The organism is Streptomyces sp. NPDC048481, assembly GCF_043200075.1.
Lineage (GTDB): Bacteria > Actinomycetota > Actinomycetes > Streptomycetales > Streptomycetaceae > Streptomyces.
In genome coordinates, this window is the sequence record NZ_JBICXC010000012.1 from 1 (window position 1) to 113,726 (window position 113,726).

Consider the following 113,726-nt stretch of genomic DNA (forward strand, 5'->3'; position numbering starts at 1 on the left):
CGTCGTCTGCTGCAGAAGTACGGCAAGGCGACTCCTGAGGCGCTGGTGGAGTCGGCGCTGTGGGAGGCGTCGCTGTTCGAGGAGCACGACTTCCGCGACATCAAGATCTCGGTCAAGCACAACGACCCGGTCGTGATGATCGAGGCCTACCGTCAGCTCGCCGCGCAGTGCGACTACCCCCTGCACCTCGGGGTGACGGAGGCGGGTCCGGCGTTCCAGGGCACGATCAAGTCGGCGGTCGCCTTCGGCGCGCTGCTCTCGCAGGGCATCGGCGACACCATCCGGGTCTCGTTGTCGGCTCCGCCGGTGGAGGAGGTCAAGGTCGGCAACCAGATCCTGGAGTCGCTCAACCTCAAGCAGCGCGGCTTGGAGATCGTCTCGTGCCCGTCCTGCGGCCGCGCGCAGGTCGACGTGTACAAGCTGGCGGAAGAGGTCACGGCCGGTCTGACCGGTATGGAGGTCCCGCTGCGGGTCGCGGTGATGGGCTGCGTCGTCAACGGTCCCGGCGAGGCCCGCGAGGCCGACCTCGGCGTCGCCTCCGGCAACGGCAAGGGCCAGATCTTCGTCAAGGGCGAGGTCGTCAAGACCGTCCCCGAGTCGAAGATCGTGGAGACCCTCATCGAAGAGGCCATGAAGCTGGCCGAGCAGATGGAACGCGAAGGCGTCGCTTCCGGCGTCCCCGCCGGCACGGGAAAACCGGCCGTGACGGTGAGTTGAGGCAAGGCACGGACCGAGAGGGGGCCCGACGTGACGATCCTGGAGACCATCCGGCAACCACGCGACCTGAAGGCGCTGTCCGAGGCGGAACTCGGTGAACTGTCCGAAGAGATCAGGGAGTTCCTGGTGCAGGCGGTCGCCAGGACCGGCGGCCACCTCGGACCCAACCTGGGCGTGGTGGAGCTGACCATCGCCCTGCACCGGGTCTTCGAGTCGCCGGCCGACCGCATCCTGTGGGACACCGGACACCAGAGCTATGTGCACAAGCTGCTGACAGGGCGTCAGGACTTCTCCAAGCTGCGCGGCAAGGGCGGCCTGTCCGGCTACCCCTCCCGCGAGGAGTCCGAGCACGACGTCATCGAGAACAGCCACGCCTCCACCGCGCTCGGCTGGGCCGACGGCCTCGCCAAGGCCCGCCAGGTGCAGGGAGGGACGGGGCACGTGGTCGCGGTCATCGGCGACGGCGCGCTCACCGGCGGCATGGCCTGGGAGGCGCTCAACAACATCGCGGCGGCCAAGGACCGGCCGCTCATCATCGTCGTCAACGACAACGAGCGCTCGTACGCGCCGACCATCGGCGGACTCGCCGACCACCTCGCCACCCTGCGCACCACCGACGGCTACGAGAAGGTGCTGGCCTGGGGGAAGGACGTGCTGCTGCGCACCCCGGTCGTCGGGAACACGGTCTACGAGTCGCTGCACGGCGCGAAGAAGGGCTTCAAGGACGCCTTCGCGCCACAGGGCATGTTCGAGGACCTCGGCCTGAAGTACGTCGGCCCGATCGACGGCCACGACCTGGGGGCCGTCGAGTCCGCGCTGCGGCGGGCCAAGCGCTTCCACGGCCCGGTGCTGGTGCACTGCCTGACCGAGAAGGGGCGCGGTTTCGAGCCGGCCCTCGCGCACGAGGAGGACCGCTTCCACACCGTCGGCGTGATGGACCCCCTCACCTGCGCCCCGCTCGCGCCGGCCGGCGGGCCGTCGTGGACGTCCGTCTTCGGCGACGAGATCGTGGCGATCGGCGAGGAGCGCGACGACGTCGTGGCGATCACCGCGGCGATGCTGCACCCGGTGGGCCTCGGCAGGTTCGCCGAACGCTTCCCCGACCGGGTCTGGGACGTCGGCATAGCCGAGCAGCACGCGACCGTCAGCGCCGCGGGCCTGGCGACGGGCGGGCTGCACCCGGTCGTCGCCGTCTACGCCACCTTCCTCAACCGGGCCTTCGACCAGCTGCTGATGGACGTGGCCCTGCACCGCTGCGGCGTCACGTTCGTCCTGGACCGCGCCGGGGTGACCGGCGTCGACGGGGCGTCCCACAACGGCATGTGGGACATGTCCGTGCTCCAGGTCGTGCCGGGACTGCGCATCGCGGCCCCCCGCGACGCACGTCAGCTGCGCGCGCAGCTGCGCGAGGCGGTGGCGGTGGACGACGCGCCGACGCTGGTCCGCTTCCCCAAGGAGTCGGTCGGACCGGACGTGCCGGCCGTCGGCCGGGTGGGCGGCATGGACGTGCTGCACCGCGGCGAGCGGGCGGACGTGCTGCTGGTGGCCGTCGGCGTGATGGCGCCGGTGTGCCTCCAGGCCGCCGAGCTGCTCGCGGTCCGCGGCGTCGGCTGCACGGTGGTGGACCCCCGCTGGGTCAAGCCCGTCGACCCGGCCCTGCCCGGGCTCGCCGCCGGACACCGACTGGTGGCCGTCGTCGAGGACAACAGCCGGGCCGCCGGCGTCGGATCGGCGGTGGCGCTGGCCCTGGGCGACGCCGAGGTCGACGTGCCCGTGCGCAGGTTCGGGATCCCGGAGCAGTTCCTCGCGCACGCCAAACGCGGCGAGGTGCTCGCCGACATCGGGCTCACGCCCGTCGAGATCGCCGGCCGGATCGGCGCGAGCCTGGCCGGCGGGGACGCAGGCTCCGTCGCCGGGGCCGCGGCCGGCCCGGCCGGGGAGCCAGTCAAGGAGAAGGCGGAATGACCACGGAGTTCGACCTCGGCGCCCTGCTGGCCGAGCGCGGAGCCGAGCGCTACGAGCTGCACGGCAAGTACCTCAACCACCAGCTGCCGCGCATGCTGCACACCATCGGCTTCGACAAGGTCTACGAGCGCGGCGAGGGCGCGTACTTCTGGGACACGGACGGCAACGACTACCTCGACATGCTCGCCGGGTTCGGGGTGATGGGCCTGGGCCGCCACCACCCCGTCGTTCGCAAGGCGCTGCACGACGTCCTCGACGCCCGGCTCGCCGACCTCACCCGCTTCGACTGCCAGCCGCTGCCCGGCCTGCTGGCCGAGAAGCTGCTCGCGCACAGCCCGCACCTGGACCGCGTGTTCTTCGGCAACAGCGGCACCGAGGCGGTGGAGACCGCGCTGAAGTTCGCCCGCTACGCCACGGGCCGGCCCAGGGTCCTGTACTGCGACCATGCCTTCCACGGGCTCACGACGGGCTCGCTGTCGGTGAACGGCGAGTCGGGCTTCCGGGACGGGTTCGCGCCCCTGCTGCCCGACACGGCCGTCCCGCTCGGCGATCTCGACGCGCTGGCCGCGGAGCTGGCGAAGGGGGACGTCGCCGCCCTGATCGTCGAGCCGATCCAGGGCAAGGGGGTGCACGAGGCGCCGCCCGGCTATCTGCGCGCCGCCCAGGAACTGCTGCACCGGCACAAGGCGCTGCTCGTCGTGGACGAGGTGCAGACCGGACTCGGCCGGACCGGCGACTTCTACGCGTACCAGCACGAGGACGGCGTCGAACCGGACCTGGTGTGCGTGGCCAAGGCACTGTCCGGCGGGTACGTCCCGGTGGGCGCGACGCTGGGCCGGGACTGGATCTTCAAGAAGGTCTACTCGTCGATGGACCGGGTGCTGGTGCACTCGGCGAGCTTCGGCTCCAACGCCCAGGCCATGGCGGCGGGGCTGGCCGTGCTGGCCGTCATGGAGAACGAGCAGACCGTCGCGAACGCCCGGCTGACAGGTGACCTCCTGAAGTCCCGGCTCGCGGCGCTGACCGACCGCTACGAGCTGCTGGCCGACGTCCGGGGCCGCGGGCTGATGATCGGCATCGAGTTCGGCAGGCCCCGCTCGCTGAAGCTGCGCAGCCGCTGGACCGTGCTCCAGGCGGCGCGCAAGGGGCTGTTCGCGCAGATGGTGGTGGTGCCGCTGCTCCAGCGCCACCGGATCCTCACCCAGGTCTCCGGCGACCACCTGGAGGTGATCAAGCTGATCCCGCCGCTGGTCATCGGCGAGGCGGAGGTGGACCGGTTCGTCGACGCCTTCACCGCCGTGATGGACGAGGCGCACAGCGGCGGCGGGCTGATGTGGGACTTCAGCAAGACGCTGGTGAAGCAGGCGGTCGCCAACCGCTGACCGCGGGGACGCTCCGTCCCCTCGGCCGCGGGATCCGGCGGTTTGCCTCTGAGGCAAGGGATTTGCCGCAGAGGCAAATCCAGCCTCCAATGGAGTCATGAACCCACCCGAGCCGGAGCCCTCGGTCCAGCAGGCCGAGGCCGCTCTGCCCGCCGTCGCCCCCCAGCTGCGCGCCCTGCGCCGCCGGGCCGCCCTCACCCTGGAGACCGCGGCCCGCGCCGCCGGGCTGTCGCCCGCGCACCTCTCCCGTCTGGAGACCGGACAGCGCCAGCCGTCGCTGCCGATGCTGCTCACGCTCGCGCGGGTCTATGGTACGACCGTCTCGGATCTGCTCGGGGAGACGGTCGCCGACCGTGACGCCGTCGTCCGCGCCGCCGCCATGGAGCCGACCCGCGCCGGCGGCTGGACCTACTGGCAGGCCGGCGCCTCCGGCCGCGGGATGCAGGCCCTGCGCGTGCAGGTCCCGCACGGCTCCCAGGGCGACATCGTGCGCGTGCACCCGGGGGAGGAGTGGCTGTACGTCCTGAAGGGCCGGCTGCGACTGCGCCTCGGCGACACCACGGACCTGCTGGGCCCCGGGGACAGCGCGCACTTCGACTCGCTGACCCCGCACCGTATCGCCGCCCAGGACCCCGACGGCGTCGAGCTCCTCTTCGTCCACACCTTGTTGCAGAGCCCTGCCGCCACGCTGTGCCTGGGGCCGAACCCGTCCGAGAACGGAGCCACGTCATGAGCGACTACGAGGAGAAGTTCCCCCGCACGCTCTGGATCCGGCTGATCATCTACATCGCCGTCGGACACCTCTTCGCCGCGTTCCTGTGGCTGCTGTTCGAGGTGGGCACCAGCCAGTAGCGGGGTGCGGCGCCCGCGGCCGCCGTCAGTCGAGGAGGCGGTCGCGCAGCCGCTCGCGGGTCTCGGGGGAGAGCCCGAGACCCTGCTCCAGATAGGCGTCGGACCCGCCCCAGATCTCCTCCACGGTCTCGAACGCCGCCGCCAGGTACTCCTCGCGTGCGTCGAAGAGAGGGCTCAGCAGCTCCATGATCTCGGGGGAGTAGGCCTCGCCCGAGGCCGAACTGCGGCGCACCTTGTAGCGGCGGTGCAGGGCGTTGGATTCCAGGTAGTCCCCGAGGATCGCGTCCCGCTCCACGCCCACGGCCAGCAGCGTCACCGCCACCGACAGGCCCGCGCGGTCCTTGCCCGCCGCGCAGTGCATCAGGGCCGGGAGGCTGTCCTCGGCCAGCGCGTGCAGCACCCGCGCGTGCTCGGCCGTCCGCTCCCTGACCATCGAGCGGTAGGAGGCGGTCATCCGGTTCGCGGCCTTGCCGTCGCCGAGGATCCCGCGCAGCTGGTCGACGTCGCCGTCACGGACCATCTGCCAGAACTCGGCGCCGTCCGCCGGGTCCGACAGGGGCAGGTTGACGTTGCGCACGCCCGGCAGTTCGACGTCCGGGCCCTCCAGCTTCTGGTCCGCGGCGTTGCGGAAGTCGAAGATCGTGTGCAGGCCGAGGCCGGACAGGAACGCGGCGTCCTCGTCGGTCGCGTGCGCGAGGTGACCGCTGCGGAAGAGCACGCCGTGACGCACGCGCCGGCCGTCCACGGTCGGCAGCCCGCCCACGTCCCGGAAGTTGCGCACGCCGGCCAGCTCGGGCTCGGTCGACGGGATCTGCTGCGTCACTGGGGCTCCCTCCCTGTCGGTCACCGTCGGCGCGGCTCCTGTGGCCGACGGGACATCTCCCCGACCATACGACATGGGTACCCGGGGCAACGGGTTGTCCACAGGACGTCCGCCCAGGTGGGAGTCGGGTCGCCGAGGGTTGCCCGACGGGCCGACCGCACTCGATGATGTCGGTGTTTGATCGCACCTGTTCGAAAGTGGGGGCTTGATGCCCGAGATCGCCGACAATGGCCGTACGTGGCTCCTTTCGGGGCCCACGAGCAGCTATGCCCTCCATCTCACCGAGGCCGCCGAGCTGGTCCATCTGCACTGGGGCCCGCGCATCGCGCTCGCGGACGCCGAGGCGCTCGCCGCGCTCGCGCCGCAGGAGCGCGGCGCCTCCTTCGAGGCCCCGCTCGACGGGCACGAGGAGTACCCGGTCGAGGGCGGCCCCCGCTTCGTGCGGCCCGCCCTGTCCGTGCGCACCGAGCAGCGGCGCGGCACCGAGTGGGCCTTCGAGGCCCACGAGAGCGACGGCGACGAGCTGCGGCTGCGCTTTCGCGACGCCGGCCTCGCGCTCACCCTGCACTACCGGATGCGCGGCGACGTCGTCGAGCGGTGGGCCACCGTGCGCAACGAGGGCACACAGCCCCTGGAGCTGCTGCGCGCCGACTCGGCCACCTGGACCCTGCCGCTGCGCGACGCCTGGCGGCTGTCCCAGCTGCACGGCCGCTGGGCCGCCGAGTCGCGGCTGACGCGGTCCCCGCTCACCTACGGCGAGAAGGTCATCGGCAGCCGCCGCGGCCACACCGGACACCAGCACCTGCCCTGGGTCGCCCTCGACACCGACGCCACCGAGGAGCGCGGCGAGGTCTACGGCTGCGCGCTGGCCTGGTCCGGCTCCTGGCGGATCGCCGTCGCCCAACTCCCCGACGCGCGCGTGCAGATCACCGGCGGCGCCGGATACGACGACTCGGGCCTGCTGCGCCTCACCGCGGGCGAGGCCTTCACCACGCCCGTCTTCGCCGGGCTGTGGAGCGACGCCGGCTTCGGCGGGGCGAGCCGCGCCTGGCACGCCTACCAGCGCGCGCACGTCATCCCGGACGCCGAGCAGGACCGGCCGGTGCTGTTCAACTCCTGGGAGGCGACCTACTTCGACATCTCCGAGGAGCAGCAGGCGGCCCTCGCCCGGCGGGCCGCGGCGATCGGCGTCGAGCTCTTCGTCGTCGACGACGGCTGGTTCGGGGCGCGCACCGGCGACCACGCCGGACTGGGCGACTGGCACGCCAACCCCGACCGCTTCCCCCACGGGCTCAAGCCCCTCGCGGACCAGGTGCACGCCCTCGGCATGCGGTTCGGCATCTGGGTCGAGCCCGAGATGGTCAACCCCGACAGCGACCTCTACCGGGCGCACCCCGACTGGGTGCAGTTCCAACCGGGACGAAAGCGTACGGAGTTCCGCAATCAGCTCATGCTGAACCTCGCGCGGGAGGACGTCCAGGAGTACCTCTGGGAGCAGCTCCACGGGCTGCTCTCCAGCGCCCCGATCGACTACGTCAAGTGGGACTTCAACCGGTGCTTCACCGACGCCGGCTGGCCGGACGACGCCTATCCGCAGCGCCTGTGGGTCGACCACGTGCGGGCCCTGTACCGCCTGCTGGACCGGCTGCGGGAGGCCCACCCCGGCGTCGCCTTCGAGTCCTGCTCGGGCGGCGGCGGGCGCGTCGACCTCGGCATCATGAGCCGCACCGACCAGGTGTGGACCTCCGACAACACCGACCCGCTCGACCGGCTCGACATCCAGCACGGCTTCAGTCAGATCCATCCCGCGCGCGTCATGGCCGCATGGGTCACCGACAGCCCCAACGCCCAGCTCAACGGCAGGGTGAGCTCGCTGCGCTTCCGGTTCGTCAGCGCCATGGCGGGGGTCCTCGGCGTCGGCGGCGACCTCTCCGAGTGGAGCGAGGACGAACTCGCCGAAGCGCGTCGCTGGGTGGATCTCTACAAGGACATCCGGCCGCTCGTGCAGCAGGGCGACCTCTACCGGCTGCGCCCTCCGGCGGGCGGGCTGAGCGCCGTGCAGTACGTGCGCGGCGACGAGAGCGTCGTCCTCGCCTGGCTGCAGGCCCAGCGGTACGGCGAGCCCGTCCCCGCCCTGCGGCTGCGCGGACTCGACCCGACGGCGTCGTACGAATGCCGTGAAACGGGCGAAGTGCACCGGGGTGCGGTGCTGCTGCATCACGGACTGCGGACCGGGCTGCGCGGCGACCTCGATGCGACGGTTATCCGCCTGCGTCGCATCTGAGCTTTCTGTCCGAATTGAAGCCTTAGTTCCAACTCGCCGGGAAGTAAGGGAACCTGGAGCACCGTCACGTGAGCAGCGTCATATCGGTGACCGTACGTCGTGCGTCATGTTCACGTAATTCGCAGGGTTCTCCTGTGCCTTGAGGGGGAGAGAGGCACTTGTTTCACGCAGGGTGACGGGGGATGCCCGGCGGGGATCAAGAGAAACGCGTGAACCGTGCAACCTTCGCTTGTCTCCGTGCGTCCGGGTCGCTTACGTTCCACCCCAATCCGGACGGACGCCGAATCCTGCCACCGCCCGGATCCCGCACACTCACCCGTGCATGGCAGGAGCGGGGGACCCACAGGCACAACCGCCTGTTCCGGTTCCCGGAACAGGCTAGGGGTCAAGTCGCGCCTCGGCGCGGCCGGGCATCTCCAGCCCGCACCCGACAGCTCACCTCGCAGGCGCCGGAGAGGAATCCGTCATGCCCGCGAAGGGTAAGCACCGCCGTCCCAAGGCCCAGCGTCTCACCCGCTCCATAGCCGTCGCCGGAACGGGCGGAGCCGCACTCGCCCTGCCGCTGATGGGCGCCTCCGGCGCTCACGCCGCCACCCCCGGGTCGGTTGCGCAGACGTCCGCGCAGTCCGTCGCGCAGACGGCCCCGGAAAAGGCCGTCCAGGCCGCCGGGACGACCCGCAAGACCGCCACCGCGAAGACGTACACCGTGCGGTCCGGCGACTACCTCTCGAAGATCGCGGACGAGCAGAACGTCAGCGGCGGCTGGCAGCGGCTCTACCGCGACAACCGCGCGGTCGTCGGCGACGACCCGTCGCTGATCCACCCCGGCCTCCGGCTGTCGATCGGCAAGAAGGCCGCCTCCGGCGCCCACCAGCCGTCCGGCTCGTCGTCCTCCCGGTCCGCGGCCCCCAAGTCGCAGTCCGCCACGGGTTCGTCGAAGGCTTCGCAGTCCTCCGCGTCGAAGGCGCCGGCCTCCTCCTCGAAGACGACCCAGGCCGCCGAGAGCAACGCCGGCGGTTACGTCCTGCCGGTGTCCGGGGCCGTCGTCGGCACCCCGTACCACCAGTCGGGCAGCATGTGGTCCAGCGGCTATCACACGGGCACGGACTTCGTCGTCCCCACCGGCACCACCCTGAAGGCCGTGGGCGCGGGCACCGTCGTGTCCGCGGGCTGGGGCGGCGCGTACGGCAACCAGGTCGTCATCAGGCTCGCCGACGGCTACTACGCCCAGTACGCCCACCTCTCCCAGCTCTCGGTCTCGGCCGGCCAGACCGTGACCGCGGGCCAGCAGGTCGGCCTCTCCGGGGCGACCGGCAACGTCACCGGTCCGCACCTGCACTTCGAGATCCGCACCACGCCGGACTACGGCTCCGACGTGGACCCGATCGCCTACCTGCGCGCGCACGGCGTCTCCGTCGGCTGACCCCCCGGCAACCCCGCCTGACACGCAGCCGAAGGCCGGGCCCCACCGATCGAAGTATCCGGGGCCCGGCCTTCGTGCTGTCCGCACGCCACCGGTCCCGCACCGCGCGGAGCCGTCGCGGACCGACGGCGTCCCGGCGCGATCGCCTATTCCCTGGTTGGCAAATTCTTTAGGAGTGGCTTATCTCACCGACCGTCAACACCTGCCTACGGTCGCGTAAGTCACATTCGAAGGTGAATCATGAACTGCTGTGGCAGACGATTCGAAGAGTGACAACAGATCAGTGATCGGGTCGTACGTGGCGGTGGGGGACAGCTTCACCGAGGGCGTAGGCGACCCCGGCCCGGACGGGGCCTTCGTCGGCTGGGCGGACCGGTTCGCGGTCCTCCTCGCCGACCGGCGGCCCGAAGGCGACTTCGACTACACCAACCTCGCGGTCCGCGGAAAGCTGCTCGACCAGATCATGGAGGACCAGCTCCCCAGGGCCGTGGAACTCGCCCCGGACCTGGTCTCCTTCTGCGCGGGCGGCAACGACATCCTCCGTCCCGGCACCGACCCGGACGAGGTCGCCGAGCGCTTCGAGCGCGCGATCTCGGCCCTGAGCGCCGTCGCCGGCACCGTCATGGTGACCACCGGCTTCGACACCCGTGGCGTCCCCGTGCTCAAGCACCTGCGCGGCAAGATCGCCACGTACAACGGACATGTGCGCGCCGTCGCCGACCGCTACGGCTGTCCGGTGCTCGACCTGTGGTCCCTGAAGTCCGTCCAGGACCGCAGGGCCTGGGACGGCGACCGGCTGCACCTCTCCCCGGAGGGGCACACGCGCGTGGCGCTGCGCGCCGGCCAGGTCCTGGGCCTGGAGGTGCCGGCCGACCCGGAGCAGCCCTGGCCGGTGCTCCCGCCGCGCGGCACCCTCGAGGTGCGGCGCGACGACGTGCACTGGGCGCGCGAGTACCTCGTGCCGTGGATCGGCCGCCGGCTGCGCGGGGAGTCCTCCGGCGACCACGTGGTCGCCAAGGGCACGCTGAAGCCGGACGACATCAGGATGCGGATCTCCGCCGTCGCCTGACGGGCGCGACCGGCCGTCGGTCCCGGGCGGCCGGCCGCTCCACCAGTGAGGTGACCGGACGGGAGTGGCGTCCCCGCGCGCGCAGGGGCGGGTGCTGGGATGACCGCACCCGCCCCCCCCCGCTGACGTCCGACACCCCGAGGACCGGTCCCGCATGCCTCTTCCCCGTCGCTCCGTCGCCGCGGCCGTCGTCTGTCTGCTCGCCCTCGGCGTCCCGGTGCTCGGCGCGGCCCCGGCGCTCGCGCTCGCCGCCCGCCCGGCGGCCGCACCGCGGCCCGCGCACGCCGAGCCCACGCCCGTCCCGGGGGCCGCTCCCGTTCCCGAGTCCACTCCCGTTCCCGCGCCGGATCCCGCTCCCTCCGCGCCCGTGCCCGGGCCGGCGACCGCGCCCGCGACCGCGCCCGCGACCGTGACGGTGACCGGGGAGGGCAGTGCGAGCGCGCCACCCGACCTCGCGGTGGTCGGCGCCGGGGTCGAGACCTCCGCCAAGACCTCGCAGTCCGCCCTGGACGCGCAGAACCAGGCCGCCGCCGCGCTGCTGGCCGCCGTCCGGGCCCAGGGCGTCGCCGAAAGGGACATCCACACGCGGAGCGTCACCCTCACCCCCCTGCACGACTACACGGACGGCGCCCCCCGGTTGACGGGCTATCAGGCGGCCCAGTCCTTCACGGTGACGGTCCGCGAGGTGGCGAGGACCGGCGCGGTCCTTCAGGCGGTGACCGACGCGGCCGGCGCCGCGGCCCGCGTCGACTCCGTCGTCTTCGACGTCTCCGACCCCGCTCCGCTCCAGGCCCGCGCCCGTGCGGCAGCGCACGCCGACGCCCACGCCAAGGCGGAGCAGTACGCCCGCCTCAGCGGCCGCCGGCTGGGCGCGCTGGTCTCCCTCAGCGAGGACGCCTCGACCTACCCGCGCCCCGTGCCGCCGCCCGGGGAGACCTCAGGCGCGAGCACCGGCGCCGTTCCGGTCGCCCCGGGTGAGATCCGGGCCGGGGCGACGGTGACGGCGGTCTACGCACTCGACTGACCGGCCGCTCAGCGCGTCGAGGCGTCCGGCGCTCCCGGGGACAGGCCCAGTTCACGGTCGAGCGCCTCGTCGACCCACTCCTGCGCCCGCGCGCGGGACAGCGCGCCGTCGTAGGACGTCACCTGCACGGCGAGCCCGTCCAGCAGGGCCGTCAGACGCAGGGCCGAGCCGGCCGGGTCCGGGCACGGGAACTCGCCCGCCGCAACGCCCTCGGCGATGACCTCGACGAGGGCGGCCTTCCACTCCTGGTCCAGCCCCCGGGCCACCTCCCGCAACGCCGGTTCGCGCAGAGACACGGCCCAGCCCTCGATCCACAGCCGCCAGCCCTTGGCCTGCCCCGTGGGCGCGTACCAGCGCACGGCCGCGCGCAGCCGGCGCAGCGCCGTCGTCCGCCGGCCGACCAGCTTGCGCAGATGCGCCAGGTCGTCCTGGGCGGCATGGGCGAACGCCTCGGCGACGAGCCGCTCCTTGGTCGAGAAGTGGTAGAGCACCAGGGCGTTGCTCACGCCGAGCGCCGCGGCGACGTCGGCGATCCTGACCGCCGCCACGCCCCGCGCCTCGATCTGCTCGATGGCCGCCCGCAGCAGCTCCTCGCGCCGCTCGGCCACACTCAACCGGACCCTCGCCACGCGGACACCCTAGTCCGTGGCCTCGGACGAGAGGGAGGCGGCTTCGTGGCACGGCGACCCCGCAGCCGCACGCCGGATGCCGCACGCCGAATGCCGCACGCCGAATGCCGCACGCCGAATGCCGAACGCCGAACGCCGAACGCGAAATCCTCACGCCCGGCGCGGTGTCCCGGAGTCGTACGTCCCGGAGCCGTACGTGCCGAAGCGGTGTGTGATCACCGGCAGACGTTGTTCGGCGATCGCGTGCGCGGCGGCGCGTGGCGTCGTCCCGTCGGCCTCCGCGCGCGTGAGCACGAGTTCGACCAGGGCGCGCATGGACCGGCGGGTGTGCGCGAAGGCCTCCCGCGCGTCCGCGCCGATGTCGCCGAAGAGCGTCCACCACCACCAGGCGTTGGTGCCGGAGTTGACGACGACGTCCGGCAGCACGCTCACCCCGCGCGCGTGCAGCAGCGTCTCCGCCTGCGGTGTGACGGGCATGTTGGCCGCCTCGGCTATCCACCGCACGCAAGCGCCGATCCGCTCCTGCTCCTCGACCCCGATCGCGTACGACACGGCGGCCGGGACGAGCACCTCCGCCTCCACCGACAGCCAGGCGTCGTCCGGCAGCTCGCGGTCGCCGGGCCGCAGAGCGCCCCGGTCCACGGCGCCGTGGGCGTCCCGAGCGGCGAGCAGCGCCTCGACGTCGAGCCCCGCCGGATTGGCCACGGTGCCCTTGACGTCGGCGACGGCCACCACGGTCAGGCCCGCGCGCGTGAGGAAGCGGGCGGTGGCGCCGCCCATGGTGCCGAAGCCCTGGAGCGCGACGCGGGCGCCGGTGTGCGCCGCCCCGGCCCGGTCCAGGGCGGTCAGCACGGACTCGGCGACCCCGCAGCCGCCGACCAGCTCGTCCAGGCCGATGCCGCCGACCTCGACGGTGAAGGCGGCCGCCAGCCGGGCCCGGGCGGCCGCCTCGTCGTCGAGCAGCGGGTGCACCGCCTGCACGCAGGACACCAGCCCCACCTCCGCGACGGCACGGTCCACCAGGTCCTGGGTCAGTCCCAGGTCCTCGCCGGTGGTCCAGCAGCTCTCCACGTACGGGCGCATCGCCCGCAGGTAGCGCACCAGGAGCCCGTAGGCCTCCGGGTCGCGGGGGTCGCAGTCGATGCCGCCCTTGGCGCCGCCCAGCGGGACGTAGCGCGCCGCGGGGTCGTAGTGCAGGGCCTCCTTGAGGCTCATGCCGCGGGCGAGTCCGGCGACCTCGTCCAGGGTGCAGCCCGCCCGCATGCGCAGGCCGCCGCTGCAGACGCCGCGCACGAGCCGGTCGACGACCAGGAAGCCCCGGCGGCCGGTGAGGTGGTCGGTCCAGGTGAGGGACAGGAAGGGTGAGGTCACTCGGGCTCCTCGACCGGGGGTGGCAACTGAACGGTGGGTCAGTATCGGGAGCGGCGGCGGGGCCTGTCAACGCGTTGTCGCGGGCGGCGACCATAATGGAATGCCTCAGCGACTCCACCTGGAGGTACCGTGTCCGGTTTCCGTTCCCTGAGCTCCGGGCTCCGCGCTCTGCAGCCCGAGGCCTTCGGTGCGGATCCCCGCGGTGAGCGCCTCGCGCGCATCCGCAGATCGCCGCACTACAAGGACGGGGTCTTCGTGAACCCCGGCGGCCCGGCGCGGACCCGCCCCTCGGGCTCGGCCCTCGACTTCGCCAAGGTCTTCTTCGACAAGGAGCAGCGCCCCCGCCGCTCCCCGGCGGGCACCGTGCCCGTGCACGCCACGACCCTGGCCGACCTCGCCGAGCCGCCCGCCAGCGGGCTCAGGGTGACCTGGATGGGCCACTCCAGCGTGCTCGCGGAGATCGACGGGCAGCGCGTGCTGTTCGACCCGGTCTGGGGAGAGCGCTGCTCGCCGTTCCCGTTCGCCGGTCCCAGGCGCCTGCACCCGGCCCCGCTTCCGCTCGCGGCGCTGGGCCCGGTCGACGTCGTCGTCATCTCGCACGACCACTACGACCATCTGGACCTGCCCACGATCAAGGCGCTGGCCGGCACGGACACCCTGTTCGCCGTGCCGCTGGGCGTCGGCGCCCATCTGGAGCACTGGGGCGTGTCCGCCGACCGGCTGCGTGAGCTGGACTGGCACGAGGAGACCAAGGTCGGCGGTCTCACCCTCACGGCCACCCCGGCCCGCCACTTCTGCGGACGCGGCCTGCGCAACACCCAGCACACCCTGTGGGCGTCCTGGGTCGTCGCGGGCGAGGAGCACCGGGTCTTCCACAGCGGCGACACCGGCTACTTCGACGGCTTCCGGGAGATCGGGGCCGCCCACGGCCCCTTCGACGCGACGATGATCCAGATCGGGGCGTACTCGGACTTCTGGCCCGACATCCACATGACGCCCGAAGAGGGCATGCGGGCCCATCTCGATCTGCAGGGCGGGCCCGGCGGGGTGATGCTGCCCATCCACTGGGCCACCTTCAATCTCGCCACCCACGCGTGGACCGACCCGGGGGAGGGCACGCTGGCCGCCGGCCGGGCCGTGGGGGCGAGGGTCGCGCTGCCGCGCCCGGGCGAGCCGTTCGAACCCGGCGGCGAGACCGTTCCGGGCGAGCCCTGGTGGCGTGGCGCCGCCCGTGCCCCGGTCGGTGGCTGGCAGCCGCTGGACGAGACGACGGTCGAGGCCAAAGCCGATACCGACAGTGACGAACCGAAGGGCGCCGCCGAGGGCGGTGAAGCGCCGGAGGCGGTCCCGGCCGGCTGAGCCGGGACGGGCAGACGTCCGGCACCGGAAACCGTGCGGGCCGGGGAGCGAGCAGCTCCCCGGCCCGCACGGTCATTTGTGACAGTCCCTGACCAGCCCTGATCGGATTCGTTCCTCGTTGTGTCCCTGGTCCCGCGGGCTTATCGGTCTGCCGTGCGAAGCCTCATACCAGAGCGGGACGCTGTGTGCGGGACTTTGTCAACTGCCCACCGCACATGATGGGTTGCCAACTACTGTGAGTCGCCGTCGCACATACCGGGCCGTATTCCCCGGCGCTCGCGACCGACGGCTCTTCCGACCGACGACCCGGCTCGACGGACCAGTACGAGGACACCGATGTCTCACCTCCGCGCACCCGCCGCACGAGCAGACCGCCGTGAGGGCGGGCGGCACGGGCGGCCGGCCCCCCGCACCGCACCGGCGCCGGCCGAGACACCCATACGGCCCCAGCTGCTGCGGCTCGCCGTGCTCCCCCCGACCGCGGTCGCCCTCAGCGCCTGCGCGGTCGTCCTCTTCACCGTGCGCTCCTCCGGCGTCCGGCCCGGACCGGTCCTGTGGGCGGTCCTCGCCGGCGGAGTCGCGGTGACCGGCGTCGGTCTCGTGATCGCCGCCGTTGCCGCGGACCGCGCCGCCCGCTCCGTCGCCGACCGTGTCGCGGCGCTGCGCCGCAGCAGCGCGCGCGGCGAGGCAGAACTGCTCGGCGTCGTCGAAACGCTGCGCCGCGGCGAGGCCCCGCCGCCGCGCAGGACCCGCGGCGGACCGCCCGGCGACGCCGACGACTTCGAGCTGCTCGCCGCCGATCTGTCCCGCGCCCACGACGGGGCCGTCGCCGCCGTCGTGCAGGCCGCCCAGCTGTCCAGCCAGACCGGCAGCGAACAGAAACTGGAGGTGTTCGTCAACCTCGCGCGACGCCTGCAGTCCCTGGTGCACCGCGAGATCTCGATCCTCGACGAGCTGGAGAACGAGATCGAGGACCCCGACCTGCTCAAGGGCCTCTTCCACGTCGACCATCTCGCCACCCGGATCCGCCGCCACGCGGAGAACCTCGCCGTCCTCGGCGGGGCCGTCTCGCGCCGGCAGTGGAGCCACCCGGTCTCGATGACGGAGGTGCTGCGCTCCGCGATCGCCGAGGTCGAGCAGTACTCGCGGGTCAAGCTCGTGCCCCCCGTCGACGGCGAGCTGCGCGGCCACGCCGTCGCCGACGTCATCCACCTGCTCGCCGAACTCGTCGAGAACGCCACGGTGTTCTCCGCCCCGCACACCCAGGTGCTGCTGCGGGCCAACCTCGTCACCTCGGGGCTGGCCGTCGAGGTCGAGGACCGCGGCCTCGGCATGCCCGCCGAGGAGGCGAGCCGGATGAACGCCCTGCTCGCCGACCCCGACCAGGTCAACGTCGGCCGCCTGCTCGCCGACGGCCGGATCGGGCTGTTCGTCGTCTCCCAGCTCGCCCGGCGGCACGGCATCCGGGTCCGGTTGCAGTGCAACATCTACGGCGGCGTCCAGGCCGTCCTCGTCGTCCCGCAGGCGCTGCTGGGCTCCGGGCCGGGCCTCCCCGGCTCCGTCTCCCGGGGCCCGGACAGCGACGGCGCCGGCCGGCCCCTCGTGCCCGCCCCGAGCCCCCTCGCCGCCGCCCCCGGCCGGCCCACCCTGCCGCCGGCCCCGCGCCACTCGGCGTCCGGCGCCGGGTCGCCCGTGACGGTCGGCGGAGCCCGCACCCCCGACCCGGCGCGCCCCTCCCTCCCGCGGCACGCCGGCGCGGGCCGCCACGAGGCCCCGGCACACCGGGCCCCTGGCGACCTGCCCGCACCGGTCGCCCGCCTGCGGACCGGGGACGCCGACGGCGCGGGCCCGGCCCGGGCCACGACGAGCGCGGAGACGACGCCGGCGCGCACCCGGGACCACAGCGACGGCGCCGGCCGCCCGGACGCCGCCGGGCCGCCGCCCACCCGGGACGCCGTCGGCCCCCGCCCCTCGTCCGCCTCCCACGCGGCCTCCGCGTCCGCGTCCGCGTCGTCGCCGGCTTCCTCCGGCGGAGCGCCGCCGCCCCCGCCCTCGCGGACGCAGGGCGGTCCCGGCCCCGCCGAGCCCGGCGGCCGGCCCGCGCCGCTGCCGGTGCGCGGCGCGCGCGGGACCCGGCCCAACCCGGCCGAGGCCGCCCCCGGCATCCGCCAGGACGACCGTGCCGTCGTCGAGGAGCACGCGGGTCTCGCGCCCACCCCGCGCGTGGGCCCGGTGCGCGGCACCATGGGCAAGCCCCAGCTGCCCCGCCGCCGGGCCCAGGAACACCTCGTGCCCCAGCTGCGCGGCGGCCCCGTCCCGCGCCCGGACACCGAACAGCCCGCCGGTCACGACCCGGGCCTGATGGCGGCCTTCCAGCGGGGCTTCGGCCTGGCCGAGGCCCAGCAGAGTCTGGAGGCGGACGTCGCGGAGGCGTCCCCGCACCCCGTCACCGACGACCCCCAGGACCCCGTGCGACCGCCTTCCCCCGCGTTCCGGTCCCCGGCCCCCGCCCCGGCCTCGTTCTCGCAGTCGCAGTCGCAGTCGCAGTCGCCGTCGTCCTCGTGGTCCCACCCGGGGCCCTTCTTCCCGGCGGAGCCGTCGGCACCGTCAGGTCCGTCGCAGCCCGGCCCCGCGGGCGGGGACGACACCGTCGCGGCCGTTCCGGAGGGCGCACGGCCGCTGCCGCCCCTGCCGCCGCTGCGCCCGCTGCCGACCCGGGCCGACGCCGGGCCGCCGTCGCACCCGGCCGGGATATCCGCCCCACACCCCGCGCACCCGGCCGCGCCGTCCGAGGCGTACGGCCCCCGTGAGGCACCGGAGCGGCCCGGCCCCGGCCGGACCACCGCCCGGCACGACGGGAGCGCACCCGCCGGATGACCACCGCGAGCGCCACCACCCCCACGACCACTCTCACGACCGCCCCCATCCACACCCCCACTCCCAGCGCTCCCGCAGACCTTCGTACCCCAAGGAGTCGATCCACCATGGCGAGCGATGCGCCGACCGGCCAGGTATCCGATCTCGACTGGCTGATGAGCGGCCTCGTGCAGCGCGTACCGCACACCTCGAGCGCGGTGCTGCTCTCCTGCGACGGACTCGTGAAGTCGGTCCACGGCCTGGACCCCGACAGCGCCGACCACATGGCCGCGCTGGCCTCCGGCCTGTACTCCCTCGGCCGCAGCGCCGGCGTCCGGTTCGGCGACGGCGGGGACGTGCGGCAGGTCGTCGTCGAACTGGACTCGACGCTGCTGTTCGTCACCACCGCCGGGTCCGGCACGTGCCTCGCGGTGCTCGCCGGGCGCGAGGCCGACGCCGCCGTGCTCGGCTACGAGATGTCGATGCTGGTCAAGAGCGTCCGGCCGTATCTGATGACCGCACCCCGGCAGCACGCCGAACCGTCGGTGATGGGACCTTGAGCATGGCGGCGGCCGGCGACGGGCCCTGGCTCGACGACGCGGCCGGACGGCTGGTGCGCCCGTTCACGGTCAGCAACGGCCGGACCAGGCCCAGCGTCGCCCTCGATCTCATGTCGCAGGTGAGGGCCACAGGGGCGACCCCCCTCGGCTATCTCGGCCCCGAGCACGCGCAGGCGCTCGACCTGACCCGCGCGCCCGTGTCGGTCGCCGAGATCGCGGCCCATCTGAGGCTGCCGGCGGCGGTCACCAAGGTGCTGCTGTCCGACCTCCTCGACTGCGGGGCGCTGACCACCAAGCCCCCCGAGTACCACCACACACCCACCGACCGGGCCCTACTGGAGGCAGTGCTCGATGGACTACGACGACAGCTCTGACCGCGACGCATACGACAGGTACGGCGACAGCCGCGCCTACGGAGGCCCCGACGACACCGGACCCGACCCGTTCCCCACCGCCCTGAAGATCCTGGTCGCGGGCGGCTTCGGGGTGGGTAAGACGACCTTCGTCGGGGCCGTGAGCGAGATCGCGCCGCTCAGCACGGAGGAGCTGCTCACCACCGTCAGCGCCGCCACCGACAACCTCGACGGCATCGAGAACAAGGTCGAGACGACCGTCGCCATGGACTTCGGCCGCATCACCCTCGACCCCCGGCACGTCCTCTACCTGTTCGGCACCCCCGGCCAGGAACGGTTCTGGTTCATGTGGGACGAACTGTCCGAGGGCGCGCTCGGCGCGGTCATCCTCGCGGACACCCGCCGGCTGGAGGAGTGCTTCGCCGCCGTCGACTTCTTCGAGGAGCGCGGACTCGCCTTCATCATCGCCGTCAACGAGTTCGACGGATCCCACCGCTACGACCCCGAGGAGGTGCGCGCCGCCATCGACCTGGACCCCTCCGTCCCCGTCGTGCGCTGCGACGCGCGGATCTCCGCCTCGGGCGTCCAGACCCTGCTCACCCTCGTCAAGCACCTCATCGCCCACGCACCGGCCGCACCCCAGCCGAGCCGCGGCGCCCACATGTGACGCCCGCACCCCCATGCCCCCGGAGCCGCAAATGACGTACGTCCACAGCGACGGAGCCCGGCCATGAGCTACGACCCGCCGCGCCCGGCCGGTCGTCTGCTGCTCACGCCGGAGGACAAGGAGGCTCCCGCCCGGGCGCGCCGGCTGCGCCGGCTCGGCCTCGGGGAATGGCCGGAGGCCGCCCTGGACGCCTTCGCCGACCGTCTCGCCGAGGTGACCTCAGCGCCGTACGCCATGGTCAACTTCCTCGACGAGGAGCGGCAGTTCTTCGCCGGGCTGCACACCCCGCTGGGCGGCCGGTCCGCCCGTGGCGGCAAGCCCGAGATGGGCCGCCGGCTGCCCCGCGAATACGGCTACTGCCCGCATGTCGTGGTGCGGCGCAAGGCGCTGGTCCTGGAGGACGTGGCCGACTACCCGCGCTTCGCGGGCAACCCGGTCGTCGACGAGTACGGCATCCGCAGCTACCTGGGCGCCCCGCTGATCGACTCGACCGGCATGGCGCTGGGCACGGTGTGCGTCGCCGATCTCACGCCCCGGCCCTGGGGCCGGGCGGGCCTGGAGACCATCAAGGCGACCGCCGCCGATCTCGCGGGACAGCTGCAGCGCCGGGAGCGCGAGAGAGCCGCGCCGTGAGGCCGCGCGAGCGGACCGGGAGGCGTCAGAGGGCCTGCCACATGTTGTCGAAGCCCGCGTCCTCGACGGAGCGCCGCTGCCGTACGGCCTGGAGCTCGGCCAGCGCGTCGCCGGTGGACGCCAGCACGGTCACGACCGCCTCCTCCAGCGGCCCCGGGAACCCTTCGGCGGGCTCCGCGCGCAGACCGACGGCCGTGGTCAGCGTGGCGAGGACCGGCTCGTCCGACGCCAGGCGCGCGTTCGCGCGCCGCCGCGCCGCAGAGTCGACCGGCAGCGGCGCGGACCGGGCGGCGAGCAGCCGGCCGCGCTTGCGGGCGACGAGTCCGTCCGCCGCCAGCCGGGCGGCGTAGGCGGCCGCCAGGTCGCGGCCCCGGCGCCACAGCCAGTCCTCCAGCGACTCGTAGGGTTCCGTCCGCACGAACGAGGCCTCGGCGGCGGCCAGGAGCGGGTCCTGCGGCGCCGTCGGCGGGCCGGGCACGACGAGGTCGCCGTCGAGGACGAACGACCCCGCCCGGACCAGGTCGACGGCCTCCGCGCCCGCGAGGGCGAGCGACAGGTCGCCCTGCCCGACGTCGCGCACGGGCGGCACGTCCAACGCGACGATCATCAGATCCCGTGCTGTCGTCATCGGGGGCTCCCCATCGGTCGGCCGCAGGTCGCAGCGAGGTCGCTCCGGCGGGCCCGGCGCTCAGCCGGTCGGCCCGGTGCGGGTTGCGGTCAAGGGTGGCACGGCCCACCGTGGTGTGCGAGAAGTCCGTCCGGCCGGCGGGGCCGCCCGTGTGAAGCAGAGCTGTGGCGGCGCTTAAGAAAAGCTCGATGGACCCGGCCGGGCCGAGTGCGGCAGATTGCTCGGCGAATCCACCCGTCCTCCCGGATGCGGGGCCCTTCGGCCTGCTCGCGCCCGGGCCCTCACCACTGGAGCCGTTGCGTTGAAGGCGCTCGTCAAGGAGAAGGCGGAGCCCGGGCTGTGGCTCGCGGACGTCCCGGAGCCCGCCGTCGGCCCCGGCGACGTGCTGATCAGGGTGCTGCGCACCGGCATCTGCGGCACCGACCTGCACATCCGGTCCTGGGACGGCTGGGCGCGCCAGACCATCAGCACGCCGCTGGTACTCGGCCACGAGTTCGTCGGCGAGGTCGTCGGCACCGGCCGGGACGTCGCGGACATCGCCGTGGGGGACCGGGTCAGCGGCGAGGGGCACCTCGTGTGCGGCAAGTGCCGCAACTGTCTCGCCGGGCGCCGCCACCTGTGCCGCGCCACCGTCGGCCTCGGCGTCGGACGCGACGGCGCGTTCGCCGAGTACGTCGCCCTGCCCGCGTCCAACGTGTGGGTGCACCGGGTGCCGGTGGACCTCGACGTGGCGGCGATCTTCGACCCGTTCGGCAACGCCGTGCACACCGCGCTGTCCTTCCCGCTGGTCGGCGAGGACGTCCTGATCACCGGCGCGGGACCGATCGGCCTGATGGCGGCCGCCGTGGCCCGGCACGCCGGCGCCCGCAACGTCATGGTCACCGACGTCAGCGAGGAGCGCCTGGAACTGGCCCGCAAGATCGGCGCGAGCCTCGCGCTGAACGTCTCGCAGGCGTCCATCGCCGACGGGCAGCGGGAGCTGGGGCTGCGCGAGGGCTTCGACATCGGCCTGGAGATGTCCGGCAGGCCGGAGGCGATGCGCGACATGATCGCCAACATGACGCACGGCGGCCGGATCGCCATGCTGGGACTGCCCGCCGAGGAGTTCCCCGTCGACTGGTCCCGGATCGTCACCTCGATGATCACGATCAAGGGCATCTACGGCCGGGAGATGTTCGAGACCTGGTACGCGATGTCGGTGCTGCTGGAGGGCGGCCTCGACCTCGCCCCCGTGATCACCGGCCGCTACGGCTACCGCGACTTCGAGGCGGCCTTCGCCGACGCGGCGAGCGGCCGCGGCGGCAAGGTCATCCTCGACTGGACCGCGTAAGCACCCGCATTCCCTAGGAGCCTCCTGATGTTCGACTCCGTGCGCGACGACCTGCGCACCACCCTCGACGAGATCCGCGCCGCCGGCCTGCACAAGCTCGAGCGCGTCATCGGCAGCCCGCAGTCGGCCACCGTCGCCGTCACCGCCGGCGGCCGGCCGGGCGAGGTGCTCAACTTCTGCGCCAACAACTACCTCGGCCTCGCCGACCACCCCGAGGTCGTGGCCGCGGCCCACGAGGCCCTGCACCGCTGGGGCTACGGCATGGCGTCGGTGCGCTTCATCTGCGGGACGCAGGAGGTGCACAAGGAGCTGGAGGCGCGGCTGTCGGCGTTCCTCGGCCAGGAGGACACGATCCTGTACTCCTCCTGTTTCGACGCCAACGGAGGCGTCTTCGAGACCCTCCTCGGCCCCGAGGACGCGGTCATCTCCGACGCCCTCAACCACGCCTCCATCATCGACGGCATCCGGCTGTCCAAGGCTCGCCGTTTCCGCTACGCCAACCGTGATCTGGCCGACCTGGAACGGCAGTTGAAGGACGCGTCCGACGCGCGCCGCCGACTCGTCGTCACCGACGGCGTGTTCTCCATGGACGGCTATGTGGCGCCCCTCGCCGAGATCTGCGACCTCGCCGAGCGCTACGACGCGATGGTCATGGTCGACGACTCGCACGCGGTCGGCTTCGTCGGCCCCGGCGGCCGCGGCACGCCCGAGCTGCACGGCGTGATGGACCGCGTCGACATCATCACCGGCACCCTGGGCAAGGCGCTCGGCGGCGCGTCCGGCGGCTACGTCGCCGCGCGCGCGGAGATCGTCGCCCTGCTGCGCCAGCGTTCGCGCCCGTACCTGTTCTCCAACACCCTCGCCCCGGTCATCGCGGCCGCCTCGCTCAAGGTCCTCGACCTGCTGGAGTCGGCCGACGACCTGCGCGTGCGGCTCGCGGAGAACACCGCCCTGTTCCGCCGCCGGATGACCGACGAGGGCTTCGACGTCCTGCCCGGCGACCACGCCATCGCCCCCGTGATGATCGGCGACGCGGCGCAGGCGGGCCGGATGGCCGAGCTGCTGCTGGAGCGCGGTGTGTACGTGATCGGGTTCTCGTACCCGGTCGTCCCGCAGGGGCAGGCCCGCATCCGCGTCCAGCTGTCCGCCGCGCACTCCACGGACGACGTGAACCGGGCCGTGGACGCCTTCGTCGCGGCCCGCGCGGAGCTGGCCGGGACCGAGGCCGCCGCGGTCTGAACCGCGGCGGTCCGAGCGGCCCGGACATATTGCGATAATCGGTCGCATGATCGAAGCGCGGCGGCTCCACATCCTGCGTGCGGTGGCCGACCACCGCACCGTGACGGCGGCTGCCGCCGCGCTGTACCTCACGCCGTCCGCGGTCTCCCAGCAGCTGACGGCGCTGGAGCAGGAGACCGGCCACCGGCTCGTCGAGCGCGGCGCCAAGGGGGTACGGCTCACCCCGGCCGGGGAGATCCTGCTCGCGCACACCCACGCCGTCCTCGCCCAGCTGGAGCGGGCCGAGGCCGAGCTGGCCGCCTACAGCTCGGGCGCGGCCGGCACGGTCACGGTGGCCGCCTTCGCGACGGGCATCGCCCTGGTCGTGGCGCCCGCGGTGGCCCGCCTCGCCCGCACCGCCCCGGGGATAAGGATCCGCGTCCAGGACGCCGAGGGCGACGCCAGCCTGCCGATGGTGCTCGACCGGCAGGTCGACGTCGCCGTGGCGGTCGAATACCGCGGCGCCCCGGCCGCCGACGACCCGCGCCTCGCGCACGTCCCGCTGTACGCCGAGCCCTTCGACGCCGTGGTGCCCGTCACGCACCGGCTCGCCGACGCCCCGGAGGTCCCCCTGGCCGAGCTGGCCAAGGACAGCTGGATCGGCCCCTACCCCGGCAACCCCTGCCACGACGTGGTCGTCCTGGCCTGCGAGTCCGCCGGTTTCCAGCCCCGGCTGGAGCACTCCTCCGACGACTTCCGCGCGGTCGTCGCCCTCGCCTCGGCGGACGCGGGCGTGGCGCTCGTGCCGCGTTCCGCGCTGCGCGGCATGGATCTCACGGGCGTCGTGGTGCGCCCCGTCGACGGCGTGGCGCCCACCCGGCGCGTCTTCGCCGCCGTCCGCCGGGGCGCGGAGGAGCATCCGCTGATCCGGCCGGTGCTCCGGGCGCTCGGCGAGGCCGCCCGGGTGTGAGGCTCCCGTAACCGCGCCGTCTCATATCCGGGATATCCTCCCGGATATGAGACGCACTTCGGGGCCGGCCGCGCCGCCGGACGACGTCGACGTACGGCTGGCCGCCCGCCTCGCCGACCTTCGGGCCCGACACGGCTGGTCGCTGGGGGAGTTGGCGGATCGCACGGGGATCAGCCGGTCCACCCTGTCCCGTGCCGAGCGCGCGGAGATCAGCCCCACGGCCTCCCTCCTCAACCGCCTGTGCCACGCCTACGGGCGCACCATGTCCCGGCTGCTCAGCGAGGTCGAGGCGGAGCCCGCGCCGCTGGTGCGCGCCGCCGAGCAGACCGTCTGGCGGGACCGCGACTCCGGGTTCGTCCGCCGCTCGGTGTCGCCCCCGCACCCCGCGCTGCGCGGCGAACTGGTCGAAGGGCGCCTCGCCGTGGGCGCCGACATCGCCTACGACCGGCCGCCCGTGGCCGGCCTGGAACAGCACGTCTGGGTGCTGGAGGGCGCCCTCGACGTGACGGCCGACGACGTCGGGCGACGCCTCGAAGCGGGGGACTGCCTGCGGCTGCGCGTCTGGGGGCCGACCCGGTTCCGCTGCGCGGGCGACGTGCCGGCGCGGTACGTGCTGGCGGTGGTGCTGCCGTGACGACGATCCGCCTGGACGCCCCCGGACTGCTCGCCCACGCCGAGGAGTTGGCCGACCTGCTGCTCGACACGGTGCACGGCGGCGCGTCGGTCGGCTTCCTCGCGCCGCTCGGCCGGGCCGAGGCCCTCGCCTGGTGGCGCGGACGCGCCGCGGAGGTGGCCGCCGGACAGCGCGCCGTCTGGGCGGCCCGGGACGGCCACCGGGTCGTGGGCAGCGTCGCCCTGGCCTTCCCCGACAAGCCCAACAGCCGCCACCGCGCCGAACTCGTCAAGCTGATGGTCCACCGGGACGCCCGCGGACGGGGCCTCGGCCGCGCCCTGCTCACCACGGCCGAGCGGGCCGCCGCGGCCGGGGGCGTCACCCTGCTGCACCTGGACACCGAGACCGGCAGCCCCGCCGAGCACCTCTACCGCACCGCCGGCTGGACCCGGGCCGGTGTGATCCCCGACTACGCGGCCGACCCGGCCGGCACGCTCCGCCCGACCACCCTCTACTACCGGCGTCTCGCCGCAGGGTGACTGTCACCGGCAGCCGCTACCGTGCGGAGCATGCCGGACGCCGAAGACGTACGCCGTATCGCCCTGTCCCTGCCGGACACGACGGAGAAGACCGCCTGGAGCATGCCCACCTTCCGGGTCGCGGGGAAGATGTTCGCCACCCTGCCCGAGGAGGAGACCTCCCTGGCCGTGCGCTGCCCCAAGGAGGAACGCGACGAACTGGCGCTCGCCGAGCCCGGCAAGTTCTGGATCGCCGGCCACGAGGCCCAGTTCGCCTGGGTGCGGGCCCGGCTCTCCGCCCTGGAGGACGAGGACGAACTGCGCGACATCCTGGCCGACTCCTGGCGGCAGGCGGCCCCGCCGCACCTGCTGGAGGCCTACCCGGAACTGGGGCGGCCCCCGGGGGAGTGAGGCATCCCGGCGGACGCCGTCGGGAGGAAACGGGTGCGCGACCACCGACCCGAGTGCGGTATGGTTTCCCTGCGCGTTCGGCCAGGGGAAACCCCAGGTCAGGCGGGCACCGGGACGTGGCGCAGCTTGGTAGCGCACTTGACTGGGGGTCAAGGGGTCGCAGGTTCAAATCCTGTCGTCCCGACCAGCTTCATCGCAGGTCGGAGGGCCGTTTCCACAGCAATGGGGAAACGGCCTTCGTCGTGTTCGCGGTCCGTCGCGTCCGGTGATCCTGGCGATCCCGCCAGGCACACGACGGTGAGCCCCCCTCGCACACGTGGCACAGGCGCGCGAGCCCTGGGGGGGGCCGGTCAGCGCAGCCTGCGCAGCTCGCGCAGTTCTCCCACCTTCGCCAGCCGTGCCACGGCGACGTAGACCCCGCACAGGGTGAGCACGCCGGCGGTGAGCGCCACGGCGTTCGGCAGCGTACCGTTCCCGACCCACGCGGCACAGGCCCGGTCGGCCGCCCAGCCGGCGGCGGCGGCCAGACCCCCCGCCGCCAGCAGCCTGCCGTACGTGCGGCGCAGCGCGCCCGCGTCCAGCGGGCCCCCGGTCCGCCTGCGCAGCACCCGGGCGGTGAGAGCGAGGCCCGCCAGGTAGGACACGGTGTAGGCCCCTGCCATGCCGGTCACCGACCAGCGGGCGGGCAGCAGCAGGTGGCACGCGGTGGCCAGGGCGATGTTCACCGCCGCGATCCAGACCGCCATGAGGAACGGCGTGCGGGTGTCCTCGAAGGCGTAGAAGCCGCGCAGCAGCAGGTACTGCGCGGAGAACGGGATCAGGCCGAGCCCGAACGCCTGGAGCATGTGCCCGGCCGGCTGCGCAGAGGCCGCGTCGGCCGCGCCGTGCGCGAAGAGCAGGACGGCGATGCGCGGGCCGAGGGCGAGGAAGAGGAACGCGGCCGGGACGATGACGACCCCGCTCACGCGCAGGCCGCGCGACAGGTCGGCCCGCACCTCGGCGATCCTTCCCTGTGCCACGGCCCGGCTCATCCTCGGCAGCAGCGCGGTCACCAGCGACACCGTGACGACCGACTGCGGCAGCATCCAGATGGTCTGCGCGTAGGTGTACGCCGTGTAGCCCGCGCCGGCGTGCGGCAGCCTCTGGTCGACCGCGTTGGCGTAGTTGGTGACCACCGTGAGCGAGACGAGGTTGGTCAGCACCAGCAGCAGGGTCCACTTGGCCGCGTGGACGCCGGATCCCAGGCCGGAGCCGCGCCAGTCGAAGCGCGGCCGCAGCCGGAAACCGGCGGCCCGCGCGAACGGGACCAGCGCGAGGGCCTGCACCGCGATGCCGGCCGTCGTGGCGACGCCCAGCAGCCTGACCTGGGCGGCGGTGATGTCCTGCACCGTCTCCGGCACGGTCGTCAGCGCCAGGTACGCGCCGAACATGCCCAGCAGGACGACGTTGTTGAGGACCGGCGTCCACATCATCGCGCCGAACCGCTCACGGGCGTTGAGCACTTGGCCGTAGATGTTGAACAGGCCGTAGAAGAAGATCTGCGGGAGCAGGAACCGGGCGAAGACCACGGTCAGCCGGAACGCCTCGTGGGTCTGCGGGGTGTCGCGCATGTACAGCGAGACGATCAGCGGGGCCGCCCACACCGCCAGCGCGGTCCCCACGGCGAGGACGGACACGACGAGGGTCACGAGCCGCTGCTCGTACGCCCGGCCGCCGTCGGGGTGCGAGGTCCTGGCCCGCACCAGCTGCGGTACGAGGACGGCGTTGAGCGCGCCGCCGATCAGCAGCGTGTACAGGCTGGTGGGCACGGTGTTGGCCGTGTTGTACGTACTGGCCAGCAGGCCGGTGCCGAGGGCGGCTGCCTGGAGCACCTGGCGTATCAGCCCGGTCGCCCGGGACGCCACCGTGCCCAGCGCCATCAGCGCCGAGGAACGGGCCGCCCCGCCCTTGCGCGCCGTGCGTTCCCCGGTCTGCGGTCGTGTCGTGGCCCCCATCCGGCCAACCTATGCCATGAAGATCGGATCACCGAACTCCGGTGCGAGCACCTCCGGTTGACCGGCGGGCACTCGCGGGCGTCGCGCGGCAGCGGCCCCGGCACACGGCCGGCGTGCACGGCCGGCGGGCGGCCGCGCCGATCGCCGCGCGCCCGCCCGCCGTGCGCTGCGACGGCAGCGCGCGCGTTCGTCACGCCGGCCGGTCCGCCGGCAACCCGGGCCGGTCAGGAGGCCGAGAGGCCCACATGGGCCAGGGCCTGGCGCAGCAGGAAGCCGTGCCCGCCGGGCATCTCGCTCTGCACCGCGAGCGACGCGGCCTCCTGCGGGCTGAACCACACCAGGTCCAGCGCGTCCTGCCGGGGCCGGCAGTCGCCCGTCACCGGCACGATGTAGGCCAGCGACACGGCGTGCTGGCGGGGGTCGTGGTACGGCGTGATGCCCTGCGTGGGGAAGTACTCGGCCACCGTGAACGGCTGAAGCGAGGTCGGCACGCGGGGCAGGGCCACCGGTCCGAGGTCCTTCTCCAGGTGGCGCAGCAGGGCGTCCCGGACGCGTTCGTGGTGCAGGACCCGGCCGGAGACGAGGGTCCGGTTGACGTTGCCGTCCGGGCCGATCCGCAGCAGCAGGCCGACGCTGGTGACTTCGCCGCTGTCGTCGACGCGCACGGGCACGGCCTCGACGTAGAGGATCGGCATACGGGCGCGCGCCATCTCCAGCTCGTCGGCGCTCAGCCAGCCCGGAGTGGTTTCGGTCAAGTCAGACATTGTTCGATCATACTTTCAGTGTCCGTCGGGAAGCCGGTAGACCCGGCGGGCGTTGTCGGCCGCGGCCCAGCGTGCCAGGCGCAGCGCGTCGGTCGGGCTCAGCTCGTCGCCGTCCACGCGGTCCTGGAGCAGCTCGCCCAGTCCCCTGCGGAAGGCCAGCGCGCCGAGGGAGTAGAACTCGGCCAGACCGCAGGCGTCGGAGCTGTACAGCAGCTTGCGGAACGGTGTGATCTCCAGCGCCTCCTCCAGGACCGCCCGCGCTCGCACGGGACCGACGTGGTGCAGGGTCAGCCCCACGTCCAGGTACACCTGCTCGAACACCGCGGCCAGGAAACCGGCCTGCCGCTGGTAGGGCCAGCAGTGCAGGAGCAGCACCGGGATCGTGCCCGCCGTGAGGTGCAGCCAGTCCGTGAGATGCGTGGGATCCACCCGGTGCAGGCGGACGTCGGAGTCGCCGAAGCCGGTGTGCAGCTGCAGCGGCAGACCCAGGTCGACGGCGGTCCACAGCAGGTGCCGGACCAGCACCGGCTCGTCCAGCCGTCCGCCGCGCGCCAGCCAGCGCCGCGCGCCCCGGGCGACCTCCTCGTCCGGGGGGCGGGCCGGGTCGAGCGCGAAGCCCGTGCGGTAGGCGGCCACCGACTTGACCGCGACGACCCCCGGCCGCCTGACCGCGGCCAGCGCGGCCGACCGGAACGCGTCGGCGTAGCCGCCCGCGTCGACGCCCCGGGCGGCCACGGCCTCGGCGACCGCTTCGAGCCGGACGACCTCGTGGGCGACGGCCCCGCCCGCGGCCTCGGCCAGTTCGGCCGCCGTGGTGGCGCGGGGCGGCGCGAACCCGGTGTCGACGCAGAACACGCCGGTGCGGGCGTCCGTCAGGAAACGCCGGTTCACCTCCGCGGGGCCCAGCTCGGCGCGGCGCGCCAGATAGACGTCGGCGGGCGCGTGCCGCTCCAGATCGAGCAGCGGCGCGCAGTGCCGGCGCACGGCCACGCCCACCGGGGTGTCGAACGCCGAGATGCCGGGCAGGCGTCCGCCCTCGGTGAGCAGGGCCTCGAACCCGGGCCGGTCCAGGGGGCCGGCGACGACGCCGTGGCAGTGGTGGTCCACCAGGTCCAGCCCGGCCAGCTCCTCGTGGACCGCTCCGCCTGCCATGTCAGTACGTCCAGCGGTAGGCGGCCGCCACCTGCTCGTCGTCCAGGCCGTCGACGGCGTCGATCTCGCCCTGCCGCACGGCGGCCACCGCGTCGGCGAGGACCGGGCCGAGCGCGGTCCGCAGCACCTCGTCCGCGCGGAAGGCGGCGACCGCCTCGGCGAGCGACGTCGGCAGCCGCCGTACGCCCCGGGCGGCGGCCGTCCCGGCGTCCAGCCGCACCGGGTCCCCCCGCGTCTCCTCCGGCAGGACGGCGCCCGTGGCGATCCCGGCCAGCCCCGCGGAGATGAGGCAGCCGAGGGCGAGATAGGGGTTGGCGGCCAGGTCGACCGGTTTGACCTCCAGGTTCGCCTGCTCGGCGCGCCGGCCCGCCGTGCCCCGCACCAGGCGCAGCGCGCACTCGCGGGTCTCCAGCCCCCAGGCGGTGAACACCCCGGCCCACTGGGACGGCTTGAGGCGCAGATGGCTCGCCGGGCTGGGCGCGGTCACCGCGGTGAGCGCCGGCAGCCGGGCCAGGACGCCCGCCGTGAAGGCCTCCGCGTCGGCGGTCATGCCGTGCCGCCGCCCGCCGCCCGCGTGCAGGTTCACGCCCTCGCGCCAGGCCGACAGATGGACGTGTCCGCCGTTGCCGACGCCCCGCGCGAGGACCGCGGGGGAGAAGGACACCCGCAGACCGTGCCGCCGGGCCACCGCGCGGATCGTGTGGCGGACGAGCACGCTGCGGTCGGCCGCCGCCACCGGGTCCAGGGCGCCCACCGAGATCTCGAACTGGCCGGGCGCGTACTCGGGGTGGATCTGGTCGACGTCGACGCCCTGCGCCGCGCACGCGGCCAGCAGCTCGGCGGTGAAGGCGCTCAGCTCGATCTGCCGGGTCGCGCCGTACGCGGGTCCCGTGGTCGCCGGGACGAACTCCCCGGCGGGCGCGGAGTCCAGGCCGACCGACCACTCGATCTCGATGGCCGCCTTGAAGCCGAGCCCGTGCTCGCGCGCCGCGTCCGCGACGACGCGCCGCAGGAAGGTGCGCGAGCATCCGGGATGCCGTCCGCCGTCCTGGGCGATCCGGTCGATCGGCGCCCACGCCCAGCCCGGCTGGCCCGCCAGGACGACGAGCCGGTCCAGGTCGGGGTAGAGACGCAGGTCCCCGTCCGGGGAGCCCAGCACGTCCGTGGCGACGACGCCGTCGTGCGCGAGGAACGTGTCGAACACCGGCGACATGCCGACGCCCTACGCCGCCGCCGAGGAGAGGGCCGCCGTCGGGACCGCCTTCACCCTGCCGACGCCCGCAGTGTCGACGTAGGCCAGGACGATCCCGTGGACGCCTCTGCCGCTCAGCTCCCCGGACAGCGCGCCCGCCCGCTCGACGTCTCCGGGACGCCCGCCCGGGACGGGATCGGCGAGGGTGGTCATACGTCCTCCACAGCGGTGCGATCGGAGCGCCCCGGGACCGGCCGGGCCGGAGCGCCGCGGACCGGGCGGGGCGCGTGCCGGACGATCCTCAGGGTTTCACGGCGACCGCGCCGTACTGCGGCACCACCGCGAGGGAGTCGGCCTCCCCGCGCCAGCGCGAACACGACACCAGGCCCGGCTCCAGCAGCTCCAGGCCGTCGAAGAACGCGGCGATCTCCGCGCCGCTGCGGGCGGTGATCGGCGGCTTGGCGTTCTCGTTCCAGAACTTCATGGCCGGGATCTGTCCCTCGCCGCCCACCTCGCTGTCGTGGGTGGGGTGCGTCAGGACCAGGAAGCTCCCCGAGGGGAGGTCGGCCATGACCTCGCGGACGATGCCCCGCGCCGCCTGCGCGTCCAGGACGAAGTTCAGGATGCCCAGCATCATCACCGCGACCGGGCGCGTGAAGTCCAGGGTGTCCGCGGCCCGTTCGAGGATGGCGGCCGGATCGTGCACGTCGGCGTCGATGTAGTCGGTCACGCCCTCGGCGGTGCCGGTCAGCAGGGTGCGGGCGTGCGCCAGCACGATCGGGTCGTTGTCGACGTACACGATCCGCGCGTCGGGCGCGACGCGCTGCGCGATCTCGTGGGTGTTGTCGGCCGTCGGCAGCCCGGTGCCGATGTCCAGGAACTGCCGCACCCCGCGCTCCTCGGCGAGGTGGCGGACCGCCTGCCCGAGAAACCAGCGGTCGGCGCGGGCGATCTCCCGGATGAGCGGGAACATCCCGGCGACGTGCTCGCCGACCCCGCGGTCGACCTCGTAGTTGTCCTTGCCGCCGATCCAGTAGTTCCACACCCGCGCGTTGTGCGCGACGCTGGTGTCCAGCCGTGCCGGCCCGCTCACGTGACCGCCCCTTCCCGCGTCCCGGCCCGTGTCGAGGGCCCCAGGCCGTCATTGTGCCGCCGGATGATCACCGCTGTCCCCGGTAGGGTGAAAAACCGCCGATCCCGCACAGGAAGCACGACATGCCCTACACCCACGCCCCCGGTCCGGCCGCCCCCGAGCCGTCGGCCGGTCCCGCCGACATACGCCTGGTCGTCACCGACATGGACGGCACCCTGCTCGACGACGACAAGCGGATCCCTGCGGGACTGTGGGAGGTGCTGGAGCGGCTGCGCGAGCGCGGGGTGCTGTTCAGCCCGGCCAGCGGACGCCAGTACGCGTCCCTGGCCCGCGAGTTCGCCGGCGTGGCCGACGGCATGGTGTTCATCGCGGAGAACGGCGCCTACGTGGTGCGCGACGGCGAGGAGGTCAGCTCCGACCCCCTGGACCCGGACGTCGTCGCACGGGTCGTGGCGGCCGCGCGGCGCCTCGCGGCCGACGGCGTCGACATGGGCGTCGTCGTCTGCGGGAAGCGGTCCGCCTACCTCGAACGGTCCGACGAACCCTTCCTGGCGGAGGCGGCCAGGTACTACGTCCGCCACCAGGTCGTCGAGGACGTCACCGCCGTCGACGACGAGATCGTCAAGGTCGCCCTGTTCGACTTCGGCTCCGCCGAGGAGAGCACCGCCCCGGCCCTGGCGGCCTTCACCGAGACCCATCAGGTCGTGGTCTCCGGCGAGCACTGGGTCGACGTGATGAACCCCACCGCCCACAAGGGCGCGGCCCTGCGCCGGCTCCAGCGGGAGCTGGGCATCACCCCCGCGCAGACCATGGTCTTCGGCGACTACCTCAACGACCTGGAGATGCTGGACGCCGCCGAGTGGTCCTTCGCCATGACGGGCGCCCACCCAGAGGTCGTCCGCCGGGCCCGCCACCTCGCCCCCTCCAACAACGACAACGGCGTCCTGCGCACCGTCGTCCGCCTGCTCGACCTGCCGGTGTCCGGCCTGTGACCCCGGACGGCCGCCGCCCCGTCCCGCCGCGCGCCCCCGCCGACCGACCGGCCTAGGCTTTCAGTCAGGACGGGGGCGTGAGAGGGGTGCGCCATGCGTGAAGCGGCCGTCGTCGCCCGGCTGACCCGGGAGATCACCCCAGGGCTCGGCCCCGGGCACGTGCCCGGGAGCCTGGCGGACTTCTACCGGGACCTGCACCGCCGCCCGGAGCTGTCCTTCGAGGAGCACCGCACCGCCGCGAAGCTCGCGGGGCGGCTGCGCGCGGCCGGCTACGAGGTGACCGACGGCGTGGCGCGGACCGGTGTCGTCGGGGTCCTCGTGAACGGAGAGGGTCCCGTGGTGTGGCTGCGCGGCGACATGGACGCGCTGCCGGTGCACGAGGCGACCGGTCTGCCGTACGCCTCCGAGGTGGACGGGGTGATGCACGCCTGCGGCCACGATCTGCACGTGACCTGGCTGGCGGCCGCCGCCGAGGCGCTCGCCGCCGCCCGCGAGGCGTGGTCCGGGACGCTCGTCGTGGTCGGTCAGCCCGCCGAGGAGGCCGGGGGCGGGGCCGCGGCGATGGTCGCGGACGGGATCCACGACCGGTTCCCCCGCCCCGACGTGCTGTTCGGGCAGCACGTGACGCCGGGGCTCGCCGGGTGCTGTCCGCACACCCCCGGACTGACCCTGTCCGCCTCCGACGACGTCGACGTCGTCGTGCACGGGGTGGGCGGGCACGGCTCGCGGCCCGAGTCGACCGTGGACCCGGTCGTGACGGCCGCGTACGCCGTGACCCGGCTCCAGTCCGTCGTCTCGCGCGAGATCGCGGCGAACGAGGCCGTGGTGCTCACCGTGGGGCGCTTCCACGCCGGGACGACGTCCAACGTCATCCCGGCGCAGGCCCGCCTGGGAGTGAATGTGCGCACCCGGGACTCCCGGGTGCGCGAGCGCGTCCTCGCCGCGATCCGGCGGGTGGTGGAGGCGGAGTGCGCAGCCGCCGGCTGCCCCCTCCCGCCGGACGTCACCGTGCTGCCGGGCTGCCCCACCACCGTCAACGACGCCTGCCTGGACGGGGAGATCGCCGCCGTGCACGGTGAACTCCTCGGCGCGGAGACGGTGTTCGACTCCGGCCTGGCGCTGGGCAGCGAGGACTTCTCCCTGCTCGCTCCGCGGGGAGTGCCGTACGACTACTGGTACCTCACCGCGACCCCGGCGGCCGTCTGGGAGGCGGCGCCGGGGGAGGGGATGACGGAGAAGACGGCAGCGGTGCCCGGGAACCACAGCCCTCTGTTCGCGCCGGACCTGTCGGTGCTGGCGCCGGGCGTGCGAACACTGGTGTCGGCCGCGCTGTCCCGCCTGGCCGACCAGTCGGGTCCGGTCTGTGGATCACCGCGCGGACGGACGCGAGGGCGACAAGCTCCGCCGATGCCCGGCACGCCGGCCTGAACGACGGACCCGGGCCCCGGAGCGGCCTGACCGCCCTCCGGGAGCCCGGGTGCAGAGCCGGGGGCCACCGCCCGCCGGTACCTGACCCGCCGCCGGGTCACGGCCTGAGCGGGTCGTGGCCGATCGTCATCAGGCGGTGGCGCCGGCGCGTCTCGTCCGCCTCGGGCCCGTTTCCGGGGTCCGCCTGCTCGGCGACGGCGTCCACGACCCGGTACATGACCTCGACGTCGTCGTCGGTCAGGTCGGTGCGACGTTTCTGCAGGATCGCGAGGACATCGTGCCCGGTCGGGCTCCCCGCCTGCTCGGGCAGCGGCTCCGCGTTCTCGTCGGCGTCGCGCACCCGCAGCCAGGCGGCCAGTTCCTGCGAGGTCATGTTCACGGCGCGGTGGAAGTCCTCCCACAGCGCGTCCATCTCCAGGGCGTCGGTCATGCGGGCCTCCCTCCCGGTCGGTGCGTCCGCGTCACTTGTCCTGCGGCCAGTTCTCCGCCTCGAACATCCAGCGCTGCTTCTCCAGCTCGGCGGTGACGGCGATCAGCAGGTCCTGCGTGACCGGGTCGGCCTCGTCGGTCGCCGCGATGCGTTCGCGCAGTCGCGCGATGGCCGCGCCCAGGGTCTCGGCGATCACCGTGACGACGTCCTCGTCGCGCAGCCAGCCGTCCTTGGGGGAGGGCAGGGTGAACGCCGAGGCGATCGTCTCGGGGCGGCCGTCCGGAGGCAGTCCCAGCGCGGCGGCGCGCTCGGCCACCGTATCGGCGAAGCCGCGGGCCGTGGTGACGACCTCGTCCAGCTGGAGGTGGATCGAGCGGAAGCGCGGGCCCACGATGTTCCAGTGCGCCTGCTTCCCGATCAGGGACAGGCCCAGAAGGTCCACGAGGGTGTTCTGCAACGCGTCGAAGGTGACCTGGCGGGCGGGTTCGGGCAGCGGGCTCTTCACGACAGTCATACGGGAGTCCTCCTCTTCGCGTCATTCCTGGCTGCTCGGAGCAGTTCCGCGCGCTCGGCCTCGTCCGCGCCGCCCCACACCCCCGACGTCTGTGCGGTGTCCAGGGCGTAGGACAGGCAGTCGGGGCCGACCGGGCACCGGGCGCACACGCGTTTGGCCTCGGCGGCCTCCCGCAGCGCCGGCCCGGTCGTGCCCACGGGGAAGAACAACTCCGGGTCCTCGCCCACACAGGCGGCAGCGCGCAACCACTCCATGGGGGCGCGGGTGCCCCGGGCGCACCGCCGCAAACAGGACGTCCGCCGGTCGCCCGAGGTCAGCCCCGGTCGGCGGCCGTCCCGCGCGGACCCGCCCGGCGTGCGCCCGTGGTCCGGCTCGGGACGGGCGGTCCGCCTCAGGACGGGACGACGCCGTCCAGGAACCCCGTCACGTCCGCGAACACCTCCGCCCGGTTGGTCTCCTGGAAGACCTCGTGCCGCGCGCCCGGGTAGATCCGCTCGGTGTGCGTGCCCGCGGTCAGCCGCAGCACTCCGACGCGGCTGCCGGCCTGCGGGACCAGCCGGTCGTCGTCGCCGTGCAGCCACAGCACGGGCAGCGGGCGGACGTCGCCGCCCTCGGCGACGGTCTCCAGGGTCCGCGCGAAGGCCTCCAGCGTCGGCCGTTTCATCGGTCCGTGCCACACCAGCGGGTCCGCCGCGTAGTCCGCGCAGACCGCCGGGTCGCGGGAGAGGGCGGCGGGGCTTACGGGGACGTCGGGGATCTCGTCGTGCGCGAGCAGCCGGCCGGGCAGCTCCCAGGCGCCGATCACCGGGCCGGACAGCACGAGCGCGGCGAGCCGGTCGCCGTGGCGCTGGGCGTACCGGGCCGCGATCAGGCCGCCCATCGAGTGCCCGACGACGACGAGGGGCAGGCCGGGCCGGGCGCGGCGGGCCAGTTCGGCGACGCGGTGCAGGTCGTCGACGACGTCCTCGAAGTCCTCGACGAGCACGCGTTCTCCCTCCGACCGGCCGTGTCCGGCGTGGTCGGGGGCGTACACGGCCGCGCCGTGCGCGGCGAGGACGCCGGCGGTTTCGGCGTAGCGGCCGCCGTGCTCGCCGTAGCCGTGCGCCAGGAGGGCCGTGTACCGGGGGTGCGGGCCGGACCGCTCCAGCACGGCGATCGCGCCGCGGGTCCCGGCGAGGACGTGTCGGGGCATCGTGTCTCCAGCGGTGTCGGCGAACTGTGCGGGGATCTTCCCAGGGGGTCGGGGCGGGGTCTATAGTCGAAAACTAGCAGTGCTAATCAAGGAGTCCGCTCGTGCGTCCCGTCCACTTCGCGGCCGCCCGCCGCACCCCCGTCGGAAGACTGCGCGGGGCCCTGTCCTCCGTCAGGCCCGACGACCTCGCCGCCACCGTCATCCGCGGTCTGGTCGCCGACGTGCCCGCCCTCGACCCGGCCCGCGTCGACGACGTCTACTGGGGCGCCGCCAACCAGGCGGGCGAGGACAACCGCAACGTCGCCCGCATGGCCGCCCTGCTCGCCGGGCTGCCCGAGACCGTTCCCGGCGCCACGGTGAACCGGCTGTGCGCCTCGGGTCTGGAGGCCGTCACGACCGCGGCCCGCGCCATCGCCGCGGGCGAGGCCGACATCGTGCTCGCGGGCGGCTCCGAGTCGATGAGCCGCGCCCCCTTCGTGCTGGCCCGCCCGGACGAGGCGCTCCCGCACCGCGTGGAGACCGTCGACACCCGGCTCGGCTGGCGGCTGGTCAACCCCGCGATGAAGGACCTGCACGGGCTGCTCGCGATGGGGGAGACGGCCGAGGAGGTCGCCGCCCGGTACGGCATCACGCGCGAACGCCAGGACGCGTTCGCGCTGCGCAGCCACCGGCTGGCCGCGCTGGCCCGCAAGGAGGGCCACTTCGACGACGAACTGCTGCCCGTGACGCGTGCGGACGGCGTCGTCGTCGACGCCGACGAGTGCATCCGCGAGGACACCTCCCCCGAGAAGCTCGCCGGGCTCAGGCCCGTCTTCCGGGAGGGCGGCACCGTCACCGCGGGCAACGCCTCCCCGATGAACGACGGCGCCGCGGGCCTTCTCCTCGTCAGCGAGGAGGCGCTCAACGAGCTGGGGCTGGAATCCCTCGGCCGCTATGTCGCAGGCGCCTCCGCCGGCGTGCACCCCGACGTGATGGGCATCGGCCCCGTCCCGGCCACCCGCAAGGCGCTGGCCCGCGCCGAGTGGAGCGTCGACGACGTCCAGGAGGCCGAGTTCAACGAGGCGTTCGCCGCGCAGGCGCTCGCCTGCGTCGACCAGCTCGGCATCGACGCCGACCGGATCAACCCCAGCGGCGGCGCGATCGCCCTGGGCCATCCGCTCGGCTGCTCGGGCGCCCGCATCCTCACCACCCTGCTGCACCGCATGCGCCGCACCGGGGCGGAGCGCGGACTCGCCACCATGTGCGTGGGTGTCGGCCAGGGCAGCGCGGTCCTGGTCGAACGACACTGACGGAGCCGGTACCCCCGGCCCGGCCGGTCACCAGGCGAGACGGGCAGGGGGCGCGGAGCCGATGTGCGTAGCATCGACCTCCGCATGAACATGATGACGTTGTGGCACATCACCGGCTGGGAGTTCGCCGCGCTCGCCCTGGCGGCCCTGATGGTCGGCTTCTCCAAGACGGCCGTCAGCGGCGCCAACACGGTCAGCCTCGCGATCTTCGCGGCCGTCCTGCCCGCCAGGGCCTCCACCGGCGTCCTGCTGCCGCTCCTGATCGCGGGCGACGTCCTGGCCGTCCTCACCTACCGGCGCCACGCCCACTGGCCCACGCTGTGGCGGCTCTTCCCGGCGGTCGCGGCCGGCCTCGTCCTCGGCACGCTGTTCCTGCTGTGGGCCGGCGACGGCGTCGTGCGCACGTCCATCGGCGCGATCCTGCTGCTGATGGCGGGCGTCACGATGTGGCGGCGCCGCACGACCGCGACGGCGGACGAACCCGAGGCCGTCGCCACCCGCTCGGGCCGCCTCAAGGCCCGCTCCTACGGCGTCCTCGGCGGCTTCACCACGATGGTCGCCAACGCGGGCGGCCCGGTGATGTCGCTGTACCTGCTCTCGGCCGGCTTCCGCAAACTCGGCTTCCTCGGCACCTCCGCCTTCTTCTATCTGATCGTGAACCTGGTCAAGGTGCCGTTCAGCGCGGGCCTCGGCCTGATCGACGGCCACTCGCTGCTCCTGGACCTCGCACTCGTCGCGTTCGTCGTCCCGGGCGCGCTGCTCGGCAAGTGGGCGGTGCACCGCATCGACCAGCGGCTGTTCGAGCAGCTGGTGATCGCGGCCACGATCGTGGGCGGCGTCCAGCTGCTGCTGACCTAGGTCTGTCGCCCCGAGAGGCAGAGGGCGCCGGACGCTACTCCCGCTCCGGGGCGCGGCGCAGCAGATAGGTGTCCATGATCCAGCCCTTGCGCTCGCGGGCCTCGGCGCGCAGCCGCTCGATGCGGGGCCCGGCCTCGGCGATCGGGCCCGCGACGAGGATCTCGTCCGGGGTGCCGATGTAGGCCCCCCAGTAGATGTCGACGTCGTCCCCGGCGTACTGCCGGAAGGCCTGGTGGGCGTCGAGCATCACCACGACGTCGTCGACCCCCTCGGGGAAGCCCTCGGCGAGCCGCCGGCCGGTCGTGATCTGCACCGGCCGCCCGACCCGGTTCAGCCCCGTGCGGTGCCGGGCGACGAGCGCCGAGACACTGCTGATGCCGGGCACCACGTCGTACGCGAAGTCCACCGAGCCCCTCGCCAGGACCTCCTGGAGGACGGCAAGCGTGCTGTCGTACAGCGCGGGATCGCCCCACACCAGGAACGCGCCGCGCTCGTCCTCGCCCAGCTCCTCGGCGATCAGCCGCTCGTAGATGTCGGCGCGGGCGCTGCGCCAGTCGCCGACGGCGGGGGAGTAGTCCGCTCCGCCGGCCCGGCGGTCGCGCTCCGGGTCCCGTGCCTTGACGACCCGGTAGCCGCCCTCGGGCAGATGGGCGTCGAGCATGTCGTGACGCAGCCGCGTCAGGTCGTTCTTCACCTCGCCCTTGTCCAGGACGAAGAACACGTCCGTGTCGCGCATCGCCCGCACGGCCTGCAGGGTCAGCTGGCCGGGGTCGCCCGCGCCGATGCCGATGACATGAATGCTTCGCACGCGACGAGTCTGCCGTACCCCTCTCGCGGCGGAGGGGCCGGGTCAGCGCAGCCGCGGCGCCACGGCCGCCGCGTCCACGGCCGCGCCGGTGCGTTCCACCGTCTCCGCCAGCTCCCGCGCCCAGCGGGCCAGCCCGGCGATGTCCACCCCGTACGGCCGGTCCTCGCCCCTGCCCTCGGCCCACTCCGACACGGCCGCCGCGCCGCGCCGCAGCAGTCGCGCCCCGCCCGCGAGGTTGCCGCGGGCGGCGTGCGTGAGACCCACCGCGAGCTGGGCGAGGCCGCGCCACAGGGCGCGCTCGCCGTCGGGGCCCGACTTCCAGGCGTCCTCGAAGACCTCGTGCGCGTGGAAGGGTTTCCCGGCGTCCAGCAGGGCCTGGGCCTCGGCGACCGTGTCCGCAGGGGTGCGCACGACGCCCTCGGGCTGCCGCTCCACCCCGTTCGCGCCGTACGGCAGGGGCCGCCCGAGCCCGTCCCGCGGCCGGGCGTTGCGCGCCCGCCCCTGGCCGTCCCGGTCCCGCCCGGCGGCGTCCCGGCCGTCGCTCGTGCCTCCTGTGCCGACCCTGTGTTCCATACGGCGATTGTCCCGCGCCCGGGCCGCTTTCGGCGCAGCGCCCGGCGTGGGGTAAAGTGCTGTTCGCGCGATCAACACGGCGAACAGCCGTGCAGAGCGCACCGGGACGTGGCGCAGCTTGGTAGCGCACTTGACTGGGGGTCAAGGGGTCGCAGGTTCAAATCCTGTCGTCCCGACCAGCTTCACGGCAGGTCGGAAGCCGCTTTCTCACACAGAGAAGGCGGCTTCGGTGCGTCCGGGCCCGTTCGCGGCCGTGGCCGTGCTCCCGCCGGCTCCGCCAGGACCCTTGCGCGCAGGCGCACTTCGAGGCGGCATCGACGCGGCGGCCGGCCAAGACCCCGGACGCCGCGCACCGGGTCCGGGGGGTGACCGGGCGGTAACCGGGGAGGCTACGCTGGGATCATGCCGTCCCCCCGTCGTACCGCCCGACAGTCCGAGCTGCTGGAACGACTTGTCGCGCTGCTGACGGCGGAGGGGTTCTCGGACTTCACCCTGGACGACCTCGCCGAGCGGCTGCGCTGCTCGAAGACGACCCTCTACCAGTTGGCCCGCAGCAAGCAGGGGCTCGTCGTGGAGGCCGTCAAGCACTACTTCCGCGGGGCCACCGAGGCCGTCGAGAAGCGGGTGGGGCAGACCGTGGACCCCTCGGACCGGGTCCGCGTCTACCTGAGCGCCGTCGCCGAGCAGCTGCGCCCGCTCTCGCGCCGGTTCCTCCAGGACGTCGCGGACTTCCCGCCCGCACGCGAGGTGTACGAGGCCAACACCCGGATGGCCGCGGAGCGGGTGCGCCGGCTGATCGCCGAGGGCGTCTCGGACGGCGCCTTCCGCGAGGTGCACACCGCGTTCGTCGGCGAGGTCGCGGCCGCGACCATGCGCCAGATCCAGCAGGGCGAGCTGAAGGCGCGCACCGGGCTCACCGACGCCGAGGCCTATGAGCAGCTCGCCTCGCTGATCGTGCACGCCGTCTCGTCCTGAGCGTGTACGAGGGCCCTTCCTGACGCCCGGCGTCCCGTCCGCCTCCCTCTTCCCTGTCGTAGCCGCGGCATCTCCCTGATTTCCCTGGTCGACGCCCGATGCGGGGTGCCGTGGAGCACTCGGGTGGAGTACCGTGGATGATACGTTCGTACACACGCCAGTATCATTCTCGGTACTGACAGCACTTCTACGTGGAGGTCACCATGCCTGCCACTCGCGCCCTGCCGACCGAGGAGGCCGTCGAGCTCATCCAGCTCACGCGCACCCTCGCCGCCAAGGAACTCGCACCCCGGGTCGCCGACGCGGAGGCCGACGGGTCGTTCCCGCGAGACGTGTTCCGCACCCTCGGGCGCAGCGGCCTGCTCGGGCTGCCCTTCCCCGAGGAGTTCGGCGGGGCGGAGCAGCCCTACGAGGTCTACCTCCAGGTGCTGGAGGAGGTGGCCGCCGTCTGGTCGAGCGTCGCCGTGGGCATCTCCGTGCACGCCCTGTCCTGCTTCCCGCTGGCCCGCTTCGGCACCGACGAGCAGCGGCGCAGGTGGCTGCCGGACATGCTGGGCGGCGAGCTGCTCGGCGCGTACTGCCTGTCCGAGCCGCACGCCGGCTCCGACCCGGCGGCCATGCTCACCCGCGCGGTCCGCGACGGCGACTCCTACGTGCTGAACGGCTCCAAGGCCTGGACCACGCACGGCGGTTACGCCGACTTCTACACCGTGATGGCCCGCACCTCCGACGACCGCACCCACGGCATCTCCTGCTTCCTGGTCCCGGCCGACGCCCCCGGGCTGAGCGCCGACCCGCCCGAGCGCAAGATGGGCCTGACGGGTTCGGCGACCGCCACCATGCGGCTCGACGACGTCCGGGTGCCCGTGGAGCGCCGGATCGGCGAGGAGGGCCAGGGCCTGAAGATCGCGCTCGCCTCCCTCGACTGCGGCCGGCTCGGCATCTCGGCCGTCGCCACCGGCCTCGCCCAGGGCGCCCTGGACCACGCGGTGCGCTACGCCCGCGAGCGGGAGACGTTCGGCAAGCCGATCATCGAGCACCAGGGCCTGGCGTTCGTCCTCGCCGACATGAGCGCCGCGATCGAGTCGGCGCGGGCCGCCGCGCTGTCCGCCGCCCGCCTGAAGGACATCGGCGTGCCCTTCACACGGGAGGCGTCCATCGCCAAACTCGTGGCCACGGACAATGCCATGAAGGTGACCACGGACGCCGTGCAGGTGCTCGGGGGATACGGATACACCCGTGACTTCCCGGTGGAGCGCTTCATGCGCGAGGCCAAGGTCATGCAGATCTTCGAAGGAACCAACCAGATCCAGCGCATGATCATCTCCCGTGCGCTGGACCGCGACGAGGGCGGTGTGCTCACCGTCCTCGGCAAGGAGTGATGATGCAGCTCGAGAACACCGCCGCCCTCGTCACCGGCGGTGCGTCCGGCCTCGGCGCGGCCACCGCGAAGGCCCTCGCCGGCCGGGGCGCCCGGGTCTTCGCCCTCGACCTCAAGGACGGCGTCGACAAGGCGCCCGAGGTCGACGGCGTCACCTACGTCCCCGCCGACGTCACCGACCCCGAGCAGGTGCGCGCCGCCGTGGAGACCGCGGCCGGCTCCGGCGTCCCGCTGCGGACGGTGGTCAACTGCGCGGGCATCGGCCCGTCGGCGCGGATCCTCGGCAAGAAGGGCCTGCACGACCTGGGCCTGTACGCCAAGGTGATCCAGATCAACCTGGTCGGCACGTTCAACGTGCTCGCCCTCGCCTCCGAGGCCATCGCCGCGACCGAGGCGGACGGGGACGGCCAGCGGGGCGTCATCGTCAACACCGCGTCCATCGCCGCGTACGACGGCCAGATCGGCCAGGCGGCCTACGCGTCCTCCAAGGGCGGGGTCGTCGGCCTGACCCTGCCCGCCGCGCGCGACCTCGCGCAGTACGGCATTCGGGTGTGCACCATCGCCCCGGGCATCGTGGAGACGCCGATGCTGGCGACGGTGTCGGAGGAGTTCCGGGCCGGACTCGCGGCCGGGGTGCCCTTCCCGCGCCGGCTGGCCCGCCCCGAGGAGTACGCGCAGCTCGCCCTGTCGATCGTCGACCACGACTACCTCAACGGCGAGACCATCCGGATGGACGGCGCCCTGCGGATGGCCCCCAGGTAGCTCTCGCGTAGCTCGAGAGTGGCACCCCCGGGCCTCCGGCCCGGTACACCTAGGTTCTGACCAGTAGCTGGAAGTCGAAGGAGTACCGGGACGCGCGGTAGATGTGCGTCCCGTACTCCACCGGCCGGCCGGTGTCGTCGTACGCCGTGCGCCGCATGGTCAGCAGGGCCGCTCCCTCGCGTTCCGCGAGCAGGGCGGCCTCTTGCGCGGTGGCCGAGCGGGCCCCCACGCTCTGGTGCGCGCTGTGCAGGGTGATGCCCGCCGAGCGCAGCAGCCGGTACAGGCCGGTCGCCTCCAGGCGTCCGGTGCCGAGGTCCGCCACCGCCGATGGCAGGTAGTTGCGCAGGAACGCCACCGGCTGGCCGTGCGTGGCGCGCAGCCGCTCCAGCAGGGTCACCTCGTCGCCCTCCCCGATGCCCAGCGCGGCCGCCACCTCGGCGCTCGCCGGCACGCGTTCGTTGCGCAGGACGGCGGTGGTGGGGCCCTGCCCGGCCGCCTCCAGATCGTCGTAGAGGCTGCTCAGTTCCAGCGGCCGTCTGACCTGGCTGTGCACCACCTGCGTGCCCACTCCGCGGCGGCGCACCAGCAGGCCCTTGTCGACGAGCGACTGGATCGCCTGGCGGACGGTCGGGCGGGACAGGCCGAGGCGGGTCGACAGATCGATCTCGTTGCCCAGCAGGTTGCCGGGGGCCAGGGCCCCGTTCTCGATCGCCGCCTCCAGCTGCTGGGCGAGCTGGTGGTAGAGCGGCACCGGGCTGGAGCGGTCCAGCGCGAAGTGCAGCGCGTCGAGCGCGGAGCCGGACACCGCACGGACGCGTTCGCCGGTCTTCGCCATCGGAGCGCCTCCTCGGTTCGGTGGGCGCGCGCCGTCCGAGGGGTACGCGCCCGCGCCGGGGGTAGGGATCGATCTTGATGCGCCCCCTCGTGATCGAACGCCGTGGCCGGACAGGTACGGTCGTACGACCCGATTCCACGGTGGCCGGGGGCCCGGTGTCCCCCAGGTGTAGGTCCGTGGGACCCCCGGTGTCAATAGTTTGTTCTAACATTCGGACCTGATCGTGAAATGATGTCTTAACAAAGTATTGACAGGCGGCCCGGCACGGGATTGGATCCCGTCCCAGCAGCGCACGGGCCGGGTCCGGGACACCTGAACAGTCGCGGACTCGGCCCCATGGCCCCAATCTGAGGAGAAACGGGCCCCCTGATCCTCGCGATCGACCTCCCCCCTTCCTCGTCGTTTTCCCCGTAGCACAGTGAGGTGCAGGAAAGATGGACAGCTCTTCTCCCTCCCGCTCGCGCAGAATCGCCCCGGTCGTGGCCATGGCCGCGGCGGTGGCCCTGACCCTCGCGGGCTGCTCCAGCAGCTCCGGCGGAAAGAAGTCCGAGGAGAGCGCGGACGGCGCTTCCGCGGGCAAGGCGAGCACTCCGCAGATGACGGTCGCCCTGGTGACCCACCAGTCGCCCGGCGACACCTTCTGGGACATCGTCCGCAAGGGCGCCCAGGCCGCCGCCGACAAGGACAACGTCAAGCTGGTGTACTCCGCCGACCCGAGCGCGGGCGGACAGGCCAACCTGATCCAGAACGCGATCGACCAGAAGGTCGACGGCATCGCGGTCACCCTCGCCAAGCCCGACGCCCTCAAGGCCGTCATCGCCAAGGCGACCGCCGCGAAGATACCCGTGGTGGGCCTCAACTCCGGCGTCAGCGAGTGGAAGAAGCTCGGCCTGCTGGAGTTCTTCGGCCAGGACGAGACGGTCGCCGGCGAGGCCCTCGGCAACAAGCTGAACTCGCTGGGCTCCAAGAAGGTCGTCTGCGTCATCCAGGAGCAGGGCAACATCGGCCTGACCCAGCGCTGCGACGGCGTGAAGAAGACGTTCTCCGGATCCGTGGAGAACCTCTACGTCAACGGCACCGACATGCCGTCCGTGAAGTCGACGATCACCGCCAAGCTCAGCCAGGACAAGGGCGTCGACCACGTCGTCACCCTCGGCGCCCCCATCGCGCTGACCGCGGCGCAGTCCGTCTCCGACGCCGGCAGCAAGGCCAAGATCGCCACCTTCGACCTCAACAAGGACCTGACCGGGGCCATCAGCAAGGGCACCGTCGAGCTGGCGGTCGACCAGCAGCCCTACCTCCAGGGCTACCTGGCCATCGACTCGCTGTGGCTCTACAAGAACAACGGCAACTACATGGGCGGCGGGGAGCAGCCGGTGCTGACCGGGCCCGCCTTCGTGGACAAGTCCAACGTCGACGCGGTGGCCGCCTACGCCGCGAAGGGCACCCGGTGATGAGCATGACTCGGCACGCCGAGCCGGCGGTGGGAACACCGCCGGCCCCCGGCCGCAAGGAGAGTGACGGCCGGACCGCGCAACGCCCCCTGGCGCTGCGCCTGCTGGCCCGCCCCGAGGTGGGAGTCTTCCTCGGCGCGGTCGCGGTGTACGTCTTCTTCCTGATCTCGGCGCCGCCGGTGCGCGAGGGCAGCGCGATGGCGAACATCCTCTACCAGTCGTCGACCATCGGGATCATGGCGCTGCCCGTCGCGCTGCTGATGATCGGCGGCGAGTTCGACCTGTCGGCCGGCGTCGCGGTGATCACCTCGGCGCTCACCGCGAGCATGCTCAGTTACCAGCTCACCATGAACGCCTGGGTGGGCGTGGTCGTCGCGCTTCTGGTCTCCCTGGGCATCGGCTTCTTCAACGGCTGGATGGTCGTCCGCACCGGCCTGCCCAGCTTCCTGATCACGCTGGGCACGTTCCTGATCCTCCAGGGCGTGAACCTGGCCGTCACCAAGCTGGTCACCGGCAACGTGGCCACCGACGACATCAGCGACATGGACGGCTTCGACCAGGCGAAGAAGGTCTTCGCCTCGTCGTTCGAGGTCGGCGGCGTCCAGGTGAAGATCACGATCGTGTACTGGCTGGTGTTCGCGGCCCTGGCCACCTGGGTGCTGCTGCGCACCCGGTACGGCAACTGGATCTTCGCGGTCGGCGGCAACAAGGAGTCGGCGCGCGCGGTCGGCGTGCCGGTGACCTTCACCAAGATCTCGCTGTTCATGCTGGTCGGCCTCGGCGCCTGGTTCGTCGGCATGCACCAGCTGTTCACCTTCAACACCGTGCAGTCCGGCGAGGGCGTCGGCCAGGAGCTGATCTACATCTCCGCGGCCGTGATCGGCGGCTGTCTGCTGACCGGCGGCGCCGGCTCGGCGATCGGCCCGGTCTTCGGCGCGTTCATGTTCGGCATGGTCCAGCAGGGCATCGTCTACGCGGGCTGGAACCCCGACTGGTTCAAGGCCTTCCTCGGCGTGATGCTCCTCGGCGCCGTCCTGATCAATCTGTGGGTCAGCCGCACGGCGACCCGGAGGTGACCCCCATGACATCCAGCAACCACGACGGCGCCCACGGGGCCGTCATCGCGGACGCCGCCGCCGAGGGCGCCGAGGGGGCGATCGTCGAGCTGCGGAACGCGGGCAAGTCCTACGGCAACATCCGGGCCCTGCACGGCGTCAGCCTGACCGTCCACCCCGGCCGGGTGACCTGCGTCCTGGGCGACAACGGCGCCGGCAAGTCCACCCTCATCAAGATCGTCTCCGGGCTGCACCAGCACACCGAGGGCGAGTTCCTGGTCGACGGCGCCCCCGTGCGCTTCAGCACCCCGCGCGAGGCCCTCGACCGCGGCATCGCCACCGTCTACCAGGACCTGGCCACCGTGCCGCTGATGCCGGTGTGGCGGAACTTCTTCCTCGGCTCGGAGATGACCAAGGGCTCCGGGCCGCTGCGCCGCCTGGACATCGCCAGCATGAAGAGGACCGCCGACGAGGAACTGCGCAACATGGGCATCGTCCTGGACGACCTGGAGCAGCCCATCGGCACGCTCTCCGGCGGCCAGCGCCAGTGCGTGGCGATCGCCCGCGCCGTCTACTTCGGCGCCCGCGTCCTCATCCTGGACGAGCCCACCGCCGCCCTCGGCGTCAAGCAGTCCGGCGTCGTGCTGAAGTACATCGCCGCCGCCCGCGACCGCGGCCTCGGCGTCATCTTCATCACCCACAACCCGCACCACGCCTACATGGTCGGCGACCACTTCAGCGTCCTGCGCCTGGGCACCATGGAGCTCACCGCCTCCCGCGACCAGGTCAGCCTGGAGGAACTCACCAACCACATGGCCGGCGGCGCCGAACTCGCGGCCCTGAAGCACGAGCTGTCCCAGGTGCGCGGGGTCGACGTGGACCGTCTTCCGGAGGAGAAGGACCTCACCGCCCCGGTGGTGGCCGCCCCGGCCGAGGAGAGGTCCTGACACGGCCCTGAGCCCCGCGCCGCGGCCGGCGAACCATGAGCGCGGCACCCCGTGGGTGCCGCGCTCATGGCGTCCTTCGCCCGGATTCCCGGCCTGCGGCGGAACACACGGCGAGAGCGGGACGTTGGAAGGGGTGCGGGGTGTCGGACGTCCGCGGGTGCGGGGTGTCCGACGGTCCGGGGCGAGTCGGTCCGTGCACGGGGAGGGTGAGATGCGCAAGCAGGAGCGGGAAGCCGCCGCGGTGGAGGGTCGTGTCGCGGAGGACGGCGTGCCGCCGGAGGGCGCTGCCGAGAAAAGCGTTGTGGAGGATGGCGCAGGGGCGGACGGCGCCGCGGTGGAGGGCCGTCGGGCCCGGTTCGGCGCGCTGCCCGAGCGGGTGCGCCCGCAGGACATGGTGGAGGAGCGCCCGGCGACGCCGAGAGACCCGGCGCGCGACGCCTACGACCCGGACGAGTTCGCGGTCCGGTACGGCCTGTGAGACGGCGGGGGCGGCCGGGGAAGCACTTCTCCCCGGCCGCCCCCGCCGGGCGGGTCCGTCGGCTCAGGCGGACCGCACCTCGTCGATCGTCACCGGCCGGTGCTCGTGCAGGGACAGCGTGCACGCCTCCGCGATCCAGCCCGCCTCCAGGGCGTCCTCGATCGTGCAGGGCGAGGGCCGGGAGCCCGCCACGACTTCGGTGAACGCGGTCAGTTCGGCGCGGTAGGCGGCGGTGAAGCGGTCCATGAAGAAGTCGTGCGGGACACCGGCGGGGAAGGTGACGCCGGGCTCCACCGAGCGCAGCGGCAGCTTGTCCTCCAGACCGACCGCGATGGAGTCGGTGAAGCCGTGCAGCTCCATGCGGACGTCGTAACCCCTGGCGTTGTGGCGGGAGTTGGAGACCACGGCGATCGTGCCGTCGTCGAGGGTGAGGACCGCCCCGGTGGTGTCGGCGTCGCCCGCCTCCCGGATGTAGTCCGCGCCCCGGTTGCCGCCGACGGCGTACACCTCCGTCACCTCGCGGCCCGTCACCCAGCGGATGATGTCGAAGTCGTGCACGGAGCAGTCCCGGAAGATGCCGCCGGACGCGGCGACGTAGGCGGCCGGCGGCGGGGCCGGGTCCAGGGTCGTCGAGCGGACGGTGTGCAGCGTGCCCAGCTCGCCCGCCCGCACGGCCGCACGCGCGGCGGCGAAGCCGGCGTCGAAGCGGCGGTTGTAGCCGATCTGGATGGGCACGGCGCTGCCCCGCACGGCGTCGAGCACCGCGACGCCCTCGGTCATCGTCCTGGCGACGGGCTTCTCGCAGAAGACGGGGACGCCCGCCTCGACGGCGGAGAGGATCAGCCCCGGATGGGCGTCGGTCGCCGCCGCGATGACGACGCCGTCCACCCCGGCGGCCAGCACGGCCTCGGGGGAGTCCGCGACGTCGGCGCCGAACCGTTCGGCGGCGGTCTTGGCGGCCTCCGCGTACGGGTCGGCCACGACGAGCGACTCGACGGCGTCGAGTCCGAAGAGGGTCTCGGCGTGGAAGGCGCCGATGCGGCCGAGGCCGAGGATTCCGATGCGCATGGGACGTGCAGCTCCTTGAGGGTCTTACGGGAGGGGGACGGGCGTCAGAGCGGCGGGCCGGAGAAGGACCGGCCGGAGGGGGACGGGCGGAAGGGAGGAACGTGGGGGCGCGGGAGCGCAGGCGTGGGGCCGGTGGTGACGGCCCGGCCGGCCCGGGACCTCCGGGACCGCGCGCCGGCGACAATGGCCCGGCCGCACCGGGCCGCCGCGTCGGCTGCCGTGGCCGGCGCGGACGTCGTCGTGGGGAAGTCCCATGCCCGCCCCTTCCCTCAGCTGGTGCGGCGCCGGGCGGCCGTCCGCAGCGCGTCCCGCAGGGTGCGCGGAGTCCACTCCTCGTGCAGCGCGCGGCGCACGAGGTCGGCCTGCGAGGGCGGTGCGAGACCGTCGAGGGGCGGGTCGGCGTCGAGGTTGGTGGGGAAGGGGTAGCCCTCCGCGCTCGCGGCGACGACCCGCTCCAGCCAGTCCTCGTCCGCGCCCTGCGCCCGGCGTCGCAGCAGTACGGGGAAGACCGCGCCCGCCACCGCCTCCCGGTCCACCGTCTCCATCGCCCGCCCGAAGGCGGAGGAGACCTGGAGCAGGTTGGCCGTGCGGCGCACGTCGGTGGTGCGGTTGCGGCCCGCCGCGTGCAGCACGGCCGGGTTGAAGAAGACGGCGTCGCCCTTGGCCAGCGGGATCTGCACGCGCTGGGCGGCGAAGTAGGCCTGGAACTCCGGCAGCCGCCAGGCCAGATAGCCCGGCTCGTAGGTCTGCGAGTACGGCAGGTACAGGGTGGGGCCGGTCTCCACCGGCATGTCGCAGTGCGCGACCGCGCCCTGGAGCGTGAGCACGGGGGAGAGCCGGTGGACGTGCGCCGGATAGGCGGCGGCCGTCTCCTCGGAGAGGAACCCCAGGTGGTAGTCGCGGTGGGCGCGCTGGGCCGCACCGCCGGGGTTGACCACGTTGACCTGCGCGGTCACCTGGTAGCCCGGGCCCAGCCAGGCCCGCGAGGCGAGCGCGAGGACGTCGTTGGCGTAGTAGTCCGCGAACGTCTCCGGGTCGTACAGGGCGGTCTTCTCCAGGGCGTTCCAGACCCGGTCGTTGGCGCCGGGCGCGGCGAAGTGGTCGCCGGCGGCCGCACCCGAGGCGCGCTGCTCGGCGATCAGCGCCTCGAAGACGGCGGTGGCGCGGTCGACGACCGCCGGGTCGAAGGCGCCCCGGAAGAGCACCACGCCGGGGCCGTCGGAGAAGGCGCGCACCAGCTCGGCGCGGAGGGCCCGGACCGTTCCGGCGTCCGCCGCCCGCAGCCGCTCGCTGTCGTAGACGAGGACGCCGCCCTCGACGGAGGCGGCGTGCGGGTAGTCCGCGAGGTCGGTGCCGCGCTCGACGAGGGCGCGCAGGTCGTCGACGTCGCAGTGCCGGCCGGCCGGCCAGGCACGGTCGCGGGTGGAGGTGAAGGACATCGTCGTCCCTTCGATGACGGCTCGGTGACAGCGGCGGCTCGGTGCTGTCATTCTTGTCAGTACAAACCCGTCGAACAACCAGCACGCGGCCGTCAAAAACCCCTCAAGCCGACCTTCCAGGAGCCTTCCGTGGGCCACCCCTTCCCGCTGCGGGAGATCGCACGTCAGGCCGGACTCAGCGAGGCGACGGTGGACCGGGTCCTCAACGGCAGGGGCGGGGTGCGGGACTCCACCGCGCAGGAGGTGCGCCGGGCCATCGCGGACCTCGACCGGCAGCGCACCCAGGTCAGACTGGTCGGCCGCACCTTCATGGTCGACATCGTGATGCAGGCGCCGGAACGGTTCACCACGGCCGTCCGGTCCGCGCTGGAGGCGGAGCTGCCGTCGCTGCACCCGGCGGTGCTGCGCTCCCGCTTCCACTTCCGCGAGACCGGGCCGGTGCGGGAGCTGGTGGAGATCCTGGACCGGACGGCCCGGCGGGGCTCGCAGGGCGTCATCCTCAAGGCGCCGGACGTCCCCGAGGTCACGGCCGCCGTGGGCCGGCTGGTGGCCGCCGGCATCCCGGTCGTCACCCTGGTCACGGACCTGCCCGCGAGCGCCCGCCTCGCCTATGTCGGCATCGACGACCGGGCCGCCGGGGCCACCGCCGCCTACCTCATGGGCCAGTGGCTCGGCGACCGCCCAGGGAACGTGCTCACCAGCCTGAGCAGCGGCTCCTTCCGCAACGAGGAGGAGCGCGAGATGGGGTTCCGCAGCCTGATGCGGGCCCGCCATCCGCGGCGCGCGCTCGTCGAGATCGCCGGGGGACAGGGCCTGGACGCCACCCAGTACGACCTGGTGCGGGCCGCGCTGGAACGCGATCCGGCGATCCGCGCCGTGTACTCGATCGGCGGCGGCAACATCGCCACCCTGCGGGCCTTCGCCGACCTCGGCCGCGCGTGCGACGTGTTCGTGGCCCACGACCTCGACCAGGACAACACCGGGCTGCTGCGCGAGCACCGGCTGTCCGCCGTCCTCCACCACGACCTGCGGCACGACGTGCGCGAGGCCTGCCACACCGTGATGCGGGCGCACGGCGCGCTGCCCCCGGCCGGCCCCCGGCTGCCGTCCGCGATCCAGGTGGTCACCCCGTACAACATGCCGCCGCGGGCGGCGGCCGGCTGACGCGGCCGCCCCCCGCGGCGGGGGCTCTCGGTACGGCGTCCGGTCCCGGCGCCGGGTGGACGGGCGGGGCTCGGCTCCTCAGTGGTGCAGCGCGGGCGAGGCGGCCGGCGGGGCGGCGACCCGGGCCGAGCGGCGGACCGCCGCGACGCCCACGGCCAGCAGCCAGTAGCTGAGGAGCGCCCCCATCATCGCCGTCGTGGCCCAGCCGTTCGCCGCGTAGAAGAACGCCGGGTCGTTGCCGAAGAACAGCGACGGCACGAACAGCAGGCTGACGGCCGCCAGGACGTAGGCGCAGCGGCCGGTCCAGCGGGGCAGCACTCCGCTGCGGGCGACCGCGTGGCCGAACGCCGCCAGCCACAGGCCCGTCATGAGGCGGGAGATCGTCCCGTACAGGATGTAGGTGCCGCTGACGTCGATGGTCGGGTCGATCGGGTGGTCCACGGCGATGACCGCGCCGGCCTCCAGCCCCATCGAGACCAGGGTGACGGTGGCGTGGACCAGGCCGGTGGAGAGGACCATCGAGCCGAGCCACCCGTGTTCCGGGGCGGCCCGGGCGACGAGTTCGCGGAACGCGGTCAAGAACACGACCAGGCCGGCCAGCGCGACGATCCCCAGCAGCAGCCGGGACAGGACGTTCGCGTCCGGCGGCGGGCCGGAGTAGACGAAGTAGAGCGGCACCTCCACGATCAGGGCGATCGCGGCGACGAGGGCCGCGAGGCCGGTCGTGCGGCGGGCGAGTGCTTCGGTCATGGAATTCCCCCGAGGTCTCGGTGTGGCGGTTCCGGCGCCGGCGTCCGTGTGCTCGCCGGCCCCTGAAGCGTGCCGTTCCGCGGGGTCCGCCGTCCCTGGGCCTGGGGACCGGATCGGGGGTGGTGCTACGGACACCACCCCCCGGGGTGCACGTCCGCCCAGCCGCCGCTGTGCGCGGACCGCGTCATCGCGTCCAGCACGCGCGCGCTGTGCACGGCGTCGGCGAGCGTCGTCCCGTGCGGGACGCCCTCGGCGACCGAGCGCAGGAACCGGTACGCCTCGACGACCTTGAGGTCGTCGTAGCCCATGGCGTTCGCGGCACCCGGCTGGAACGCCCCGAACTCGCCGTCGCCCGGGCCGACGTACACCGTGCTGACGGGCTGGTCCTGGTAGGACGTGCCGCGGCTGACGCCCAGCTCGTTCATCCGCCGGAAGTCCCAGAACACCGCGCCCTTCGTGCCGTGCACCTCGAAGCCGTAGTTGTTCTGCTCGCCGACGGAGACCCGGCACGCCTCCAGCACGCCCCGCGCGCCGGACGCGAAGCGCAGCAGGCAGCTGACGTAGTCCTCGTTCTCGACCGGGCCGAGCGCGCCGCCGAAGGCCCGGGCGTGGCCCGCCGTCGCGCCCGTGGGGCGGGCCCGCTCGGGCACGAACACCGCCGTGTCGGCCGTCAGCGCGGTGATCTCGCCGAGCAGGAAGCGGGCCAGGTCCGCGCCGTGCGAGGCCAGGTCGCCCAGCACCCCGCTGCCGCCCCGCTCGCGTTCGTACCGCCAGGTCAGAGCGCCGTCCGGATGGGCCGCGTAGTCGCTGAGGAGCCGGACGCGGACATGGGTGATCGCGCCAAGCTCGCCGGACGCGATCAGGTCGCGGGCCGCCTCGACGGCCGGGGCGTTGCGGTAGTTGAAGCCGACCGCGCCCTGCACGCCCGCCGCGGCGACCGCGTCGGCCACCGCGCGGGCGTCTTCGACCGTGAGGCCCACGGGCTTCTCGATCCAGATGTGCTTGCCTGCCCCGGCCATCGCGACGCCGATCTCACGGTGCAGGAAGTTCGGCGCGGTGATGCTGACGGCTCCCACGCGCGGATCGGCGGCCACCTCCCGCCAGTTGCGGGTGGTGGCGGTGAAGCCGAACCGTTCGGCCGCCTCCTCGGCCCGGCCGGGCACCTCCTCGGCGACGACGACCAGCTCCGGACGCAGGGTCAGCTCCGGGTAGTGGTGCCGGACCCGGGCATAGGCCTGGGTGTGCACCCGGCCCATCCAGCCGAACCCGACGACGGCGACACCGAGCGCGTCCACCATGACGGCTCCTCTCAGCCCGGAGCGGCATATTAGACCGGTCCACATTCTGTCCATGCTATTTCCATGTCCTGACATCCCTACCCTGAAGCCGCTCCGAGCAGGGTGTCAAGGGCCGTAACCCCGTTTGACAACCGGTCAACCACATGGAACGGTCCATGTCATGAGACCACCGACCATCCGTGACGTCGCCGAACGCGCGGGCGTGTCCAAGTCACTGGTCTCCCTCGTGCTGCGCGGCTCCGGGCAGGTGCGCGCGGAGAAGCGGGAGGCCGTGCTGCGCGCCGTGCGGGAACTCGGCTACCGTCCCAACGCGGCGGCGCGCGCCCTCAGCGAGACACGCGCCCCCGCCGAAGTCCGCACCGTGGCCGAGAGCCGCGACCTCCCCTCCGCCCGTCCGCGTCCCGGCGCCCGGACGGGGACGCCCCTGGTCGGCGTCCTCCTGCACGACCTGCGCAACCCCTGGTACGTCGACCTCGTGGACGGCCTCAACTCCCTGCTCCACGCGAGCGGCCTGCACATGCTGCTCGCCGACGCCCGCCTGAACCGCCGCGTCGGCCAGGACCCGGCCGGCTCCTTCCTGGACCTGGGGGCCGACGGGCTGGTGGTCGTCGGCACCCTGCCCGACCCGGCGGCGCTGGACGCGGTCGCCGCCCGGATCCCGGTCGTCGTCGCGGGCGCCCGCGAACCCGTCCCGCCGGGCGTCGACGTCGTCGCCGGGGACGACGAACAGGGCGCGCGGCTGGCCACCGAGCACCTTCTCGCGCTCGGCCACCGCCGGATCGCCCACATCGCGGGCTACGGCGCGGTCGGCGAGCTGCGCCGGCGCAGTTTCGAGGCGGTCATGCGGGCCCACGGGGCGGAGGCGGCCGTCGAGCCCAGCGACATGACCGAGGAGGGCGGGCACCGCGCCGCCGTGCGGCTGCTGGCCCGCGCGGACCGGCCGACCGCCGTGTTCGCCGTCAACGACATCGCCTGCGTGGGCGCGCTGTCGGCGGCCGGGGACCTGGGCCTGAGCGTGCCCGGCGACCTCTCCGTCGTCGGCTACGACAACACGAGCACGTCGCGGCTGCGCCACCTGTGGCTGACCACCGTGGACAACGCCGGTCACGAGGTGGGACGGCGCGCGGCCCGCTGTCTCCTCGACCGGATCGAGGGGGGCGCGGGCGCGGGGCGGGTCCGACTGGCCGCCCCGCAGCTGGAGATCCGCGGGACGACGGCCCCGGCGGCCGCGCCGCTCACCGGTTGATCGCGTAGACCTTGCGCAGCGTCTCGTGGACCGTCCACGTCGTGCGGTCGCCCTCGCGCAGCACGGCCATGTCACCGGGGCCCACCGTCAGCACGGGCCCGCCCTCGACCTCGACCGTCGCCGACCCGCTGATCACGACGAACAACTCGTCCGCCTCGGTGTCGGTGACCACGCCGGGAGTGATCTGCCAGATCCCCCGGAGCCGCCGCCCGTCCTCGGACTCCCACACCACCTTCCCGCTGACCTCGGGGGCGCCGGAGACGATCTGCCCCGGGTCGAGCGGCTCGGGTTCGAGGTCGGCGTCGGGGACGTGCAGAGCGAAGCTGTGAGTCATGCGGCGACCCTAACGACCGGCCCCGCCCCGGCGGAGTGGACACCGTGTGTGGTCCGGACGCCCCGAGGACGGCAGTCCGTCGCCCGCAGGTGGCCCGCACCCGCCCCTCACTCGCGCCGGGCCACGAGCCGGTACGCGTTCGACACCCCCAGCCGCCGGGACAGCGGCCGTACCGCGAACCGGTCGAGCAGGGTGCCCGCCACCAGCGCCGGGACGCCCGCGAGCAGCAGCGCCGCGCGCAGCGCGCGCCGTGCCGCGCTCGGCGGGGCGGGCAGCCAGGGCGCGTCGTCGCGCGGGGCCGCGTGGTCCAGCGCCAGCCAGACGGCGGCCAGCAGGTCCACCGGGTCGTGCGGCTCGGCGTGCTGCTCGGCCACCACCGTGAAGCCCAGCTCCCGCAGCCGTGCGCGCAGGTTGGCCACCGGCACGAAGTGCAGATGCTGCGGTTGCAGCCAGGGCAGCCACCAGCGGCCCAGCAGGCGCGCGTAACGGCTCTCGGGGTCGGGCACCTCGATGAGCAGGTGCCCGCCGGGCCGTACCGCCGTGTGCGCGGCGCGCAGCTCGCGGTCGGGGTCGGTGCTGTGCTCCAGGTAGTGGAACATGCTCACCACGTCGTAGCGGCCCGCGAGTTCGGGCGCGAGGCCGGGGAAGTCGCCCCGGTAGCCGCGCTCCACGCGGCCCTCCCGCTCGGCGAGTTCGACCCCGTCGGTGAAGTCGAGCCCGTCGAAGGCGGTGTGGGGCAGCACCTCGCGCGCGGCCGCGCAGAAGTGGCCGTGCCCGGTGCCGACGTCCAGCCATGTCTTCGGCGCGGGGTCGTGCGGCAGCATCGACTCCGCCCGCCCCCGGTACATCGCCGTGCGGCCCCCGAAGGTGTCGCCGAGCTTCTTCTCGCCCAGCCCGTCGTAGAAGTCCCGGTAGTAGAACTCCAGGCCTTGTTCGTTCAGCCGCGGGTTCTGGAAGGTGTGCCCGCAGTCCCCGCAGCGGTCGAGGACGAACCGGCCCGGTTTGTGCTGGAGCAGGTCGGTGGTGCGCAGCCGGGTGGCCAGCTCCGGTGAGCCGCACCAGGGGCAGTCGGTGCGGCGGGGCTCGAAGAAGCGTTCCGGCCCGGCGGCGAGGTCCGCCTGGTAGGCGGGCCGCAGTGCGGCGATCCGCGCGGTGCGCTCGCTCTTGTCGCTCATCGGGACTCCCTGGCCAGTTCGTCGAGTCGGGCCGCGGCGGCCGGGGCGCCGCCCGCGGCGCGGAAGGCCGTGCCGATCCTGCCGGCCGCGGCGCGGTGCGCGGGGTCGTCGAGGACGGCGTCGAGCGCCGTGCCGAGCTGCCGGGGCGCGACCCGGCCGAACCGCACCCGCACCCCGGCCCCCGCGGCCACGACCTGCCCGGCCACGACCGGCTGGTCGTCCCGGATGGGGGCAACCACCAGCGGTGTCGCATGCCACAGGGCCTCGCACACGCTGTTGTGCCCGCCGTGGCACACCAGCGCGTCGACCCCCCGCTCCAGCAGGGCGAGCTGCGGCACGGACGGGACGATCAGCACGTCCTTGTCGCCCTGTGTCCCGCCCTGTGCCCCGCCGGGCGACGCCAGAGTGCCGCCGGGGTCGACGATCACCGTCTGCACCCGGTCGGCCCGTTCCCGCGAGGCGGTGCGGCACACGTCGAGGAACCGGCCGCCGACGTCGGCGTTCGCGGTGCCCAGGGTGACCAGGACGGTGCCGCGGCCGGGGTCGAGCCACTCCCAGGGGAAGCCCGCCGCGGCCGGCCGGGACGTGATCGACGGCCCCACCCAGCAGACCCCGTCACGCGCGCCGCCCGCCAGCTCCGGGGTGCTGAAGGCGAGGACGAGGTGTGGGGAGAAACGCGGGTCGGTGCGCGCGGCCGGATCGCCGACCGACTCGCGCAGCGTGGCCAGCCGCTCCCGCAGCCACGCGGCCACCTTGGGCAGTCCGGCGAGCGGGTCGGTGAACTCCGCCGACGTGGTCGCCGAGGTCGCCCACGGCAGGCCCAGCCGCTCGGCGACCAGCGCGCCGGCGAAGGCCTGCTGGTCGGCGACGACGACGTCCGGCCGGAACGCCTCCACCGCGGCCCGGACCCCCGGGGCCATCGCCTCGGCCAGCGGCAGCAGGTACCACTCCCACAGGAACTTCAGCGCCTCCGGCCCGCGCAGTTCGGCCGGCCGCTCGCCCCGCGGCGCTCCGGCGCAGGCCATGACCTCTCCGGCCGCCGGGCCCGCCAGCCGGGCTACCAGCGCCGGATCGGGGCAGGCCCACGCCACCCGGTGGCCGCGCGCGGCGAGTTCGGCGGCGACGCCGACGGCCGGGTTGATGTGTCCCGTCAACGGCGGCACCACGAACAGGAAGCGGCTCATCCGGTCGCCTCCGCCGCCACCCGCCCGGACGGGCGCCCGGCCTCCTCGACGAGTGCGAGGACGTGCCCGCCGACCGTCCCGGACGCCTCCACCAGGACCGAATGCTCGTGGCCCGGGATCACCACGGTCCGGCAGTCGGGCAGCGCCGCCTCCAGCTCGGGCGCCAGGGCGGCGAGGTCGGAGTCGCCGCCGTACACCCCGAGCACCGGGCAGCGCACCGCCGCGATCTGCTCCCGTGTCAGCACCCGGCTCGCGGGGATGTCCCGGCCGAGGCTGGTGTCCCGGGCCAGCCGGGCCGCGCCCTTGGCCAGCCGGGCGGTGTTGTGCCCGCGGTGGGCGGAGATCCAGCGGATCGCGTCGGGCTCGTTGTGGGCGAGCTGGGTGACGATCCGGTCCAGGATGCCGCCGAGTTTCACGGCCCAGGCCGCGGTGGCCGGTTCCGACTCGATGAGGCTGACGCTCGCCGCCCGCTCCGGCCGCCGGGCCGCGAAACCGAACGCGATCGTGCCGCCGTAGGAGTTGCCGACCAGATGCACGCGGCCGGTCACCGCCAGCCGGTCCAGCAGGGCCTCCAGGTCGTCGATGTTGTCGTCCAGCGTGTACCCCCGCGCCGGGCGTTCGCTGCGTCCGTGCCCGCGCAGGTCGTACATGACGACGTCGAGCCCGGCGGCGGCGAACGCCGGCGCGACGGTGAAGTAGTAGCTCGCCAGGCTGTCGGTGAGCAGACCGTGCACCAGCACCACGGTGGCGGTGGCCGGCCGGCCCGCCCGGGGGCCGATCCGCTGGACGTGCAACCGGACGGCGCCGGTGTCGACCATCGCCATGGCTCAGCTCGCCTCCGTGGCCTTCAGGCTGGTCACGACGTACTCGACCAGCCGTCCGACGGTCAGCTCGATGATCTCGTCGAACTCCATGTCCGCCAGGAACTCGGCGAAGTTGACGCGCTCGCCGTAGCGCTCCTGGAGCAGTCCGGCAAGGGTGACCAGGTCGATGCTCTCCAGCTCCAGGTCGCGGTTGAAGGTCGTCGCCATGCCGATCTCGACGTCGTCGAGGCCGTACTCGTCCTCCAGGAGCCGCGCCAGCATGGCGGTGAGGTCGGCGAGGACGGACGCCTCGTCGGGGGTGACGGGGGTGCGGGGGGCGGGGGTTGTCATCGGGCGTCGTACTCCTCAGCGGTCGGTTGTCCCGTCGTCCATGCCACGGCGTAGGCGCGCTCCGGCAGCCGGGGCGGGTTGGCGGCCGGAGCGCAGTGCACCGTGCAGGCGCGTGCGAGGCGGCCCGCGACGGTCAGCCGGTCGCCGGCCGGTGTCGCGTCGAGCACGGCGAAGTCCCGCGGCCGGCCGCCGAATCCGGAGCCCTCGGACTTGGCGACGGCCTCCTTCGCCGCCCAGAACCGGGTGAACCACAGGGCCTCGCCGTCGCCCGTCTGCTCCGAAAGGCGGCGCAGCAGCCGCAGTTCGCCGGCGCCGAGGGCGGCCGCCATGGCCTGCGGGGCGCGCTCGACGACCTCCTCGACGTCGATCCCCGGTCCGGGGCCGGGCCGGTGCGGCCGCACGATCGCCACGGCCGCCTCCGCGCAGTGGGCCAGCGAGACGTCCAGCGGGGGCAGGAGCCGGCCGTGCACCCCGGTGACGTACGGGCGGCCCGCGTCGTCGTTGTGCACCCGCAGCTCCGCCGGGAACACCGGGCCCTCGCCCTGGTCCCACAGCCACCGGCGCACCGCGTCCTTGGCGGCGATCCGGCCCAGCAGCCACTGCCGGCGGCCGCGCGGAGCGTGCCGGGCGTACTCGGCGCGCTCCGCGCCGCCCAGGGAGTTGCGCATGATCAGCTCGCGGGACGCCAGGTCCGGCCACCGCTCGTGCAGCAGCATCCAGCCGCCCGGCCGGGCCTCGGACAGGGTGTGGCGCTCCGGGAACCGCTCGACGGGCCGGGTCTGCGGGTCGTTGTCGAAGCGGCGGTCCTGCCAGCCGTACAGCTCCGCCCACACCGTCCCCCCGGCCGTCAGCTGGACGTCGGCCTCCAGGAGCGTGTCGGTGAGCGAGGCGATCCGCACCAGGCAGTCCACCTCCGTGCCCGGCGCCGGATGCGGCCCGTAGAAGCGCATCTCGCGCATCCCCACCGGGAACACCACGGTCCGCTCGGCCCGGGTCGCCATGATCCAGTAGCCGAGGATCTGGCCGACGTTGTCCAGCAGGGCGCCCGGAGCGGCCGGGGTGCGCAGACGTCCGCGCACATGGCGTTCGCCGATCGCGGTCAGCTCGGCGACCCCCTGGAACGCCGGTCCGTGGAACATCCAGCGTTCGGCGTAGAGCTGGGCGGCGGTGTGGTCGGGGGTGCGCTCGTCGCGCGGGTCGACCGGCCAGAGGGCGGGCGGCGGCGCGGGATGGGCGGCGGCGAGTTCCACGGTGGCGCGGGCGCGCGGACCGAAGGAGACGGCGAGGCGGCCCGGCTCCTCGGGCGTCACGGTGACGGGCACGTCGACGGCCGGGGTGGCGGTGAGCCACTCCTCGAAGCGCGCGCCGTGCACGGCGGCCGCCACCGTGCCGGGGGCCGTCTCCAGGGCCGCGTCCACGATGTGCTGCACGATCGTCGTCGCCGGGACGACGGGCCAGCGGTCGGCCGTCTCGGGCCAGCCGGGCCGCTGGGGGAAGAAGCAGTGGTCCAGCAGGTACGGCATCGTGTCGGGGGAGACGCGGACGGTCGTGCGCCGCGGCCCCCACGCCGCGGAGGCGGCGGACGCCGCCGTCCCCGCCGTCCCGGCCGTCCGTGCGGACATCAGGGCGGCGGCCGTGTCCGCGGTCTCGCGCAGCAGGGCGCTCAGTTCGGCGGCCATCGGGGAGCCGCCCGCGAGCGCGTCCAGCGGCGACGGGCCGCCCGGACCCGGCGCGGGGGCGGACGCACCCGGATCCCGGTGGGACTCGCCGCGCGGTCCGCCGTGCAGCCCCCCGCGCAGTTCGGCCCGCAGTCCGGCGAGCCGTCCGGGGGCCAGGGACACCAGGGCGCCGCCCAGGTCCAGCCGCACCGGCGGGCGCCGGCCCCCGGCCGCCGTACCGGCGCGGCGCAGGGACGGCGACACCGCCGCGCCCGCCGTCCACAGCGCGGTGGCCACCCGGCGCAACTGCGCGAGTCCGCCGCGGTGGGGCGAGTTCGCGGCGACCACCAGATGGTCGCGAGCGCCCAGCGTGTCCCCCACGAGGGAACCGAGCTGACCCGGCCCGACCTGCACGAACACCCGGTGGCCCGCGGTGTGCAGGGCCTCGGTCAGCTGCCGGAACCGCACCGGCTCCAGCAGGTGCCGCACGAACAGGGCCCGCACGCCCGCCTCGTCGGCGGGGAACGGCGCGGCGGTCGTGCCCGACCAGAGCGGGGTGTGCGGCGGATGCAGCCGGAACCGGCGGGCGGCCTCCTCGATGGGCGCCAGATGGGGGCGCAGCATCGGGGTGTGGAAGCCCGACCGGAACGGCAGCACCTGGCTGAGGACGCCCTGGGCGCGCCGCGCCCGCACGAACTCCTCCACCGCGGCCTGCGGACCGCACACCATCGACTGGCCGGGCGCGTTGTCGTGGGACAGGACCAGGCCCGCCCGGTCCCCGCCCTCGTCGCGCAGGGCGGCCAGGACGCTCTCGGCCGACGCCCCGATCGCCCCGAAGGCGAGGCCGGGCACCGCCACCGAGTCCGGGTCGAAGGCGCTCATGAACGCGTCGACCTCGTCCCCCGAGTACAGCCCGGCCGCGGTCATCGCCGTCCACTCGCCGACGCTGTGCCCGGCGACCGCGCCCGGCACGATCCCGGCGCGGCGCAGCGCCGCGTCGAGGAGGCGGCCGACGGCGACGACGCCGAACCCGTGCCGGCCCACGTCGCCCGTCCGGCCCGCGTCGAGTGTGACGGCGGGCAGGCCGAAGTGGGCGGCCACGTCGTCGATCCGCGGGGTGAAGTCGCCCTCCAGGCCGGGAAAGAGGAACGCCGGCCCGCCGTGCCCGGCGCCCAGCAGGGGGCCGGGCCGGAACCAGACGTCGCTTCGGCCGTGCCAGGGCCGCTCGCGGGTCACCGCGCGACGGGCCAGGGCGAGCCGTTTGGCGGTCGGGTCGACGACGCCGAGCCGGGCGGGCCCCGCCTGCGGGTGCGGCCGGTCCGCGTCGAGTCCGGCGGCCCGTACGGCGGCGTCGTCGCCGTCGAGGAGGGCGGCCAGGCGGGCCGGTGAGCCGGCGGCCAGCAGCAGCACCCGTTCGGGCTCGGCGACCCGAAGGGCCGGGTGGGCCTGCACGTCCGTACGTGTCGCGCGGGCGCCCGGCGCCTCCTCCAGTACGACGTGCGCGTTGATCCCGCCGAACCCGAACGCGTTGACGGCGGCCCGGCGCACGGGCCGGAGCCCGCTGGTCTCCCAGTCGGCCGCCTTCTCCAGGGTGCGGAACCGGGTGCGGGCCAGGGCGGGGTGCGGGTCGTCGCAGTGCAGGGTGGGCAGGAGCGTGCGGTGGTGGACGGCGAGCGCGGCCTTGACCAGCCCGGCGACCCCTGCGGCCGGCATCGCGTGCCCGATCATCGACTTCACCGACCCCAGCACGGCGTCCGCGTCACCGGGGCCGAACACGTCGGCCAGCGTGGTGAGTTCGGCGCCGTCACCGGCCGGGGTCGCGGTGCCGTGCGCCTCCAGCAGGCCGATCGAGCCGGGTGCGGCGGGGTCGAGTCCGGCCGCCCGCCAGGCCTGCCGCACCGCCTGCGCCTGGCCGGCCGGATCGGGGTTCATGAGTCCGGCCGCCCGGCCGTCGCCGGCCACGCCGGTGCCCCGGATCACGGCGTAGATCCGGTCGCCGGCCCGCTCGGCGTCGGCCAGCCTCTTGAGGACGACGACACCCGTTCCCTCGCCGATGAGGATGCCGTCGGCGTCCCGGTGGAAGGGGCGGATGCGCTGGCTGGGGGAGAGGGCGCGCAGCTGGGAGAAGACGCTCCACAGGGTGATGTCGTGGCAGTGGTGGACGCCCCCTGCGAGCATCATGTCGCAGCGCCCGGAGGCGAGTTCGCCCACCGCCTGGTCCACGGCGATCAGCGACGAGGCGCAGGCGGCGTCCACCGTGTAGGCGGGTCCGCGCAGGTCGAGCCGGTTGGCGACCCGGGAGGCGGCGAGGTTGGGCACCAGGCCGATCGCCGACTCGGGGCTGTCCGGGCCGAGCCGCTCGGTGAAAGCGGCACGTACCAGGTCGAGTTGGCCGTCCGTCAGGTCGGGCAGCAACTCGCCCAGGGTGCGCACCAGTTGGCCGGCGGTGCGCACCCGCTGGTCGAGCCTGACCAGGCCGGGCGTGAGATAGCCGCCCCGGCCGAGGATCACGCCGACCCGCCCCCGGTCGGGGAGGCGGTCCGTGCCGCCGGCGTCGTCGAGGGCGGCCGAGGCCACGTGCAGCGCGATCAGCTGGTCGGGCTCGGTCCCGGCGACCGAGTTCGGCATGATCCCGAACCGGGTGACCTCCACCTGCGCGAGCCCGTCCACGAATCCGCCCCGGCGGGCGTAGACCCGGTCCGCGACGGCCGGGGCGGAGGCCGTGCCCGGCCGGTAGAACCCGGCGTCCCAGCGCCCCTCGGGCGCCTCGGCGATCGCGTCCACGCCGTCGCGCAGGTTGCGCCAGTAGGCGTCCAGGTCGGGGGCACCCGGCAGCAGCACGGACATCCCGACGATGGCGACCGGCACCTGACGCGTCGTCACAGCCGTGCCGTCGTCGCCCCTCCCGGGCGCTCCCACCCGGCCGGTCACCAGCCCGAGGCGGTGTAGACGACGGCGGTCGCGGACTCCTCGCCCCAGGCGAGCTCCCGCAGCAGCGCGGCCGTCCCCTCCTCGGGGTCGATCAGCCGGATGCCGCGCCGTGCGTACTCGCGGGCCAGTTCCGCCCCGACCATGCCCGCGTGCCCGGCCGAAGGCGCCCAGGGTCCCCAGTGCACGGTCACCGCACGCCGGCCGGTGCGGGCGGCGAAGGCCGCTCCGAGGGTCTCCAGCGCGTCGTTGGCGGCCGCGTAGTCGACCTGGCCGCGGTTGCCCAGCACGGCCGATATCGACCCGAACAGCACGGTGAACGCGGGCGCCGCGGGCAGCTCCTCCAGCGCGGTGAGCAGGGCGCGGGCGCCGGTCGCCTTGGTGCCGTACACACGGCGGAAGGACTCGGGGCTCTTCTCCGCGAGGAGCCGGTCCTCGATCACGCCGGCCGCGTGCACCACGCCGTCGAGCCGGCCGTGCTCGGCGTGGATCTCCTTGACCGCCTGGAGCACCGCCTCCGGTTCGCGGAAGTCGACCGAGCGGTAGCGGGCCCGGCTGCCCAGGGCGGTGAGTTCGGCGAGGGTGGCCGCGATCTCCCGCTGGGCCAGCAGCAGTTCGGCGGCCCGGTTGATCTCGGCCGGCCGCAGACCGCCGCGTGCGGCGAGCGCCGCCCGCAGGGCCGCGGGGGTGCGGGCGGACGCGGTGTCCGCGGCCTCCGGGCCGTCGGGGGCGGGGGTGCGGCCGAGCAGTTCCAGCCGGCAGCGGGCGGCGCGGGCGAGCGCGGCGGCGAACTGCGCGGTGATGCCGCGCGCCCCGCCCGCGAGCAGCACCACCGAGTCCCGGTCCAGGCCGAGTGCGGCCGCCTCCGCGGCGCCCTCCCCGGCCGGTCCCGCGCCCGTGGCGCCGAGCGTGCCGAGCGGCGCCGCCACCAGTGCGAACCCGTGCCTCCCGGCCGCCGTCCGCAGTACGACGGGCGTCCGGTCCGGCGCGACGGCCTCGGCGACGACGGCGTCCGCGACGGCCGGCGGGGAGTCGTCGGCGAGTTCGACGAGCCGGGCCAGGGTCTGCGGATACTCCCGCGCCACTGTCCGGAACAGTCCGCGCAGCCCCGCGGTGCGGGGGTCGGGGCTCTCGTCGTCGGCGCGGCGGAGGGCCAGCAGCACGCGCGGTCCGTGCGCGAGGGCGGCCTTCAGCACGGGGAACATGTCGGGCAGCACGGGGGAGTCGTCGGCGTCCGCGAGTGCCCCGAGCCACAGCACGCCGTCCAGCGGCCCGTCCGCCTCCGTCAGGACGTGGTCGTGGGCGCGTACGACGACGTCGGCGCCGTGGGACGCCAGCCGGGCGACGGTCTCGGGGGCGTCGCCGAGGACGGTCCAGCGCGTGCCGGCGAGTGCGGCCGCCGGGGCGGCGGCGGCGTCGGGCCGCTCGTCGAGCAGGACCGGGCGCAGGAGCCGCCGTCCGGGAGCCTCCCCGGTGACGGCGTCCGGCCCGTGCTCCGGCCTGAGATCCGGTTCGTGCTCCGGCCCGGGACCCGCCGCGGGCTCCGCGTCCGGTTCCTCGGCGGCGTCCACCGCCGTGTCCGCGGCCGGGTCGCCCAGCCGGGCGGTCAGCCAGGCGGTCACCGCGGCGGCGGTCCGCGCCTTGGCCAGCTCCTCCAGCGCGTCGTCGTCCAGGGCCGCGACGTCGGCCCCCGCGCCCAGACGCCGGGCCAGTTCGCCCGCGATCTCGGCCCGCTTGATGGAGTCGATGCTGAGGTCCGCCTCCAGATCGAGGTCGGGCTCGATCATGTCGACGGGGTAGCCGGTGCGCTCGCTGATGATCTCCAGCACGAGCCGCTGCACGTCGACCGCCCCCGCACTCTCCCCGGCGGGCTCCACCGCGGCCGGCTCCCCGACGACCACGGCCGGGGCCGCGGCTGCCGACTGCGGTCCCGACGACGCGAGTTCACCGACAGCCGGGATCACCTGCGGAGCCGGGACCGGGGCAGAAGCCGGAGCGGCGGGCGGGGCGAGCCGTGCGGCGGGGTCCGCGCCCAGGTAGGTCATCAGCACGTCGCGCTGGGCGGCGATCATCTCGCGGCTGGTGCGCAGGAACTCGGAGACGAGCGCGTCCCGGTCGGAGGGGACGCCGTGCGGGGGGTTCGTCGTCACAGTCGTCGCTGTCCTCTCGGCGGGGTAGGTGAGGCCGGTGGGGCCGGTGGGGGCCTCGACGCGTCGGGCCGGCGCGAGCGCACCGGGGAGGAGGGCGCCGTCGGCGGTGCGCACCAGCTGGCCGTCGACCGTCCAGCCGGGGCGTTTCGGCTCCGGTGCGCGCAGCGCGTCCACCGCGTCACGGCCGCGCAGCAGCCATCCGGCGCGCACCGGCAGGCCCGCGACGGCGAGCCGCGCCAGCGCGTCGAGCCAGCCGCGCAGTCCGCTGCCGGGCCGGGGCTCGCAGGCCACCGCGGTGTGCGGCCGGTCGCCGAGGATCCGGCCGGTCAGCCCGGTCAGCACCGAGCCCGGACCGGCCTCGACGAAGACGCGCGCCCCCGCCTCGTACATGGCCTCGATCTGCTCCACGAAGGCGACCGGGGCGCCGATCTGGGCGGCGAGCCCGGCGCGCACGGCGTCGCCGTCGGCCGGGTAGGGGGCGGCCGTGCGGTTGGACCACACCGGGAACTCGGGCGCGTGCACCGGGCGGGCCGCGAGCGCCTCGGCGAACGCGTCGCCCGCGGCGGCCACCATCGGGCTGTGGAACGCGCACGCGACGGGGATGCGCTTGGCCGCGTGCCCCGCCGCGCGCAGCAGCCGGACGGCCTCGGCGACGGCGTCCGTGGGGCCCGAGATCACCGTCTGGCCGGGCGCGTTGCGGTTGGCGACGACGACGCCGTCCGGCGCGCCCGGCGCACGGAGCGCCCGGGTCACCTCCTCGGCGCCGGCCGACACCGCCGCCATGGTCCCGGGGTCGGCCCCGCCGCTTTGGTCGCCGTTCGCGGCCCCGGCGGACTCCGCCGCCCGCAGGATCGCCGCCGCTCGCTCCGCGCTGAGTTCCAGCAGTGTCTCGGGGGTGAGCGCGCCCGCCGCGCACAGGGCCACCAGCTCGCCGTAGCTGTGCCCGGCGGCCATGTCCGGCTGCACGCCGGCCGCGGTGAGCACGGCGTGCGCGGCGAGCCCGGCGACGCCGAGCGCGGGCTGAGCCACGCGGGTGTCGGTCAGCGCGGCCTTCTGCCTCTCGCGCGAGACGTCGTCGAACGCGGCCGGCGGATACAGGGCGTCCACGTGGGCGCGGCCCAGCTCCAGGTAGGGGCGCAGCTCGGGGAAGGCGACGAACAGGTCGGCGAGCATGCCGGTGCGCTGGCTGCCCTGGCCGGGGAAGAGGAAGGCGACCTTGGCGTCGTGCGGGACGTCGACCCCGTCCCCGTCCCTGTTCCCGTCCGTGGCGGCGGGCCGGGCGCGATGGACGCCGTCCGTCGCGGCGCGCCCGCCGGGGCCCGCCTGCTCGCCGGGAGCCGAGGGATCCGCGGTGGCCCGGAGCAGCTTGTCCACCAGGTCGTCGACGTCCGTCGCCACGAGGGCGATCCGGGCCGGGTCGCTGCTCGCGTCCGACCGCCGGGCCGCGCCCAGCGCGAGGTCGCGAAGCCGCCACGGCCGGCCCGGCGCCCGGGCGGCCTTCAGCAGCTCCTCCATCGACCGGCGGACCGAGGCCTCGTCGCGCCCGCGGAAGACGAACAGCTCGCCCGGCCACGCGTCGAGCCCCCGCACCGGCGGCACACCGCCCGCGTGAGCGGCCAGCACCACATGGAAGTTGGTGCCGCCGAAGCCGAATGCGCTGACCCCGGCGATCCGTTCGGGCGCGGGCGCCGCCCACGGGCGGGCCTCGGCGTGGAACGCGAAGGGGCTGGTGTCCGCGTCCCAGGCCGGGTTGGGCGACTCGACGTGCAGGGTGGGCGGCCGGACGCCGGTGTGCAGGGCCAGCAGCGTCTTGATGAGCCCGGCGAGTCCGGCGGCGCACTTGGTGTGCCCGATCTGCGACTTCACCGAGCCGAGCGCGCAGCCGCCCGGTCTGGCCCCCGCCTCGGCGAACACCTCGCCGAGGACGCGCAGTTCGGTGCGGTCGCCGACGACGGTGCCCGTGCCGTGCGCCTCGACCAGCCCGACGTCGGCCGGGGAGACGCCCGCGTTGCGGTAGGCGCGTTCCAGGGCCGAGCGCTGGCCCTCGGGCCGGGGCGCGGTCAGTCCGAGGGAGCGGCCGTCGCTGGACGCGCCGAGTCCCTTGATGACCCCGTAGACGCGGTCGCCGTCCCGTTCGGCGTCCGCGAGCCGCTTCAGGACCAGGCAGGCGACGCCCTCGCCGAGCGCGATGCCGTCCGCCGAGCCGTCGAAGGCGCGGGAACGGCCGGTCGGGGAGAGGGCGTGCACCGAGGAGAACAGGACGTAGTCGTTGATGCCGTTGTGCAGGTCGGCGCCGCCGCAAAGGACCACGTCGGACGTGCCGCCGGCCAGTTCCTTGCACGCGACGTCCACGGCGGCCAGCGAGGAGGCGCAGGCCGCGTCGACGGTGTAGTTGGCGCCGCCCAGGTCGAGCCGGTTGGCGACGCGGCCCGAGATGACGTTGGCGAGCATGCCGGGGAAGGAGTCCTCGGTCAGCCGCGGGAGCTGCTCGTCCAGGCCCTCGGGAACGCGGCCGTAGTACGAGGGCAGCACCGCCCGCAGCGTGGCCGCGTTCGACAGGTCGCTGCCCGCCTCCGCGCCGAACACCACAGAGGTGCGGGAGCGGTCGAAGTCCCGCCCGCCGTCGCCGTATCCGGCGTCCTCCAGGGAGCGCCGGGCGGCCTCCAGGGACAGCAGCTGCACCGGTTCGACGTGGCCGAGGGAGGCCGGCGGGATGCCGTAGCGCAGCGGGTCGAAGGGGATGCGGGGGAGGAATCCGCCCCACTTGGAGGGGGTGGACGCGCCGTGGTGGACGGCCGGGTCCCAGCGATCGGCGGGCACCTCGCCCACCGCGTCCACACCGCCGACGACGTTCGCCCAGAACGCGGGCAGGTCGGGGGCCCCGGGGAACATGCACGCCATGCCGACGACGGCGATGTCGAGCGGAGCGGGCGCGGCGGGCGCGGGCGTGTCCTCGGCGGGGGCCGCCCGCGCCGCCCGGCGGGCGAGATACCCGGCCGCGCCCGTGGTCACCGACTCGTGCAGGGCGGCGAGCGTCGTGGCGGCCGAGCGCAGCACGGCCACCTCGCCCGCCATGAACATCCCCTCGGCGAGCTGGCGCGGTTCGTCGACGGGGACGAGCGCGCCGTCGCCGTCACGGGTCACGCCCTTGCTGGCCAGGCGCAGCCGGCCGACGTTGAGCCGCTCCAGTTCCTCCCAGATCCGCCGGTCGGGCACGCCCTCGGCGCGCAGCCGTGCCTCCTGGTCGCGGAAGTCCGCGGCGAACGGGCTGGGCACGCACCGCGTCGCATGCCCCGGCGCGGACTCCAGCAGCGTGGTGGCCTCCGCCTCCATGACCTGCCGCCGGAACAGCGGCCGGATCGCCCCGCAGGACACGGCCTCGTCGGTGAACAGGTAGGCGGTGCCCATCAGCAGGCCGACGGCCGCACCGCGCGCGGTCAGCGGCGCGGCGAGCGCGGCGACCATCGCCGCCGACCGCTCGTCGTGCACCCCGCCGGCGAAGAACACTTCGACGCCGTCCGCCGGACGGCCCTCGAAGTAGTCTTCCAGCACCGCGAGTTGGGCCTCCCAGAGCGCGAAGCTGCCACGCGGGCCGACGTGCCCGCCGCACTCCGAGCCCTCGAACACGAACCGGCGCGTCCCGGCCTCCAGGAACTGCCTGAGCAACCCAGGCGAGGGCACGTGCAGAAAGGTGCGGACGCCGTCCTGCTCCAGGGCCCGCGCCTGCGACGGGCGTCCGCCCGCGATGATCGCGTGCGTCGGCCGCAGCTCCCGTACGGCCTCCAGCTGGGCCGCGCGCACGTGCTCCGGCGCGAAGCCGAGGACGCCCACGCCCCAGGGCCGGCCGGCCACCGCGTCGCGCGTCTCGGCCAGCATCGTCCGGGTCCGTGCGCCGTCCGCCAGCGCCAGGGCCAGGAAGGGCAGCGCCCCGTCCGCCGCCACCGCCGCGGCGAACGCGGGGCCGTCGCTCACCCTGGTCATCGGCCCCTGTGCGACGGGGAGCCGGGTGCCGAGCGCCCGGCTCATCGGGGAGCCGGGCCGCAGCGCCCGCGCGGCCGAGTCGTCGTGGACGGCGTCCAGCATCGCCTCCCGCAGCGCGCGGACCGTGCGCCGGGCGTCGCCCCACCGCTCGGCGAACCGGGCGGCGAGGAAGCCGTCCTGGCCCACCGGGAGCAGCTGGGTGCGCGGGTCCCGCGCACCGAGCAGTGCCGCCGCCTCCCGCGGTCCGGCGTCCTCGGCGAGCCGCGGGGCGTCCGGGCCGCGCCGCAGCAGGACCCGGTGACCGGCCAGCACGACGGTCTCCGAGCCGTCCAGGGTGCGCAGCGCGGCGGCGGCCTGCTCGGGCAGCGACGACTCGGCGAGCAGGGCGAGCTGGCCGTCCAGGACGACCCCGGCCGCGCCGCCCGCCGTCGCGGCGGCGGCTGTCCGGGGGCCGATGCCGCCGCACGCCCACACCGGCACGGTCACCTCGGGCGCCGCGAGGAGCTGCTGGAGCAGGACGAAGGAGTTCAGGGCGCCGACGCGGCCGCCGCACTCGGCGCCGCGGGCGATCAGACCGTGCGCTCCGGCGCGGACCGCGTCCCGTGCGCCCGCCAGGTCGGTGACCTCGACGAGCACCCGCACACGCGGCGCGAGCACGTCGACCGGCCAGGCGCTCCCGGCCGCCGCGCCGACGGCCAGGATCACGGTGTGGGGGCCGTCCGGATCGAGGTCGGCGGGGGTGAGCCGGCAGTGCGCGTCGACGCGGACGCCGAACCCGCCCGGACAGGCGTGCCGCAGCCGTGCCAGGGCCTCGCGCGATCTTCGGTCACCGGGTCCGAGGTCCAGCACTCCCAGACCGCCGGACCGGCCGACCGCCAGGGCGAGCCCGGCGTCGGGCTCGCCGAACGGAGTGATGCCGATGATCATGTCCTCGGAACGCACAGCGGACGTCATGATTCTCCGAATCAAGGTGAGACTGCACGGTGGGGGGGTTCGGGACAGCAAAGGCGGCTCACCGCGTTCCGGCGGGGAGAGGTTCACCCGGAACGCCGTTCTGTAGCGCGTGCTCGAAACGCGTTGAAAGGTAGTGGTCTTGTTACTCACTGGTCAACGTTCGAACCATCGGCCGGTGACCGGCCGTAGTGATTCGGTCAGGCGAGCGTGAACGGCCGGCAGGGAGGAAAACGGATCAATTCCCGTCACCCGCAGGCGTGTTCACTCCCGGCTCATCCCAGCGAAACGTGAGTGACCGTCAGATTTGGGTTCCTTTGGACCGCATGTCCCCGAACGGACGCCCGCCGCCGGCGTCGATCCGGTGGCCGGGAAAAATCCGTGTGACGTCCCGGAGTGACCGGAAGGGCCCCTACGGAGTGACCGGAAGAGCCCCCTGCTCGCCGGTCGCCGGCCGCCCACCCACCGGGACGGGTCTTGACGCCGGCCGGGCGGCGGCCAAGACTGCGATGACTGCGCGGTCAGGCCGGTCCTCGGGAGGTCGTCGACCGGTTTGACCGCGCGGCAGCGACGCGGCCCCTCGCTGCGGGGACGGCGGCACTCCTCCGTACGGGTTCTGTCCGGGCCCCGGGCCCCCGGTGTCCGAGTGTCAGCGCTCCTACCGTTGTGAAGATCAGCCCATAGTGCGCGTATGACGCGTACTCGTACGGCGCTGCTGTGCGCCGCCGCCCTCCTCGCCTCGACCCTCCAGACGGCGGTCGCCGCCGCCGGGCCCGGCCACCCCGACCGGGCCTGCGCCGCCACCCGCAGCCCCGACGCCCAGGCGCGCAAGGTCCTCGACGTCGTCCGCCGGGCCAAGAAGGAGCTCGGCCTCAAGGCCGCCCTCGTCAGGGTCACCGTCGACGGCCGCGAACTGGTGACGGCGGCCGTCGGCGAGTCCATGACGGGCGTACCCGCCACCCCCGCCATGCACTTCCGCACCGGCTCGGTCGGCATCGCCTTCATGGGCACCGTGCTGCTCCAGCTCGTCGAGGAGCGCAAGGTGGACCTCGACGCCCCGGTCTCGCGCTGGCTGCCCGATCTGCCGCACGGCGACGAGATCACCCTGCGCATGCTCGGCGACTCCACCTCGGGCCTGCACGACTACGTCACCGACCCGGCCTTCCTGAAGAAGCTGTACGCGGACCCCTGGCAGCACTGGACCCCGAAGGAGCTCGTCGGGTTCTCCCTGCGCCACCCCCTCTGGTACCGGCCCGGCACCAACTGGAGCTACTCGCACGCCAACTTCGTCCTCCTGGGCCAGGTCCTGGAGAAGATCTCCGGCACCCCGCTCGCCCGCCTGCTGAGGCAGCGCGTCCTGCGCCCCCTGGACCTGCGCAACACCCGCAGCGAGGACACGGCGCAAATCCCCCAGCCGGTGCTGCACGCCTACGACGAGGAACGCGGCTTCTACGAGGAGTCCACGTACTTCAACCCCTCCTGGACCACCGCCCCGGGAGCCGTCATCACCCAGGACGTCTGCGACCTGGCCCGCTCCGGCCAGGGCGTCGGCTCGGGCGAACTGCTCTCGAAGAGCGCCTTCCGCACGCAGCTGAACCCGGGCACGGTCGGTCTCGGCCACGCCACCGCCGCCTGCCCCGCGACGGTGTGCCTGCCCATGACGAAGAAGTTCCACTTCGGCGTGGGCGTCCTCGTCAAGAACAGCTGGGTGCTGCAGAACCCGTCCTTCTTCGGCTACGCGGCCGTCATGGCGTACGAGCCGCACAAGCGGCTGTCCATCGCGGTGTCCACGACGGTCGGCCCGAACGCGCCCGGCGGCAACAACTCGCAGGTGATCACCGAGCGGATCGCCGCGCTGCTGGACCCGCAGCACCCGCTCGCCGGCTGACCGGGGCCCGCCCGGCGCGCACCCCGTCCGGGGACAGCCCCGGACGTCGTCGCGCCGGGCGCCGACCGCGAAGGAGAGCGCCCTCGGCGACCGCCCGCGGGCGTCACCGGAACTCGTGGACGACCTCGATCTCGCCCACGATGTGCGCGTTGAACTCGGGCAACTCCTCGGCGGGCACCCACAGCTCCAGGATCGTGCGGCCGCCCGCCCGCCGCACGGGGTATCTGCGCAGGAACGCCGAGTCGACCTCGAACCGGGTCACGTAGCCCGCGCCGTCGTGCTTGACGTTCCAGTCCCGGGCGATCCTGACGGCGTAGTCCTCGTTGAGCACCGGATAGAAGATCGGCTGCTCCGGGAGGCGCGCAGGCCAGGCGCGCCAGGCCAGATCGCGCACCAGGTCCAGCTCCACCGGACCGGTCGGGCGCCACAGGGTGGTCGTGGGGCGGGGCTGCGGAGTGGTCACGGTGGTCGCCTTCCGGGTGCGGCGGCCGGCGATGCGGTCCGCCCGGGGAGCGACCGTATCCACCGGACCGGCGCGGCGGCGAGCGACTTTCGCCCGGTCCGGCGCCGACGGCCCTCGCCCGCCTACCGGGGCTCGTACCGGGTCACGACGTCGGCGAGGTAGCCGCGCAGCATCGTCTTGGCCTCGTCGAGCAGTTCGCCGTCGCCCTCGGGAGTGCGGCGGAAGGCCTCCTGCGCGAGCGCGTCGGCGGCGAGGATCGCTGCATGGCACGCCGTCGCCAGTCTCTCGTCGTCGCGAGCCACGCCCAGGGCGAGCAGCACCCGGCGCACGCCGTCGGCCATCCGCCGCTTGTGCTCGCGATCGGCGGCCCGGGTCCGCTCCGTCAGCCCGCTGCCGAACCACAGGGCGCGGAAGCCGTGTTCGGTGCGGTAGACGCCCGCGCAGGTGTCGACGAGCACGCCCACCGGGTCGTCCCAGCGCCCGGTGACCGCGGCACGGGCCAGGTCGTCCATGACGCCTTCGAGGCGGGCGAAGTAGCCCGAGGCCAGGGCGTCGATGATCGCGCCGCGGTCGGGGAGGTACTGGTACAGGGACCCGACCGACACCTTCGCCTCGGCCGCCACCCGTGTCGTGGTGAGCGCCTCCACGCCCTCGTCGACCAGGATGCGTTCGGCGGCCCGGAGCAGCAGCGCCAGACGTGCCTTGCTGCGGGCCTGCCGGGGGGTGCGGCGCAGGGGTGTGCCGCCGTCGGGGCCGGCGGTCGGCTGGACCAAGGAACTGCCTCCAAACCTGAACGTGACTTTGTTTCACGTTTACGCTACCTTCGCGCCCATGACCGCCTCAAGCGCGACGGGTCGGGAGCGGGCCGCCGTGGCGGACGCGTGCCGACGGCTGGGGGCCGAAGGCCTCCTCATCGGCACGGCCGGGAACGTGAGCGTACGCGTCGACGACCGGGTCGCGATCACCGCGACCGGAGCGGTCCTCGCCGGCCTCACCCCGGAACAGGTGACCGTCGTCGACCTCGACGGCAACGTCGTCGACGGAGACCTGCGGCCGACCTCGGAACTGGACCTGCACATCGGCGTCTACCGCCGCTACGGCGTCGGCGCGGTCGTCCACACCCACGCCCCGATGGCCACCGCCGCCTCCTGCGTGCTCGACGAACTCCCCTGCGTGCACTACCAGATGCTGGCCCTCGGCGGCAGCGTCCGGGTCGCGCCGTACGCCACCTTCGGCACGCCCGAGCTGGCCGCGTCGGTGCTCGCCGCGCTCGACGGTCGCAGCGCCGCCCTGATGGCCAACCACGGCGCGGTCACCCACGGGACGACCCTCGACGGCGCGGTCGAGAACGCGCTGCTCCTCGAATGGGCCTGCGGCGTCTACCGGGACGCGGCCGCCATGGGCCGGCCGCGCGTCCTCGACGAGCAGCAGCAACTCGCCGTGATCGAGGCGGCCCTGGCCCGCGACTACGGCACCACCCACCGCGTCTCGCCCGCACCGGGCGCAGCGCCGGCGCCGGACGCGTCACCCGCACCGCCGGAATCACCCGCGGCATCCGCGACGCCCGCGGCATCCGCACGGCAGCAAGAGCCGACGAAGGGGGAGAACCGATGAAGGTCTTCACGATGGGCGTGCACGTTCTGGACGTCCTGGTCCGGCCCGTGCAGGAGATACCCGAGGGCCAGGGCGCGACGCTGGTCGAGGACATCCGGATGACCGCCGCCGGAACCGCGGGCGGCACCGCCCTCACCCTGGCCAAACTGGGCGCCCGGGTGCGCAGCGCGGGCGCCGTCGGCTCGGACCCGACCGGGGACATGCTGCTGCGGCTCCTCCAACAGGCGGGCGTCGACACCGAGTTCCTCGTCCGGCGCTCCGACACCGCCACCTCGGCGAGCGTCCTGCCGATCCGGCCCAACGGCGACCGGCCCTCCCTGCACCTGCTCGGCGCCAACATCACCTACGGCCTCGACGACGTCCCCTGGGACGCTCTCGCCGAGGCCACCCATCTGCACCTCGGCGGACCGGAGCTGATCGGCGTCGACGTCGCCGCCCGCATCCTGTCCTTCGCCAAGGAGCACGGCGTCGTCACCTCCGTGGACCTGCTCGCCCCCGGCGTCCTCGGCGGCTTCGAGCAGATCGAGGCGGCCCTGCCCCACATCGATCACCTGCTGCCCAACGAGGACCAGGCCCTCGGCTTCACCGGCGAGAGCGACCTGCTGACCGCGGCGCGCAGACTCCTCGGCGCGGGTGCGGGCGCCGTCGCCGTCACCCGCGGCGGGGACGGGGCGCTGGTGGTGACCGCCGACGGCGCGGAACCGGTCCCCGCCTTCGTCGTCGACGTCGTCGACACCACCGGCTGCGGCGACGCCTTCTCGGCCGGCTATCTGCGGGGTGTGAGCCTCGGCCGCACCCCGGGCGACGCCGCGGTCCTCGGCAGCGCCTGCGCCGCGCTGGTGGCGCAGGGGCTCGGCAGCGACCACGGCGACTTCGACCTCGCGGCCGCCGACGAGTTCGCGGCCACCCACAAGCCCCGCCAGTGAACCGACGGCCGCCGCGCTGAGGGGGCGGGACGGGGAGAGACCGGGGGGCCGCCTGTGCCCTCCGCCCCTTCGCCCGCCCGCCCGATTCGCCGCGGTATCCCCCCGCGCTGCGCCGCGGCCCCCGCACTGCAACGCGGCCCCCGCATCGCACCGCGGCCTCCGCGCCGCGCCCCGCGGCCCCCGGACCGGCCCCTGCGCGCGGCACGCGCCGCGGCGGCGCCCGCCCGCCCGTATTCACCTGATGGACGCCCTCTTGACGGGTGGTCGGGGCGGCTCGACACTCGTTCCTGGGAATCCTAGTGAACGGGTAGGGAAACGGATGGGGCGACTGAAGCCGGTCCTCGGCCGGACGAGCCGCACGGCGTGCTCGTCGCCCCTGCTCACCTCCCGCCGCCACATCGACCTCCAGCGTGTCTGCAGCGCAATGGGGTCCCAGGGCTGAGCCGGGCCTCCTCCCCGCGCCCAGCCGCACCGGCGACGTCCCTCGGACGCGGCCGGGCCCGGCGCGCGTGACCAGGTCCGCCGCCTCGACGTCGCATCCGCCGCGCGCACGTCCTCAGTGCGCCCCGCCCCGGGGAGAGTCATGTCCGCCACACCGCTGACCGCCGCACCTCCGTCCGCACGTCCCACGCCCGCCTTCCGCGGCCGGATCGGCCGGGACGCCCGCAGCGGCCACTACGCCGTGCCGCGCCGCTACCGCCTCTACCTGGCGGCGGCCGACCCCGGCTGTCTGCGCGTCGCCGTCACGCACAGCCTCCTCGGCCTGGACGCGGTCTGCCCGGTCACCTTCCTGCCGGCCGTCCCGGACTGCCCCGACGGCGGTCACTCGGCGCTGCGCCCGCTGTACGAGGCGAGCGCGCACCACTACACCGGACCGGCCCTCGCCCCGCTGCTCGGCGACGACTGGTCGGGACGCATCGTCAGCAGCCACGGGCCCGACATCGCCCGCGACCTCGCCCGCAGGTTCGGCGGCGGACGGGCCGCGCTGTACCCGTGCGGGGCGGAGTCGCAGATCGAGGCCGTGGAGCGGATGTGCGCCCAGGGCATCGAGGCGGCCGCCCAGCGGGCCGGAGCGGCCGACGCCGACGACGACGAGCGCGCGGCCGCCCTCGGCACGCTGCTCGCCACACTCGGCGTGCTGGAGAGCGGAATGAACGCCCACGCCTACCTGATCAGCGATCAGATCACGGCAGCGGACATCGAGTTGTGGGTCGCCCTGGTCCAGCTCGACACCGTCCACCGCCACCACCTCGACGCGGAGACCGTGCGGCGCGTCGCCGGGCACCCCGCCCTGTGGTCCTACGCCCGCCGGCTGACCGCCCACCCCGCGTTCGGCGCGCACCTCGACCAGGCAGCGGGCGCCGCCGCCCCGGCCCTCGTCAGGGCGGACCCCGCGGCGGACGACATCGGCGCGCGGCCGCAGCCCACCCCCTGACGACGCCGGGCTCCACGGCGCTTGCCCGCGCCTCGGCGCGGGCGACCGCGCGCCCCTGCCGCGGCCGGCCGAGCAGTCCGGGGGCAACCCGCTCGCCCTGCGCGCCCGTTCAGGCCGCGCCGAACGCCGCGAACGCCCAGCCCGTCGCCTGGTGCAGGGCGTCCCCCGGCAGCGCGGCCCGCGCGTCGCGCAACGCCTCCGCCAGGGACAGGCCCGCGCTGACGCCCTTGTGCAGGGCCAGCATCAGCGGGACGACCGCCGCGTCGTTGACCGGCGCGCTGCTGGCCACCACGCCCGCCGTGCCCAGCGGCAGCAACGCCGTGACCAGGCCCAGGAGTTCGTCCGCACCGACCGAGGCGAGCCGGGCCGTGTCGCAGCTGGAGAGGATGATCCGGTACGGGCTGCGGGCCAGCCGCTCGAAGTCGTGCACGATGAGCGGGCCGTCCGCCATGCGCAGTGACGAGAACATCGGGCTGTCCGCGCGGAACGTCCCGTGCGCGGCGATGTGGGCCAGCGCGGCGCCGTCCAACTCCCGCAGCACACGCGGGACCCGGGCCTCCTCGTGCTCCAGCACGACAGGTGCGCCGTAACGGCCCGCGACCTCCGGCACCTCCGCCCCGCCGCCCGCGAGGCCCGGTCCGCGCACGAGGACCTGGCGCCCGCCGGGCGGCGGCCGCGTGTCCCGTGCGCGCAGCCAGCCGCTCGCCGACGGCGACACGCTGAGCACCCGTTCGCGCAGCGACGGCAGCAGCGCCCACGGCACCCGGTGCAGCCGGGCCGGCGGCACCACCACGACCGGGCCGGAGCCCAGCTGCGCGGCCGCCTCGCCCAGCAGCAGCTCCTCCAGCCGTCGCCCGGCCGCCTCCACCACCGGCAGCCTGCCCTCCGCGCCGGGATGCGCCAGCCGGCGCAGCCCCGCCTGGACGTGCTCGGCCTCCCGCTCCGCCTCGGCGAGCAGCCCGCCCGTGAACCGGCGCACCCGCCCCTCCCCGCACACCAGCACCTGGACCCGCCCGTCCGGCACGGCCAGTTCCACGAGCCGGCCCTCGCCGAGCCGCTCCAGCAACCGTCCCGCGTCGAACCGGTCCCCACCGAACCGGTCACCGCCCCAGGCGGTCCCGCCGCGGCTGTGCAGGGTCCTGGCCCGGATCTCGCGTTCCAGCCGCCGCTGTTCCCGCTCCAGGGCCGGCACCGGGCGCCCGTCCATACGCGCGGCCTCTGCCCGGGCGGCGATGACCCGGAAGGCGGTCAGCCCGCTCAGCAGCGCGGGATCGCCCGGCGGCCGGGTGGGCGGCGTGGACAGCGCCGTGGCCCGCCAGCGTTCGCTCCACGCCAGCAGCCGGCGCGGGCCGCCCCGCTCCAGACTCACCTCCTGCGCCAGCGCGGCCAGTTCGGCCCCCTGCGCGGTGGCGCGGGCCCGCAGCTCGGACGCGCCCAGCGTCATGCGGTGGGCGTCGAGGACGTCGAGCCCGCGCCGGCAGGCCTCCAGCACGCCGCGGTCCGAGCCCGTCGCCCGCGCCCACAGCGCCTGCGCCGCCCAGCCCGTCAGCCGGGCCAGCGGCGGACCGCTGCGCCGGCTGCGCGCCGCGATCTGCAGATGGCGTTCGGCGTCCGCGGTCCGGTTCAGGTCCAGTGCGATCCGGCCCGCCAGCAGCCAGGCCTCGGGCGCGGCGGGCGCCTGGAAGGCGGCCAGCCGCTCGGCCAGCCGCGCCGCGTCCGCGACCAGCCGGCCCGAGCCGCGGCCGGTGGCCGCCCGCGCCTCGATCAGCACCAGCCGGGCGTGGGCCTCCCACCAGGTGCGCCGCTGCCCGGCGAAGAGCCGCTCGGCCACGGCCGCGCGCGCGATCGCCGTGCCGGGATCACCCGCCAGCCGCGCCGCCTTCGCGGCGGCCAGCAACAGCTCCGCCTTGCGGGTGGACTGGCCGCCGATGCCGTCGAGGACGCCGATGGCCGCGTCCGCCTCGGCCAGCGCCTCGGGGGCCAGACCGGCCGCCATCAGGACCTCGCAGCGCCGGATGGCGAGCATGAAGGTGGGCGTGCCGAGTTTGGCGTAGCGCTCCTCCGCCTCGTCGAGGAGCCGCAGCGCGGCCGGGACGTCCCCGGAGCGGAACGCGGCCAGGCCGCGGCTCTCCACCGCGTCGGCCTTGTCGTGCTCCTGGCCTGTGGTGTCCCACAGCGTCTCGGCGGCCGTGAAGTCCGCCTCCGCGCGCTCCGCCGCGCCCAGGGCGAGATGCACGGTGGCGCGCAGGGTGAGGGCGCGGGCCGTCCAGATGACGTCGTCCGCCTGACGCAGCACGGGGATCGCGCGGCGCACGTCCTCCAGGGCCTCACGGTGGTGGCCGAGGACCCACCGGGAGTAGGCCCGCCGGTAGAGCACCCGCGCGCGTGTGTGGCCCGATCCGCGCTCGACGCCCCGCTCGAAGGCCTCCAGCCCCTGCCGGGTGCGGCCCGCGTGCACCAGAGCCACGCCGAGCGTGCCGAGGACGTCCGCCTCCCGCTCGGCCGAGTCCGCGCGCGCCGCGAGGTCGCGGGCCCGGCGCAGATGGCCGAGGGCGAGACGCATGTCGCCCCAGTCCCGCTGCCAGATGCCGATGACCTGGTGGGCGACGGAGGCGTGCAACGGCGTCGGATCGGTGCCGAGCACTCCCTCCGCCCGCGACAGCGCGTCGCCAGGGTCGGCGAACACCATCGGCAGCAGTTCGAGAACCGAGTCGTCTCCCGCTGTCACAGAACGGATGGTAGTGCTCCGGCCTGCGGGCCACACCGGTTCGGTGCAGTACCCACCGGTAACGATCGGACGTCGCGTCGACCGTTCCCGGCGACGCGGCCGGGTGCTTCGGAGTGGGACGAGAGGTGACGGGGCGTCGCAAAGGCGTGAGGTGTCGTGGGAGGAGCGCGAAGGGGTGCGAGGGGGCGGGCGGGGGCGGGAAGAGGAACGGCAGGCGTGGGGACGCAACCGCACGGCCCCCGTCCGCCGTCGCACCACCTGTATCAGACGGCCGTCCGGCGGGTCCTGCTGAGGACCACCGGCCGCAGGGGGAGGACACGCCATGGCGCCACAGCGATTCCACGAGCAGTTCGAGCAGATCCAGCGATCGCTGCCCGACGTCCCGTTGGCCATGGGACCGGACGACTCCGCCGAGTTCATCTACGAGAAGGGCGTCGTCCTCGCCCGCGACGGCGAGGAGGCCCGGGTCGTCGAGGACGCCGTCCGCTCGCACTTCACCGCGACCGAGGGCCTGGTCCCCGACCGGGTGCGCCGCGCCGGACCGGACACGAACCGCTCGGGCATCACCCGCATCCACGTCGGCGACCCCGGGGAGGGCGGCCGGGCCGGCGACCACGCCGTGGCCGGGGCGCTGCGCGCGCTGCGCGAGACCGAGGGCCGCGCGGGACGCCGTCTCGTCAGCCGCAACCACGTGGTGTCCATCGCCGTCAACGCCTGCCCCGGCGACGAGCCGGTGCCCGTCGCACGCACCGAACGGCCCAACCCCGCACCCGCGTTGCCGGACGAGGACCCCGGCAGCCGCGTCGGCGTGCTCGTCATCGACACCGGGCTGACCCACGACTACCGCTCCTACCCCCTGCTGGCCCGCACCCAGGGCGACGTCCAGGTCAGGGAGACCGACGAGGAGGGCATCCTCCAGCAGTACGTCGGCCACGGCACGTTCATCGCGGGACTCGTCGCGGCCGTCGCGCCGCACACCGACGTCACCGTTCGCGGCACCCTCAACGACGCCGGCGCCATCCTGGAGTCCGAGTTCGGCGAGCGCCTCTTCGACGCCGTCGAGGAGGGCTGGCCCGACATCATCAGCCTCTCCGCGGGCACCTCCAACGGCCGGCTCGACGGCCTGCTCGGGGTCGCCGCGTTCATGGAGGAACTCCGGTCCCACGACACCCTGTTGGTCGCCGCGGCCGGCAACAACGCCAGCGCCGCGCCCTTCTGGCCCGCGGCCTACGCCTCGCTGCCCGACCACGCCGACGCCGTGCTGTCGGTCGGCGCCCTGCGCGGCGACGGCGAGTTCGGCGCCTGCTTCAGCAACCACGGCCCCTGGGTGAAGGTGTACGCCCCTGGCGAGCGGCTGGTCAGCGCCCTCACCGGCTTCGACGCCCCCGTCCCCTACGTGTACCAGCACTCCACCTACGAGGCCTGCCGCTACGGCTTCGCCTACTCCTGCACCTGCCGCTCGCCGCGCCACACCGGCGTGTTGAGCGAGGCGCAGCAGACCGCGCCGGGCAAGCCCGACCAGGTCATGTTCGAGGGGCTGGCCTCCTGGAGCGGGACGTCCTTCGCGACGCCCGTGGCCGCCGGCCTCGTCGCCGCCCACATGACCGGGAGCGGGGTGGGCGACCCGCGGGCCGCCGCCCGCGAACTGCTCGCCCGCCACGCCGAGTTCGCGGAGGTGCGGGGAGCGCATGTGCCGGCCCTGCTTCCGCCCACCTGGCGTCCGGTCCCGGTCGGCCTGTCATGAGGCCGGCATGAGGTCCGGCCCGAGCCCCGCCACGGCGTACGATGACAGGCCGTACACGAGGGGTGGGACCGTGGACCGTAGTGATGTCGGCGCGCTCGTCCGGTCCGCCGTCGACGGTGACACGGCGGCCTGGAAAGCGCTGGTGGACGGGCTGAGCCCGCTGGTGTGGTCGGTGGTGCGCGCACACCGGCTCTCGGACGCCGACGGGCACGAGGTCTACCAGACCGTCTGGTTCCGGTTCGCCCAGCACCTGGGGCGGATCCGCGAGCCGCACAAGGCGGGTTCGTGGCTCGCCAGCACCGCGCGCAACGAGTGCCTGAAAGTGATCAAGGGCCTGAAGCGGCTGACGCCGACCGACGATCCCCAGCTGCTCGACCGGGCCAGCGAGGACCGCACGCCGGAGCAGTCGGTGCTGGACTCGGAGGAGGCTGCCGCGCAGAGCGAGCTGGTCCGCTTCCTCTGGCAGGAGTTCGAGGCGCTCGGCGAGCGCTGCCGCCAGCTGCTGCGCGTGCTGATCGCCTCGCCGCCGCCCAGCTACCAGGAGGTGTCGGCCGCCCTGGGCATCGCCGTCGGCAGCATCGGACCCATGCGCCAGCGATGCCTGCGCCGGCTGCGCGCCCGACTCGACGCACGGGGAGCACGGTGAACGACATGAACGACATGAACGACGCGAGCGACACGAACGACCCGCACGGCGTGCACGGCGCGGGACAGGACGATCTCTTCGGCGAAACTCCCTTCGTCGACGAGGAGTTGGACCATGACCGGCTGGAGGAGGAGCTGCGCGAGGCCGGCGCCATCCTGGACCCGGTCCCGGCCGAGCTGCGGCGCGCCGCCATCGAGGCCTACGCGCTGCACGACCTGGACGCCCGCATCGCCGAGCTGACGTTCGACTCGCTGGTCGACGCCCTCCCGGTGCGGGGCGAGGCCGACGTGCCGCGCATGCTGACCTTCCACTCCGGCGGGCTGACGGTGGACGTCGAGGTGAGCGGCGACGGACTGCTCGGGCAGCTGCTGCCGCCCCGGTCAGCGGCGATCGAGGTGCTGCACGGCCCCCGGGCGACCGCCGTCCTCACCGCGGACGACATGGGCCGCTTCTCCTGTGCCGCACCGCCCGCCGGCCCGTTCGCCCTGCGACTGCGCACCGGCGGCGAGGTCGTGGTGACGGAGTGGCTCCGCGCCTGAATCCGGGCGCGCCCGGAAGCACGGCGCCCCCGGAGCAGCTCCGGGGGCGCCGCGGAACCCCGTACGGGGAGTGCCGGGGCGCGGGTCAGGCGGTGGCCGCCGTCACCAGGGCCGCCAGGGCCGCGGCGAGCCGGGGGAGGCCCGGTCCGGCCGGGCCGCCCGGCTCGGTCATGTAGGTGTCCCGGCGGATCTCCACCATCAGCGCGCTCACCCGGGGGTCCTTGCCGTAGAACTCCAGGGGGACGTACGTGCCCGCGAAGGGGCTGTCCAGCCCGGTCTCGCCGAGGCCCGCGAAGGCCTCGCGTGCGGCGGCGAGCAGCTCCGGCGGGGTGTGGAAGGCGTCGGTGCCCAGGCACACCGGCGGCCGCGGGCCCCCGCCGTGCAGTTCGTAGGGCAGCGGCTCGGCCGGGTAGGAGTGCACGTCGATGACGACGGCCCGGCCGACGGCGGCCAGCCGGTCGGCCACGGCGTCGGTCATGGCCTGCGCGTACGGCCGGAAGTAGCGGGCGACGAGCGGTTCGGGATCGGTGCCGTCCGGCCGCAGCGGCTCACGGTGCGTGGTCTGCGTGTAGACGGCGCCCATGCCGACGGCCAGCATCTCCTCGCGGTCGTCCGGGAAGCGCTCCGGGTCCACGACCAGTCGCGACAGCCGGTTCTCGAACCGCCAGGGCGTCAGGGGTGCCGTCCGGGCCGCCTCCTGGGCGATCCGCGCCGTGTGCGAGTCGGTGATGTGGTCGAGCTCGCGCTCCAGGGCCTCGTCGTCCAGGACGATGCCCGCCCGCACGTCGGCGGGTATCTCCCGCGCCGAGTGCGGCACATGGAGGATCACGGGCGAGTCGGCGGCGCCCGCCAGGAACGCGAAGGACGGTGCGGCAGGGGTCATCGGACGGCTCCCGGAGCGTTGTCAGAGGTGTGGTGCATGATCGGAGACGCCATCACAGCACGACGGCGAACAGGGCGGGGAAGCGGCATGGCGGCGACGAACGAGCAGGTCACGGGACACGCGTTCCTGAAGGCGCTGTACCGGGACGGCTACTACCCGGATCACCTGGTGGACCGCGGCAGGGACATCCTGCTGCGTCTGTGCGAGCGGCTGGAGGCCGAGCGGCCCGACGGCCTCGACGCGCTGTACGCCCTGACCCAGGCCGCCACCGAGGAGTTCAACTCCTTGCAGGACGCCTTCTGGGAGGCGGACAGCGACATCGAGACCGTGGCCCGCGAGGAGATAGCCGAGGACTTCCACTTCGTCGCGCGGGCCTACGGCTTCGAGCACGCCGACGTGGAGGAGCTGATCGCCACCCGGGACTGGTGAGCGCCGCCGGTCGGGCCGCGCTGACACGGGCCGCGCCCCGGCCGGGCGGTGCCGGTCGGGGCGCGGTCGGTCGGGCGGCCGCTCGGGGCCGCTCGGTCAGCTCAGCGAGGCGAGGGCCTCGTTCCAGGTGGCCGACGGGCGCATGACCGCCGCCGCCTTGGCCGGGTCGGGCTGGTAGTAGCCGCCGATGTCGGCCGGCTCGCCCTGGGCGGCGATCAGCTCGCCGACGATGACCTGCTCGTTCGCGGCGAGCGTCTCGGCGAGCTGGGCGAAGGCCTTCGCCAGCTCGGCGTCGTCGGTCTGCCGGGCCAGCTCCTGCGCCCAGTACAGCGACAGGTAGAAGTGGCTGCCGCGGTTGTCGATGCCGCCGACGCGACGGGTCGGGGACTTGTCCTCGTCGAGGAAGGTCGCCGTGGCGCGGTCGAGGGTGTCGGCGAGCACCTTGGCACGGGTGTTGCCGGTGGCCTCGGCGAACTGCTCGAAGGACGGCACCAGGGCGAAGAACTCGCCCAGGGAGTCCCAGCGCAGGTAGTTCTCCTTGACCAGCTGCTGGACGTGCTTGGGGGCGGAGCCGCCCGCGCCCGTCTCGAACAGGCCGCCGCCCGCCATCAGCGGGACGACCGACAGCATCTTGGCGCTGGTGCCCAGCTCCAGGATGGGGAACAGGTCCGTGAGGTAGTCGCGCAGGACGTTGCCCGTGACCGAGATCGTGTTCTCGCCGCGGCGGATGCGCTCCACCGACAGCTTGGTGGCCTCGACCGGGGCCAGGATGCGGATGTCCAGGCCCTCGGTGTCGTGCTCCGGCAGGTAGGCGTTGACCTTGGTGATCAGCTGCGCGTCGTGCGCGCGCGTCTCGTCCAGCCAGAACACGGCCGGGTCGCCGGTGGCGCGGGCGCGGGTGACGGCCAGCTTGACCCAGTCGCGGATCGGCGCGTCCTTGGTCTGGCAGGCGCGGAAGATGTCGCCCTCGGCGACCTCCTGCTCGATGACCACGTTGCCGGCCTGGTCGACGAGGCGGACCGTGCCGGCGGCCTTGATCTCGAAGGTCTTGTCGTGGGAGCCGTACTCCTCGGCCTTCTGCGCCATCAGACCGACGTTGGGCACGGAGCCCATCGTCGAGGGGTCGTAGGCGCCGTTGGCGCGGCAGTCGTCGACCACGGCCTGGTAGACGCCCGAGTAGGACGAGTCCGGCAGGACCGCGAGGGTGTCGGCCTCCTGGCCGTCCGGACCCCACATGTGGCCGGAGGTGCGGATCATGGCGGGCATCGAGGCGTCCACGATGACGTCGGACGGCACGTGCAGGTTGGTGATGCCCTTGTCGGAGTCGACCATCGCCAGGGCCGGGCCCTCGGCCAGCTCCGCGTCGAACGACGCCTTGATGGCCTCACCCTCGGGCAGCGCCTCCAGGCCCTTGAAGATGCCGCCGAGGCCGTCGTTGGGGGACAGACCGGCCGCCGCCAGGGCCGCGCCGTGCTGCTCGAAGGTCTTCGGGAAGAACGCGCGGACCACGTGACCGAAGATGATCGGGTCGGAGACCTTCATCATCGTGGCCTTGAGGTGCACCGAGAACAGCACGCCCTCGGCCTTGGCGCGGGCGATCTGGGCGGTGAGGAACGTGCGCAGCGCCGCGACGTGCAGCACGGACGCGTCGACGACCTCGTCCTTCTGGACCGGCACGGACTCGCGCAGCACGGTCGTGGAGCCGTCGGCGGCGACCAGCTCGATGCGCAGCGAGCCCGCCTCGGAGATCACGGCGGACTTCTCGGTGGAGCGGAAGTCGTTCTCGCCCATCGTGGCGACGTTGGTCTTGGAGTCCGACGACCAGGCGCCCATGCGGTGCGGGTGGGTCTTGGCGTAGTTCTTGACCGACGCGGGGGCGCGGCGGTCGGAGTTGCCCTCGCGCAGGACCGGGTTGACCGCGGAGCCCTTGATCTTGTCGTAGCGGGCCTGGATCTCCCGCTCCTCGTCGGTCTTCGGGTCGTCCGGGTAGGCCGGCAGCGCGTAGCCCTGGGCCTGAAGCTCGGCGATCGCGGCCTTGAGCTGCGGGATCGACGCCGAGATGTTCGGCAGCTTGATGATGTTGGCCTCGGGCGTCTTGGCCAGCTCGCCCAGCTCGGTCAGCGCGTCCGGGATCCGCTGGTCCTCGGTCAGGTACTCCGGGAACACGGCGATGATGCGTCCGGCCAGCGAGATGTCCCGCGTCTCCACGGGAACACCCGCCTGCGAGGCGTACGCCTGGACCACCGGCAGGAAGGAATACGTCGCCAGGGCCGGGGCCTCGTCAGTGTGCGTATAGATGATGGTCGAGTCAGTCACCGGGTGCTCCGCTCCACGTCTGCAACATTGCTCGACATCAAGATATCTCGTGCCCGGGTCCGGCTCGACAGGGGTCTCCTCACAGCCGCATCGCCCGAGGGCTCCTCCGCGTGCAACCGAAGCGGCCGTTTTCGCGGTCAACGAGGTAGAGCCTCGACCTGACCGACGGCCGGACCGACCACCCGGCCGCCCGAGCGAAAGCGGACCATGAGATATCGCAGCAGAGTGACGGCCCCGGCGGCCGCCCTGATCGGCACGGCAGCAGTCCTGGCGGGGGGAAACACCGCCCACGCGGACGGGAGGACCGACGGCGCCCCGGCGCCCGAGACCCTCGGGGACCCCGTCTTCCCGAACCTGGGCAACGCGGGCTACCGCGTCGCCGCCTACCACCTCGACCTCTCCTACGACGCGACGAGCGCACTCGTCGACGCCACGGCGACCCTGGAACTGCGCACCACGCAGGCCCTCACCCGCCTCTCCCTCGACTCCCTCGGCCTCGACATACGCACGGTCCGCGTCGACGGCCGCACCGCCGCCTTCGAGCAGGCGGACGAGAAGCTGCGCATCACGCCCGCCCGCGCGCTGCGCGCACGCGAGCGCGTCACGGTCCGCGTCACGTACACGGCCGACCCACGGCGCCCCCTCGCGCACACCGCCTGGGTGCCCACGCCGGACGGGTTCGCCATATGCCCCCAGCCGGACTCGGCGCACACCGTGTTCCCCTGCAACGACCACCCGTCGGACAAGGCGCGCTTCTCGTTCCGCATCACCGTGCCCTCGGCCCTGCGCGCCGTCGCGAACGGCTCGCTGGTGTGCACGGAGAAACTGGCCGGCGACCGCACCGCCTACACCTACCGCTCCCGCTCGCCGATCGCCACCGAACTGGTGCAGATCACCGTCGGCGACTACGTCGTGAAGGAACGCCGCGGACCGCACGGGCTGCGCCTGCGCGACGTCGTCCCCTCCGCGCGGGCCGAGGCCCTGGAGCCCGCCCTCGCCCTCACCCCGGGCCACATCGAGTGGCTGGAGGCCCGGCTGGGCGCCTACCCCTTCGAGACGTACGGGCTGCTGCCCTGCAACTCCGACGACCCGAACGCCTTCGACTTCACCGGCCTGGAGACCCAGACCCTCACCCTCTACAAGCCGAACTTCCTGCTCCAGGCCGAGCCGAAGATCGGCTCGCACATGATGCACGAGCTGGTCCACTCCTACTTCGGCAACAGCGTCAGCCCCGCCACCTGGGCCGACCTGTGGATCAACGAGGGCCACGCCGACTTCTACGGGCTGCTCTACCGCTACGAGCGCGGCTGGGCGGACTCCCTGGGCCTGACCACCATGGAGGCCCGGATGAAGGACACCTACGCGCGCGGCGACCAGTGGCGCGCCACCTCCGGCCCGGTCGCCGCGCCGAACGCGGCCGACCTCTTCGACAGCCAGCGCTACCTCGGCGGCGTCCTCGTCCTGTACGCCCTGCGCCAGCTCATCGGGGAGGACGCCTTCCACACGGTCGAGCGGACCTTCCTGGCCCGCCACCGCGACTCCTCCGCCTCGACGCAGGACTACATCGCCGTCGCCTCGCACACCTGCGGTCAGGACGTCGCCGGCTTCCTGCGCGACTGGCTGTACGGCACGACGACACCGAGGATGCCCGGCCATCCGGACTGGACGGTCACCCCGGTGCCCCCGTCCCTCACCGCACCGCGCCGCCGCACGGACGCGCCCCGGCGCGACAACTCGGCCACGCTCTGACCCCGTACCGCCGCCGTCAGTCGTGCAGGGCGCTCCGCTCGCCCTGCACGACCCCGTCGCCCGTGCGCTGCTGCGGGATGACCACCGAACCCTGTTGCAGGGCCACGGTGCGGGCGGGCGCCGGGATCCGGATGCCCTCCTCGCGGTAGCGGCGGTGCAGGCGCTTGATGAACTCGTGCTTGATCCGGTACTGGTCGCTGAACTCGCCCACGCCGAGGATGACGGTGAAGCCGATGCGCGAGTCGCCGAACGTGTGGAAACGGATGGCGGGTTCGTGCTCCGGCACGGCGCCGTCCACGCTCGCCATGACCTCCGCGATCACCTCCGACGTCACCCGCTCCACATGCTCCAGATCGCTGTCGTAGGCGACGCCCACCTGCACCAGGACCGTCAACTGCTGCTCGGGACGCATGTAGTTGGTCATGTTCGACTTGGCGAGCTGGCCGTTGGGGATGACGACCAGATTGTTGGAGAGCGCGCGCACGGTCGTCTGACGCCAGTTGATGTCCTCGACGTAGCCCTCCTCGCCGCTGCTCAGCTTGATGTAGTCACCGGGCTGGACGGTCTTGGAGGCCAGGATGTGGATGCCCGCGAAGAGGTTCGCGAGGGTGTCCTGCAAGGCCAGCGCCACGGCCAGACCGCCGACGCCCAGGGCGGTGAGCAGCGGCGCTATGGAGATCCCCAGCGTCTGCAGCACCACCAGGAAGCCGATCGCCAGGACCAGGATCCGGGTGATGTTGACGAAGATCGTGGCCGATCCCGCGACCCCGGAACGCGAGGACGTCACCGACCGCACCAGTCCGGCGACGACCCGCGCCGCCGACACGGTCACCACGAAGATCAGCAGCACGGTCAGGGACTGGTTGACCGTGTGCTGGACGGCCTTCTCCAACGGCAGCACCGCCGCCGCCGACGCCGCGCCGCCCGCGATCGCCGCCCACGGCACCACGGTGCGCAGCGCGTCCACCATCACGTCGTCGCCGCTCCACCGGGTGCGCTTGGCGTGCTTCGCCAGCCAGCGCAGCAGCGTCCGGGACAGGAACGCGGCCAACAGGCCGGTGGCCACGGCGATTCCGGCCACGACGCTGTCGTCGAGAGTCAGGGTGCGGTTCACCGGTCTCCTCCGGGAAGTCGCCGCGTGGACGCGGGGGCCGTCGACAGCCGGATGGGGGGTCTCGTCACGATGTCACCTGTTCGGTTCCGGGATGTGCGGTCGCCCCTCCGGCTCGCTCGCAAAGGGGCGCGACCGCTCATCCTGCCGTATCCGGCAGGGGAGTTCGTACCCGAGGAGCCGGCCGCGGTGGCGCGGTCGCACAGCTCGTGGACGTGCTGACGTTCCGCCGTCCGGGCCGGCTCAGATGATCTTCATGCGCACGAGTGCCGCCAGCGTCAGCGCGCCCGGCGCCAGCGGCAGCCACACGGTGATGATGCGGTAGCCGAGGGCCACGGCCGTGGCGGCCGCCACCGGGGCGCCCGCGGCCACCAGCGCCACCACCAGCGCGGCCTCCACCGAACCGATCCCGCCCGGCGTCGGCACCAGCGCCACCGCCGCCGTCGCCGCGAGATACACCACCGCCATGTGCGCCGCCGGCACCGGCAGCCCCAGGGCCCGTCCCACCGCCGCGAAACCGGCCGCCTGCAACAGCGGGAACGCCAGGGCGCCGCCCCACAGCGCCAGCACCCGGGCCGGACGGCTGTGCACCGAGCGCGCCTCGGCCAGCGCGGTGCGCAGGAAGGAGGCCGCCGCCGACCGCAGCCGCCCCACCAGGGCGAGCACGCACACGGCCGCCGCCGCCAGCACGCCCAGGGCGGCGAGCAGCGGGCCCAGCGTCCCGTCCGGCAGCAGCGAGCCGAGCCGCAGCGCGTCCGGGAAGACCAGCAGCAGCACCGCCAGCACGCCCGCCCGGGCGACGCCCTCGGCCAGCAGATACAGCGCGAGCGCCGCCGACGAGCGGGCCAGCGGCACCCCGCACACCGTCATGAACCGCAGGTTGACCGCGCCGGCGCCCAGCCCCGTGGGCAGCAGATGGTTGGCCGCGCCCGCCGCGAACTGAGCGGCCAGCAGCCGCCGTCCGGGCAGCCGTTCCACGACCGCGCCCTGCCGGGTCACCGCCGCCGCCACCCAGGTGAGGCAGGTCGCCCCGACCGCCGCCAGCAGCCAGGGCCACTCGGCCCGCCGCAACTGCGCGAACCCCTCGACGAGGACGGACCGGTGCCGCACCGCCACCACGACGACGAGCACCAGGGGCACCAGACACAGCACCTGGCGCACCGGCAGCCGCCGGGCCGGCCTCAGCGGCGGGAGCGCGACCGCCGCCGCACCCGGGGACGGTCTCCGCGTGGCGCCGACGCCGGGTCGCGGAAGCGGGGAGGTAACAGCAAGCGGGGACAGAGCATTACGTACTGTCATCGGGTCCTTCGTGTTCGAGACCGTCGTGTCAGGCGTGGGGACCGGTGCGGGGACCGGCGGAGAAGCCGGCGGGGGAACCGGCGTGGGGAAAACCTTGACCTCAACGAAGCTCGAGGTTCTACGGTCGCTTCCATGAGCATGGACGCCACGGCCATGACGCAGTTGTACAGCGTCATGCACGCCCAGCAGGAACACCGACCCTTCGACCGGGCCACACTTCGCCGCATCGGCGCCTTCGCGCGCCCCCACCGCCGCCGCATCGCACTGTTCGTGGTGCTGGGGATGCTGACCGCGCTGCTCGCCGTCGCCACCCCCGTCCTCGCCGGACGGGTCGTCGACGCGATCGTGTCGCACGGCGACGCGGACACCGTCGTCCGGCTGGCGCTGCTCATCGCGGGCATCGCGGTACTGGAGGCGGGCCTCGGCATCCTGGGCAGGAGGCTCTCGGCGACGCTCGGGGAGGGACTCATCCTCGATCTGCGCACAGCCGTGTTCGATCATGTGCAGCGGATGCCGGTCGCGTTCTTCACACGTACCCGTACGGGAGCGCTGGTCTCCCGACTCAACAACGACGTGATCGGCGCCCAGCGCGCCTTCAGCAACACCCTCTCCGGAGTGGTGTCCAACCTGGTCACGCTGATCCTCACCCTCGCCGTCATGCTCACCCTGTCCTGGCAGGTCACGCTCCTCGCGCTCGCCCTGCTGCCGGTGTTCGTGATCCCGGCGCGGCGCATGGGCCGCCGGATGGCCGGGATGCAGCGGGAGGCCGCCGCGCTGAACGCGGCGATGGGCACGCGCATGACCGAGCGGTTCTCCGCGCCCGGCGCCACCCTGGTCAAGCTGTTCGGCCGTCCCGATGCGGAGTCGGCCGAGTTCGCGGCCCGAGCGGCCCGCGTCCGCGACATCGGGGTCCGCACGGCCACCGCCCAGTCCGTCTTCCTCACCGCCCTGACCCTCGTCTCCGCCCTGGCCCTCGCCCTCGTCTACGGACTCGGCGGACGGCTCGCCCTGAACGGTTCCCTGGAACCGGGCGCCGTCGTCGCCCTCGCCCTGCTCCTGACCCGCCTGTACGCCCCGCTCACCGCACTCGCCGGGGCCCGAGTGGAGGTGATGAGCGCCCTGGTCAGCTTCGAGCGGGTCTTCGAGGTGCTCGACCTGAAGCCGCTCATCGAGGAGAAGCCGGACGCCCGCCAGGTCCCCGAAGGCCCGGTCTCCGTCGAGTTCGACGGCGTCCGCTTCGCCTACCCGTCCGCCGACAAGGTCTCGCTCGCCTCCCTGGAGGAGGTCGCGGTTCTCGACACGCGCGGCGGCGAGGAGGTCCTGCACGGTCTCTCCTTCCGCGCCGATCCCGGGCAGACCGTCGCGCTCGTCGGCTCCTCCGGCGCCGGCAAGTCGACCATCGCCCAGCTCCTGCCCCGGCTGTACGACGTCGACGAGGGCGCCGTCCGCATCGGCGGGGTCGACGTCCGGGACCTGAGCGCGGCCTCCCTGCGGGCCACGCTCGGCATGGTCACCCAGGACGGCCACCTCTTCCACGACACCGTCCGCGCCAACCTCCTGCTCGCCCGGCCCGGAGCCGACGACGACGAGCTGTGGGACGCCCTGCGCCGCTCCCGCCTCGACGACCTCGTCCGTTCCCTGCCCGACGGCCTCGACACCGTCGTCGGCGAGCGCGGCTACCGGCTCTCCGGCGGCGAACGCCAGCGCATGACCATCGCCCGCCTGCTGCTGGCCGGCCAGCGCGTCGTCATCCTCGACGAGGCCACCGCGCACCTCGACAACACCTCCGAGGCCGCCGTCCAGGAAGCCCTCGCCGAGGCCCTCGTGGACCGCACCGCGCTCGTCATCGCCCACCGTCTGTCGACCGTGCGCGCCGCCGACCTCATCCTCGTCGTGGAGGCCGGACGGATCGTCGAACGCGGCACGCACGAGGAACTCCTCGCGGACGGCGGACGGTACGCGCAGCTGTACCGCACGCAGTTCGCGCAGCCGGGAACGGCAGAGGCCGCGGAACCCGCCACCGAGGCCGCCGCTCTCTGAGCGCGGCACCACCGCCCGCCCCGCCGGACGGCCGCAAGGCCACGGGCATGGGGGGCGGGCGGGTGCGGGACGGGCGCAGGGCGGCCGTCCGGTGCGCGAGCGGCCGGGTGCGCGCCCCCTGGCCTGTGTCCTACCGGGTCGGCCGGCTCGCTGCCGCGGGACCGTCGGGCGGTCGGGCCAGTGCGTCGACGCCCGCGCGGAACAGCCACGGCAGCCGCTGCGCCACCGGTACCAGCGCCGCGCGGGCCGTCGGCGTCCGCGTCGCGCCCAGCAGGGCGCGGGTCAGCCAGCGACAGCGGCGGGTGAGCCGCCGCCACTCCCGTTCGTAGGCCGCGAGGTCGCCGCCGGCGACGGCCCGGACGGCGGCCGCCGCCTGGGCGAGAGCCAGCGCGACGCCCTCGCCGGTCAGCGCGTCGACATAGCCGGCCGCGTCGCCGACCAGCAGCACGCGGCCGGCGGTGCGCGCCCACGTCTCCTGCCGCAGCGGGCCCGCCCCGCGCACCGGCCCGGCGGGACCGGCCCCGGCGAGCCGCTCCCGCAGCCCGGGGAAGGCGGCCAGGTGGCCGTCGAAGGAGCCGCGGCCGGCGCTGAGCACCGCGACGCCCACGAGACCGTCGGCCACCGGCGTCACATACGCCTCCGCGTCACGGGCCCAGTGCACCTCGACGTGATCGCTCCAGGGGGCGATGGCGTAGTGGCGCCGCAGCCCGTACCGAGGGCGGCCCCGGTGCGGCCGGTCGAGCCCCAGGGCCCGGCGGAGCGGCGAGTGCAGCCCGTCGGCGGCGACGAGATGACCGGCGCGGACCCCGTCGACCCGCACCCCGTCACCGTCCTGCTCGACCCGGCGCGCCGTGCGCCGCTCGACCGCGACGCCCGCGGCCAGCACCGCCTCGCGCAACGCGGCGTGCAGCGCCGTACGCCGGACCCCGCGGCCCGGACCCGCCCGGAAACCGGCGTCGACGTGGCGCGCCCCGGCGACGTATCGGACGCCGTGCAGGTCGCGTCCCGGCGGGTGCACGCCGAGCGCGGCCAGCGCGGCCACTGCGCCCGGCATCAGCCCCTCGCCGCACGCCTTGTCGACGACTCCGTCCCGCCGCTCCCACACGGTGACGCCGAGCCCGGCCCGGGCGGCGTGCAACGCCGTCGCCAGGCCGGCCGGTCCCGCCCCCACGACGAGCAGGTCCATGTGCGCTCCTCAGGCCAGCCGGGTCAGGGCCGCGTCCTCGGTGCGGATGCGGGCGGTGAGCAGGAACCCGTTCAGGGCGGTGAAGACGACCGCCGTCACCCACGCCGAGTGCACCAGCGGGAGCGCGATCCCCTCCACGACGACGGCGACGTAGTTGGGGTGCGGGAGCAGCCGGTAGGGGCCGCCCGTCACGCGCGCGGCGCCCGGCACGACGATCACGCGGGTGTTCCACTGCCGTCCCAGGGTCGCGATGCACCACCAGCGCAGCGCCTGCGCGGCCACGACGAGCGCGAACATGGCCCAGGCGAGGACCGCCCCCGGATCCGGGCGCCGTGTCCACGCCTCCACCAGGGCGCCGGCCAGCAGTCCCGTGTGCAGGACCACCATGAACGGGTAGTGCCCCCGCCCGCACTCCTCGCCGCCCCGCGCCAGGCTGAACGCGGCGTTGCGGCGGGAGACGACGAGTTCGGCGACCCGTTCCAGGGCGACGGCCGCCACCAGGACGGTGAACGCGGCCGGCCCGTTCACCGCTCACCGCCCGGTGCGCGCAGGAGCACCAGCTCGGAGCAGAACCCCGGTCCCATGGCGAGCAGGAGACCGTACGAGCCGGGCGGCGGCGGCCGCTCGGCGAGGGTGTCCGCCAGCACGTGCAGCACCGACGCGGAGGACAGGTTGCCGATCCGCCGCAGCGAGTCCCAGGTCAGCCGCAGGGCGTCCCGGTCCACCGCCAGGGCCTCCTGCAACGCCTCCAGCACCCGGGGGCCGCCGGGATGGGCCACGTACCAGCGCACGTCGTCGCGGGTCAGCCCGTGGTCGGCGAGGAAGCCGCGGACGTCGTCGCCGAGATGACGGCGCACCAGGTCGGGGACGGAGGCGTCCAGCACGATCCGCAGCCCGCCGGAGCCGACGTCCCAGCCCATCATGCGCTCCGAGTCGGGATACAGACGGCTGCGCGACGCGAGCACCTCCGGCCTGGCCGGGTCGTCGGACTGCGCGAGGGGGTGCCCGGAGCCGACGGCGACCACCGCCGCGGCGCCGTCCCCGAACAGGCCGGCGGCCACGAGGTTGGCGACCGACGCGTCGTCACGCTGGAGGGTCAGCGAGCACAGCTCGACCGACATCAGCACCGCGACCCCGTCCGGCCGTCCGCGCAGCAGATCGTCGAGCCGGGCCACGCCCGCCGCTCCCGCCACGCACCCGAGGCCGACGAGGGGCAGCCGCACCACGTCGGGCCGCAGCCCGATCTCCGCCGCGACGCGGGCCTCCAGCGAGGGCACGGCGAGCCCGGTCACCGTGCAGGACACGATGTAGTCGACGTCGGCCGGGGTGAGGCCGACGTCCTTGAGCGCGTCGACCACCGCACGGGCCCCCAGCTCCACACCGGCCCGGATGAAGGCGTCGTTGGCCCGGCCGAAGTCACCGGGCCGGGCGTACTCGTGCAGCGGCAGCACGGTGTGCCGGGTCTCGACGCACACGTTGCGGTGGAACCGTTCCACGACCGCGCGGTCGACGCCGTCGCCCAGCGCGGCGGTGAAGGACGCGGTGATCTCCTCCTGACGGTGTGGGTGCCCGGGCAGGGCGCCGCGGACGCTGAGGACGCGCGTGGTCATGCTGGCTCCGGTGGTCGGCGGGGCGGCGGGGCGGCTGGGACGGCGGGGGAGGCGGGGGTGACACCCTTACCGGGCCCGGCGCGGGTGGTGACGTCGAGGCGGCGCGGGACGGTCGCGGGGAGGCCGGCGCGACGGGCCGGGGGAGCCATCAGCCCGCCGCCACGAGCAGCGCGACGTCGGCCAGGGCGATGGCCGTCGCGGCCCGGAAGGGCGTACGGCCGCGGGCGACCAGCGTGAGCACGGCCAGGACGACCACCAGCGCGAGGACCGCCCAGGCCCACGCCGGCGGCCTCCCCGCCGGGCCGAGCACGGTGAGCAGCGAGGCGGCGGGCAGCAGCACCGCGGCCAGGACGCGCGAGCGCCGCTCGCCGAGCCGGTGCGGGAGACCGCGGACGCCGGTGCGCTCGTCGTCGGCGAGGTCGGGCAGCGCGTTCAGCAGATGCGCGCCCACGCCGAGCAGGGCGCCGGCGCCCGCCGTCCACAGCGGCGCCCAGCACCGCTCGGGGCCGGTGAGCGTGACGAGGGAGGGCAGCGCGCCGAAGGCGCAGGCGTACGGCGCCCAGGACCAGGCGGTCGCCTTGAGCCCGAGGTTGTAGGCGTGGCCCGCGCCGGTGGCGAGGGTGGCGTTGACCAGCGCGGTGCGCCAGCCGGCCAGTGCCGACAGCACGAGACAGGCCGCCGCGGCCGCCGCCAGGGCCCGCGCGGCCCGGCCCGACGGAAGGCTGCCGACGGCCAGTGGTTTGTCCAGGCGGCCGACCGCGCGGTCACGGCCCCGGTCCAGCAGGTCGTTGCCCCAGCCGATGGTGAGCTGGCCGGTGAACACGGCCGCGGTGACGACGACCGCGTCGAGCGGACGCAGCCCTCCGCGCACCGCGAGCAGACCCGTGACCGCGGTGACCGCGAGGGCCGGTCCGCCGTGGGCGGCGGCGAGCAGCGCGGACCGGGCGGACCGGGCGGACGGTCCGGGCCGGTCCGGCAGCGCACGCGTGACCATGAGGGGCATGCAGCATCGCTGCCACGCCGCCCGCCCGCTCACACGAGCCACTCCGGCATCCGGCGGACGCCGTCCGCCCCCGCCGGGCGCGTCGTCGGCCCCGAGCCGTGGGCGATGCGGGGCGTGGGTCCGGGCGCAGGACTTGAGGCGCGGGGCTGGGGCCCGGTGATCGGAGGCGCAGGTTCCACTGCTTCACCGGGCCCCAGCTATGACCCCTGGTGCCCGGGAAGGTGGTCGTTACACCGTTTGTCCCGGGGAGCGCACCCGCCCGGAACACGACTGTGGGCCCCGGGAGATCCCGGGGCCCACAGAACGGTTGTCGTGCGCTGCGTCACCAGCGGTACCAGCGGCCCTTGCGGCCGCCGGAATCCACACTGCGCATGACGAAGCCGAGCAGCCAGACGACCAGCACGATGACGGCGATCCACCAGAGTGCCTTCAGCGCGAAGCCCGCGCCGAAGAGGATCAGGGCCAGAAGAAGAACGAGAAGCAGGGGAACCATAGTTATCAACCTCCGACGCTCCTCGTGCCCCGTGATGCGAGGAACATACGGTCGATTTCCCTGGTTTCTTCACCGCTTCCACGGGAACCGGACCCGGTTCCGCCACGTTCTCCGCCCGCACCCCGGGCGTGTCACGGGGTGCGGGCGGCAGCCCGGGAACGGCGGTCCACCGGCCCCCCTGCGGCCGGCGGGCCGCCGTCGTCACCAGCCGATCGGGAGACCGGCGACGAACGACGTGAGCCGGTCGGCGACGACCCGGTCGTCGTGGGCCGAGTAGTGCCAGTGGCAGCCCGTGAAGTCGAGCCCCGAGTCGTCGAGGAACCAGTACCGCACCCGGCCGTCGCCCGCGTCGGCGCGGGCCTTGACGACCTGCTGGACCTGACCGGCGAACGAGCCCGCCCCGACGGCCACGATCGTCGTCCCGGCCCCGTAACGCGTGCGCAGCTTCCTGAGGAAGTCGCCGTACGCCGTGCGGTAGGCGGCCGCGAGGCTCTCGGGCGTCCAGGGTTCACCGGGGTTGACGGCCGTCGAGAAGTCGTTGGTGCCGAGGTGGACCACGACGAGCCGGGGCCGCCAGGTGCCGGGGTTGCGCCAGACGTCGCCGGCCACATCGAGCAGCGCGCGGTCGTAGAAGGTCCGGTACGTGACGTCGGGTGAGCCCCCGTTGTAGTTGCGCACCATGCCGAGCCCCGAGTAGGCGTTGAGCTGGTAGTCGGCGCCCAGCCGGCGGGCGGTGAGCGCGCCGTAGCTCACGTCGGCGTCGGTGGTCCGGCCGACCTGGTCCGAGGTGCAGTCGCGGGAGGTCGAGAGGTTGCCGTAGCCCACGGTCAGGGAGTCGCCGATGAACTCGATCTGACGGCCGCGGGCCGCCGGCCTGCTCAGCACGGCGCCCCCCGGCGCGGCGAGGAAGCCGCCGAACGTGCTGGTCGCCCAGGGGGTGTCGTTGCGCTTGACCAGCCGGACGGTGTGCGTGCGGTCCGCCAGACCGTCGACCCAGTGCGTGGTTCGGCCGGGCATGACGAGCGTGGCGACCGTGACCCCGTCCACCTGCACGTCGTAGTCGGCGGCCGGGTCGTCGAGCACCACGCCGACGCCGGTGCCCCGGACCCGGCCCTCGAAGTACACGCCCGGCCAGCTGTACTGCACGGTGCTGCCGGCGTCCTTGACCCGCCCCGCGGTGTGCACCCCCGCCAACACGCCCTTCGCGCGCACCGGTTGCCGCTGATGACCCTGCCGGGCGGGGGCATCCGCACGCGTCGTCGGCGCCGCCTGTGCCGGCCCGGCGGCGCCCGCGCCGCTCAGGAGCGTCGCCACCAGGGCGGCGGCCAGTGCCGTGAACACCGCCGTGCGCCTGTGCCGCGTCCGCCGGGCTCCGTGGGCTGTGCGCGTCCCGCTCATCCGCCGTGTCTCCTTCACTGGTTCGGTGGCTCGTCCGCCGGAGCGAGAGACGGCGGCCCGCTGCCGGGCCGCCGGCCATGGATCAGTAGCCGTAGATCATCTTGTAGGCGACCTCGGGGAGGAACTGGCCCGCCGAAGAGCCGCCCCCGACGCCGCAGTTGCCGTCGGACTCGCCCGGCGTCTTGATCCACAGCAGCATCTCGGCGCCGCCCCCGGTCCGGGTGGGAGTGCCGATGCGACGGCCTGCGGGGTTGCACCACTGGCCGTTGGACCCGTTGCCGTTGCGGCTGCTGTCCACGACGAACGGCTTGGTGTAGCCGTAGCGGGCGCTCAGCTCCCTGTTGACGGCGTTGCCGTAGGCGGTGTTCTCGGCGGTGGTGAAGTAGTTGGAGATGTTGAGGGAGAACCCGTGGGCCTGCCGCAGACCGGCGTCGTTGAGACGCTGGGCCATGGTGGCCGCTCCGGCCCACCCGGGATTGCCGGCGTCGAGGTAGACCCACGTGTTGGGGGCCTGCCGGTTGAACTGTGCGAGAGCGCCGCTCAACATGCCCTGACGCTCGTTGATCTGGGCCTGCGACATGCACCCGTAGTCCCCGAGGGAGTCCGGTTCGAGGAGGACGACGGCCGGACGCCCGGCGATCCCGCCGGCGAACTGCGCGATCCAGTTCGCGTAGGCGGACGGTGAGCCGGCTCCGCCCGCGGAGTGCCCGCCGCAGTAGTCGCGGTTGTAGATGTTGTACGCGACGAGGATCGGCAGCTTGTCCCGGCTGTCCGCGGCGCCCGCGTACGCGCCCGTCGCGGTGCCTATGGTGCCGCTCCAGGAGCCGAACCAACGAGCCGCCGGGGTGTTGGCCAGGGAGGCGTTGATCGCGGCGGCCCGGCCGTCGCCGGGGTTGGCGGCGACCCACCGTTTCGCGCTGGAGTCGGGATCCACGTAGAACCCGCTGGTCATGGTCGTCGGGTCGGCGGCATGGGCGGACGGCGCGGCGGCGAGCGCCAGCGGGAGGGCGAAGAACGCTGTCACGAGGGCGCGGAGTCTGCGGCGCATGACTGAACCTCGGTTTCCTGGCGGGGATGCGCCGCACACGATCGTCCCGAGCGTGCGACGCGCTGAGGAGGTGCGACCCCTGGGAGCGCTCCCACTGGAAGCGTTTCCAGCGGCACGGGGAGCCAAGGGGTGTGGTCGGTATCGTGTGGCGGGGTGTGGGAACTGTCAAGGACCCCTGCGGAAAACGCTGTTGACCCGCCTGCGGGACGCCAGGCGAAGAGCGCCAGGGCTTCACAGGGCGGGAACGAGGCTCTACAGTCCCCGAATTGGAAGCGCTTCCAGTTCCCGGCCGCCAGGATCAGGGGGCAAGGGGCACGGGTTCCGCACGTCGGGCTCTCTGCGCCTCGGGGCTTTCGTGGCTCGGGTCCTTCGTGCGCGAGGGCTTCCGCGACCGGAGCCCCTGTGCCTCCGGACCGCCGTGCCTCAGGGCCCGGGGTGCTTCGTCCGGCCGCGACGGAAAGGCCCATCACCCATGACTACGACCGCGCCCCGTCCGCAGCCGACGCTCGACGAGGTGGCCGGGCTCGCGGGCGTCTCCCGATCCGTGGCCTCCCGTGTCCTCAACAACGCCCCCCACGTCAGCCGCGTCAAGCGCGAGGCGGTCGAGCGGGCCGTCCGGCAGCTCGGTTACGTCCCCAACCCGCGCGCCCGTGCACTGGCCACCCGGCAGACGGGAGCGGCCGCCCTGGTCATCTCGGGGGAGGACCCGTCGATCTTCGCGGATCCGTTCTTCGCCCAGGTGATCGTGGGGGCGTCGGAGGCTCTGGAGGAGGCCGACCTGCACCTCATGCTCTGCCTGGCCGCCTCCGACCGGGGGCGCGCGCGGGTGGCGGAGCTGCTGCGGTCCAGGGGCGCCGACGGCGTCATGCTGATGGCGCTGCGCGAGGACGATCCGCTGGTCCGGACGGCCCGGGAGGCGGAGATGCCCGTCGTGTTCGGCGGACGCCCCGTCGGTCCGGCTCCGCGCTGGTACGTGGACGTCGACAACGTCGGCGGGGCGCGCGAGGCCACCGAGCATCTGCTCGCGCGCGGCCGCACACGCGTCGCCGCGATCTGCGGGCGCATGGACACCGAGGCCGGGCGCGCTCGGTACCGCGGCTACCGCGACGCCGTGCTGGCGGCCGGACTCGATCCGTTCCCGCCGCGGGAGGGCGACTTCACCGAACCCAGCGGAGCCGCCGTCATGGCCGCTCTGCTGGCCGAACACCCTGATGTCGACGGGGTGTTCGCCGCCAACGACAACATGGCCGCGGGTGCGCTGCGTGCCTTGCGCGAGGCCGGCCGGCTGGTCCCCGCCGACGTCGCCGTGGTCGGTTTCGACGACCTGGAGATCGCCCGGATCGCCGACCCGCCGCTCACCACCGTCCATCAGCCCGTCACGGCCCTCGGACGGGAGACGGCGCGCACGCTGGCCGCGCTGGTCAACGGCCAGGACCCCACCCCGCTGATCCTGCCCACCCGACTGGTCATCCGCTCCAGCGCCTGACGCGCCGGCGCCTGCCTTTCGGGAACTTGCGCCGCGAGGCAGGAGGCGGAACCGAAGCGGGTCCGAGGCCCCGGATCCGAGGCTGGTGCCCGCGGGTCGGAACGCCGGACGGTGGCCCGGGCGACGGCCGCCGGGGCACGGCACGACCGCTGGCGCGCGGACGCCCTCGGCGATGGTGTGCCCCTCCGCAGCGCCGCAGGGGTGGTCACACGGTCGAGGTCAGCAGGCCGGCCAGTACGTCGGGCCGTTCCAGGGCGATGAAGTGGCCGGCCTGGGAGATCTGGGTGAACCCCGCGGCGGGCAGCAGCTTCCGGTTGGCCTCCCGGTCCGAGGCCCGGGACCAGTCCTGCTCGCCGTAGACGAGGTGGACGGGGGCCCGGACCTCGGGGTAGCGGGAGCGGGCCGCGACGAGGCTGGGCAGGGCCTGGTACACCGCCCGGGCCACGGCCGGGTAACCGGGGCGGCTCCCCACCCGGAGGAGTTCGTCCACGTAGTCCTCCCGAAGGGCGGTCCGGTCCACGACGCCGCCTCGCAGGATCCTGCGCAGGGCGGCCCTGGGCTCCACCCCGGCGATGACCGGTCCCACGCCCGGCGCGAGGACCGCGCCGACCACCACGCGGGCCAGAAGGCCCGAGCGGGCGATTCCGCCGGGGAAGTCGTACGCGTTCACGGCGACGACGCGCCGGACGCGTTCCGGCAGATCGGCCGCGCTGGTCAGTGCCAGCACCGCCCCCATGGACTCCCCGGCCAACGTGACGTCGTGCAGGTCGAGTTCGGTCAGGAGCCGTTCGACGCCCGCACGCATGGCCGGTTCGTCGTAGGAGGCGCCGGGCACGATCTCGGAGTACCCCATCCCCGGCAGGTCGAGGGCGTACACGGTGTAGTGGTCCGCGACCTGCGGGACGAGGAGACGGAAGTGCTCGGCCTGCGTGCGCACGGTGTGCAGCAGGACCAGCGGGGCGCCGGCGCCCGCCTTGAGATAGCGCAGCGCCCCCTCGTGGCCGGGACGGTCGTCGTGGCCGCCGCGGCCACGGGGGCGGGGTGCGAGGGTGTGAGCGGTGGCCCCCGGGACGTGCAGCGAGGGACGTGACGCGTGGTCGGGCATCTCGTCGGCTCCCTGTCCGGCGCTCTACTGGGCCAGTTGCGGGTACAGGGCGGCGAGGTCCCCGGCGAGACCTGCCTTGACCTGCCGGGAGACGTCGTCGGCGAGCACCTCGTACGCTCCGCTCTCGACGCCGTCGAGGGCCAGCGCGGCGACCTCGCGGGGGTCGGACTTGGGTGCGTCGACGCCGGCCGCGAGATCCGTGTCCACGTAGCCCACGTGCAGCCCGGTGACCGAGATGCCACGCGGCAGCAGCTCCAGGCGCAGGGAGTTGGTCTGCGACCACAGTGCGGCCTTGGAGGCGCTGTAGGAGCCGCCGAGGGCGATCCACGAGAGCACGGAGTGCACGTTGAGGAGGTGGCCGCCGCCGTTGCGCTCGATGACCGGCACGAACGCCCGGGCGAGGAGCAGCGGGCCGTAGAAGTTGGTCTCGAACTCCCGGCGCACGTCGTCGACGGGGGAGCCGAGGAAGGACGCGCCCACCGAGGCGCCCGCGTTGTTGACCAGCACGGTGACGTCCCCGGCCCGCGCCGCGGCGGCCGCCACGGACGCGGGGTCGGTGACCTCCAGGGCCACCGGGACGGCGTCGGGGTGCGTCACGGCGCGCGGGTCGCGGGCCGTGGCGTACACCTTGCCGGCGCCGCGTGCGTAGAGCTCCTCCACCAGTGCCTTGCCGATGCCCCGGCTGCCACCGGTGACGAAGACGTTCGCGCCCTTCAGAGCGGTCATGACTGCCTCCACGGGAATGTGGGAAACCGATCGGTTTCCCTTCGATGCCCTTACGGTAAACCGATCGGTTTACCGACGCAAGCGCCGAGACGGCCGGCCGTCTCGGCGCCCGGCCGTCGGAAGGGGTGCCCGATCGGCGCGACGCCGCCGGCCGGGTGGCGCGGAGTGCCCTGGCGACACGGAAAACCGATCGGTTTTCAATCGGCCGGAATCGGGTTAACCTCGCGATATGACCACCGACGCGAAGCCGAGCCCCCGCGAGCGCCTGCTGGAGGCGGCGGCCACGCTCACCTACCGGGACGGAGTCGGCATCGGCGTCGACGCGCTGTGCAAGGCGGCGGGGGTGTCGAAGCGTTCCATGTACCAGTTGTTCGAGAGCAAGGACGAACTGCTGGCGGCGAGCCTGGAGGAACGTGCGGCCGCCTACGCGGCGACGCTCCTGCCCCCGGCGGACGACGGACGCCCGCCTCGCGAGCGGATCATGCACGTCTTCGACCAGCTGGTGACACAGGCGGGCGAACCCGGTTTCCAGGGCTGCCGGTACCTGGCCGTGCAGGTCGAGCTGAAGGACCAAAACCACCCGGCGAGCCGGGTCGCCCACCGGGTCAAGGAGAGCCTGACCGCCTTCTTCCGCGGCGAGGCCGAACGCGGCGGTGCCGGTGACCCGGACCTGCTGGCCCGGCAGCTGATCCTTGTCTTCGACGGCGCCAGCGCCCGCGCGGGAATCAGGGCCGACACACCGGAAGGACTCATCGCCCCCACCGTGACCGTCCTGCTCGACGCGGCGGACTTGCGCTGACGCGAGGGTGCCGGTGCCCCTGTCACCGGAGAGCCTGTGAGACCCGGGTCGAGGGCGTCGCCCGGCGGAAGGTCCGGGCAGCCGCTTCCGCCCGTTTCTGCCCGCGTACCTTCGTCCGTCCGTGCCCGCGCGAGCCGTCCCGCGTCGTCGTGCGCCGTCAGGCAAGGGGCGGTGCGCTGCGGGGCAAGTCGGGGCCGGGCGTGCGCCCTAGCGTGAGTGGTGTTCCGTGCCGCGCGTCCGGGATTCCCCCTACGCGTGCGGCATGGCGCATTCCCGTATTCCGTTGTTCCGTATTCCCGGATCATTTTCAGAACGAGGTAGCCGCTCATGCCGTACATCTCCGTGGGCCAGGAGAACTCCACCGCCGTCGACCTCTATTACGAGGACCACGGGACCGGGCAGCCGGTCGTCCTCATCCACGGCTTCCCGCTCGACGGCCACTCCTGGGAGCGGCAGAGCGCCGCGCTGCTCGACGCCGGCTACCGCGTGATCACCTACGACCGCCGGGGTTTCGGGCAGTCGAGCCAGCCGACCACCGGATACGACTACGACACCTTCGCCGCCGACCTGAACACCGTCCTGGAGACCCTCGACCTGACGGACGCCGTCCTGGTCGGGTTCTCCATGGGCACCGGTGAGGTCGCCCGCTACGTGGCCCGCTACGGTTCGGCCCGCGTCGCCAAGGTCGCCTTCCTCGCCTCGCTGGAGCCCTGCCTGCTCAAGAGCGACGACAACCCGGACGGGGTCGCCCCGAAGGAGTTCTTCGACGGTGTCGTCGCGGCCGTGAAGGCGGACCGGTACGCCTACTTCACCGCCTTCTACCAGGACTTCTACAACCTCGACGAGAACCTCGGCGTCAGGATCAGCGAGGAGGCCGTGCGCAACAGCTGGAACGTCGCCGCGGGCAGCGGCTTCTTCGCCTCCGCCGCCGCGCCGTCGACCTGGTACACCGACTTCCGCTCCGACATCCCCGCCATCGACGTGCCGGCCCTGATCCTGCACGGCACCGGTGACCGCATCCTGCCCGTCGAGGGCACCGCGCGGCCCTTCCACAAGGCGCTTCCGTCCGCCGACTACGTGGAGATCGAGGGCGCCCCGCACGGTCTGCTGTGGACGCACGCGGAGGAGGTCAACGCGGCGCTTCTCGCCTTCCTGGCGAAGTGATTAGGACGGGAGCCGATCGTCCGCTGCGGGACGACCCGGCTCCCGCACGTCCCCATGGCCGGCCCTCGGCGGCCGGTCACGCCCGCCGGGGCGATCTCACGGATTCACGCGATGCGCCCGCTCACGCTCCTTGGCACGGTGTCGGGAAAGCACACCTGCCGAGGAGCCGCAACGATGTCGCCGGATTCATCGACACCGGAACCCGGGACGCAGTTCCCGGGCACTTTCTACGCCACGGACTCGGTTCCCGTCCTGCAAAGACGGACCTACTGGCGCGAAGCGCTGTCCAGGACCTTCGCCGCCGTGGACATCGCCGTCCCGGACGAGGCCTGTTCGGGAACCATCCGGACGTCCCCGCTGGGACGCCTGCGGCTCGCCACGGCGGACGGCGGCCCGCTGCGGGCGTGGCGGAGTCCGCGGCTGATCGCTCAGGGCGACGGCGAGGAGCACGTGGTCGTCAGTCTCGTGACCCGGGGCGTCGTCGGAATCGAGCAGGACGGCCGTGAAGTCCGCGTGCTTCCGGGGGAGTTCGCCTTCTGCGACATGGCGCGTCCGCTCCGGATGGAGTTCCCCGAGCCGTACCGGACGAAGTCCCTCGTCCTGCCGCGGCGCCTGCTGGGCGTCGGCGAGGACGCGCTGCGACGGCTCACGGGGACGAGCACCGGACCCGACACCGTGCTGGGCTCGCTGCTGTCGCCGTTCCTGTCCAGGCTCGTGGACACGGCCGCGCGGTGTCCGCCGCAGACCGGCGACGCCCTGGCCCGCCACGTCGTCGACCTGCTCGGCGTCCTGGCGGAGGAACGACTCCGGGGGGCGCCGGGCGACCCGGAGAGCGCCGCCCGTGTGCTGGTCCTGAGGATCAAGGCCTTCGTCGACCGGCGCCTCGCCGATCCGGACCTGACGCCCGAGGCCATCGCCCGCGCCCACCACATCTCCGTGCGGTACCTGCACCGGCTCTTCCAGTCGGAGGACGACACCGTCGGACGGTGGATCCAGCGCCGGCGGCTTCAGGAGTGCCGGCGTGAGCTGGCGGGCCGTGGGGCGGCCGGCCGGACCATAGCCGCGGTGGCCCACCAGTGGGGTTTCGTCAGCGCGGCGCATTTCAGCCGAGTGTTCCGGGCCGCCTACGGAATGTCCCCCGCGCAGTGGCGGGAGACGGCGGTGCGCGCGCCCCTGGTGCTCTCGGCGCGCGGCGGCCGCTCCCCGGCACGACACCCTGCACCGGCCGCAGCCCGGTAGACCCCCCTGGCGGCCCCGCCGTCCCTGCCGAGCCGCGTCGCCGGGCAAAACGTCCTGCCGAACCGCGTCATGCCGACCGGCCGTACGCCGTCCCGCGGCGCCGCTCCCGGTCGTGAGTCGCCGCTCGCCGACGTCGTACGCCCGGCGCCCGTGCCCGCGCCACGTGGTCGGCGTCACTCGCCCCGCGTACTCGTGCGCACGTGCGCCTTGCGATAGTGGAGGCAGGGTGTGCGGCAGGAGGGGCGTGAGTGGCGGGGTCAGGCGGTTCGCTGTCCCGGAGCGGTCTGCGCGGCCGGGAGGCCGAGCTGGAACGACTGGGGGAGCTGATCGCCTCGGTGGCCCGCACCGGGAGCGGTGCGCTGGTCCTCATCCACGGCGAGGCCGGGATCGGCAAGACCGCGCTGCTCACCGAGGCCGTCGCCAGGGCACGTGCGGCGGGCTGCTCCGTCGGCACGGGCAAGGCCGACGAACTGCACCACATCGTGCCGCTCTCGTCGCTGGCGGCCTCCCTGCACGGCGACCGGCCGCTGCTGTCCGGTGACGTCTTCGCCGGTCTCGTCGGCGGCCACGATCAGCGGATCAGGCTGGTGGAGAGCCTGGCGGAGGCGATCGAAACGGCGGCCGGGAGGCAGCCGGTGCTGATCGCCCTGGACGACGTGCAGTGGGCCGACCCGCTGAGCAGGTTCGTCCTGAAGCAGCTTCCGAGGCGACTGCGCACCTCGCCGGTCCTGTGGCTGCTGACCCGGCGGCAGGGCCCCGCCGAAGCGGACGACGAGATCCTCGTCGCGGCACGGGACGAACTCCCGGCCGTCACCGTACCGTTGAGCCCGCTGTCCGGCGCGGCCATCGGGCAGCTGGCCGGCGACGCCCTGGGCGAGGGCGTCGACGAGCGGGTACGGAACCTGCTCGGCGGAGCCGGCGGCAACCCCTTCCTGGCGGTGGAGATGCTGGCGGGACTGCGCACCGCCGACGCCTGCGGGGACCCCGTGCCCCCCGGCCTGGTGACGGGCGTACGCGGCAGGCTCGGCTCCCTGCGCCCCGGCACCCTCCGCTTCCTCCGGATGGGAGCGGTCCTGGGGCGCAGGTTCCGTTTCCACGACGCCGCCGCCCTCTGCGGACTGGCGCCCTCCGCGTTGGTCCCGGAGCTGGACGAGGCCGTGCGCGCCGGACTCCTGGACGACGACGGCGACCGGCTGGCCTTCCGGCACGACCTGCTGCGCCAGGCCGTATACGCCGACATCCCGCCGTCGGCCCGGAAGGCTCTGCACCGGGAGGCCGCCACCCATCTCGTCCTGGCCGGGCACCGGCCGATCGACGCGGTGTCGCACGTCCTCGAGGGCGCCCTGCCCGGGGACGAGGAAGCGGTGGCCCTCCTCGGCCGGGCCGCCGACGACGTCCTCCCGGTGACGCCGGGCCTGGCGGCCGACCTGATGACGCGCGCCCTGGAACTGGCGCCGCCGGCGAGGCCGTCGTGGTTCGCGGTGGGCGAGCGGGCGATCGTCCACCTGACCCGGGCCGGCCGCAACCGTGAGGCGCTGCTGACCGGGGACCGTCTTCTCGCCGCCCGGCCGCCCCTGGCGGCGCTCAGCCGGCTGCAGACCGCCCTCGGCGGGACGCTGTGGAACATGGACCTCGCCGACGAGTTGCTCCGCCGCGCCGAAACGGCCCTCGCGCTCGGCGGCGCCGCCCCCGAGGTCGAGGCCAGACTGACCGCGCTGCGCGCACTCGCCCTCTCCCGGGGGCACGATCTCGACGCGGCCCGCGAGACGGGCGAGCACGCGCTGCGCGCCGCCCTTTCGGCCGGCGACCGGGAGGCGCACGTGCTGGCCCTGTCCGCGCTCGGCGAGATCGCGCTCAACGCGGGGGAGAACACCGTCGCGCTGCGGCACTTCACCGCGCTCAGCGCCGTCGATCCCGCCTTCCTGCCCGAAGAGATCGTCGCCTGCACGCACATGGACGACTTCGCCTCCGGTGAGCGGCTGCTCGCCCGGGCGGCGGCGGGCCCCGACGGGCCGCCCCGGCAGGCGATGCTGCTGTGGGCACAGGGCCACCGGCATCTGGGGCTCGGCAGGCTGGACGACGCCGAAGCCGATCTCATGACCATGGAGCGCCTCGAGGACGACGTACAGGTACCGGTCCAACAGGTGAACGCCCGCGTGATCCGCTCCCGGATCGCCCTGCTGCGAGGCGACCGGGAAGCGGCCCGGCAGCACCTGGCCGCGGCGCGGGAGAGACTGGCGGCCAAGCCGAACCCGGGCAACACGGCCGCGGTGCGCTTCCTGGAGGCCCTCCACGCCGAGGCCGACGGGGACGTCCGGCTCGCTCTCGACAGGATCCGGCAGGTGCAGCAGGAAGGCCCTTTCATGCGCTGGCGGCTGCTGCGCACCTGGGTCGACTGCGCCGTACGCGCAGCCTTGCACGGCGCGGACCGTGCGCTCGCCGAGGACCTCGCCGCGCAGGCCGTGGCCCACGCCGAACGCAACCCCGGCGTGCCCACCGCCGCCGGCGTCGCGGCGCAGGCCGCCGGCCTCGTCGCGGACGATCCCGCCCTGCTGGAACGCGCCGTCGAACTCCTCGGGGAGAGCCCTCGGCCGCTGGTGCGGGCCGCGGCCCGCGCGGACCTGGGGCGGGCCCTGCTGGCAGCCGGCCGCATACCCCGGGCAAGGGCCGTCCTCTCCGACGCCCACGCCATGTTCGCCGAGGCGGGCGCCCACGCGGCCGCGGCGCGTGTGCGGCGCGGCACCGCCGCTGCGGGGCCCGGTGACCGTGCCGGACGGGGCGGTCGCGGGGCGGTGGCCGTGCGGCGCCCCGTCGAGGGCTGGGAGGCGCTCACGGTGTCGGAGAAGAAGGTGGCTCGCCTCATCGCCGAGGGCCACACCAACCGGTCGGCCGCCGACCTGCTGGTCGTCTCGCCGCACACCGTCAACACCCACCTGACCTCCGCCTTCCGCAAGCTGTCCGTGAACTCCCGGGTACAACTCGCCCACCTGGTCATGGGGTTGCGGGGCGGCTGACGACACGCCGACACGTCCAGGCGATGCCCGCCGCGGGACCGACGCGGACGCGACGACCGCTCCCGCGCCGCATACCCTCACGAGGCCGCCACGGGGCCTCCGCCCACCGCCCGGCTCTCCGGGACCGACACTCCGGCCACAGACGTCACTGGAAAAGGCACCACCACCATGATCACACCGAGAAGACCAGGACGACCGGAAGGGCCGGGACGACCCGTAAGCATGAGGATCTCGAACGCCCCGGACAACCGGAGAAGTCGGACCGGCCCGGGAGTCCGGAGAGGCCCGAGCCGCACGGGCCGGCGACGGGGAGGCGGACCGGTGGGGCGGCGGACGGCGGCTCTCCTGGGGGCCGTCGCCCTGGTGCTCGCGGTCGCCGGCTGCGGCGCCGGCGACGCATCCGGTGACAGGGTCACCTCCCTCACCGCGCTCGACTACTACTCCGACGCGGCGGAGCACGCCGACTGGGGCGAGCGGCTCTCCGCCTGCGGGCGGACGGTCGGTGTGAGGGTCGAGCACACGAGTGTTCCGGGGGCGTCACTGATCCCCAAGGTGCTTCAGCGGGCGTCGTCGCGGACGCTTCCGGACCTGCTGATGCTGGACAACCCCGACCTGCAGCAGATCGCCGCGACGGGCGCGCTCACACCGCTGGACCGCTACGGCATCGACACCCGCGGCTTCGCCCAGGGCATCCTGTCGGCGGGCACCTACCGGGGGAAGGTGTACGGACTGGCGCCCACCGTCAGCACGGTCGCCCTCGTCTACAACAAGGAGATGCTCGCCGAGGCCGGCGTCGCCGTGCCGAGGACCTGGGACGAGTTGAAGGCGGCCGCCGCCGAACTGACCCGCCCGGGGCGTTACGGGATGGCGGTCGACGCCGACGCCTCGTTCGAGGGGACCTGGCAGTTCCTGCCGTTCCTGTGGTCCAACGGCGGGGACGAGAGGCGGCTGGACAGCCCGCAGGCCGCGCAGGCGCTCCGGCTCTGGGCCGACCTGGTCCGCAGCGGATCCATGTCGAGGTCCGTGCTGAACTGGACCCAGGCCGACGTCCACGACCAGTTCGTCGCGGGCCGGACGGCCATGATGGTCAACGGTCCCTGGCGGATCTCCGCCCTGAACAAGGCCGGGAACCTGCACTGGGGTGTGGCTCCCCTCCCCGTGCGCCGGGCGGGGCAGACCCTCGTCACCCCGCTGGGCGGCGAGGTGTGGACGGTGCCGCGGAGCCCGTCCACGGCCCGGCAGAAGAAGGCCGCACAGGTACTGGCCTGCCTGAACGACCCCGCCCGCACGCTCGCGCTGGCCGAGCGGAACTTCACCGTGCCCTCACGTCCCGCGGTGGCCGCCAGGTACGCGCGGCGGACCCCGTCCATGGCGGTCTTCGTCGAGAGCGTCGCACGGGCCCGGGCCCGTACCGCGGAGCTGGGCGTGCGATGGCCCGCGGCCGCGACCGCCGTCTACACCGCGATCCAGTCCGCGCTGACGGGCGAACAGACACCTGAGGAAGCGCTCGGACATGCGCAGCAGACGGCGACCAGCCCCTGACGAGAACCGGCGCGCGGCCCGGACGCGCCTGCCGGAGCCGGTCGCCCGCTGGATGTTCGTCGCGCCCGCCGGGGTGTACCTCGCGCTGTTCCTCGGATACCCCGTCGTCAAGAACGTCGTGATGAGTTTTCAGCAGTACTCGATCGCCACGTTCTACACCGGTGAGGCGCCGTTCGTGGGACTGCGCAACTACGCGCAGGTCCTGTCGTCGGACCTGTTCTCCGAGGCCCTGCTGACGACGGCCCTGTTCACCGCGGGCTCGCTGGCCGGGCAGTTCGCGCTGGGGCTGGCCCTCGCCCTGTTCTTCCGGCGGCGCTTCCCGCTCGGCGGGGTGCTGCGGTCGCTCCTGCTGCTGCCGTGGCTGCTGCCGCTGGTCGCCTCCGGGGCCACGTGGAGGCGGATGCTCGACACCGACACGGGCGTCGTCAACGACGCGCTGCGCGGCCTGCACCTCGTGTCGTCCGGCGTGCCCTGGCTGACCGGCACCTCGGAGGCGCTGGTATCCGTGATCGTCGTCAACATCTGGGTGGGCGTGCCCTTCAACACCGCGATCCTGTACGCCGGGTTGCAGGACATCCCGACGCCGCTGTACGAGGCGGCGAGGATCGACGGAGCCGGTCCCGTGGCCACGTTCCGCCATGTCACCTGGCCCCTGCTGCGGCCCGTGGCCGGCGTCGTGCTGGTGCTGGGCGTGATGTACACGCTCAAGGCGCTGGACGTCGTCCTCGTCGTGACGGGCGGCGGCCCGGCCGGCGCCACCGAGACCCTCGCGACCCGGTCCTACGAACTGTCCTTCCGGCAGTTCGCGTTCGGGCGCGGCGCCGCCATGGGAAACCTGCTCATCGTCGTCTCGCTCGCCTGCGCCTTCCTCTACCTGCGCGCCAACCGGCGGGCCCAGCACGGCCGGGAGGCGATCCGGTGAGCCGCGCACCCGGACGCGGCCTGCTGTCCACCGTCATCGGGATCGTCCTGCTCGCGGTACTCCTCTTCCCGGTCTACTGGATGGTGAACGCCTCTCTCCAGCCGGCGGGCGGCGCCCTGCTGCGGACGGGATGGTTCCCCTCCCACCCGGACTTCAGCGGTTACGCCACCGCGTTGCGCGACCAAGGACGCAACCTCGTCACCAGCCTCGTCGTCGCCCTGGGCAGCATCGTGTTCAGCCTCGCGCTCGCCGCGCCGGCGGCCTACGCGCTCGCCTGGCTGCCCCTCCGGGGCGCGGGCGTGGTGCTCTTCGGTGTCCTGGTGACGCAGATGGTGCCGGGCATCGCGGTGGCCAACGCCCTGTACGGCGCCTACGAGGACCTGGGTCTCCTCGACTCCTACCCGGGCCTGATCCTCGCCGAGTCCACCGCCGGAGTGCCCTTCGCGATCATCGTTCTGCGCACGTCCATGCGGGGCATCCCCCGGGAGGTCGTCGAGGCGGCGCGCGTGGACGGCGCCGGGAGGTGGCGCACCTTCCGCTCCGTGGTGCTCCCGATGAGCGCGAACGCGCTGATCACCGCCGCCGTCTTCACCTTCCTCCTCGCCTGGAGCGACTTCCTCTTCGCGCTCACGCTGACCACCACGGAGACCGTCCGGCCGGTCACACTGGGGATCTACGACTACCTGGGCGCGCACACGAACCGGTGGAACGCCGTCATGGCCACCGCGGTCCTTGCCTCCGTACCGGCGGCCGTACTGCTCGTGCTCGCCCAGCGCCGCATCGCCGCCGGCGCCGCCGACGGAGCCGTCAGATGAGCCCGCACGGCCGGCAACCGGACCGCCCCGGCGTCCACTTCCGCACCGGCAAGGGCCACACGCGGCCGAGCACGACCCCGACCCCGACCCCGACCCTGAGCCGACCCCGGAGCCGGTGGCAGCCGGAAGAGGGTCAGGTGGTCGGTCCGCCTGTCGCGAGTCGGTCGCGCATGTCCTTCGCCAGCCCCTCGCCCGCCGTGCCGGCCGCGGTGAGCAGTGCCTCGAAGGCGCGCAGCCGGCGGAAGGTCTCGGCGTGGGCGCTCTGCTGCTCCAGGGGAAGCCGGAGGACCTGGAGACGCCGGATGTCGACCCTGGACGAGCTGGAGGCGTGGGTGCCGGCCTGACGCCCGTTGGCCGGCGCGCTCAGGCACCCGGCGAGGAAGTGGGGCTCCAGTTTTCCCGCGTCCACACGCAGGACGTGGAGCTGGGGGCCGAGGGCCACGGGCGGTCCCTCGTGGACCCATGCCCGGAACGCCCGCGCCACCCCGGCGACCACGACGTCGCCCTCCTCGGCGACGGTCTGGGCCGACCCGATGGGGACCGTCGCGCCGGGTGCGCCGTCGTTCAGGAGATCGGCGACGGTGAGGAGCGGAACGGCCGCACCGCCGGCCGGTGCCGTCGGCTCCGACGGCTGCCGGCCGGTGCGCAGTGTCAGCGCTCCCGCTGTGACGAGGTCGCCCACCGTGGTGGCCGTCCGCGCGTCCCCGGCCTCTGACGCGAGGGCGGACAGCAGCCGCGTGTGCTCGGCCAGATCGGTGAGCAGGGTCTCGAACTCGTTCCACCCGACGGTCAGTTCCTCACGGGACGGCCCGGCCGCCGCCGCGGTGTAGCGGCCCGGCGTGACGTCCACCTCGTCGTCGAGAAGGTCGAGCAGGGGCACTCGGGCCGCGCCCTGCGGCGGTTCCCGGTCCGGCCGGTCGAGGGTCGCCAGCGCGGCCAGCAAGAACGAACCGAGGCCGTCCCAGTCGGGGCTGGGTTCGCGCGCCCCCTCCGAGGCGAACCGGGTGGCGTCCACCAGGAGGGCTTCCTGGCTCGGGGGAGCGGCCGCCGGGCCGTCCGGGGTGGCCCGGAGGATCCACAACTGGAGTGACACGCTGTGCGGTTGGGCGCTGCCGGGGGGCAGGGAGACGACGGCGCGCAGCGCGCCCGTGCGCAGCAGGGAGCCGCGGACACGGCGGCCCGCCTTGCGTGCGGCGACGGCCGGCGGGAGGACGACCACGGCCGCCCCGCCCGGCTTCAGGTGGGCCAGCACATGCTGTACCCAGGCCAGTTCGGGCTCGGTGCGCGGCGGCAGGCCGTGCGTCCAGCGCCGGTCGGCGGCCAGCTCCGCGTAGCCCCAGTCGCGTCCGTTGAACGGAGGGTGGCACAGTGCGATGTCGGCCTTCGTTCCGGCGAAGGGGTCGTCCCGCAGCGAGTCGGCGCAGACGATCTGCGTCCGGATGTCGCGGTCCTCCGCGAGGAATTCGAGCCGGCCGGCCGTCAGCGCGGCCGGTGCCAGGTCCTTCTCGCACGCGAGCACCTCCAGCCCGGAGCCGCCGTACTCCCGCACGACCGCGGCGGCCAGGTGTCCGGTGCCGCACGCGGGATCGAGGAGGGTCAGTCCGTCCGTCGCCGGGCCGAGGCGCACGGCGAGGGCGATCCGGGCCATCAGCGCGGCGAGTTGCGGCGGCGTGGTGCCGAGCTGTCGGACGTGGGTCTCCAGCCATCGTCGCAGCAGGAACTCGAAGGTCTCCCGCGGCCCTTCCCTCCGTCCCACCTTCGCGGCGTCGGCCACCACATCACGTGCTCGCGCGGAGAGTTCGGGCGGCATGGTGCGCGTCCTGGGAAAGCGCATCCGGCGGCCCGCCGCGGCGACGGCCAGCCCCGACTCCGTGCGGCCGCCGAGCGCCTCGAACCGCGGCCACAGCAGCTCGCGTCCACCGACGTCCCTGTTTCTGCCGTTGTCGCGCAGCCATTGCTCGACCTCCGGCAGCGAGAACTGCGGGCTGACGTCGGTGCCCCCGATGCGGGCGGGGAAGGAATCGTGACGGCGGCGCCAGTTGCTCACGGCGGCCCGGCCGACGCC

General features: G+C 74.1%; 95 protein-coding genes, 2 tRNA genes, 1 pseudogene and 1 riboswitch (1 of these 99 running past the window's edge). Of the genes and pseudogenes, 54 read left to right on the forward strand and 44 right to left on the reverse strand.

The genetic code is table 11. The features are described 5' to 3' along the window. The 5 genes from ACGFSH_RS28845 to ACGFSH_RS28865 form a co-directional block, all read left to right on the forward strand. A partial coding sequence (locus ACGFSH_RS28845; protein WP_393353602.1) for a flavodoxin-dependent (E)-4-hydroxy-3-methylbut-2-enyl-diphosphate synthase occupies positions 1-717 on the forward strand: 717 nt, incomplete at its 5' end. A gap of 30 nt (positions 718-747) precedes the next feature. Next, positions 748-2,682 carry a 1-deoxy-D-xylulose-5-phosphate synthase gene (gene dxs, locus ACGFSH_RS28850; protein ID WP_393353603.1) on the forward strand — a complete coding sequence of 645 codons (1,935 nt, stop codon included), beginning with the start codon at positions 748-750 and terminating at the stop codon, positions 2,680-2,682. Next, entirely contained in the window at positions 2,679-4,064 is a 1,386-nt protein-coding gene (locus tag ACGFSH_RS28855; protein ID WP_393353604.1) for an aspartate aminotransferase family protein, read from the forward strand. The genes dxs and ACGFSH_RS28855 overlap by 4 nt, the downstream gene beginning before the upstream one ends. 97 nt (positions 4,065-4,161) lie before the next feature. Then, complete coding sequence (locus ACGFSH_RS28860; protein WP_393353605.1) at positions 4,162-4,797, forward strand: helix-turn-helix domain-containing protein; 636 nt, start codon at positions 4,162-4,164, stop codon at positions 4,795-4,797. After that, positions 4,794-4,916 carry a DUF6126 family protein gene (locus ACGFSH_RS28865; protein WP_069774050.1) on the forward strand — a complete coding sequence of 41 codons (123 nt, stop codon included), beginning with the start codon at positions 4,794-4,796 and terminating at the stop codon, positions 4,914-4,916. Before ACGFSH_RS28860 ends, ACGFSH_RS28865 begins: the two co-directional genes overlap by 4 nt. Positions 4,917-4,941: 25 nt before the next feature. On the opposite strand, the gene ACGFSH_RS28870 is transcribed toward ACGFSH_RS28865, so the two are convergent. Then, on the reverse strand, positions 4,942-5,739 hold the full coding sequence (locus tag ACGFSH_RS28870; protein WP_393353606.1) for a tyrosine-protein phosphatase: 798 nt from the start codon (positions 5,737-5,739) through the stop codon (positions 4,942-4,944). A gap of 208 nt (positions 5,740-5,947) precedes the next feature. On the opposite strand from ACGFSH_RS28870, the gene ACGFSH_RS28875 reads away from it, so the two are divergent. The 4 genes from ACGFSH_RS28875 to ACGFSH_RS28890 all read left to right on the forward strand — a co-directional run bounded on the left by ACGFSH_RS28875 (position 5,948) and on the right by ACGFSH_RS28890 (position 11,539). Further along, positions 5,948-8,023, forward strand: a complete 2,076-nt coding sequence (locus ACGFSH_RS28875; RefSeq protein WP_393353607.1) for an alpha-galactosidase — start codon at positions 5,948-5,950, stop codon at positions 8,021-8,023. A gap of 268 nt (positions 8,024-8,291) precedes the next feature. Then, positions 8,292-8,485, forward strand: a riboswitch (cyclic di-AMP (ydaO/yuaA leader). A gap of 4 nt (positions 8,486-8,489) precedes the next feature. Beyond that, complete coding sequence (locus tag ACGFSH_RS28880; RefSeq protein ID WP_393353608.1) at positions 8,490-9,446, forward strand: peptidoglycan DD-metalloendopeptidase family protein; 957 nt, start codon at positions 8,490-8,492, stop codon at positions 9,444-9,446. 283 nt (positions 9,447-9,729) lie between these two features. Then, a complete protein-coding gene (locus tag ACGFSH_RS28885) occupies positions 9,730-10,515 on the forward strand; it encodes an SGNH/GDSL hydrolase family protein (protein WP_393353609.1) in 786 nt (261 codons plus the stop codon). A 154-nt stretch (positions 10,516-10,669) separates the two neighbouring features. Then, positions 10,670-11,539 carry an SIMPL domain-containing protein gene (locus ACGFSH_RS28890; protein WP_393353610.1) on the forward strand — a complete coding sequence of 290 codons (870 nt, stop codon included), beginning with the start codon at positions 10,670-10,672 and terminating at the stop codon, positions 11,537-11,539. An 8-nt stretch (positions 11,540-11,547) separates the two neighbouring features. Here ACGFSH_RS28890 and ACGFSH_RS28895 read toward each other — a convergent pair whose 3' ends face one another. Both ACGFSH_RS28895 and ACGFSH_RS28900 read right to left on the reverse strand, forming a co-directional pair. Next, positions 11,548-12,168 carry a TetR/AcrR family transcriptional regulator gene (locus ACGFSH_RS28895; RefSeq protein ID WP_393353611.1) on the reverse strand — a complete coding sequence of 207 codons (621 nt, stop codon included), beginning with the start codon at positions 12,166-12,168 and terminating at the stop codon, positions 11,548-11,550. Positions 12,169-12,318: 150 nt separating this feature from the next. Next, positions 12,319-13,539, reverse strand: coding sequence for a Glu/Leu/Phe/Val dehydrogenase dimerization domain-containing protein (locus tag ACGFSH_RS28900; RefSeq protein WP_393353612.1), 1,221 nt, complete (start codon positions 13,537-13,539; stop codon positions 12,319-12,321). Between the two features lie 129 nt (positions 13,540-13,668). Between ACGFSH_RS28900 and ACGFSH_RS28905 the strand changes: the two genes are divergently transcribed. The 6 genes from ACGFSH_RS28905 (at position 13,669) to ACGFSH_RS28930 (ending at position 19,967) form a co-directional block, all read left to right on the forward strand. Further along, positions 13,669-14,898 (forward strand): MBL fold metallo-hydrolase, encoded by a 1,230-nt coding sequence (locus tag ACGFSH_RS28905; RefSeq protein WP_393353614.1) that lies wholly within the window; start codon positions 13,669-13,671, stop codon positions 14,896-14,898. Positions 14,899-15,234: 336 nt separating this feature from the next. Continuing rightward, the gene (locus tag ACGFSH_RS28910; protein ID WP_393353615.1) at positions 15,235-17,775 is read left to right on the forward strand and encodes an ATP-binding protein; all 2,541 of its coding nucleotides are present in this window, start codon (positions 15,235-15,237) and stop codon (positions 17,773-17,775) included. Positions 17,776-17,882: 107 nt separating this feature from the next. Continuing rightward, positions 17,883-18,314: a roadblock/LC7 domain-containing protein gene (locus ACGFSH_RS28915; protein WP_393353616.1), complete on the forward strand. Its 432-nt coding sequence runs from the start codon at positions 17,883-17,885 to the stop codon at positions 18,312-18,314. A gap of 2 nt (positions 18,315-18,316) precedes the next feature. Further along, a complete protein-coding gene (locus tag ACGFSH_RS28920) occupies positions 18,317-18,688 on the forward strand; it encodes a DUF742 domain-containing protein (protein ID WP_256915420.1) in 372 nt (123 codons plus the stop codon). Continuing rightward, complete coding sequence (locus ACGFSH_RS28925) at positions 18,666-19,334, forward strand: ATP/GTP-binding protein (RefSeq protein WP_329415501.1); 669 nt, start codon at positions 18,666-18,668, stop codon at positions 19,332-19,334. The genes ACGFSH_RS28920 and ACGFSH_RS28925 overlap by 23 nt, the downstream gene beginning before the upstream one ends. Positions 19,335-19,397: 63 nt before the next feature. Then, positions 19,398-19,967 (forward strand): GAF domain-containing protein, encoded by a 570-nt coding sequence (locus ACGFSH_RS28930; protein ID WP_393353617.1) that lies wholly within the window; start codon positions 19,398-19,400, stop codon positions 19,965-19,967. 25 nt (positions 19,968-19,992) lie between these two features. On the opposite strand, the gene ACGFSH_RS28935 is transcribed toward ACGFSH_RS28930, so the two are convergent. After that, positions 19,993-20,595: a GPP34 family phosphoprotein gene (locus ACGFSH_RS28935; protein WP_393353619.1), complete on the reverse strand. Its 603-nt coding sequence runs from the start codon at positions 20,593-20,595 to the stop codon at positions 19,993-19,995. A 301-nt stretch (positions 20,596-20,896) separates the two neighbouring features. Between ACGFSH_RS28935 and tdh the strand changes: the two genes are divergently transcribed. The 7 genes from tdh to ACGFSH_RS28970 all read left to right on the forward strand — a co-directional run bounded on the left by tdh (position 20,897) and on the right by ACGFSH_RS28970 (position 25,842). Next, on the forward strand, positions 20,897-21,925 hold the full coding sequence (gene tdh, locus ACGFSH_RS28940; protein WP_393353621.1) for an L-threonine 3-dehydrogenase: 1,029 nt from the start codon (positions 20,897-20,899) through the stop codon (positions 21,923-21,925). A gap of 27 nt (positions 21,926-21,952) precedes the next feature. Next, positions 21,953-23,164 carry a glycine C-acetyltransferase gene (locus tag ACGFSH_RS28945; protein WP_393353622.1) on the forward strand — a complete coding sequence of 404 codons (1,212 nt, stop codon included), beginning with the start codon at positions 21,953-21,955 and terminating at the stop codon, positions 23,162-23,164. A 46-nt stretch (positions 23,165-23,210) separates the two neighbouring features. Beyond that, the gene (locus tag ACGFSH_RS28950) at positions 23,211-24,113 is read left to right on the forward strand and encodes a LysR family transcriptional regulator (protein WP_393353623.1); all 903 of its coding nucleotides are present in this window, start codon (positions 23,211-23,213) and stop codon (positions 24,111-24,113) included. A 46-nt stretch (positions 24,114-24,159) separates the two neighbouring features. Further along, entirely contained in the window at positions 24,160-24,747 is a 588-nt protein-coding gene (locus ACGFSH_RS28955; protein ID WP_393353624.1) for a helix-turn-helix domain-containing protein, read from the forward strand. Beyond that, positions 24,744-25,265, forward strand: coding sequence for a GNAT family N-acetyltransferase (locus ACGFSH_RS28960; RefSeq protein WP_393353626.1), 522 nt, complete (start codon positions 24,744-24,746; stop codon positions 25,263-25,265). Before ACGFSH_RS28955 ends, ACGFSH_RS28960 begins: the two co-directional genes overlap by 4 nt. Before the next feature lie 30 nt (positions 25,266-25,295). Next, a complete protein-coding gene (locus ACGFSH_RS28965; RefSeq protein WP_190151666.1) occupies positions 25,296-25,655 on the forward strand; it encodes an MmcQ/YjbR family DNA-binding protein in 360 nt (119 codons plus the stop codon). Between the two features lie 110 nt (positions 25,656-25,765). Beyond that, positions 25,766-25,842: transfer RNA gene (locus ACGFSH_RS28970), tRNA-Pro, on the forward strand. A 163-nt stretch (positions 25,843-26,005) separates the two neighbouring features. Here the strand turns inward: ACGFSH_RS28970 and murJ are convergent. From murJ to ACGFSH_RS28995, 5 genes and pseudogenes are all read right to left on the reverse strand, one after another. Further along, positions 26,006-27,574, reverse strand: coding sequence for a murein biosynthesis integral membrane protein MurJ (murJ, locus tag ACGFSH_RS28975; protein WP_393353894.1), 1,569 nt, complete (start codon positions 27,572-27,574; stop codon positions 26,006-26,008). 299 nt (positions 27,575-27,873) lie between these two features. Then, positions 27,874-28,413, reverse strand: a complete 540-nt coding sequence (locus ACGFSH_RS28980; protein WP_107450828.1) for an NUDIX hydrolase family protein — start codon at positions 28,411-28,413, stop codon at positions 27,874-27,876. 15 nt (positions 28,414-28,428) lie between these two features. Continuing rightward, entirely contained in the window at positions 28,429-29,565 is a 1,137-nt protein-coding gene (locus ACGFSH_RS28985) for an amidohydrolase family protein (protein WP_393353628.1), read from the reverse strand. Position 29,566: 1 nt separating this feature from the next. Beyond that, a pseudogene (locus ACGFSH_RS28990) lies at positions 29,567-30,970 on the reverse strand (glutamine synthetase). 88 nt (positions 30,971-31,058) lie between these two features. Next, a complete protein-coding gene (locus ACGFSH_RS28995; RefSeq protein ID WP_393353630.1) occupies positions 31,059-31,850 on the reverse strand; it encodes an SAM-dependent methyltransferase in 792 nt (263 codons plus the stop codon). Between the two features lie 122 nt (positions 31,851-31,972). Here ACGFSH_RS28995 and ACGFSH_RS29000 point away from each other — a divergent pair, with 122 nt between their 5' ends. Further along, positions 31,973-32,842: a Cof-type HAD-IIB family hydrolase gene (locus ACGFSH_RS29000; RefSeq protein WP_393353632.1), complete on the forward strand. Its 870-nt coding sequence runs from the start codon at positions 31,973-31,975 to the stop codon at positions 32,840-32,842. Positions 32,843-32,935: 93 nt separating this feature from the next. Continuing rightward, positions 32,936-34,270 carry an amidohydrolase gene (locus ACGFSH_RS29005; RefSeq protein ID WP_393353634.1) on the forward strand — a complete coding sequence of 445 codons (1,335 nt, stop codon included), beginning with the start codon at positions 32,936-32,938 and terminating at the stop codon, positions 34,268-34,270. A gap of 97 nt (positions 34,271-34,367) precedes the next feature. On the opposite strand, the gene ACGFSH_RS29010 is transcribed toward ACGFSH_RS29005, so the two are convergent. The 4 genes from ACGFSH_RS29010 to ACGFSH_RS29025 all read right to left on the reverse strand — a co-directional run bounded on the left by ACGFSH_RS29010 (position 34,368) and on the right by ACGFSH_RS29025 (position 36,406). After that, entirely contained in the window at positions 34,368-34,700 is a 333-nt protein-coding gene (locus tag ACGFSH_RS29010; protein WP_393353635.1) for a DUF3140 domain-containing protein, read from the reverse strand. A gap of 31 nt (positions 34,701-34,731) precedes the next feature. Next, on the reverse strand, positions 34,732-35,214 hold the full coding sequence (locus tag ACGFSH_RS29015; protein WP_393353636.1) for a Dps family protein: 483 nt from the start codon (positions 35,212-35,214) through the stop codon (positions 34,732-34,734). Next, positions 35,211-35,468, reverse strand: a complete 258-nt coding sequence (locus ACGFSH_RS29020) for a WhiB family transcriptional regulator (protein WP_393353638.1) — start codon at positions 35,466-35,468, stop codon at positions 35,211-35,213. Before ACGFSH_RS29020 ends, ACGFSH_RS29015 begins: the two co-directional genes overlap by 4 nt. A gap of 137 nt (positions 35,469-35,605) precedes the next feature. Then, positions 35,606-36,406: an alpha/beta hydrolase gene (locus ACGFSH_RS29025; protein WP_393353640.1), complete on the reverse strand. Its 801-nt coding sequence runs from the start codon at positions 36,404-36,406 to the stop codon at positions 35,606-35,608. 101 nt (positions 36,407-36,507) lie between these two features. Here ACGFSH_RS29025 and ACGFSH_RS29030 point away from each other — a divergent pair, with 101 nt between their 5' ends. Then, positions 36,508-37,695, forward strand: coding sequence for a thiolase family protein (locus ACGFSH_RS29030; protein WP_393353642.1), 1,188 nt, complete (start codon positions 36,508-36,510; stop codon positions 37,693-37,695). 84 nt (positions 37,696-37,779) lie between these two features. Beyond that, positions 37,780-38,553 (forward strand): sulfite exporter TauE/SafE family protein, encoded by a 774-nt coding sequence (locus tag ACGFSH_RS29035; protein ID WP_393353895.1) that lies wholly within the window; start codon positions 37,780-37,782, stop codon positions 38,551-38,553. Between the two features lie 34 nt (positions 38,554-38,587). Here ACGFSH_RS29035 and cobF read toward each other — a convergent pair whose 3' ends face one another. Further along, on the reverse strand, positions 38,588-39,361 hold the full coding sequence (gene cobF, locus ACGFSH_RS29040; RefSeq protein WP_393353644.1) for a precorrin-6A synthase (deacetylating): 774 nt from the start codon (positions 39,359-39,361) through the stop codon (positions 38,588-38,590). A gap of 42 nt (positions 39,362-39,403) precedes the next feature. Continuing rightward, positions 39,404-39,934: a DUF309 domain-containing protein gene (locus ACGFSH_RS29045; protein ID WP_393353645.1), complete on the reverse strand. Its 531-nt coding sequence runs from the start codon at positions 39,932-39,934 to the stop codon at positions 39,404-39,406. A gap of 102 nt (positions 39,935-40,036) precedes the next feature. Here ACGFSH_RS29045 and ACGFSH_RS29050 point away from each other — a divergent pair. The 4 genes from ACGFSH_RS29050 to ACGFSH_RS29065 all read left to right on the forward strand — a co-directional run bounded on the left by ACGFSH_RS29050 (position 40,037) and on the right by ACGFSH_RS29065 (position 43,052). Continuing rightward, positions 40,037-40,113: transfer RNA gene (locus tag ACGFSH_RS29050), tRNA-Pro, on the forward strand. 223 nt (positions 40,114-40,336) lie between these two features. Continuing rightward, positions 40,337-40,909: a TetR/AcrR family transcriptional regulator gene (locus ACGFSH_RS29055; protein WP_069772659.1), complete on the forward strand. Its 573-nt coding sequence runs from the start codon at positions 40,337-40,339 to the stop codon at positions 40,907-40,909. Between the two features lie 203 nt (positions 40,910-41,112). After that, a complete protein-coding gene (locus tag ACGFSH_RS29060) occupies positions 41,113-42,291 on the forward strand; it encodes an acyl-CoA dehydrogenase family protein (RefSeq protein ID WP_393353646.1) in 1,179 nt (392 codons plus the stop codon). Between the two features lie 2 nt (positions 42,292-42,293). Continuing rightward, a complete protein-coding gene (locus ACGFSH_RS29065) occupies positions 42,294-43,052 on the forward strand; it encodes an SDR family NAD(P)-dependent oxidoreductase (RefSeq protein WP_393353648.1) in 759 nt (252 codons plus the stop codon). 49 nt (positions 43,053-43,101) lie between these two features. Here the strand turns inward: ACGFSH_RS29065 and ACGFSH_RS29070 are convergent, their stop codons facing one another. Beyond that, complete coding sequence (locus tag ACGFSH_RS29070; protein ID WP_393353650.1) at positions 43,102-43,887, reverse strand: GntR family transcriptional regulator; 786 nt, start codon at positions 43,885-43,887, stop codon at positions 43,102-43,104. Positions 43,888-44,321: 434 nt separating this feature from the next. On the opposite strand from ACGFSH_RS29070, the gene ACGFSH_RS29075 reads away from it, so the two are divergent. The 4 genes from ACGFSH_RS29075 to ACGFSH_RS29090 all read left to right on the forward strand — a co-directional run bounded on the left by ACGFSH_RS29075 (position 44,322) and on the right by ACGFSH_RS29090 (position 47,821). Further along, positions 44,322-45,341, forward strand: coding sequence for a substrate-binding domain-containing protein (locus ACGFSH_RS29075; RefSeq protein ID WP_393353652.1), 1,020 nt, complete (start codon positions 44,322-44,324; stop codon positions 45,339-45,341). Then, positions 45,341-46,417, forward strand: coding sequence for an ABC transporter permease (locus tag ACGFSH_RS29080; RefSeq protein WP_393353654.1), 1,077 nt, complete (start codon positions 45,341-45,343; stop codon positions 46,415-46,417). The genes ACGFSH_RS29075 and ACGFSH_RS29080 overlap by 1 nt, the downstream gene beginning before the upstream one ends. Before the next feature lie 5 nt (positions 46,418-46,422). After that, positions 46,423-47,343, forward strand: a complete 921-nt coding sequence (locus ACGFSH_RS29085; RefSeq protein ID WP_393353656.1) for an ATP-binding cassette domain-containing protein — start codon at positions 46,423-46,425, stop codon at positions 47,341-47,343. Between the two features lie 211 nt (positions 47,344-47,554). Further along, a complete protein-coding gene (locus ACGFSH_RS29090) occupies positions 47,555-47,821 on the forward strand; it encodes a hypothetical protein (protein ID WP_393353907.1) in 267 nt (88 codons plus the stop codon). A 63-nt stretch (positions 47,822-47,884) separates the two neighbouring features. Here ACGFSH_RS29090 and ACGFSH_RS29095 read toward each other — a convergent pair whose 3' ends face one another. Continuing rightward, positions 47,885-48,889: a Gfo/Idh/MocA family oxidoreductase gene (locus ACGFSH_RS29095; RefSeq protein WP_393353658.1), complete on the reverse strand. Its 1,005-nt coding sequence runs from the start codon at positions 48,887-48,889 to the stop codon at positions 47,885-47,887. A gap of 269 nt (positions 48,890-49,158) precedes the next feature. Then, entirely contained in the window at positions 49,159-50,328 is a 1,170-nt protein-coding gene (locus tag ACGFSH_RS29100) for a phytanoyl-CoA dioxygenase family protein (RefSeq protein ID WP_393353897.1), read from the reverse strand. A gap of 129 nt (positions 50,329-50,457) precedes the next feature. Between ACGFSH_RS29100 and ACGFSH_RS29105 the strand changes: the two genes are divergently transcribed. Further along, complete coding sequence (locus ACGFSH_RS29105; RefSeq protein WP_393353660.1) at positions 50,458-51,492, forward strand: LacI family DNA-binding transcriptional regulator; 1,035 nt, start codon at positions 50,458-50,460, stop codon at positions 51,490-51,492. Positions 51,493-51,570: 78 nt separating this feature from the next. On the opposite strand, the gene ACGFSH_RS29110 is transcribed toward ACGFSH_RS29105, so the two are convergent. Next, positions 51,571-52,242: a hypothetical protein gene (locus tag ACGFSH_RS29110; protein WP_393353662.1), complete on the reverse strand. Its 672-nt coding sequence runs from the start codon at positions 52,240-52,242 to the stop codon at positions 51,571-51,573. Between the two features lie 125 nt (positions 52,243-52,367). Continuing rightward, the gene (locus ACGFSH_RS29115; protein ID WP_393353664.1) at positions 52,368-53,540 is read right to left on the reverse strand and encodes a Gfo/Idh/MocA family protein; all 1,173 of its coding nucleotides are present in this window, start codon (positions 53,538-53,540) and stop codon (positions 52,368-52,370) included. A gap of 160 nt (positions 53,541-53,700) precedes the next feature. On the opposite strand from ACGFSH_RS29115, the gene ACGFSH_RS29120 reads away from it, so the two are divergent. Further along, complete coding sequence (locus tag ACGFSH_RS29120; protein WP_393353666.1) at positions 53,701-54,786, forward strand: LacI family DNA-binding transcriptional regulator; 1,086 nt, start codon at positions 53,701-53,703, stop codon at positions 54,784-54,786. Here the strand turns inward: ACGFSH_RS29120 and ACGFSH_RS29125 are convergent. The 7 genes from ACGFSH_RS29125 to ACGFSH_RS29155 all read right to left on the reverse strand — a co-directional run bounded on the left by ACGFSH_RS29125 (position 54,776) and on the right by ACGFSH_RS29155 (position 70,304). After that, positions 54,776-55,120, reverse strand: coding sequence for a cupin domain-containing protein (locus tag ACGFSH_RS29125; RefSeq protein WP_393353668.1), 345 nt, complete (start codon positions 55,118-55,120; stop codon positions 54,776-54,778). The genes ACGFSH_RS29120 and ACGFSH_RS29125 overlap by 11 nt on opposite strands. Positions 55,121-55,227: 107 nt before the next feature. Next, on the reverse strand, positions 55,228-56,295 hold the full coding sequence (locus ACGFSH_RS29130) for a class I SAM-dependent methyltransferase (protein ID WP_393353670.1): 1,068 nt from the start codon (positions 56,293-56,295) through the stop codon (positions 55,228-55,230). Beyond that, complete coding sequence (locus ACGFSH_RS29135) at positions 56,292-57,479, reverse strand: glycosyltransferase (RefSeq protein WP_393353672.1); 1,188 nt, start codon at positions 57,477-57,479, stop codon at positions 56,292-56,294. The genes ACGFSH_RS29130 and ACGFSH_RS29135 overlap by 4 nt, the downstream gene beginning before the upstream one ends. Further along, positions 57,476-58,303, reverse strand: a complete 828-nt coding sequence (locus ACGFSH_RS29140; RefSeq protein ID WP_393353673.1) for an alpha/beta fold hydrolase — start codon at positions 58,301-58,303, stop codon at positions 57,476-57,478. Before ACGFSH_RS29140 ends, ACGFSH_RS29135 begins: the two co-directional genes overlap by 4 nt. Before the next feature lie 3 nt (positions 58,304-58,306). After that, complete coding sequence (locus ACGFSH_RS29145) at positions 58,307-58,633, reverse strand: acyl carrier protein (protein ID WP_329415574.1); 327 nt, start codon at positions 58,631-58,633, stop codon at positions 58,307-58,309. Continuing rightward, positions 58,630-63,138, reverse strand: a complete 4,509-nt coding sequence (locus ACGFSH_RS29150) for a beta-ketoacyl synthase N-terminal-like domain-containing protein (RefSeq protein WP_393353898.1) — start codon at positions 63,136-63,138, stop codon at positions 58,630-58,632. The genes ACGFSH_RS29145 and ACGFSH_RS29150 overlap by 4 nt, the downstream gene beginning before the upstream one ends. Before the next feature lie 80 nt (positions 63,139-63,218). Beyond that, positions 63,219-70,304 carry an SDR family oxidoreductase gene (locus ACGFSH_RS29155; protein ID WP_393353674.1) on the reverse strand — a complete coding sequence of 2,362 codons (7,086 nt, stop codon included), beginning with the start codon at positions 70,302-70,304 and terminating at the stop codon, positions 63,219-63,221. A 688-nt stretch (positions 70,305-70,992) separates the two neighbouring features. On the opposite strand from ACGFSH_RS29155, the gene ACGFSH_RS29160 reads away from it, so the two are divergent. Then, a complete protein-coding gene (locus ACGFSH_RS29160) occupies positions 70,993-72,189 on the forward strand; it encodes a serine hydrolase domain-containing protein (RefSeq protein ID WP_393353676.1) in 1,197 nt (398 codons plus the stop codon). Positions 72,190-72,292: 103 nt separating this feature from the next. On the opposite strand, the gene ACGFSH_RS29165 is transcribed toward ACGFSH_RS29160, so the two are convergent. Both ACGFSH_RS29165 and ACGFSH_RS29170 read right to left on the reverse strand, forming a co-directional pair. Beyond that, positions 72,293-72,652, reverse strand: coding sequence for a hypothetical protein (locus ACGFSH_RS29165; RefSeq protein WP_393353677.1), 360 nt, complete (start codon positions 72,650-72,652; stop codon positions 72,293-72,295). Between the two features lie 122 nt (positions 72,653-72,774). Next, positions 72,775-73,425 carry a TetR family transcriptional regulator gene (locus tag ACGFSH_RS29170; protein WP_393353678.1) on the reverse strand — a complete coding sequence of 217 codons (651 nt, stop codon included), beginning with the start codon at positions 73,423-73,425 and terminating at the stop codon, positions 72,775-72,777. Positions 73,426-73,483: 58 nt separating this feature from the next. On the opposite strand from ACGFSH_RS29170, the gene ACGFSH_RS29175 reads away from it, so the two are divergent. The 3 genes from ACGFSH_RS29175 (at position 73,484) to ACGFSH_RS29185 (ending at position 76,627) form a co-directional block, all read left to right on the forward strand. Further along, entirely contained in the window at positions 73,484-74,266 is a 783-nt protein-coding gene (locus ACGFSH_RS29175) for a class II aldolase/adducin family protein (RefSeq protein ID WP_393353680.1), read from the forward strand. After that, positions 74,263-75,192: a carbohydrate kinase family protein gene (locus ACGFSH_RS29180; RefSeq protein WP_393353682.1), complete on the forward strand. Its 930-nt coding sequence runs from the start codon at positions 74,263-74,265 to the stop codon at positions 75,190-75,192. Before ACGFSH_RS29175 ends, ACGFSH_RS29180 begins: the two co-directional genes overlap by 4 nt. 583 nt (positions 75,193-75,775) lie before the next feature. Then, the gene (locus ACGFSH_RS29185; protein ID WP_393353684.1) at positions 75,776-76,627 is read left to right on the forward strand and encodes a glutathione S-transferase C-terminal domain-containing protein; all 852 of its coding nucleotides are present in this window, start codon (positions 75,776-75,778) and stop codon (positions 76,625-76,627) included. 109 nt (positions 76,628-76,736) lie between these two features. On the opposite strand, the gene ACGFSH_RS29190 is transcribed toward ACGFSH_RS29185, so the two are convergent. Further along, a complete protein-coding gene (locus ACGFSH_RS29190) occupies positions 76,737-79,316 on the reverse strand; it encodes a CHAT domain-containing protein (RefSeq protein ID WP_393353900.1) in 2,580 nt (859 codons plus the stop codon). Between the two features lie 361 nt (positions 79,317-79,677). On the opposite strand from ACGFSH_RS29190, the gene ACGFSH_RS29195 reads away from it, so the two are divergent. The 3 genes from ACGFSH_RS29195 to ACGFSH_RS29205 are packed head-to-tail and all read left to right on the forward strand — an operon-like array spanning position 79,678 to position 82,284. Beyond that, positions 79,678-81,099, forward strand: a complete 1,422-nt coding sequence (locus tag ACGFSH_RS29195) for a S8/S53 family peptidase (RefSeq protein WP_393353685.1) — start codon at positions 79,678-79,680, stop codon at positions 81,097-81,099. Positions 81,100-81,106: 7 nt separating this feature from the next. Then, the gene (locus ACGFSH_RS29200) at positions 81,107-81,745 is read left to right on the forward strand and encodes an RNA polymerase sigma factor (protein ID WP_393353686.1); all 639 of its coding nucleotides are present in this window, start codon (positions 81,107-81,109) and stop codon (positions 81,743-81,745) included. A gap of 5 nt (positions 81,746-81,750) precedes the next feature. Continuing rightward, positions 81,751-82,284 carry a hypothetical protein gene (locus tag ACGFSH_RS29205; RefSeq protein ID WP_393353687.1) on the forward strand — a complete coding sequence of 178 codons (534 nt, stop codon included), beginning with the start codon at positions 81,751-81,753 and terminating at the stop codon, positions 82,282-82,284. Positions 82,285-82,369: 85 nt separating this feature from the next. Here ACGFSH_RS29205 and ACGFSH_RS29210 read toward each other — a convergent pair whose 3' ends face one another. Next, complete coding sequence (locus tag ACGFSH_RS29210; protein WP_393353688.1) at positions 82,370-83,167, reverse strand: N-formylglutamate amidohydrolase; 798 nt, start codon at positions 83,165-83,167, stop codon at positions 82,370-82,372. Positions 83,168-83,254: 87 nt separating this feature from the next. On the opposite strand from ACGFSH_RS29210, the gene ACGFSH_RS29215 reads away from it, so the two are divergent. Continuing rightward, positions 83,255-83,596: a DUF5713 family protein gene (locus tag ACGFSH_RS29215; protein ID WP_393353689.1), complete on the forward strand. Its 342-nt coding sequence runs from the start codon at positions 83,255-83,257 to the stop codon at positions 83,594-83,596. A gap of 96 nt (positions 83,597-83,692) precedes the next feature. Here the strand turns inward: ACGFSH_RS29215 and ACGFSH_RS29220 are convergent, their stop codons facing one another. Further along, positions 83,693-85,912 (reverse strand): NADP-dependent isocitrate dehydrogenase, encoded by a 2,220-nt coding sequence (locus ACGFSH_RS29220; protein ID WP_393353690.1) that lies wholly within the window; start codon positions 85,910-85,912, stop codon positions 83,693-83,695. Positions 85,913-86,119: 207 nt separating this feature from the next. Between ACGFSH_RS29220 and ACGFSH_RS29225 the strand changes: the two genes are divergently transcribed. Next, on the forward strand, positions 86,120-87,661 hold the full coding sequence (locus ACGFSH_RS29225) for a M1 family metallopeptidase (RefSeq protein WP_393353691.1): 1,542 nt from the start codon (positions 86,120-86,122) through the stop codon (positions 87,659-87,661). 16 nt (positions 87,662-87,677) lie between these two features. Here ACGFSH_RS29225 and ACGFSH_RS29230 read toward each other — a convergent pair whose 3' ends face one another. Beyond that, on the reverse strand, positions 87,678-88,775 hold the full coding sequence (locus ACGFSH_RS29230) for a mechanosensitive ion channel family protein (protein ID WP_393353692.1): 1,098 nt from the start codon (positions 88,773-88,775) through the stop codon (positions 87,678-87,680). A 240-nt stretch (positions 88,776-89,015) separates the two neighbouring features. After that, complete coding sequence (locus tag ACGFSH_RS29235) at positions 89,016-89,939, reverse strand: lysylphosphatidylglycerol synthase domain-containing protein (protein WP_393353901.1); 924 nt, start codon at positions 89,937-89,939, stop codon at positions 89,016-89,018. A 270-nt stretch (positions 89,940-90,209) separates the two neighbouring features. Between ACGFSH_RS29235 and ACGFSH_RS29240 the strand changes: the two genes are divergently transcribed. Then, positions 90,210-92,111 carry an ABC transporter ATP-binding protein gene (locus ACGFSH_RS29240; protein ID WP_393353902.1) on the forward strand — a complete coding sequence of 634 codons (1,902 nt, stop codon included), beginning with the start codon at positions 90,210-90,212 and terminating at the stop codon, positions 92,109-92,111. A 130-nt stretch (positions 92,112-92,241) separates the two neighbouring features. Here ACGFSH_RS29240 and ACGFSH_RS29245 read toward each other — a convergent pair whose 3' ends face one another. From ACGFSH_RS29245 to ACGFSH_RS29275, 7 genes are all read right to left on the reverse strand, one after another. Further along, positions 92,242-93,297, reverse strand: coding sequence for an NAD(P)/FAD-dependent oxidoreductase (locus tag ACGFSH_RS29245; RefSeq protein WP_393353693.1), 1,056 nt, complete (start codon positions 93,295-93,297; stop codon positions 92,242-92,244). Positions 93,298-93,306: 9 nt separating this feature from the next. After that, complete coding sequence (locus tag ACGFSH_RS29250) at positions 93,307-93,825, reverse strand: isoprenylcysteine carboxyl methyltransferase family protein (RefSeq protein ID WP_393353695.1); 519 nt, start codon at positions 93,823-93,825, stop codon at positions 93,307-93,309. Next, positions 93,822-94,907 carry a type III polyketide synthase gene (locus ACGFSH_RS29255; RefSeq protein WP_393353697.1) on the reverse strand — a complete coding sequence of 362 codons (1,086 nt, stop codon included), beginning with the start codon at positions 94,905-94,907 and terminating at the stop codon, positions 93,822-93,824. Before ACGFSH_RS29255 ends, ACGFSH_RS29250 begins: the two co-directional genes overlap by 4 nt. Positions 94,908-95,055: 148 nt before the next feature. Further along, on the reverse strand, positions 95,056-95,910 hold the full coding sequence (locus ACGFSH_RS29260) for a UbiA family prenyltransferase (protein WP_393353699.1): 855 nt from the start codon (positions 95,908-95,910) through the stop codon (positions 95,056-95,058). A 322-nt stretch (positions 95,911-96,232) separates the two neighbouring features. Then, the gene (locus tag ACGFSH_RS29265; protein WP_329415618.1) at positions 96,233-96,403 is read right to left on the reverse strand and encodes a hydrophobic protein; all 171 of its coding nucleotides are present in this window, start codon (positions 96,401-96,403) and stop codon (positions 96,233-96,235) included. A 201-nt stretch (positions 96,404-96,604) separates the two neighbouring features. Continuing rightward, complete coding sequence (locus tag ACGFSH_RS29270) at positions 96,605-97,801, reverse strand: GDSL-type esterase/lipase family protein (RefSeq protein ID WP_393353701.1); 1,197 nt, start codon at positions 97,799-97,801, stop codon at positions 96,605-96,607. An 82-nt stretch (positions 97,802-97,883) separates the two neighbouring features. Next, the gene (locus ACGFSH_RS29275; protein ID WP_393353703.1) at positions 97,884-98,849 is read right to left on the reverse strand and encodes a glycoside hydrolase family 6 protein; all 966 of its coding nucleotides are present in this window, start codon (positions 98,847-98,849) and stop codon (positions 97,884-97,886) included. Positions 98,850-99,321: 472 nt separating this feature from the next. Between ACGFSH_RS29275 and ACGFSH_RS29280 the strand changes: the two genes are divergently transcribed. Next, the gene (locus ACGFSH_RS29280) at positions 99,322-100,335 is read left to right on the forward strand and encodes a LacI family DNA-binding transcriptional regulator (protein WP_393353705.1); all 1,014 of its coding nucleotides are present in this window, start codon (positions 99,322-99,324) and stop codon (positions 100,333-100,335) included. Between the two features lie 205 nt (positions 100,336-100,540). Here ACGFSH_RS29280 and ACGFSH_RS29285 read toward each other — a convergent pair whose 3' ends face one another. Continuing rightward, on the reverse strand, positions 100,541-101,440 hold the full coding sequence (locus ACGFSH_RS29285) for an alpha/beta fold hydrolase (protein ID WP_393353707.1): 900 nt from the start codon (positions 101,438-101,440) through the stop codon (positions 100,541-100,543). 24 nt (positions 101,441-101,464) lie between these two features. Then, on the reverse strand, positions 101,465-102,166 hold the full coding sequence (locus tag ACGFSH_RS29290) for an SDR family oxidoreductase (RefSeq protein WP_393353708.1): 702 nt from the start codon (positions 102,164-102,166) through the stop codon (positions 101,465-101,467). Between the two features lie 229 nt (positions 102,167-102,395). On the opposite strand from ACGFSH_RS29290, the gene ACGFSH_RS29295 reads away from it, so the two are divergent. From ACGFSH_RS29295 to ACGFSH_RS29325, 7 genes are all read left to right on the forward strand, one after another. Then, positions 102,396-102,965: a TetR/AcrR family transcriptional regulator gene (locus ACGFSH_RS29295; protein ID WP_393353710.1), complete on the forward strand. Its 570-nt coding sequence runs from the start codon at positions 102,396-102,398 to the stop codon at positions 102,963-102,965. A 327-nt stretch (positions 102,966-103,292) separates the two neighbouring features. Continuing rightward, positions 103,293-104,129 (forward strand): alpha/beta fold hydrolase, encoded by an 837-nt coding sequence (locus ACGFSH_RS29300; protein WP_393353712.1) that lies wholly within the window; start codon positions 103,293-103,295, stop codon positions 104,127-104,129. 303 nt (positions 104,130-104,432) lie between these two features. Then, positions 104,433-105,368 (forward strand): helix-turn-helix domain-containing protein, encoded by a 936-nt coding sequence (locus tag ACGFSH_RS29305; protein ID WP_393353713.1) that lies wholly within the window; start codon positions 104,433-104,435, stop codon positions 105,366-105,368. Between the two features lie 248 nt (positions 105,369-105,616). Beyond that, positions 105,617-108,382 (forward strand): AAA family ATPase, encoded by a 2,766-nt coding sequence (locus ACGFSH_RS29310; RefSeq protein WP_393353715.1) that lies wholly within the window; start codon positions 105,617-105,619, stop codon positions 108,380-108,382. A 321-nt stretch (positions 108,383-108,703) separates the two neighbouring features. Next, the gene (locus ACGFSH_RS29315; RefSeq protein WP_393353717.1) at positions 108,704-109,924 is read left to right on the forward strand and encodes an extracellular solute-binding protein; all 1,221 of its coding nucleotides are present in this window, start codon (positions 108,704-108,706) and stop codon (positions 109,922-109,924) included. Further along, complete coding sequence (locus ACGFSH_RS29320; RefSeq protein WP_393353719.1) at positions 109,896-110,846, forward strand: carbohydrate ABC transporter permease; 951 nt, start codon at positions 109,896-109,898, stop codon at positions 110,844-110,846. Before ACGFSH_RS29315 ends, ACGFSH_RS29320 begins: the two co-directional genes overlap by 29 nt. Then, positions 110,843-111,661: a carbohydrate ABC transporter permease gene (locus ACGFSH_RS29325; RefSeq protein WP_393353721.1), complete on the forward strand. Its 819-nt coding sequence runs from the start codon at positions 110,843-110,845 to the stop codon at positions 111,659-111,661. The genes ACGFSH_RS29320 and ACGFSH_RS29325 overlap by 4 nt, the downstream gene beginning before the upstream one ends. Positions 111,662-111,794: 133 nt before the next feature. Here the strand turns inward: ACGFSH_RS29325 and ACGFSH_RS29330 are convergent, their stop codons facing one another. Beyond that, positions 111,795-113,726, reverse strand: partial view of an N-6 DNA methylase gene (locus ACGFSH_RS29330; RefSeq protein WP_393353723.1) — the 3' portion only. The gene runs 54 nt beyond the window's last position; the window shows 1,932 of its 1,986 coding nt (coding positions 55-1,986); its start codon lies off the right edge, out of view; its stop codon occupies positions 111,795-111,797.

Excerpts from the sequence above, each read along its gene's own strand:
- ACGFSH_RS28855 (WP_393353604.1), top strand. The coding sequence starts at position 2,679 with ATGACCACGGAGTTCGACCTCGGCGCCCTGCTGGCCGAGCGCGGAGCC.
- ACGFSH_RS28860 (WP_393353605.1), top strand. The coding sequence starts at position 4,162 with ATGAACCCACCCGAGCCGGAGCCCTCGGTCCAGCAGGCCGAGGCCGCT.
- ACGFSH_RS28865 (WP_069774050.1), top strand. The coding sequence starts at position 4,794 with ATGAGCGACTACGAGGAGAAGTTCCCCCGCACGCTCTGGATCCGGCTG.
- ACGFSH_RS28875 (WP_393353607.1), top strand. The coding sequence starts at position 5,948 with ATGCCCGAGATCGCCGACAATGGCCGTACGTGGCTCCTTTCGGGGCCC.
- ACGFSH_RS28880 (WP_393353608.1), top strand. The coding sequence starts at position 8,490 with ATGCCCGCGAAGGGTAAGCACCGCCGTCCCAAGGCCCAGCGTCTCACC.
- ACGFSH_RS28890 (WP_393353610.1), top strand. The coding sequence starts at position 10,670 with ATGCCTCTTCCCCGTCGCTCCGTCGCCGCGGCCGTCGTCTGTCTGCTC.
- ACGFSH_RS28910 (WP_393353615.1), top strand. The coding sequence starts at position 15,235 with ATGTCTCACCTCCGCGCACCCGCCGCACGAGCAGACCGCCGTGAGGGC.
- ACGFSH_RS28915 (WP_393353616.1), top strand. The coding sequence starts at position 17,883 with ATGGCGAGCGATGCGCCGACCGGCCAGGTATCCGATCTCGACTGGCTG.
- ACGFSH_RS28920 (WP_256915420.1), top strand. The coding sequence starts at position 18,317 with ATGGCGGCGGCCGGCGACGGGCCCTGGCTCGACGACGCGGCCGGACGG.
- ACGFSH_RS28925 (WP_329415501.1), top strand. The coding sequence starts at position 18,666 with ATGGACTACGACGACAGCTCTGACCGCGACGCATACGACAGGTACGGC.
- ACGFSH_RS28930 (WP_393353617.1), top strand. The coding sequence starts at position 19,398 with ATGAGCTACGACCCGCCGCGCCCGGCCGGTCGTCTGCTGCTCACGCCG.
- ACGFSH_RS28935 (WP_393353619.1), bottom strand. The coding sequence starts at position 20,595 with ATGACGACAGCACGGGATCTGATGATCGTCGCGTTGGACGTGCCGCCC.
- ACGFSH_RS28945 (WP_393353622.1), top strand. The coding sequence starts at position 21,953 with ATGTTCGACTCCGTGCGCGACGACCTGCGCACCACCCTCGACGAGATC.
- ACGFSH_RS28950 (WP_393353623.1), top strand. The coding sequence starts at position 23,211 with ATGATCGAAGCGCGGCGGCTCCACATCCTGCGTGCGGTGGCCGACCAC.
- ACGFSH_RS28955 (WP_393353624.1), top strand. The coding sequence starts at position 24,160 with ATGAGACGCACTTCGGGGCCGGCCGCGCCGCCGGACGACGTCGACGTA.
- ACGFSH_RS28965 (WP_190151666.1), top strand. The coding sequence starts at position 25,296 with ATGCCGGACGCCGAAGACGTACGCCGTATCGCCCTGTCCCTGCCGGAC.
- murJ (WP_393353894.1), bottom strand. The coding sequence starts at position 27,574 with ATGGCGCTGGGCACGGTGGCGTCCCGGGCGACCGGGCTGATACGCCAG.
- ACGFSH_RS28980 (WP_107450828.1), bottom strand. The coding sequence starts at position 28,413 with ATGTCTGACTTGACCGAAACCACTCCGGGCTGGCTGAGCGCCGACGAG.
- ACGFSH_RS28985 (WP_393353628.1), bottom strand. The coding sequence starts at position 29,565 with ATGGCAGGCGGAGCGGTCCACGAGGAGCTGGCCGGGCTGGACCTGGTG.
- ACGFSH_RS29000 (WP_393353632.1), top strand. The coding sequence starts at position 31,973 with ATGCCCTACACCCACGCCCCCGGTCCGGCCGCCCCCGAGCCGTCGGCC.
- ACGFSH_RS29005 (WP_393353634.1), top strand. The coding sequence starts at position 32,936 with ATGCGTGAAGCGGCCGTCGTCGCCCGGCTGACCCGGGAGATCACCCCA.
- ACGFSH_RS29010 (WP_393353635.1), bottom strand. The coding sequence starts at position 34,700 with ATGACCGACGCCCTGGAGATGGACGCGCTGTGGGAGGACTTCCACCGC.
- ACGFSH_RS29015 (WP_393353636.1), bottom strand. The coding sequence starts at position 35,214 with ATGACTGTCGTGAAGAGCCCGCTGCCCGAACCCGCCCGCCAGGTCACC.
- ACGFSH_RS29020 (WP_393353638.1), bottom strand. The coding sequence starts at position 35,468 with ATGGAGTGGTTGCGCGCTGCCGCCTGTGTGGGCGAGGACCCGGAGTTG.
- ACGFSH_RS29025 (WP_393353640.1), bottom strand. The coding sequence starts at position 36,406 with ATGCCCCGACACGTCCTCGCCGGGACCCGCGGCGCGATCGCCGTGCTG.
- ACGFSH_RS29035 (WP_393353895.1), top strand. The coding sequence starts at position 37,780 with ATGAACATGATGACGTTGTGGCACATCACCGGCTGGGAGTTCGCCGCG.
- ACGFSH_RS29045 (WP_393353645.1), bottom strand. The coding sequence starts at position 39,934 with ATGGAACACAGGGTCGGCACAGGAGGCACGAGCGACGGCCGGGACGCC.
- ACGFSH_RS29055 (WP_069772659.1), top strand. The coding sequence starts at position 40,337 with ATGCCGTCCCCCCGTCGTACCGCCCGACAGTCCGAGCTGCTGGAACGA.
- ACGFSH_RS29060 (WP_393353646.1), top strand. The coding sequence starts at position 41,113 with ATGCCTGCCACTCGCGCCCTGCCGACCGAGGAGGCCGTCGAGCTCATC.
- ACGFSH_RS29065 (WP_393353648.1), top strand. The coding sequence starts at position 42,294 with ATGCAGCTCGAGAACACCGCCGCCCTCGTCACCGGCGGTGCGTCCGGC.
- ACGFSH_RS29070 (WP_393353650.1), bottom strand. The coding sequence starts at position 43,887 with ATGGCGAAGACCGGCGAACGCGTCCGTGCGGTGTCCGGCTCCGCGCTC.
- ACGFSH_RS29075 (WP_393353652.1), top strand. The coding sequence starts at position 44,322 with ATGGACAGCTCTTCTCCCTCCCGCTCGCGCAGAATCGCCCCGGTCGTG.
- ACGFSH_RS29080 (WP_393353654.1), top strand. The coding sequence starts at position 45,341 with ATGAGCATGACTCGGCACGCCGAGCCGGCGGTGGGAACACCGCCGGCC.
- ACGFSH_RS29085 (WP_393353656.1), top strand. The coding sequence starts at position 46,423 with ATGACATCCAGCAACCACGACGGCGCCCACGGGGCCGTCATCGCGGAC.
- ACGFSH_RS29090 (WP_393353907.1), top strand. The coding sequence starts at position 47,555 with ATGCGCAAGCAGGAGCGGGAAGCCGCCGCGGTGGAGGGTCGTGTCGCG.
- ACGFSH_RS29095 (WP_393353658.1), bottom strand. The coding sequence starts at position 48,889 with ATGCGCATCGGAATCCTCGGCCTCGGCCGCATCGGCGCCTTCCACGCC.
- ACGFSH_RS29100 (WP_393353897.1), bottom strand. The coding sequence starts at position 50,328 with ATGTCCTTCACCTCCACCCGCGACCGTGCCTGGCCGGCCGGCCGGCAC.
- ACGFSH_RS29110 (WP_393353662.1), bottom strand. The coding sequence starts at position 52,242 with ATGACCGAAGCACTCGCCCGCCGCACGACCGGCCTCGCGGCCCTCGTC.
- ACGFSH_RS29115 (WP_393353664.1), bottom strand. The coding sequence starts at position 53,540 with ATGGTGGACGCGCTCGGTGTCGCCGTCGTCGGGTTCGGCTGGATGGGC.
- ACGFSH_RS29120 (WP_393353666.1), top strand. The coding sequence starts at position 53,701 with ATGAGACCACCGACCATCCGTGACGTCGCCGAACGCGCGGGCGTGTCC.
- ACGFSH_RS29125 (WP_393353668.1), bottom strand. The coding sequence starts at position 55,120 with ATGACTCACAGCTTCGCTCTGCACGTCCCCGACGCCGACCTCGAACCC.
- ACGFSH_RS29130 (WP_393353670.1), bottom strand. The coding sequence starts at position 56,295 with ATGAGCGACAAGAGCGAGCGCACCGCGCGGATCGCCGCACTGCGGCCC.
- ACGFSH_RS29135 (WP_393353672.1), bottom strand. The coding sequence starts at position 57,479 with ATGAGCCGCTTCCTGTTCGTGGTGCCGCCGTTGACGGGACACATCAAC.
- ACGFSH_RS29140 (WP_393353673.1), bottom strand. The coding sequence starts at position 58,303 with ATGGCGATGGTCGACACCGGCGCCGTCCGGTTGCACGTCCAGCGGATC.
- ACGFSH_RS29145 (WP_329415574.1), bottom strand. The coding sequence starts at position 58,633 with ATGACAACCCCCGCCCCCCGCACCCCCGTCACCCCCGACGAGGCGTCC.
- ACGFSH_RS29150 (WP_393353898.1), bottom strand. The coding sequence starts at position 63,138 with ATGTCCGTGCTGCTGCCGGGTGCCCCCGACCTGGACGCCTACTGGCGC.
- ACGFSH_RS29155 (WP_393353674.1), bottom strand. The coding sequence starts at position 70,304 with ATGACGTCCGCTGTGCGTTCCGAGGACATGATCATCGGCATCACTCCG.
- ACGFSH_RS29160 (WP_393353676.1), top strand. The coding sequence starts at position 70,993 with ATGACGCGTACTCGTACGGCGCTGCTGTGCGCCGCCGCCCTCCTCGCC.
- ACGFSH_RS29175 (WP_393353680.1), top strand. The coding sequence starts at position 73,484 with ATGACCGCCTCAAGCGCGACGGGTCGGGAGCGGGCCGCCGTGGCGGAC.
- ACGFSH_RS29180 (WP_393353682.1), top strand. The coding sequence starts at position 74,263 with ATGAAGGTCTTCACGATGGGCGTGCACGTTCTGGACGTCCTGGTCCGG.
- ACGFSH_RS29185 (WP_393353684.1), top strand. The coding sequence starts at position 75,776 with ATGTCCGCCACACCGCTGACCGCCGCACCTCCGTCCGCACGTCCCACG.
- ACGFSH_RS29190 (WP_393353900.1), bottom strand. The coding sequence starts at position 79,316 with ATGGTGTTCGCCGACCCTGGCGACGCGCTGTCGCGGGCGGAGGGAGTG.
- ACGFSH_RS29195 (WP_393353685.1), top strand. The coding sequence starts at position 79,678 with ATGGCGCCACAGCGATTCCACGAGCAGTTCGAGCAGATCCAGCGATCG.
- ACGFSH_RS29200 (WP_393353686.1), top strand. The coding sequence starts at position 81,107 with ATGAGGTCCGGCCCGAGCCCCGCCACGGCGTACGATGACAGGCCGTAC.
- ACGFSH_RS29205 (WP_393353687.1), top strand. The coding sequence starts at position 81,751 with ATGAACGACATGAACGACGCGAGCGACACGAACGACCCGCACGGCGTG.
- ACGFSH_RS29210 (WP_393353688.1), bottom strand. The coding sequence starts at position 83,167 with ATGACCCCTGCCGCACCGTCCTTCGCGTTCCTGGCGGGCGCCGCCGAC.
- ACGFSH_RS29215 (WP_393353689.1), top strand. The coding sequence starts at position 83,255 with ATGGCGGCGACGAACGAGCAGGTCACGGGACACGCGTTCCTGAAGGCG.
- ACGFSH_RS29225 (WP_393353691.1), top strand. The coding sequence starts at position 86,120 with ATGAGATATCGCAGCAGAGTGACGGCCCCGGCGGCCGCCCTGATCGGC.
- ACGFSH_RS29240 (WP_393353902.1), top strand. The coding sequence starts at position 90,210 with ATGGACGCCACGGCCATGACGCAGTTGTACAGCGTCATGCACGCCCAG.
- ACGFSH_RS29245 (WP_393353693.1), bottom strand. The coding sequence starts at position 93,297 with ATGGACCTGCTCGTCGTGGGGGCGGGACCGGCCGGCCTGGCGACGGCG.
- ACGFSH_RS29255 (WP_393353697.1), bottom strand. The coding sequence starts at position 94,907 with ATGACCACGCGCGTCCTCAGCGTCCGCGGCGCCCTGCCCGGGCACCCA.
- ACGFSH_RS29260 (WP_393353699.1), bottom strand. The coding sequence starts at position 95,910 with ATGCCCCTCATGGTCACGCGTGCGCTGCCGGACCGGCCCGGACCGTCC.
- ACGFSH_RS29265 (WP_329415618.1), bottom strand. The coding sequence starts at position 96,403 with ATGGTTCCCCTGCTTCTCGTTCTTCTTCTGGCCCTGATCCTCTTCGGC.
- ACGFSH_RS29270 (WP_393353701.1), bottom strand. The coding sequence starts at position 97,801 with ATGAGCGGGACGCGCACAGCCCACGGAGCCCGGCGGACGCGGCACAGG.
- ACGFSH_RS29275 (WP_393353703.1), bottom strand. The coding sequence starts at position 98,849 with ATGCGCCGCAGACTCCGCGCCCTCGTGACAGCGTTCTTCGCCCTCCCG.
- ACGFSH_RS29280 (WP_393353705.1), top strand. The coding sequence starts at position 99,322 with ATGACTACGACCGCGCCCCGTCCGCAGCCGACGCTCGACGAGGTGGCC.
- ACGFSH_RS29285 (WP_393353707.1), bottom strand. The coding sequence starts at position 101,440 with ATGCCCGACCACGCGTCACGTCCCTCGCTGCACGTCCCGGGGGCCACC.
- ACGFSH_RS29290 (WP_393353708.1), bottom strand. The coding sequence starts at position 102,166 with ATGACCGCTCTGAAGGGCGCGAACGTCTTCGTCACCGGTGGCAGCCGG.
- ACGFSH_RS29295 (WP_393353710.1), top strand. The coding sequence starts at position 102,396 with ATGACCACCGACGCGAAGCCGAGCCCCCGCGAGCGCCTGCTGGAGGCG.
- ACGFSH_RS29300 (WP_393353712.1), top strand. The coding sequence starts at position 103,293 with ATGCCGTACATCTCCGTGGGCCAGGAGAACTCCACCGCCGTCGACCTC.
- ACGFSH_RS29320 (WP_393353719.1), top strand. The coding sequence starts at position 109,896 with ATGCGCAGCAGACGGCGACCAGCCCCTGACGAGAACCGGCGCGCGGCC.